Origin of the sequence: Mycobacterium syngnathidarum, assembly GCF_001942625.1 — a bacterium.
Classification (GTDB): domain Bacteria; phylum Actinomycetota; class Actinomycetes; order Mycobacteriales; family Mycobacteriaceae; genus Mycobacterium; species Mycobacterium syngnathidarum.
In genome coordinates, this window is sequence record NZ_MLCL01000032.1 from 1 (window position 1) to 113,480 (window position 113,480).

General features: G+C 66.6%; 107 protein-coding genes and 5 pseudogenes (1 of these 112 running past the window's edge). 45 read left to right on the forward strand and 67 right to left on the reverse strand.

Annotation, left to right across the window (positions count from 1 at the left end):
* Both BKG60_RS31935 and BKG60_RS32835 read right to left on the reverse strand, forming a co-directional pair.
* Positions 1-143 (reverse strand): MmpS family transport accessory protein (locus tag BKG60_RS31935; protein ID WP_242671594.1); only part of this gene is annotated, 143 nt, incomplete at its 3' end.
* A gap of 175 nt (positions 144-318) precedes the next feature.
* A pseudogene (locus BKG60_RS32835) lies at positions 319-729 on the reverse strand (SAM-dependent methyltransferase); the annotation flags it as partial.
* A gap of 138 nt (positions 730-867) precedes the next feature.
* Between BKG60_RS32835 and BKG60_RS09780 the strand changes: the two are divergent.
* Positions 868-1,449 carry a TetR/AcrR family transcriptional regulator gene (locus BKG60_RS09780; RefSeq protein WP_070188442.1) on the forward strand — a complete coding sequence of 194 codons (582 nt, stop codon included), beginning with the start codon at positions 868-870 and terminating at the stop codon, positions 1,447-1,449.
* A 5-nt stretch (positions 1,450-1,454) separates the two neighbouring features.
* Here BKG60_RS09780 and BKG60_RS09785 read toward each other — a convergent pair whose 3' ends face one another.
* Both BKG60_RS09785 and BKG60_RS09790 read right to left on the reverse strand, forming a co-directional pair.
* Complete coding sequence (locus tag BKG60_RS09785) at positions 1,455-3,146, reverse strand: aldehyde dehydrogenase family protein (protein ID WP_070188443.1); 1,692 nt, start codon at positions 3,144-3,146, stop codon at positions 1,455-1,457.
* 1 nt (position 3,147) lies between these two features.
* Entirely contained in the window at positions 3,148-4,233 is a 1,086-nt protein-coding gene (locus BKG60_RS09790) for an oxygenase MpaB family protein (protein ID WP_070188444.1), read from the reverse strand.
* Positions 4,234-4,324: 91 nt separating this feature from the next.
* Between BKG60_RS09790 and BKG60_RS09795 the strand changes: the two genes are divergently transcribed.
* Positions 4,325-5,035 (forward strand): TetR/AcrR family transcriptional regulator, encoded by a 711-nt coding sequence (locus tag BKG60_RS09795; RefSeq protein WP_110765147.1) that lies wholly within the window; start codon positions 4,325-4,327, stop codon positions 5,033-5,035.
* Between the two features lie 57 nt (positions 5,036-5,092).
* Here the strand turns inward: BKG60_RS09795 and BKG60_RS09800 are convergent, their stop codons facing one another.
* Entirely contained in the window at positions 5,093-6,547 is a 1,455-nt protein-coding gene (locus BKG60_RS09800; RefSeq protein ID WP_070188446.1) for a hypothetical protein, read from the reverse strand.
* 136 nt (positions 6,548-6,683) lie between these two features.
* Between BKG60_RS09800 and BKG60_RS09805 the strand changes: the two genes are divergently transcribed.
* Entirely contained in the window at positions 6,684-7,124 is a 441-nt protein-coding gene (locus BKG60_RS09805) for an SPW repeat protein (protein ID WP_070945474.1), read from the forward strand.
* Between the two features lie 177 nt (positions 7,125-7,301).
* Complete coding sequence (locus tag BKG60_RS09810; protein ID WP_075909608.1) at positions 7,302-9,908, forward strand: helix-turn-helix transcriptional regulator; 2,607 nt, start codon at positions 7,302-7,304, stop codon at positions 9,906-9,908.
* Here the strand turns inward: BKG60_RS09810 and BKG60_RS09815 are convergent.
* Positions 9,880-11,046, reverse strand: coding sequence for an ankyrin repeat domain-containing protein (locus BKG60_RS09815; RefSeq protein WP_075909609.1), 1,167 nt, complete (start codon positions 11,044-11,046; stop codon positions 9,880-9,882). The two genes, BKG60_RS09810 and BKG60_RS09815, sit on opposite strands and share 29 nt — an antisense overlap.
* Positions 11,047-11,195: 149 nt before the next feature.
* Positions 11,196-12,896, reverse strand: coding sequence for a dihydroxy-acid dehydratase (ilvD, locus tag BKG60_RS09820; protein ID WP_075909610.1), 1,701 nt, complete (start codon positions 12,894-12,896; stop codon positions 11,196-11,198).
* Between the two features lie 134 nt (positions 12,897-13,030).
* On the opposite strand from ilvD, the gene ricR reads away from it, so the two are divergent.
* Complete coding sequence (ricR, locus tag BKG60_RS09825) at positions 13,031-13,336, forward strand: copper-sensing transcriptional repressor RicR (protein ID WP_070188462.1); 306 nt, start codon at positions 13,031-13,033, stop codon at positions 13,334-13,336.
* Here the strand turns inward: ricR and BKG60_RS09830 are convergent.
* On the reverse strand, positions 13,333-13,632 hold the full coding sequence (locus BKG60_RS09830; RefSeq protein ID WP_075909611.1) for a thiamine-binding protein: 300 nt from the start codon (positions 13,630-13,632) through the stop codon (positions 13,333-13,335). The two genes, ricR and BKG60_RS09830, sit on opposite strands and share 4 nt — an antisense overlap.
* 184 nt (positions 13,633-13,816) lie before the next feature.
* On the opposite strand from BKG60_RS09830, the gene BKG60_RS09835 reads away from it, so the two are divergent.
* Both BKG60_RS09835 and BKG60_RS09840 read left to right on the forward strand, forming a co-directional pair.
* Positions 13,817-15,064 carry an MFS transporter gene (locus BKG60_RS09835; protein WP_075909627.1) on the forward strand — a complete coding sequence of 416 codons (1,248 nt, stop codon included), beginning with the start codon at positions 13,817-13,819 and terminating at the stop codon, positions 15,062-15,064.
* Positions 15,065-15,206: 142 nt separating this feature from the next.
* Positions 15,207-16,226, forward strand: a complete 1,020-nt coding sequence (locus tag BKG60_RS09840) for a L,D-transpeptidase (protein WP_075909612.1) — start codon at positions 15,207-15,209, stop codon at positions 16,224-16,226.
* 59 nt (positions 16,227-16,285) lie between these two features.
* Here BKG60_RS09840 and BKG60_RS09845 read toward each other — a convergent pair whose 3' ends face one another.
* On the reverse strand, positions 16,286-18,271 hold the full coding sequence (locus tag BKG60_RS09845) for a M13 family metallopeptidase (RefSeq protein ID WP_075909628.1): 1,986 nt from the start codon (positions 18,269-18,271) through the stop codon (positions 16,286-16,288).
* Positions 18,272-18,337: 66 nt separating this feature from the next.
* Here BKG60_RS09845 and BKG60_RS09850 point away from each other — a divergent pair, with 66 nt between their 5' ends.
* Complete coding sequence (locus BKG60_RS09850) at positions 18,338-18,946, forward strand: hypothetical protein (RefSeq protein WP_070945496.1); 609 nt, start codon at positions 18,338-18,340, stop codon at positions 18,944-18,946.
* Positions 18,943-19,632: a hypothetical protein gene (locus tag BKG60_RS09855; RefSeq protein WP_070188454.1), complete on the forward strand. Its 690-nt coding sequence runs from the start codon at positions 18,943-18,945 to the stop codon at positions 19,630-19,632. Before BKG60_RS09850 ends, BKG60_RS09855 begins: the two co-directional genes overlap by 4 nt.
* Before the next feature lie 10 nt (positions 19,633-19,642).
* On the opposite strand, the pseudogene BKG60_RS09860 reads toward BKG60_RS09855, so the two are convergent.
* Positions 19,643-20,104 (reverse strand): annotated as a pseudogene (locus BKG60_RS09860) (XRE family transcriptional regulator); the annotation flags it as partial.
* 425 nt (positions 20,105-20,529) lie between these two features.
* On the reverse strand, positions 20,530-23,397 hold the full coding sequence (locus BKG60_RS09865) for an MMPL family transporter (RefSeq protein ID WP_070945469.1): 2,868 nt from the start codon (positions 23,395-23,397) through the stop codon (positions 20,530-20,532).
* 269 nt (positions 23,398-23,666) lie between these two features.
* Here BKG60_RS09865 and BKG60_RS09870 point away from each other — a divergent pair, with 269 nt between their 5' ends.
* The 4 genes from BKG60_RS09870 to BKG60_RS09885 all read left to right on the forward strand — a co-directional run bounded on the left by BKG60_RS09870 (position 23,667) and on the right by BKG60_RS09885 (position 26,886).
* Positions 23,667-24,224 (forward strand): hemophore, encoded by a 558-nt coding sequence (locus tag BKG60_RS09870; protein ID WP_083650285.1) that lies wholly within the window; start codon positions 23,667-23,669, stop codon positions 24,222-24,224.
* A gap of 168 nt (positions 24,225-24,392) precedes the next feature.
* A complete protein-coding gene (locus BKG60_RS09875; RefSeq protein ID WP_070188456.1) occupies positions 24,393-24,776 on the forward strand; it encodes a heme-binding protein in 384 nt (127 codons plus the stop codon).
* Positions 24,777-24,852: 76 nt separating this feature from the next.
* Positions 24,853-25,521: a response regulator transcription factor gene (locus BKG60_RS09880; protein WP_165617797.1), complete on the forward strand. Its 669-nt coding sequence runs from the start codon at positions 24,853-24,855 to the stop codon at positions 25,519-25,521.
* 24 nt (positions 25,522-25,545) lie between these two features.
* Positions 25,546-26,886, forward strand: a complete 1,341-nt coding sequence (locus BKG60_RS09885; protein WP_070188458.1) for a sensor histidine kinase — start codon at positions 25,546-25,548, stop codon at positions 26,884-26,886.
* Here the strand turns inward: BKG60_RS09885 and BKG60_RS09890 are convergent.
* Genes BKG60_RS09890 through BKG60_RS09900 form a run of 3 tightly spaced genes read right to left on the reverse strand, consistent with a single transcriptional unit; the run spans position 26,874 to position 29,520 of the window.
* Positions 26,874-27,239, reverse strand: coding sequence for a DUF3054 domain-containing protein (locus tag BKG60_RS09890; protein ID WP_070188459.1), 366 nt, complete (start codon positions 27,237-27,239; stop codon positions 26,874-26,876). The genes BKG60_RS09885 and BKG60_RS09890 overlap by 13 nt on opposite strands.
* Complete coding sequence (locus BKG60_RS09895; protein ID WP_120764873.1) at positions 27,226-28,425, reverse strand: peptidoglycan DD-metalloendopeptidase family protein; 1,200 nt, start codon at positions 28,423-28,425, stop codon at positions 27,226-27,228. Before BKG60_RS09895 ends, BKG60_RS09890 begins: the two co-directional genes overlap by 14 nt.
* Before the next feature lie 9 nt (positions 28,426-28,434).
* Complete coding sequence (locus BKG60_RS09900) at positions 28,435-29,520, reverse strand: lysylphosphatidylglycerol synthase transmembrane domain-containing protein (RefSeq protein WP_075909613.1); 1,086 nt, start codon at positions 29,518-29,520, stop codon at positions 28,435-28,437.
* Between the two features lie 71 nt (positions 29,521-29,591).
* On the opposite strand from BKG60_RS09900, the gene BKG60_RS09905 reads away from it, so the two are divergent.
* Positions 29,592-30,731 carry an AI-2E family transporter gene (locus BKG60_RS09905; protein WP_070188461.1) on the forward strand — a complete coding sequence of 380 codons (1,140 nt, stop codon included), beginning with the start codon at positions 29,592-29,594 and terminating at the stop codon, positions 30,729-30,731.
* 31 nt (positions 30,732-30,762) lie between these two features.
* Here the strand turns inward: BKG60_RS09905 and mmpL3 are convergent, their stop codons facing one another.
* The 3 genes from mmpL3 to trmB form a co-directional block, all read right to left on the reverse strand.
* Positions 30,763-33,810, reverse strand: coding sequence for a trehalose monomycolate exporter MmpL3 (gene mmpL3, locus BKG60_RS09910; RefSeq protein WP_075909614.1), 3,048 nt, complete (start codon positions 33,808-33,810; stop codon positions 30,763-30,765).
* 62 nt (positions 33,811-33,872) lie between these two features.
* Entirely contained in the window at positions 33,873-34,601 is a 729-nt protein-coding gene (locus BKG60_RS09915) for an NYN domain-containing protein (protein WP_070187680.1), read from the reverse strand.
* Positions 34,598-35,380, reverse strand: a complete 783-nt coding sequence (trmB, locus tag BKG60_RS09920; RefSeq protein ID WP_371726071.1) for a tRNA (guanosine(46)-N7)-methyltransferase TrmB — start codon at positions 35,378-35,380, stop codon at positions 34,598-34,600. Before trmB ends, BKG60_RS09915 begins: the two co-directional genes overlap by 4 nt.
* Positions 35,381-35,655: 275 nt before the next feature.
* Between trmB and BKG60_RS09925 the strand changes: the two genes are divergently transcribed.
* The 3 genes from BKG60_RS09925 to BKG60_RS09935 all read left to right on the forward strand — a co-directional run bounded on the left by BKG60_RS09925 (position 35,656) and on the right by BKG60_RS09935 (position 40,013).
* Positions 35,656-36,516, forward strand: a complete 861-nt coding sequence (locus tag BKG60_RS09925) for a P-loop NTPase family protein (RefSeq protein ID WP_239251690.1) — start codon at positions 35,656-35,658, stop codon at positions 36,514-36,516.
* Between the two features lie 26 nt (positions 36,517-36,542).
* Positions 36,543-38,027, forward strand: coding sequence for a P-loop NTPase family protein (locus BKG60_RS09930; protein ID WP_423226853.1), 1,485 nt, complete (start codon positions 36,543-36,545; stop codon positions 38,025-38,027).
* Positions 38,028-38,183: 156 nt separating this feature from the next.
* Positions 38,184-40,013, forward strand: coding sequence for a phosphoenolpyruvate carboxykinase (GTP) (locus tag BKG60_RS09935; RefSeq protein WP_070187679.1), 1,830 nt, complete (start codon positions 38,184-38,186; stop codon positions 40,011-40,013).
* Positions 40,014-40,088: 75 nt separating this feature from the next.
* Here BKG60_RS09935 and BKG60_RS09940 read toward each other — a convergent pair whose 3' ends face one another.
* Positions 40,089-43,139, reverse strand: a complete 3,051-nt coding sequence (locus BKG60_RS09940) for an MMPL family transporter (RefSeq protein ID WP_075909616.1) — start codon at positions 43,137-43,139, stop codon at positions 40,089-40,091.
* Between the two features lie 85 nt (positions 43,140-43,224).
* Between BKG60_RS09940 and BKG60_RS09945 the strand changes: the two genes are divergently transcribed.
* The 8 genes and pseudogenes from BKG60_RS09945 to BKG60_RS09980 all read left to right on the forward strand — a co-directional run.
* The gene (locus tag BKG60_RS09945) at positions 43,225-43,794 is read left to right on the forward strand and encodes a TetR/AcrR family transcriptional regulator (protein WP_075909617.1); all 570 of its coding nucleotides are present in this window, start codon (positions 43,225-43,227) and stop codon (positions 43,792-43,794) included.
* Positions 43,795-43,827: 33 nt separating this feature from the next.
* Positions 43,828-45,348 (forward strand): fatty-acid--CoA ligase FadD4, encoded by a 1,521-nt coding sequence (gene fadD4 / locus BKG60_RS09950; RefSeq protein WP_075909618.1) that lies wholly within the window; start codon positions 43,828-43,830, stop codon positions 45,346-45,348.
* Complete coding sequence (locus BKG60_RS09955) at positions 45,345-46,250, forward strand: enoyl-CoA hydratase/isomerase family protein (protein WP_070945464.1); 906 nt, start codon at positions 45,345-45,347, stop codon at positions 46,248-46,250. The genes fadD4 and BKG60_RS09955 overlap by 4 nt, the downstream gene beginning before the upstream one ends.
* Before the next feature lie 136 nt (positions 46,251-46,386).
* Positions 46,387-47,289: a hotdog family protein gene (locus BKG60_RS09960; RefSeq protein WP_242671595.1), complete on the forward strand. Its 903-nt coding sequence runs from the start codon at positions 46,387-46,389 to the stop codon at positions 47,287-47,289.
* Positions 47,289-48,401, forward strand: a complete 1,113-nt coding sequence (locus tag BKG60_RS09965) for a CoA transferase (protein WP_075909619.1) — start codon at positions 47,289-47,291, stop codon at positions 48,399-48,401. Before BKG60_RS09960 ends, BKG60_RS09965 begins: the two co-directional genes overlap by 1 nt.
* Positions 48,395-49,672 (forward strand): amidohydrolase family protein, encoded by a 1,278-nt coding sequence (locus BKG60_RS09970; protein ID WP_075909620.1) that lies wholly within the window; start codon positions 48,395-48,397, stop codon positions 49,670-49,672. Before BKG60_RS09965 ends, BKG60_RS09970 begins: the two co-directional genes overlap by 7 nt.
* Complete coding sequence (locus BKG60_RS09975; protein WP_341350331.1) at positions 49,669-50,820, forward strand: MFS transporter; 1,152 nt, start codon at positions 49,669-49,671, stop codon at positions 50,818-50,820. Before BKG60_RS09970 ends, BKG60_RS09975 begins: the two co-directional genes overlap by 4 nt.
* Positions 50,786-51,490 (forward strand): annotated as a pseudogene (locus BKG60_RS09980) (aminotransferase class I/II-fold pyridoxal phosphate-dependent enzyme); the annotation flags it as partial. The gene BKG60_RS09975 and the pseudogene BKG60_RS09980, both read left to right, overlap by 35 nt.
* A gap of 138 nt (positions 51,491-51,628) precedes the next feature.
* Here the strand turns inward: BKG60_RS09980 and BKG60_RS09985 are convergent.
* The 4 genes from BKG60_RS09985 to BKG60_RS10000 form a co-directional block, all read right to left on the reverse strand.
* Entirely contained in the window at positions 51,629-52,177 is a 549-nt protein-coding gene (locus BKG60_RS09985; RefSeq protein WP_036432564.1) for a hypothetical protein, read from the reverse strand.
* 54 nt (positions 52,178-52,231) lie between these two features.
* Positions 52,232-52,867 (reverse strand): class I SAM-dependent methyltransferase, encoded by a 636-nt coding sequence (locus BKG60_RS09990; protein WP_036432566.1) that lies wholly within the window; start codon positions 52,865-52,867, stop codon positions 52,232-52,234.
* Positions 52,868-52,887: 20 nt separating this feature from the next.
* A complete protein-coding gene (locus BKG60_RS09995; RefSeq protein ID WP_036432568.1) occupies positions 52,888-53,499 on the reverse strand; it encodes a methyltransferase family protein in 612 nt (203 codons plus the stop codon).
* Between the two features lie 81 nt (positions 53,500-53,580).
* Positions 53,581-54,243: a DsbA family protein gene (locus BKG60_RS10000; RefSeq protein ID WP_036432571.1), complete on the reverse strand. Its 663-nt coding sequence runs from the start codon at positions 54,241-54,243 to the stop codon at positions 53,581-53,583.
* A 101-nt stretch (positions 54,244-54,344) separates the two neighbouring features.
* Here BKG60_RS10000 and BKG60_RS10005 point away from each other — a divergent pair, with 101 nt between their 5' ends.
* Both BKG60_RS10005 and BKG60_RS10010 read left to right on the forward strand, forming a co-directional pair.
* The gene (locus BKG60_RS10005) at positions 54,345-54,716 is read left to right on the forward strand and encodes an ArsR/SmtB family transcription factor (protein WP_047036712.1); all 372 of its coding nucleotides are present in this window, start codon (positions 54,345-54,347) and stop codon (positions 54,714-54,716) included.
* Positions 54,713-56,689, forward strand: a complete 1,977-nt coding sequence (locus tag BKG60_RS10010; RefSeq protein WP_036432573.1) for a heavy metal translocating P-type ATPase — start codon at positions 54,713-54,715, stop codon at positions 56,687-56,689. The genes BKG60_RS10005 and BKG60_RS10010 overlap by 4 nt, the downstream gene beginning before the upstream one ends.
* A 598-nt stretch (positions 56,690-57,287) precedes the next feature.
* On the opposite strand, the gene BKG60_RS10020 is transcribed toward BKG60_RS10010, so the two are convergent.
* From BKG60_RS10020 to BKG60_RS10070, 11 genes and pseudogenes are all read right to left on the reverse strand, one after another.
* Complete coding sequence (locus BKG60_RS10020; RefSeq protein WP_036432576.1) at positions 57,288-57,653, reverse strand: SpoIIAA family protein; 366 nt, start codon at positions 57,651-57,653, stop codon at positions 57,288-57,290.
* A gap of 23 nt (positions 57,654-57,676) precedes the next feature.
* The gene (locus BKG60_RS10025; protein ID WP_036432578.1) at positions 57,677-58,009 is read right to left on the reverse strand and encodes a YnfA family protein; all 333 of its coding nucleotides are present in this window, start codon (positions 58,007-58,009) and stop codon (positions 57,677-57,679) included.
* A 10-nt stretch (positions 58,010-58,019) separates the two neighbouring features.
* Positions 58,020-58,352 carry a hypothetical protein gene (locus BKG60_RS10030; RefSeq protein WP_036432580.1) on the reverse strand — a complete coding sequence of 111 codons (333 nt, stop codon included), beginning with the start codon at positions 58,350-58,352 and terminating at the stop codon, positions 58,020-58,022.
* Positions 58,339-58,791: a MerR family transcriptional regulator gene (locus BKG60_RS10035; RefSeq protein ID WP_066900813.1), complete on the reverse strand. Its 453-nt coding sequence runs from the start codon at positions 58,789-58,791 to the stop codon at positions 58,339-58,341. The genes BKG60_RS10030 and BKG60_RS10035 overlap by 14 nt, the downstream gene beginning before the upstream one ends.
* Positions 58,788-59,132, reverse strand: a complete 345-nt coding sequence (locus BKG60_RS10040) for a hypothetical protein (RefSeq protein ID WP_036432584.1) — start codon at positions 59,130-59,132, stop codon at positions 58,788-58,790. The genes BKG60_RS10035 and BKG60_RS10040 overlap by 4 nt, the downstream gene beginning before the upstream one ends.
* A gap of 73 nt (positions 59,133-59,205) precedes the next feature.
* On the reverse strand, positions 59,206-59,664 hold the full coding sequence (locus BKG60_RS10045) for an arsenate-mycothiol transferase ArsC (RefSeq protein WP_036432587.1): 459 nt from the start codon (positions 59,662-59,664) through the stop codon (positions 59,206-59,208).
* Positions 59,665-59,691: 27 nt separating this feature from the next.
* The gene (locus tag BKG60_RS10050; protein ID WP_036432590.1) at positions 59,692-60,360 is read right to left on the reverse strand and encodes an arsenate reductase ArsC; all 669 of its coding nucleotides are present in this window, start codon (positions 60,358-60,360) and stop codon (positions 59,692-59,694) included.
* A 37-nt stretch (positions 60,361-60,397) separates the two neighbouring features.
* Positions 60,398-61,471, reverse strand: a pseudogene (gene arsB / locus BKG60_RS10055) (ACR3 family arsenite efflux transporter); the annotation flags it as partial.
* Entirely contained in the window at positions 61,468-61,848 is a 381-nt protein-coding gene (locus BKG60_RS10060) for an ArsR/SmtB family transcription factor (protein ID WP_064873926.1), read from the reverse strand. The pseudogene arsB and the gene BKG60_RS10060, both read right to left, overlap by 4 nt.
* Positions 61,849-61,890: 42 nt before the next feature.
* Positions 61,891-62,403, reverse strand: a complete 513-nt coding sequence (locus BKG60_RS10065; protein ID WP_036432600.1) for a DinB family protein — start codon at positions 62,401-62,403, stop codon at positions 61,891-61,893.
* Positions 62,404-62,466: 63 nt separating this feature from the next.
* Positions 62,467-62,943, reverse strand: coding sequence for an ArsI/CadI family heavy metal resistance metalloenzyme (locus BKG60_RS10070; RefSeq protein ID WP_036432603.1), 477 nt, complete (start codon positions 62,941-62,943; stop codon positions 62,467-62,469).
* A gap of 100 nt (positions 62,944-63,043) precedes the next feature.
* Here BKG60_RS10070 and BKG60_RS10075 point away from each other — a divergent pair, with 100 nt between their 5' ends.
* Complete coding sequence (locus BKG60_RS10075; RefSeq protein WP_036432606.1) at positions 63,044-63,403, forward strand: Rv2640c family ArsR-like transcriptional regulator; 360 nt, start codon at positions 63,044-63,046, stop codon at positions 63,401-63,403.
* 80 nt (positions 63,404-63,483) lie between these two features.
* On the opposite strand, the gene BKG60_RS10080 is transcribed toward BKG60_RS10075, so the two are convergent.
* The 5 genes from BKG60_RS10080 to BKG60_RS10100 form a co-directional block, all read right to left on the reverse strand.
* Positions 63,484-63,897, reverse strand: a complete 414-nt coding sequence (locus BKG60_RS10080) for a DUF6262 family protein (RefSeq protein ID WP_036432609.1) — start codon at positions 63,895-63,897, stop codon at positions 63,484-63,486.
* A complete protein-coding gene (locus BKG60_RS10085) occupies positions 63,894-66,134 on the reverse strand; it encodes a tyrosine-type recombinase/integrase (protein WP_072279042.1) in 2,241 nt (746 codons plus the stop codon). The genes BKG60_RS10080 and BKG60_RS10085 overlap by 4 nt, the downstream gene beginning before the upstream one ends.
* Positions 66,121-67,326, reverse strand: coding sequence for a tyrosine-type recombinase/integrase (locus tag BKG60_RS10090; RefSeq protein ID WP_036435507.1), 1,206 nt, complete (start codon positions 67,324-67,326; stop codon positions 66,121-66,123). The genes BKG60_RS10085 and BKG60_RS10090 overlap by 14 nt, the downstream gene beginning before the upstream one ends.
* A 22-nt stretch (positions 67,327-67,348) precedes the next feature.
* Positions 67,349-68,605: a helix-turn-helix domain-containing protein gene (locus BKG60_RS10095; protein ID WP_074413505.1), complete on the reverse strand. Its 1,257-nt coding sequence runs from the start codon at positions 68,603-68,605 to the stop codon at positions 67,349-67,351.
* Positions 68,606-68,669: 64 nt separating this feature from the next.
* Positions 68,670-69,356, reverse strand: coding sequence for a hypothetical protein (locus BKG60_RS10100; RefSeq protein WP_131827516.1), 687 nt, complete (start codon positions 69,354-69,356; stop codon positions 68,670-68,672).
* Positions 69,357-69,552: 196 nt separating this feature from the next.
* Here BKG60_RS10100 and BKG60_RS10105 point away from each other — a divergent pair.
* A pseudogene (locus tag BKG60_RS10105) lies at positions 69,553-70,311 on the forward strand (Orn/Lys/Arg family decarboxylase); the annotation flags it as partial.
* Here the strand turns inward: BKG60_RS10105 and BKG60_RS10110 are convergent.
* Positions 70,227-70,925, reverse strand: coding sequence for a UdgX family uracil-DNA binding protein (locus tag BKG60_RS10110; RefSeq protein WP_083284050.1), 699 nt, complete (start codon positions 70,923-70,925; stop codon positions 70,227-70,229). The pseudogene BKG60_RS10105 and the gene BKG60_RS10110 sit on opposite strands and share 85 nt — an antisense overlap.
* Before the next feature lie 70 nt (positions 70,926-70,995).
* On the opposite strand from BKG60_RS10110, the gene BKG60_RS10115 reads away from it, so the two are divergent.
* Together BKG60_RS10115 and BKG60_RS10120 are read left to right on the forward strand one after the other, a co-directional pair.
* Positions 70,996-71,988 (forward strand): alpha/beta hydrolase, encoded by a 993-nt coding sequence (locus BKG60_RS10115; protein ID WP_075909624.1) that lies wholly within the window; start codon positions 70,996-70,998, stop codon positions 71,986-71,988.
* 51 nt (positions 71,989-72,039) lie between these two features.
* Positions 72,040-72,348: a hypothetical protein gene (locus BKG60_RS10120; RefSeq protein ID WP_070185776.1), complete on the forward strand. Its 309-nt coding sequence runs from the start codon at positions 72,040-72,042 to the stop codon at positions 72,346-72,348.
* A gap of 2 nt (positions 72,349-72,350) precedes the next feature.
* Here BKG60_RS10120 and BKG60_RS10125 read toward each other — a convergent pair whose 3' ends face one another.
* The 10 genes from BKG60_RS10125 to BKG60_RS10170 are packed head-to-tail and all read right to left on the reverse strand — an operon-like array spanning position 72,351 to position 80,175.
* Positions 72,351-73,118: a GntR family transcriptional regulator gene (locus tag BKG60_RS10125; RefSeq protein ID WP_070945457.1), complete on the reverse strand. Its 768-nt coding sequence runs from the start codon at positions 73,116-73,118 to the stop codon at positions 72,351-72,353.
* Between the two features lie 49 nt (positions 73,119-73,167).
* Positions 73,168-73,947 carry a 3-oxoacyl-ACP reductase FabG gene (gene fabG, locus BKG60_RS10130; protein ID WP_070185778.1) on the reverse strand — a complete coding sequence of 260 codons (780 nt, stop codon included), beginning with the start codon at positions 73,945-73,947 and terminating at the stop codon, positions 73,168-73,170.
* A 19-nt stretch (positions 73,948-73,966) separates the two neighbouring features.
* Positions 73,967-74,980 (reverse strand): phosphotransferase enzyme family protein, encoded by a 1,014-nt coding sequence (locus BKG60_RS10135; RefSeq protein ID WP_070185779.1) that lies wholly within the window; start codon positions 74,978-74,980, stop codon positions 73,967-73,969.
* The gene (locus tag BKG60_RS10140) at positions 74,981-75,643 is read right to left on the reverse strand and encodes a microcompartment protein (RefSeq protein WP_075909625.1); all 663 of its coding nucleotides are present in this window, start codon (positions 75,641-75,643) and stop codon (positions 74,981-74,983) included.
* 2 nt (positions 75,644-75,645) lie between these two features.
* Positions 75,646-75,927: a BMC domain-containing protein gene (locus BKG60_RS10145; RefSeq protein ID WP_054600762.1), complete on the reverse strand. Its 282-nt coding sequence runs from the start codon at positions 75,925-75,927 to the stop codon at positions 75,646-75,648.
* Positions 75,928-75,939: 12 nt separating this feature from the next.
* Positions 75,940-76,203 carry a EutN/CcmL family microcompartment protein gene (locus tag BKG60_RS10150; protein ID WP_070185781.1) on the reverse strand — a complete coding sequence of 88 codons (264 nt, stop codon included), beginning with the start codon at positions 76,201-76,203 and terminating at the stop codon, positions 75,940-75,942.
* A gap of 25 nt (positions 76,204-76,228) precedes the next feature.
* A complete protein-coding gene (locus tag BKG60_RS10155) occupies positions 76,229-76,738 on the reverse strand; it encodes a hypothetical protein (protein ID WP_070945455.1) in 510 nt (169 codons plus the stop codon).
* A complete protein-coding gene (locus BKG60_RS10160) occupies positions 76,735-77,340 on the reverse strand; it encodes a BMC domain-containing protein (protein ID WP_070185783.1) in 606 nt (201 codons plus the stop codon). Before BKG60_RS10160 ends, BKG60_RS10155 begins: the two co-directional genes overlap by 4 nt.
* Before the next feature lie 4 nt (positions 77,341-77,344).
* Positions 77,345-78,898, reverse strand: coding sequence for an aldehyde dehydrogenase family protein (locus tag BKG60_RS10165; RefSeq protein WP_070945454.1), 1,554 nt, complete (start codon positions 78,896-78,898; stop codon positions 77,345-77,347).
* The gene (locus tag BKG60_RS10170; protein ID WP_070945453.1) at positions 78,895-80,175 is read right to left on the reverse strand and encodes a class-III pyridoxal-phosphate-dependent aminotransferase; all 1,281 of its coding nucleotides are present in this window, start codon (positions 80,173-80,175) and stop codon (positions 78,895-78,897) included. Before BKG60_RS10170 ends, BKG60_RS10165 begins: the two co-directional genes overlap by 4 nt.
* A 184-nt stretch (positions 80,176-80,359) precedes the next feature.
* Here BKG60_RS10170 and BKG60_RS10175 point away from each other — a divergent pair, with 184 nt between their 5' ends.
* A complete protein-coding gene (locus BKG60_RS10175) occupies positions 80,360-81,895 on the forward strand; it encodes an APC family permease (RefSeq protein WP_070945452.1) in 1,536 nt (511 codons plus the stop codon).
* Positions 81,896-82,141, forward strand: a complete 246-nt coding sequence (locus BKG60_RS10180; RefSeq protein ID WP_070185787.1) for a hypothetical protein — start codon at positions 81,896-81,898, stop codon at positions 82,139-82,141.
* On the opposite strand, the gene BKG60_RS10185 is transcribed toward BKG60_RS10180, so the two are convergent.
* The 3 genes from BKG60_RS10185 to BKG60_RS10195 all read right to left on the reverse strand — a co-directional run bounded on the left by BKG60_RS10185 (position 82,121) and on the right by BKG60_RS10195 (position 85,934).
* A complete protein-coding gene (locus tag BKG60_RS10185) occupies positions 82,121-83,023 on the reverse strand; it encodes an alpha/beta hydrolase (protein WP_070945451.1) in 903 nt (300 codons plus the stop codon). The genes BKG60_RS10180 and BKG60_RS10185 overlap by 21 nt on opposite strands.
* Before the next feature lie 134 nt (positions 83,024-83,157).
* Positions 83,158-83,520, reverse strand: a complete 363-nt coding sequence (locus BKG60_RS10190; protein WP_070945450.1) for a nuclear transport factor 2 family protein — start codon at positions 83,518-83,520, stop codon at positions 83,158-83,160.
* Between the two features lie 251 nt (positions 83,521-83,771).
* Complete coding sequence (locus tag BKG60_RS10195) at positions 83,772-85,934, reverse strand: acyl-CoA dehydrogenase family protein (protein ID WP_070945449.1); 2,163 nt, start codon at positions 85,932-85,934, stop codon at positions 83,772-83,774.
* A gap of 123 nt (positions 85,935-86,057) precedes the next feature.
* On the opposite strand from BKG60_RS10195, the gene BKG60_RS10200 reads away from it, so the two are divergent.
* The 3 genes from BKG60_RS10200 (at position 86,058) to BKG60_RS10210 (ending at position 90,343) form a co-directional block, all read left to right on the forward strand.
* Complete coding sequence (locus tag BKG60_RS10200; RefSeq protein WP_070945448.1) at positions 86,058-87,281, forward strand: alpha/beta hydrolase; 1,224 nt, start codon at positions 86,058-86,060, stop codon at positions 87,279-87,281.
* 28 nt (positions 87,282-87,309) lie between these two features.
* Complete coding sequence (locus tag BKG60_RS10205) at positions 87,310-88,728, forward strand: WS/DGAT/MGAT family O-acyltransferase (RefSeq protein ID WP_070945447.1); 1,419 nt, start codon at positions 87,310-87,312, stop codon at positions 88,726-88,728.
* 106 nt (positions 88,729-88,834) lie between these two features.
* Positions 88,835-90,343 carry a GMC family oxidoreductase gene (locus BKG60_RS10210; protein WP_070945446.1) on the forward strand — a complete coding sequence of 503 codons (1,509 nt, stop codon included), beginning with the start codon at positions 88,835-88,837 and terminating at the stop codon, positions 90,341-90,343.
* Here the strand turns inward: BKG60_RS10210 and BKG60_RS10215 are convergent, their stop codons facing one another.
* Positions 90,344-91,249, reverse strand: coding sequence for a LysR family transcriptional regulator (locus BKG60_RS10215; RefSeq protein WP_070945445.1), 906 nt, complete (start codon positions 91,247-91,249; stop codon positions 90,344-90,346).
* A gap of 109 nt (positions 91,250-91,358) precedes the next feature.
* Here BKG60_RS10215 and BKG60_RS10220 point away from each other — a divergent pair, with 109 nt between their 5' ends.
* Both BKG60_RS10220 and BKG60_RS10225 read left to right on the forward strand, forming a co-directional pair.
* Positions 91,359-91,772 (forward strand): cupin domain-containing protein, encoded by a 414-nt coding sequence (locus tag BKG60_RS10220; RefSeq protein WP_070945444.1) that lies wholly within the window; start codon positions 91,359-91,361, stop codon positions 91,770-91,772.
* 21 nt (positions 91,773-91,793) lie between these two features.
* On the forward strand, positions 91,794-92,717 hold the full coding sequence (locus BKG60_RS10225; RefSeq protein WP_070945443.1) for an NADP-dependent oxidoreductase: 924 nt from the start codon (positions 91,794-91,796) through the stop codon (positions 92,715-92,717).
* Positions 92,718-92,724: 7 nt separating this feature from the next.
* On the opposite strand, the gene BKG60_RS10230 is transcribed toward BKG60_RS10225, so the two are convergent.
* Genes BKG60_RS10230 through BKG60_RS10250 form a run of 5 tightly spaced genes read right to left on the reverse strand, consistent with a single transcriptional unit; the run spans position 92,725 to position 97,056 of the window.
* Complete coding sequence (locus tag BKG60_RS10230; RefSeq protein WP_070185795.1) at positions 92,725-93,570, reverse strand: TauD/TfdA dioxygenase family protein; 846 nt, start codon at positions 93,568-93,570, stop codon at positions 92,725-92,727.
* Positions 93,571-93,599: 29 nt separating this feature from the next.
* Positions 93,600-93,935 (reverse strand): hypothetical protein, encoded by a 336-nt coding sequence (locus BKG60_RS10235; protein ID WP_070185796.1) that lies wholly within the window; start codon positions 93,933-93,935, stop codon positions 93,600-93,602.
* 2 nt (positions 93,936-93,937) lie between these two features.
* Positions 93,938-95,206, reverse strand: coding sequence for an aromatic ring-hydroxylating oxygenase subunit alpha (locus BKG60_RS10240; RefSeq protein ID WP_070945442.1), 1,269 nt, complete (start codon positions 95,204-95,206; stop codon positions 93,938-93,940).
* A gap of 54 nt (positions 95,207-95,260) precedes the next feature.
* Positions 95,261-96,004 (reverse strand): SDR family NAD(P)-dependent oxidoreductase, encoded by a 744-nt coding sequence (locus BKG60_RS10245; protein ID WP_070945441.1) that lies wholly within the window; start codon positions 96,002-96,004, stop codon positions 95,261-95,263.
* A complete protein-coding gene (locus BKG60_RS10250; protein ID WP_070945440.1) occupies positions 96,001-97,056 on the reverse strand; it encodes a ferredoxin--NADP reductase in 1,056 nt (351 codons plus the stop codon). The genes BKG60_RS10245 and BKG60_RS10250 overlap by 4 nt, the downstream gene beginning before the upstream one ends.
* 236 nt (positions 97,057-97,292) lie before the next feature.
* On the opposite strand from BKG60_RS10250, the gene BKG60_RS10255 reads away from it, so the two are divergent.
* On the forward strand, positions 97,293-98,390 hold the full coding sequence (locus BKG60_RS10255) for a fatty acid desaturase family protein (RefSeq protein ID WP_070945439.1): 1,098 nt from the start codon (positions 97,293-97,295) through the stop codon (positions 98,388-98,390).
* A 25-nt stretch (positions 98,391-98,415) separates the two neighbouring features.
* On the opposite strand, the gene BKG60_RS10260 is transcribed toward BKG60_RS10255, so the two are convergent.
* The 4 genes from BKG60_RS10260 to BKG60_RS10275 form a co-directional block, all read right to left on the reverse strand.
* Positions 98,416-98,868 carry a MarR family winged helix-turn-helix transcriptional regulator gene (locus tag BKG60_RS10260; protein ID WP_070185801.1) on the reverse strand — a complete coding sequence of 151 codons (453 nt, stop codon included), beginning with the start codon at positions 98,866-98,868 and terminating at the stop codon, positions 98,416-98,418.
* A 76-nt stretch (positions 98,869-98,944) separates the two neighbouring features.
* Positions 98,945-100,204 carry a metal-dependent hydrolase family protein gene (locus BKG60_RS10265; protein ID WP_070945438.1) on the reverse strand — a complete coding sequence of 420 codons (1,260 nt, stop codon included), beginning with the start codon at positions 100,202-100,204 and terminating at the stop codon, positions 98,945-98,947.
* A complete protein-coding gene (locus BKG60_RS10270) occupies positions 100,201-100,530 on the reverse strand; it encodes a hypothetical protein (RefSeq protein ID WP_070185803.1) in 330 nt (109 codons plus the stop codon). Before BKG60_RS10270 ends, BKG60_RS10265 begins: the two co-directional genes overlap by 4 nt.
* 4 nt (positions 100,531-100,534) lie before the next feature.
* Positions 100,535-101,800, reverse strand: coding sequence for an aromatic ring-hydroxylating oxygenase subunit alpha (locus tag BKG60_RS10275; protein WP_070185804.1), 1,266 nt, complete (start codon positions 101,798-101,800; stop codon positions 100,535-100,537).
* Between the two features lie 145 nt (positions 101,801-101,945).
* Between BKG60_RS10275 and BKG60_RS10280 the strand changes: the two genes are divergently transcribed.
* The gene (locus BKG60_RS10280; RefSeq protein WP_070185805.1) at positions 101,946-103,406 is read left to right on the forward strand and encodes an aldehyde dehydrogenase; all 1,461 of its coding nucleotides are present in this window, start codon (positions 101,946-101,948) and stop codon (positions 103,404-103,406) included.
* A gap of 10 nt (positions 103,407-103,416) precedes the next feature.
* Positions 103,417-104,559, forward strand: a complete 1,143-nt coding sequence (locus BKG60_RS10285; RefSeq protein ID WP_070185806.1) for an amidohydrolase family protein — start codon at positions 103,417-103,419, stop codon at positions 104,557-104,559.
* A gap of 5 nt (positions 104,560-104,564) precedes the next feature.
* Here the strand turns inward: BKG60_RS10285 and BKG60_RS32430 are convergent, their stop codons facing one another.
* Genes BKG60_RS32430 through BKG60_RS10295 form a run of 3 tightly spaced genes read right to left on the reverse strand, consistent with a single transcriptional unit; the run spans position 104,565 to position 107,626 of the window.
* Entirely contained in the window at positions 104,565-104,747 is a 183-nt protein-coding gene (locus BKG60_RS32430) for a hypothetical protein (RefSeq protein ID WP_239251675.1), read from the reverse strand.
* A gap of 30 nt (positions 104,748-104,777) precedes the next feature.
* Positions 104,778-105,599: an NAD(P)H-dependent amine dehydrogenase family protein gene (locus tag BKG60_RS10290; RefSeq protein WP_239251673.1), complete on the reverse strand. Its 822-nt coding sequence runs from the start codon at positions 105,597-105,599 to the stop codon at positions 104,778-104,780.
* On the reverse strand, positions 105,596-107,626 hold the full coding sequence (locus BKG60_RS10295) for a molybdopterin-containing oxidoreductase family protein (RefSeq protein ID WP_239251671.1): 2,031 nt from the start codon (positions 107,624-107,626) through the stop codon (positions 105,596-105,598). Before BKG60_RS10295 ends, BKG60_RS10290 begins: the two co-directional genes overlap by 4 nt.
* A gap of 64 nt (positions 107,627-107,690) precedes the next feature.
* Between BKG60_RS10295 and BKG60_RS10300 the strand changes: the two genes are divergently transcribed.
* Positions 107,691-108,311 carry a TetR/AcrR family transcriptional regulator gene (locus tag BKG60_RS10300; protein WP_070945437.1) on the forward strand — a complete coding sequence of 207 codons (621 nt, stop codon included), beginning with the start codon at positions 107,691-107,693 and terminating at the stop codon, positions 108,309-108,311.
* On the opposite strand, the gene BKG60_RS10305 is transcribed toward BKG60_RS10300, so the two are convergent.
* Positions 108,308-108,910 carry a TetR/AcrR family transcriptional regulator gene (locus BKG60_RS10305; RefSeq protein ID WP_070945436.1) on the reverse strand — a complete coding sequence of 201 codons (603 nt, stop codon included), beginning with the start codon at positions 108,908-108,910 and terminating at the stop codon, positions 108,308-108,310. The two genes, BKG60_RS10300 and BKG60_RS10305, sit on opposite strands and share 4 nt — an antisense overlap.
* Before the next feature lie 123 nt (positions 108,911-109,033).
* On the opposite strand from BKG60_RS10305, the gene BKG60_RS10310 reads away from it, so the two are divergent.
* From BKG60_RS10310 to BKG60_RS10320, 3 genes are read left to right on the forward strand one after another with little or no spacing between them, the layout of a single operon-like run.
* Complete coding sequence (locus tag BKG60_RS10310; protein ID WP_070945435.1) at positions 109,034-110,203, forward strand: spirocyclase AveC family protein; 1,170 nt, start codon at positions 109,034-109,036, stop codon at positions 110,201-110,203.
* Positions 110,200-111,021: a CbbQ/NirQ/NorQ/GpvN family protein gene (locus BKG60_RS10315; protein WP_070945434.1), complete on the forward strand. Its 822-nt coding sequence runs from the start codon at positions 110,200-110,202 to the stop codon at positions 111,019-111,021. Before BKG60_RS10310 ends, BKG60_RS10315 begins: the two co-directional genes overlap by 4 nt.
* Positions 111,018-112,694 carry a nitric oxide reductase activation protein NorD gene (locus BKG60_RS10320; RefSeq protein ID WP_070945433.1) on the forward strand — a complete coding sequence of 559 codons (1,677 nt, stop codon included), beginning with the start codon at positions 111,018-111,020 and terminating at the stop codon, positions 112,692-112,694. The genes BKG60_RS10315 and BKG60_RS10320 overlap by 4 nt, the downstream gene beginning before the upstream one ends.
* 11 nt (positions 112,695-112,705) lie before the next feature.
* Here BKG60_RS10320 and BKG60_RS10325 read toward each other — a convergent pair whose 3' ends face one another.
* Positions 112,706-113,480: the 3' portion of an alpha/beta hydrolase gene (locus tag BKG60_RS10325; protein ID WP_070945432.1), read on the reverse strand. The gene runs 461 nt beyond the window's last position; the window shows 775 of its 1,236 coding nt (coding positions 462-1,236); its start codon lies off the right edge, out of view; it ends in the stop codon at positions 112,706-112,708.

A 113,480-nucleotide genomic window follows, 5' to 3' on the forward strand; every position in this document is an offset into this window, starting at 1 on the left:
TTGGTGTCATCGACCTTGGTGCTGGAGATGCCGGTGCCGTCGCCTGCGGCGAAGAACGTGCGAACCCGCATCACCGTGAAGCCGCCGACCAGCACCACTGCGGCGATGATCAACGGAATCCAGAACCGTCTCAACAGCTTCATATTCGCTGGTGGGCCTTTCGGAGGTCAGGTACGCGGTGACGTACCGGCTAGCTGCGCAGCTCCATCGCCACTTCGTGATCGGGTCGGTGTCGGCGGATTCCCGCCAACATCTTTCTACGTCGACGTCCGCGGGGAGTTCCCCGCCGGAATCGTCCCGGAAGGGACTGGCCGACATCTCAGAGATCAGCCGGCTGCCCGGCGCACTCAGGGCGGAGATGTCGGCGATCAACCGACACTGTTCTTCCAATGGGATGAAGGGTAGTACGCCCTCCACGCTCCACAGGGAGGTCCGGTCGGCGTCGAATCCGGCCCTGGTGAGTGCGGCCGGCCAGTTTCCGCTGATGTCGGCGGGGACGCCGTGCACGGTAGCGGTGGGGGTGGTGCCCGCCAGGGCGTCGGTCTTGACCTCGAGGATCGCGGGGTTGTCTACGACGAACACCGTGGTGCCGATGGGCCAGGGCAGTTGATAAGGACGCGGGTCCAGGTCGGACGCCAGGAAAACGACCTGTTCGAGGCCGGTTTCCGCGGCCGCCATCAGGTAGGTGTCGAGGAGGTCGGCCCGTGGCGCCAGGCATGAGCTTGGCATCAGCACTCCTCCCCGCAGATTCCTTGCCGGATGTAAAGTGAAACCTATACAGTCGGCTAACTTCAATCAAGTTAGTTTGGCTATTGACGCTGTGATCTAGACCGCGTTGGGTACGCTCAGCGCGACGAAGGGACAGGTGTGGCGAAGGCTGTTGCGCCGCGTGGCTTTGCTCGCGAACGCGTGCTGGAGGCGGCGTTGAGCCTGTTCGCCGAGCATGGAGTCAAGGGCACGTCCCTGCAGATGATCGCCGACCGGCTGGGCGTCAGCAAGGCCGCGGTCTACTACCAGTTCCACTCCAAGGACGAGATCGCGCTCGCGGTCATCCAGCCGGTCTTCGACGACATGATGCGGCTGGTCCGCATCGCCGAGGCGATGTCCACGCCCGAGGCGCGGCGGGAGGCGGCCGTCAGCGGAATGGTGGAGATGGCCGTACGGCATCGCCGCGTCACCGCGGTGTTCCACGGCGATCCCGTCATCGACGGCCTGGTGCACAGTCGAGACGAACTTCAGGACACGATCGAGCGGCTCACCGGGATCCTGCTGGGCCCCGACCCCGACACCGCCGACCGGATCTGTATGTCGGTATTGGCCGCCGGTGTCTACGGCAGCGCAACCGATCCGGTCCTCACCGATGTCAGCGACGAGGAGTTGCACCGGGTGCTCCTGGACTGCGCGCAGCGGCTGCTGCGCGCGCCGGCAACCCCCCTCGCCTCCGGTTGACGCGCCTAACCCCGAAGCGCTGACGCGAAGATCGCGGGCAACTTGCCCCACCCGGGCGCTCCGGCGAAATCCACCAGCAGCCGGCCCGTCGTCGCAGCGGTGCGGTTGTTGACGAACCACGGCGGTTTCGGCGACAACGACCACTCGCCGCGGAACACCGACCTCGGGGCGGGCCGGAACGGGCCGCGGACCACGGTGCGCTCCGGACGGTCGAGCAGAAAAGCGTTGTGCACCACTCCGGTTCCGCTCTGGATGTCATTGCGTCTGTGCCCGGGGAATGCACCCCAGGTCGCGGTCGGCGTAAGGTAGCCGACGCCGGTCCACGCGTTGATCGCGATGGTGCCGTAGCGCAGCTGCCCGACCAGGCGGTCGAACTGCTCGCCGAGGCCGGCGAGGGTGTCCGGGTGGGCGATGATGTTCACCCCGAGGGTGCCGACGAACTCGTCGTTGGCGACCCGCACCGCCTCTTCGGCGAACTGATCGTCGGGCACGTCGAGTTCGATCACGCCGAGCACCGGACCGAAATACTCGGTGCGCAACAACGCTTCGCGGTCAGCCGGATCTACCACCAGGACCCGGGCGCCGCTGGGACCCAGGTGCTGTGCGTCCGGATACGACGAATCCGCGCCGGCCACCCTGACGTCGGAGCCGGGGTAGTAGGCGGCCCGCGCCGGTGCGTCGTTGACGGCCTTGCGGATCGCCGCGATGAACTCGTCGCGCTGTGCCCAGTGCTTGGGCAGCACCACCACCTGCGCGGCCACGCAGTTGTAACCGTTGTTGTGCAACCGTTGGGTGGCAACGTGATTGGCCTGGAATTCCATATCGGCCCGGCTCCAGTTGCCGGGCAGCACGATGGTCGGCGAAACTCCGCCGAGCTCGGCGGTCATCTCCTTGTCGAGCACCGGCTCGTCGGCAGCCTTCCGCCGGGCGCCCTCATCCCCGGTGCCGAACACGATGGCGTCATACGTCAGCGCGCTGCCGGTCATGTGCACGTGGTCGACGAGCTTGTGCCGCACCAGGTATGTGCCGGCCTCGGCGTCGCCGGTCAGGATGCGTACCGCGCCGACCGCGATGAACGGAGCCAGCACCTTGGTCAGCACCGGTAGCAGCGGATCGGTGATCGGGTTGAGCTTGAGGGCCACCACGCGGTTGTTGGCGTAGAGCTCGTAGATGGTGTCCAGGGGGGCGATCGAGAAGATGTTGCCCGCGCCCAGCACCGCGCCCACGCCGTTGGTGCGCGATGGGTCGCGTTGGGCCAGGCCGGCCGACCGGATCGCCTCGGCCTTCTCGATGCCCGGCTGCAGCCACACCTCGGCGCTGAACCCGGACAGCAGCAGCTGGTCGAAGGTGTTGAGCGGCAAGGCCTTTACCGTCGTCCGGCCGCCCGAGGCGTAGCCGAACTCGGCCCCGTCGAGCGGGCTGCGCCCTGCTTCCAGCTTGGCCAGGCTCTCCGACAGTGCGGCCAGCCCGGCCACCAGAGAGTATGGCCCGGACATCCACTCCTCGCCGACCAGCGGGGAGGCGGGATCAAGTTCTTTGATGCCGACTGCGGCGTCGACCCACTCGGAGGCGTGGCGTACCGCCAGGGCGCGGACCTCGTCGAGCAGTCCGCGCCGGGCCGCCAATGACAGGGAAGCCCAGGTCTTTTCGCCTTCGACGAGTTCTTCGAGGGCCTCGTCGATCTGCGTTTCGGTCATGTCAGCTCGCGCTCTTGTCGAATTGCACCAGTGCGTCGTGGTGGTTGTGGGCATACGGGGCCGGGCCTTCGCCCGACTCCCGTTTGGCCACAATCGCAGCGTACTGCTCGAACGGTGTGGTCCGGCTCCATTTGGCCCTGGCTTCGGCCGGGCTGTAGGTGACGGTGTTCTTGGCCGGAATGCCCATCAGGGCAGGGCCGACGACAGGGGTGGTGTGCGGCGTTGTCAGGTCCAGCATCGCCAGTTCCAACCGCGGATTGGCGGCGATCGCCTTGAGGAAGGGACGTACCAGCGCGCGGGCCGCGATATCGGCGATCCGGTTCTGGGGGATGCCGCCCAACCGTCGCATCCACTGCGGCATGGTGGCGATGATCGCGGCGCGCATCGGGATGTTGAACGCCTTGCGCAGCCAGCGCGGCATCCGCTCGGGCAGGATGTGATAGCCCAGGTCGACCAGGTAGTCCATCATCCGCTGGGCCACCTCGGATCCGACGAGATCGGGCCGGAAATCCTCGAAGTACTGGCGGATGCCCTCGCGGGTGCGCGGAACGTCGTCGGGATTGATGGTCTGGAACTCCGCTGCCCGCGCGCATTCCTCCCAGTACTGGCTCTCCTCGGCAGCCGAGAGCTTGCCCGGGCCGAACATCTCGTAGCTGTAGAGGATCGAGTGCCACGCGGTGAGATGGATCCACAGCTGCGAGTGCGGATCGTTGGCGTCGAACGGCCGTTTGGTGATCGGCTCGGTACCGATCGCCTTCGAGTGGATCTTGACCAGGATCTCTGAGGCGTCCAGGACCGATTCGGCGTCGCCGAAGGCCACCAGGGCGAAGTACTGCATGGTCCGGTCGTAGCGCAACCGGGTGCGTGCGTAGACCTGCCCGGTGGCGTCGACCGCGGCGGCCAGGAACGGGTCGAGGTGCTCGATGGTGACCGCCCGGGAGAAGCCGATCAGCAGCGAGGTCGGGTAGCTCCACACCTTCCAGGTGACTGAATCCGGACCGAAGAAGCCGTAGTCCTCGGCGGGCGCCAAAGGTTCGGCGACCGCCGGCAGGCCTGCTGCGGTGCGCACTGCGCTAAACGCGTTCATCTGCCTCGTTCCCTTCGAAATTAAGTGGTACAAGATGTACCAGTTAGGTGAATGGTACGACATGTACCACTCGATTGGCTAGGGTGTATCTGTGGAACCAGTCGTGAGGCGCGGCCGATGGGCGGGCCAGCGGGAGCGGCGGCGGGCCGAGTTCGTCGACGCCGCGCTTGCCGCGATCGCCGAACACGGACCCCAGGCATCGACCGAACAGATCGCCGCCCACGTCGGTGTCACCCGCACCAAGCTCTACCGGCACTTCGCCGGTGCCGCCGATCTACAACGGGCCATCGCGCAACGGGCGGCCGAGATGCTCACCACCGAACTCGCACCCCTGTGGACGCCGCACGGCTCGATGGCCCAGATCATCGAGGCCAGCGTGGGCGCCCATGTGCGATTCCTCGTCGAGCATCGCAATCTGTACCGCTACCTGGCGCGGTGCTCACTCGGCGAGGACGGCTCGGCACCCGATGCCATCGCTGACATCAGGCTGACCATCGGGACCCAGCTCGGTGTGCTGTTCACGGTGTACCTCAACGCTTTCGGTGTCGACACCGATCCGCAGCCGCTGGCCTTCGCCATCGTCGGGCTGGTCGAATCGACGACCGGCCGGTGGCTCGATCAACCCGGGTCGACGGCGCAGGACCGGCTGGTGGCCGACCTGGTCCGGTGGATCTGGCTGCTGGTCGACGACACCCTGCGCGCAGGCGGGGTGTACGTGGACAGCGCCGAGCCGTTACCCACCCCCGAGGCGATCGCCGCGCAGGCCGAGACCTACCGCGACCCCCACCGCGTCACCGCCTGATCCCTCGCAGCGCGAGCGTGCCTGGCGGCGGACAGACACACACGGTCGCGGTGCCGGTTACCAGCGGCAGACGTCGGAGCCCGAACCTGAGTCGACGGCGCGGAAGGCGAGCAGATGCCGCTGCCACCACGGCAGCGGTGCTGCCAGCACGGGATCGTTCGTGGCGTCGTCGACCACGCGCGGTGGCCCGTCGTGCAGATAGGCGATGCGGACGCCGGTCAGCCCGGCGTCCCGCCACAGTGCCACAGTGCGCCGCAACTCGAGCCAGGGAATGCGGACCGGAGGGTCCTCGGACAGCCAACGGGTTTGCCGCCGAAGGAAAGTCGTGTCGCCCGCATACCGGGGCAACTCCAGCCCGACCACGGTGACGGTGTCACGCAGGTAACCCGTCAGCTCGAGGCCGGTGACGCCGGGCAGCAGGTGATTGGTGCTGCCCTCTTCGGTGTGCAGGTTGCTGAACATCGAGAAATTCGCGACCGTCTTGAGCCCCACATACGGCGTGATCCCGTTGGCGAACGCCAGTAACGGCGCGAGGAGCAGCACCAGGGGACGCAACCGCCAGGCCGGGGTGGAGACGCCGGCTGCCTGCGCGCCGCGGTAGCCGCGCAGCAATGCGACCATGAACGGGAGCACGGCGATGAACCAGGTCAGGACGAACAAGGTGTGCCACGGCAGACCGATCGGGCTGCTCGGCGATTCGGCCGAACTCGACACCACGCTCAGCAGCACGTGGCCCGCGAAGCCTGTGAGCGCGACGTATCGCAGGGCGGTGCTTCGGGCCGCCGGGGTGGTGAACGACTCGGCCGGAACCAACAGCACATAGACCGCGAACACGATCGTGGCGAAGTCATAGAACGAGGACAGCGCCAGTATCGAGTGAAAGACCACACCGATCGCAACGCCCCAGAAACGCAGGCGCGGCACCGCCAGCAACACCAGGATGACGGCCTCGATCACCACGGCCACGATGGCGACCAACTGCCCGACGGTCGGACCCGGCACCACGTCGTCGAAGCCGTTGAGCCAGAAAATCTGGCCGAATAGTTCGCCGCCGCACGACGTTCCCTGGGAAAAGTAGGCGGTGTTCAGCTTGTCGAACACCGTGAACAGATAGACCACGAGCAACACCAGTCCGACCGGGGTGCGCGCAGTGTCCAGCCAGCGCACGACGAAGCGCTCGGGTACCCCGGGCCGGTTCCGGATGGCCCACGACCACACGGCCGCGGTGCCCAGCGCGACGGCGATCAGCAAGCTCAGCACCAGATGGTTTGACGCGGCGGGCAGATTCAGCACGGCTACGGTGGCCCCGGCCGCCACCGCCAGGCCGGCGGCCGGAACCGAGCCCGGAAAGAGCAGTGCGGGTAGTCCGGCCAGTAACGCCGGCGCCACCGCGAGGGGTTGGCTGTCGGAGTAATGGAAGGCCAACGCCATCGCGAACAGCGTTGCGAACCAGCCGAGTTGCTGCCGTGCGCCGGTGGGGTCATCTGTTCGCGCGTTGCTGCGCCACCGCATTGAGATGACTGTACTTGGCGCCCGTGACGGCCTGCCCGCGGCGGCCGCCATCATCGGGTTTGCGGCGTAATCTGAGAAGTGATGGATGGGGGCGGCATGGCCCAAACGCCTTGCCGGGTAACGGAAAGGATAAGAAATGAGTACAGTCCATTCATCAATCGACCTACACCCGGACATCATGGCCCTACGGGCGGGCTATGACCGTGTCGCAGAGTCGATGGCCGCGCAGGTCACCTTTGGCCTGACGTTGCTGACGGCAATGTACGTCGCGCTGTCACCCTGGATCGTCGGCTTCGACGCCTTCAACAGGCTCACGGTCAACGATCTGATCGTCGGAGGGGCGATCGCGTTCCTGTCAATGTGTTTCAGCTTCGCGCTGGACCGTGCCCACGGCATGACCTGGACACTGCCGATCTTCGGTGTGTGGCTGATCATCTCGCCGTGGGTGTTTGTCAGCGGACCGACTGCCGGCATGATCTGGTCGCATGTGATCAGCGGTGCGCTCGTGATGGTGCTGGGCTTCAACGCGATGTACTTCGGGATGCGGGTGCGCAATTCGGAAGTGGCGCACACCTAACCGCCAGTAGACGCGGCTGACGTGCCAGCCGTTGTCCGGCTGGAGGGGACACCTGTGCCGGGACCTGGCCCGCCGGCGGCGTCATGCATCGATTCACGCCCCGGGCCGGGTTTTGCGCCATATCCTGGGCAATCGCAGGACTTCATACGACGGCGATGGTGGGCGCGAACTGCTGACATGAAGCTGGCGGGGCGGGAAGAAGAGCTGGCGACGATCCGTCGCTGCCTTGGTGGGCCGGGAACCCACCACGGCGTGGTGATCGTCGGCAGCGCCGGCGTCGGCAAGACCCGGTTGGCCCGCGAAGCCCTCGGCCACGCCGCGGCGTCCGGGCACCGCACCAATTGGTTCGTCGGCACCGAATCCGCGCGAGCCATCCCACTCGGGGCGTTCACCGGATCCCTCAGCCAGAGCATGTGCGATCCGCTGCCCGACGTGCGGCGCGTGATCGATTCCTTCGTGGCGCAGCAGCGCATGGGCAAGGTCGTCATCGGCATCGACGACGCCCACCTGCTCGATCCACTGTCCGCACACGTCGTACACCAGCTGGCCCAGACCCAGGGAGTGCGTCTGGTGGTCACCGCGCGTTCGGGCAGGCCGGAACCCGACGCGGTGACCGCCTTGTGGAAGGACAGTCTGCTCGACCGGATCGACCTCGAACCGCTGTCTGCCACCGCGGCCTGCGCTCTGCTCGAGATGGCGGTCGCCGGGCCGGTGGACAGCCGCAGTACGCGCCGGTTCTGGAAGCTCACCGGAGGCAACGCGCTGTACCTGCTGCAGTTGGTGAAAGACCAGATCGCTGCCGGGCGGATGCGCAAATCCGCCGGGGTGTGGATGTGGGACGGCGACGTGGCCGTGTCCCAGAGCATCACCGACATGGTCGGGCGACGGTTGGGTGAACTCGAACCCGGCATGGCGCTGGTGCTCGACATGTTGTCGCAGTGCGAGCCGCTGAGCGTCGACGTCCTGCTCGACCTGGTCGAGCAGGAAGATCTCGAAGCCGCCGAGCAGATGCACCTGATCACCGTCGAACGTGCCGGCCGCAGTCTGATGGCCACCCTGGCGCATCCGCTGTACGGCGAGTTGCGCCGGGCCACCGCCGGTGAGATGCACCTGTCGAGAATCCGTGGGAAGCTCGCGCACCGGCTGGCTTCGGAGCCCGATGAGGACATGCGCGCCACGGTGCGCCGGGCCCTGCTGGCGCTGAACTCCGACCTGCCACCGGATCCGGGGCTGTATCTGACGGCGGCGAGGTGCGCCGCGGTCCTCCTCGATCCCGATGCCGCGAACCGTTTCGCCGCTGCCGCAGCTGAATGCGGTGCACCCGAGGCGGCACCGATGCGGGCGATGACGCTGCTCCTGCTGAGCCGGGGCGACGAGGCCGAGGCGGTCCTGCGCGAGATCAGCGCCGACGGCGCGCCGGACAGCCACCACTGGGCGACGGTGCGGGCGGCCAATCTGGCCTGGATGCTGAGCCGGCCACTCGACGCCCGCCTGATCTTGGAAAAGCTTTCCGGCACAGCTGAATCCGACCAGCAACGGATGGAGCGCCTGGCCATCGAGGCCTGCGTCGATGCCGTGCTCGGCCACTGCGTGAGTGCGGAGGAAAAAGCCAGAGTCGCCCTGGATTCCGGTGGGTTACCCGATTTGCACGCCATGATGGCCTCGATCGCGTTGATGATGGCCTTCGGCGCGCTCGGGCACGTCGACGAGATCAACACACTCGCCGAGCAGGCCATCGAAAGGGCCAACACCTCGTTCGAGTCCTCACCCATGCGATTCTGGTTCGGCGCCGTCCACGGCCGCGCCTGCCGGCTGACCGGGCGCATCGACGACGTGACGGCGATGGCGGCCCGGCTGGACGAGTCGGCGCGCGACGTGCCGGGCCTCGTGTACGCCAACCTCGCTCATCTGCTCGGCCACGCCGAACTGGTCCGCGCCGATCTGGCCGCTGCCGTCAAACACCTGCATGAGGCCTATGCCGGTGCTGAAACGCATGAGATAACAACAGGTTTGCGTATCGCCAGCTGTTTCGCACTGGCCGAGGCGTACGCGAAACTCGGCCAGGCCGCCGCGGCAACCGAAGCGCTGGCCGGCGTAGGACAGTGCGTGCCCGAGGAGTATGTGTTCATGGGTACCGCGATGTCGGTGGCCACCGGGTGGACGCTGGCGGCCGGTGGCGCGCTGACCGACGCGATCGACGTGGTGCGCGAAGCGGGCCGGGTTGCGGCGCAGCGTGAACAGCCCACCCATGAACTGCTGTGCCTGCAGACGGCCGCGCAGTGGGGTGACACCGCCGGGGCTGCGCGCGCCCGCGAACTCGCGGACACACTGAAGCTACCCCTGGCTGAAACCGTGGCTTGCCATGTCGAGGCACTGGCGGCCGATGACGGTGCCGGATTGCTCGCTGCCGCAGAGGGTTACCGGGCGATCGGTGACCGGGCCACCGCCGCCGACGCCACCGCGCAGGCCGCGGTGGCGTTCGGTCGCCGTGGTCAGGGCAAGCGCAGTGCCTATGCGGCGGCCGTGGCGCAGGCGGGCGCCGACGAATGCGGTGGGCTGTGCACACCGGCACTGCGCAATCCGGCCGGGCAGCCGCTGACCGGAAGACAGCGTGAGATCGTCGAACTGGTAGTAGCGGGCCTGAGCAACAAGCAGATCGCCGAGCGCCTGGTGATGTCGGTGCGCAGCGTGGAAGGCCACCTCTACCGGGCCTGTCAGCGGGTGGGCGCAAGCTCACGCGAACAACTCGCCGCCATCATCCGTCGCGGTCCGAAGGGGCTGTGACGCCGCCTCTGAGTAGTGCGGCCGCCTCGGTCTGGTAGGCATGCTCGGCCCAATCCAGCGGAGTTGAGCCAAATGTTCTGTCGGTGACGCTCGGGTCGGCCCCGGCGTCGAGGAGCCGCCGGATCAGCTCGATGTCACCGGACCAGGCGGCGTGGTGCAGGGCCGTCGCGCCTTCGTCATCGATGGCGTTCGGATCGTCGGGAAACACCGGTGCGACAACCTCTACCCCGGCTACGTCGATTCCGTGTCTGGCGAGTAGGTCGAGCCGACCGGTGAAGCCATGCTCGGCGGCCCAGCTGATCTGGCGTCTCCACATCTCGGCGCGGGTTTCCATGGCCTCACCCAGCCTGATCTCCCACGGGCTCCGTCCGGCATCGGCCAGGCCGTGGGCGAACAGCAGTTCCAGGTGCGAATCGTCGGCGCGGAACATCCGGTTGTACAACGTCTGCTGGTCGGCCGGATGCGCGCCGCTGTTCAACAGCAAGGTGGCCAGTTCTGGTGCGAATGGATGACGAGGCTGACGCCGTGGCCCTTGCTCACCCTCGCCGAACACGCCTGTCAGCACCGTGAAGGGCGTCGACAGCCCGCACCAGAGGTAGCCGGCATTCGGATCGGCGCCGGCGTCGAGCAGCAGCGTCGCGGCTGCGAGGACCTCGTCGGCGGTGCGACCCGATGGAACTCGCGAATAGCACAGGTACATCAGGGGAACCCAGCCGAACGGCCCGCCGGCGGTGTTCGCAGGTGCGGGCCGGCTGGTCAGATGACGGGCCAGCGCCGCAGGGTCAGCGGCTGACGCGGCGGCCCAGATGTGGCGGTTGACGATGTCGGGTTCGGCCGCCAGCAGGGTCGCGGCGGAGTCCCACCGTGGTGGTGCGTCGGTTTCGTCGTAGCGCAACGATGCCCACGAGCAGAACCGGTCCGCGGAGTGCAGCGCGTCCTCGTCGAGTGCGCCGGGATCGACGCTGAGCTCGGCCGCGTCCCGGAGATAGTGCACGAGCCTGGGCCAGCTGCTGAAACCGTAGTCACGGGCGACGGTGAACTGGGCTTCGTGTAGTGGGATCCGGTTCGTCCGTTGCAGCGCGCGGGCTTCGACGCGCAGGTGGTCGATCGAGGGATTGCTCGGTAGACGGCTGGCCATGGCGGCCTCCTCTCAGACGCCCGCGTCCGCGAATCGGGCTGAGAAGAGGTCGGTCACGAGGCAACTCAGTGTGCAGGGAGGCTTGGCCTCTTCGAGCGGACGTCGGGCGTTCCTGCACGCCCGACGCCACTCTACCGGCTCATGGACGGCTAGTTGCAGACGGCGCCGACGGCGGCGGACTGAACCAGCTTGGTGTACTTGGCCAGCACGCCCGTCTTGTAGCGGGGTGGCAGCGGTTCGAAACCGGCCTTGCGGGCCTCGAACTCGGCCTCGTCGACCAGCACGTCCAACGTGCCGTTGGCGACGTCGAGGCGGATCCGGTCACCGTCGCGCACGAACGCGATGGGGCCGCCGTCGACCGCCTCGGGGGCGATGTGCCCGACGCACAGGCCTGTCGTCCCGCCGGAGAACCGGCCGTCCGTCATCAGCAGCACGTCCTTGCCCAGCCCGGCACCCTTGATGGCGCCGGTGATGGCCAGCATCTCGCGCATGCCCGGGCCGCCCTTGGGGCCCTCGTAGCGGATCACCACGACATCGCCATGGGTGATGGTGCCGTCCTCCAGTGCGTCCAGCGCGGCCCGCTCGCGCTCGAAAACCCTTGCGGTGCCTTCGAACACGTCGGACTCGAAGCCTGCGGACTTCACCACGGCTCCCTCCGGCGCCAGCGAGCCGTGCAGAATCGTGATGCCGCCGGTCGGATGGATCGGGTCGTTCATCGCCCGCAGCACCCTGCCGTCCGGGTCCGGGGGAGCGATGTGCTCGAGGTTCTCGGCCATGGTCTTGCCGGTCACGGTCAGGCAATCGCCATGCAGCAGGCCGGCATCCAGCAGCGCACGCATGACCACCGGCACGCCACCGATCTCGTCGACGTCCTTCATCACGTGGCGGCCGAAAGGCTTCACGTCGGCCAGGTGCGGCACCTTTTCGCCGATTCGGGTGAAGTCGGCAAGCGTCAGCTCGACCTCGGCCTCACGGGCGATCGCCAGCAGGTGCAACACGGCATTGGTGGATCCGCCGAACGCCATCACCACGGCGATGGCGTTCTCGAAGGCCTTCTTCGTGAGAATGTCGCGTGCGGTGATGCCGCGGCGCAGCATCTCGACCACCGCCTCACCCGACCGGCGGGCGAACTCGCCGCGACGCTTGTCCACCGCCACCGGAGATGCGCTGCCCGGCAACGACATGCCGAGTGCCTCGGCTGCCGAGGCCATGGTGTTGGCGGTGTACATGCCGCCGCAGGCGCCCTCACCCGGGCAGATCGCCCGCTCGATGATGTCGACGTCCTCGCGCGACATCAGCCCGCGCACACACGCGCCGACCGCCTCGAAGGCGTCGATGATCGTGACTTCCTTCTCGGTGCCATCGGTGAGCTTTGCGACGCCCGGCATGATCGAGCCGTTGTAGAAGAACACCGAGGCCAGGTTCAGGCGGGCCGCGGCCATCAGCATGCCGGGGATCGACTTGTCGCAGCCGGCCAGCAGCACGGTGCCGTCCAGGCGCTCGGCCTGCACCACGGTTTCCACGCTGTCGGCGATCACCTCACGGGAGACCAGCGAGAAGTGCATGCCTTCGTGGCCCATCGAGATGCCGTCGGACACCGAGATCGTGCCGAACTCCAGCGGGTATCCGCCGGCCTCGTGCACACCGGCCTTGACGTCCTGGGCCAGGCGCTGCAGCGACATGTTGCACGGCGTGATCTCGTTCCACGACGACCCGACGCCGATCTGGGGTTTGACCCAGTCGTCGTCGCCCATCCCTACCGCGCGGAGCATTCCGCGGGCAGCGGCCTTCTCCAGACCGTCGGTGACGTCGCGGCTGCGGGGCTTGATATCGGGCTGGTGGGAAGACATGCAGGTAAGTATGCCTCCGGGTTAGTTAGCCGCCCAAATTCTTTCCGCGATTTCTGGGGGTATGTGGTGATCACGTCGGCGACCCGGCCGAAGCGGCATGCATACCCCACTGGGGTACCCGTACAATGGGTGCTATGGACGCGGCTGACAACTCGGGTGCACACGGCTACTCGGCGCAGAAGGACAACTACGCCAAACGGCTGCGCCGCATCGAAGGACAGGTCCGCGGCATCGCCAAGATGATCGACGAGGACAAATACTGCATCGACGTCCTCACCCAGATCAGCGCCGTCAACAGTGCGCTGCAGTCGGTGGCGCTCGGCCTGCTCGACGAGCACCTAGGCCATTGTGTGACGCAGGCCGTCTCAGAAGGCGGGGATGAGGCCGAAGCCAAGCTTGCCGAGGCGTCGGCCGCGATCGCCCGCCTCGTTCGCTCCTAGTCGCCCAGCGCCTGCTCGATGCGTTCGACCTTCGCGGTCAATTGCCCGGTGTAGCCGGGACGGATATCGGCCTTCAACACCAGGCTGACGCGCGGGGACACCGCGGCCACCACTTCCACGGCCTGCTTCACCACGGCCATCACCTCGTCCCATTCACCCTCGATGTTGGTGAACATGGCATTGGTCTCGTTGGGCAGGCCCGAAGCCCGCGCCACCCGCACCGCTTCGGCCACCGCGGCGCCGACGCTTCCGGTTTCATCTCCGCCCGTCGGGCTGATGCTGAACGCGACAATCACAGAATCGATTGTGCGCTCGCGTTCGTAACGTTGTGGCGGCCAGAGCGCCGAAATCCCGCCATGGCGTTACGAACGCGGGCTCACGAGGTCGAACTCTGCCTCGTGCTTGCTTGCAACCATTGCGCATCCGCACGGTTCGGCAACCACGCACGGCAGCGATATGGCACTACCGTGGCACTTCAGCATGACCTTCAGCGTCACCGGCGAATCGCTTTCCGCCCCCACCAGCCCGTGGACACCACGTGTTGCCACGCAACTCGCCGTGCTCGCCGCGGCGGCGTTCGTCTACGTCACCGCAGAGATGCTTCCCGTCGGTGCCTTGCCGGCGATCGCCACCGATCTTCAGGTGAGTGAGGGCCTGGTCGCCACCTTGATGGCCAGCTACGCCCTGGTGGCCGCGCTCACCACGGTCGCCCTGGTCCGGCTGACGGCACGCTGGCCGCGACGCCGGACGCTGGTCGCCACCTTGGTGTGCCTGACGGTCTCCCAGGTGGTCTCGGCGCTCGCGCCGAACTTCGCGGTGCTGGCCGGCGGGCGGGTGCTGTGCGCGCTGGCCCATGGGCTGATGTGGTCGGTGATCGCGCCGATCGGGGCCCGTCTGGTCCCGGCCAGCCACGCAGGCCGGGCGACCGCGGCGGTGTATGTGGGCACCGGTCTGGCTCTGGTGGTGGGCAACCCACTGGCCGCGGCGCTGAGCACGATGTGGGGTTGGCGGCAGGCCGTGGCGGTCATCGCCATTACCGCGGCCGTCGTGGCAACGGCCGCGTGGACCCTGCTGCCGCCGCTCGCGCCCGTCACCGGCGTGGCTCAGGCGGCGGTGGCGAGGCACGGCCACCGGCGTAACCGCCGTCTGCTCGCCCTGTCCGGCCTGACGCTGATCGGTGTCACCGGGCATTTCATCGCCTTCACCTTCATCGTGGTGATCATCCGGGACGTGGTCGGGATACACGGCCCGCATCTGGCGTGGCTGCTGGCCGGGTTCGGGATCGCCGGTCTGGCTGGGATGGCGGCCATGGCCCGGCCCCTGGACCTGTGGCCGAAAGCCTCGGTGCTGGGCTGCCTGGGCGCACTGGCCGCCGCGCTGCTGACGTTGTCGGTGCTCGCCGTCCAATCGTGGTCCGGTCTGTCTGTTGTGGTGCTCGGAGCGGTGGCAGTGGTGATCTGGGGCGCGGCATCCACAGCTTTGCCACCGATGCTGCAGGCATCGGCGATGCGGACCTCGCCGGAAGATCCCGACGGCGCATCGGGCCGGTACGTCGCGGCCTTCCAGGTCGGCATCATGGGCGGTGCACTGATCGGTGGCGGCATCTACGACTACGGCGGTGCCGCCCCGACCGTCAGTGCTGCTGCGCTGCTGATCATCGTCGCCTTGGGTGGTGTCGCGTCGACTCGCGGTGTGTTCACAGTTTCCTGCGCCACCACCGAGAAGTAACGCGAGCACGCTCACAGTCGATAAACAGCGCAGTTCAGCGCCGTGGAATCGGTGATTGTCGGGGGTTGACGGCTTCTCGCGGCAGTAGCTGCTCACCGCGCTGTGAGACACTGGAGCGAGTTGTGCTGTCTGGAGGTTACTCATGCCGAAATCGGCAAAACGTCGACTGATCACCATGTTCATCGCCGCGGGAGTGGTGGGTGGAATGGTGCTCAGCCCATCCGCCTACGCGGACCCCGAGGTGCCGCCGGCACCCGTCGACCCCGCGGTCCCGGGCCCCCCGCCGGGCGCGTACATCCCCCCGCTGCCCGCCGACCCGGCAGCTCCGGCCGCCGCCGCTCCAGGTGCCCCCACGACACCCGCGCCGATCATCAACTACGGCTCCCCGACCGTTCCGTTCACCGAGGGCGACGCGCCCGGGCAGAGCTCCGAACCGTTCACCGGTGAGGCACCGTTCGTGCCGCCGTCGTTCAACCCGGTCAACGGGTCCATGGTGGGTGTGGCCAAGCCCATCTACATCAACTTCCAACGGCCGATCGCGAACCGCCAGATGGCCCAGGACGCCATCCGGATCACCTCCAACCCGCCGGTGGCCGGCCGCTTCTACTGGGTCACCGACACCCAGCTGCGCTGGCGCCCGCAAGACTTCTGGCCGTCCAACACGGTGGTGAACATCGACGCGGCCGGCACGAAGTCGAGCTTCCGGGTGGGCGACTACCTGGTGGCCACCGTCGATGACAAGACCCACCAGATGGAGATCATGCGTAACGGGAAGCTGGAGAAGACCTTCCCGGTGTCGATGGGCAAGCCCGACGGCAAGCATGAGACCAAGAACGGTACCTATTACGTGCTGGAGAAGTTCCCCGACATCGTCATGGATTCCTCGACCTACGGTGTGCCGGTGGACTCCAAGGAGGGCTACAAGCTCAAGGTGAAGGATGCCGTCCGCATCGACAACAGCGGCATCTTCGTGCACAGCGCCCCGTGGTCGGTCGCCCAGCAGGGCAAGACCAACGTCAGCCACGGTTGCATCAACCTCAGCGCCGAGAACGCCAAGTGGTTCTACGACAACTTCGGCAGCGGGGATCCGGTGGTGATCAAGAACACCGGTGGAGGCTGGTACAACACGCCGGACGGTGCCTCCGACTGGCAGATGTTCTAGACGAATGTTCGATACAACAAAACCCCTGCCCGTCGGCAGGGGTTTTGTTGTGTGCGGGGCTAGTTCCAGATCCGGACCCGCTGGCCCGGTTCCAGGTACAGCTCGTCGGTCTCGGCCACCTCGAACGCCTCGTAGAACGAGTCGATGTTGCGGATGACGCCGTTGCAGCGGAACTCCGGCGGCGAGTGCGGGTCCACCGCCAGCCGCCGGATCGCCTCGGCCTCACGAGATTTCGTCCGCCACACCTGCGCCCAACCGAAGTAGACGCGCTGCACGCCGGTCAGGCCGTCGATCACCGGCGCTTCTTCGCCGTTCAATGAAAGTTGATAGGCGAGCAGGGCGATGGACAACCCGCCGAGGTCGCCGATGTTCTCCCCGACCGTGAACGCGCCGTTCACATGGTGTGGGCCGTCCAGCCCACGCGGGGTGAACTTCTCGTACTGATCGATCAAAGCCTTTGTCCTGACCCCGAATTCGGCACGATCCGCATCGGTCCACCAGTCCACCAGGTTGCCGTCACCGTCGTACTTGGCGCCCTGGTCGTCGAAGCCATGGCCGATCTCATGCCCGATCACCGCACCGATACCGCCGTAGTTGGCCGCGTCGTCGGCCTCGGCATCGAAGAACGGGGGTTGCAGAATGGCTGCGGGAAAGACGATTTCGTTCATGCCCGGGTTGTAGTAGGCGTTGACGGTCTGGGGCGTCATGAACCATTCGTCGCGGTCCACCGGACCGCCCAGCTTGGCCAGCTCGCGGTCGGAGTTCACCACATGGCCACGTCGGTAGTTGCCGTACAGGTCGTCCCGCTCGACCACCAGCGCCGAGTAGTCCCGCCAGCGGGCCGGATAGCCGATCTTGGGGGTGAACTTGTCGAGCTTCACCAGCGCCTTGGCCCGCGTCTCCGGCGTCATCCAGTCCAGATCGCCGATGCTGACGCGGTAGGCCTCGCGCAGGTTGGCCACCAACTCGTCCATCCGGGCCTTGGCCTCGGGTGGAAAGTACTTCGCGACATACAACTTGCCCAGGGCATCACCCATCAGGCCCTCCACCAGGGAGACGCCGCGCTTCCACCGGTCCCGGTTCTGTTCGGTGCCACTCAGGGTGCGGCCGTAGAAGTCGAAGTTCTCGGCCACCAGCTCATCGGTGAGCAGCCCGGCGCGCGAATGGATGACACGCCAGCGCGTCCAGGCCTTCCAATCCTCGAGGTCTTCGCTCGCCCACAGCGCGGCGAACGCCGTCACATAGTCAGGCTGGCGCAGCACCAGCTCCGAGACCTTCTCGGGGGTGGTGCCGAGCGCACCGAGCCACCCGGTCCAGTCGAACCCGGGGGCATCGCCCGACAGGTCGGCGAACGTGCGCAGGTTGTAGGTGAGGTCGGCGTCGCGGCGCTTGACCACATCCCAGTGCGCGGCGGCCAGTTTGGATTCCAGCGCCACGATCCGGGCCGCGATGTCGGCGGGATCACCGGCCCCGTCTCCGTACACGAGCGCGAACATCCGGGCGATGTGACCGGGGTAGGCGGCCAGGATCTCGGCGTGCTGCTCGTCGCGGTAATAGGACTCGTCTGGCAGCCCGAGGCCGGACTGGCTCATGTGCAGCAGGTAGCGCGTCGAATCCTTGGAGTCGGTGTCGACGTACACCCCCGCCCCGCCGGACACCCCGGTGCGCTCCAGCCCGCCCAGTACCGAGGCCAGCGCATCACTGTCGGCGGCGCCGTCGATCAGGGCGAGCTCGGCCAGCAGCGGCGCCAGACCACGTGTGGCGATGGTCTGCTCGTCCATGAAGCTGGCGTACAGATCGCCGATGCGCTGCTCGTCGGTGCCGGTGGCGGCCTCCGATGCGGCCGCTTGAGTGATCAGATCGCGGATCTGTTCCTCGGCGCGGTCGTGCAGCAGCCGGAAGGCGCCGTCGGTGGCGCGGTCGGCGGGAATCTCGTAGTCGGTCAACCAGCGGCCGTTGACGTGGCCGAACAGGTCGTCTTGCGGGCGGGCTTGCGGGTCGACATGGTTCAGGTCGATACCCGACTTGATGGCTTCTACCGTCACCGGTGACATTCTTCCAGAAGGCCGCGGGTGCACTCGGACGGTTTGGCTGCCGGTACCCTCACGGCCATGCCTGAGGCGCCGAGCAAGGACAGCAAGGACAGCACAGCCGATCACTCCGACGGTGTCCTCACCGGCTTCGGCTTCGCCTCGGCCGTCGCCGGCGTGATCGCCGTCGTAGCGGTGGTCCTGGGCGCCATGGTGTGGTCCGGCCATCACAGCGAGTCCGACGAGCGGGCCTACCAGACCCGGGTGCTGCGGACGGCCGCCGACTGGACCAACATCCTGATCAACATCAACAAGGACTCCGTCGAGGCGGGTATGCAGAAGCTGCGCGAGGGCACCGTCGGCCAGCTCAACTCCGACTTCGACGCGGCCGTGCAGCCCTACCGCGACCTGGTGCAGCGGCTGCAGGCCCGCACCACCGGCCAGATCGACTCGGTGGCCATCGAGTCGCTCTATCACCCGCCGCCAGGTCCGGACGGCCGCCCGATGCCGGAGCCCCAGCCCGAGCTGACCGGGATGGTTTCGCGCACCGACACCGTGCTGGTGGTGGCCACCTCCGTCAGCGAGAACGCCGGCACCGACAAGCCCCAGACCGTGCGCTGGACCCTGCGGGTGGACGTGTCCGACGTCGACGGCACCCTGATGATCTCGCGGTTGGAGCCGATCCGATGAGAAACCGGTTGCGGGTCCTCGCTTTTGACGTCGCCGCCCCGTTGGCAGCGATTGCGGCGCTGGCGTACATCGGCCTTGCCTTGGCCTGGCCGCTGTGGTGGGTCTCGCTGTGCTCGGTGCTGTGCCTGCTGATCGTGCAGGGCGTCATCGTCAACGTCGTGCTGGCGCGTCGCGACGGCGTGACCGTGGGCACCGACGACGACGGCCCCGGGCTGCGGCTCGCGGTCGCCGGTGTGGCCGCGGCCGCCGTGGTGGCCGCGGTGACGGTGGGGTACCTGCGCTGGACCGTGCCCGATCGCGCATTCAACAACGACCGCGACGAGGTGGTGCGGATCGCCAGCAGCGTCTCGGAGGCCACCGCCACCTTCAGTCCGCAGAGCCCGACCGCCTCGATCGACCGCGCGACAGCGATGATGTCGCCGCAGCAGGCCGAGCAGTTCAAGAACGAATTCGCCAACGTGGCAAAGGAATTGGCGAGTAAGAACGTATCGGCCACCGCCTCCACCGTCTCGGCGGGGGTGGAGGCGCTGGGTCCGCAGGTGGCCAGTGTGGCCGTCGTCCTGCGCGGCACTCAGAGCGCGCCCGGCAAACCCACCGACAACGCGGTGATGGCACTGCGGGTGGCACTGAGCAAGACCGACGGGCGCTGGCTCGTCGACAACGTCACGCCATTGCACTCACGCTGAGCGCAGGCGACTACTTCGCGGAGCGCTGCGCGGCGAGCTTCGCGAACCGGTCCGAGAGCCGTTGCATGCGCAGCAGCAGCGAGGCGGGCGGACTGACGGTGCCCTCCAGGTAGTCGGCGAAGGACTCGTTGGACACCCCGCAGCGCGAAGCGAATTCGGGTGCCTGCAGTTCGGAGCGGCGCAGCATGGCCTGGATCTGGTGGGCGACCTCGGCGCGCTCGGTGGCCTCGAGGTGCTCACGGGTGCGCACCAGGACCTCCGACAGTGCCTTGGACACGCCGTAGGGGCGGGCGGTCTGCAGCACCTCCTCGACCTGGCGGGCGGTGCGGCCGTACGGATCACGCTTGATCGCGGCGACGATGCGTTGCCAGACCGCCATGTCGTCGGTCTCCAAGGCCGCGCGGATCGCCGCGGTCGGCCAGTACTCGACCGGCCGGTCGTCGAATGAGGGTTGACGCTGCTGCGGCGCGGCCTTCGCCGGACGTTGTTGTCGCGGCTGTGCCGGCTGCTGCGAACGCTGTACCGGTGTGCGTGGTGTCTGCGTGCCCTGCCCCTGTGTGCGCTGTGCCGTTGTGTCCTGCCCAGGAACGCGTTGCTCCTGTTTCCGTTGTACCTGGGCGGGCGCTTTCTGGGGGCGTTGTGCGGAACTGCGTTGCGCCGAATTGTTTTGTGCCGAAGTGCGCGGGGTCGTCGAGCGCGGTGCGGACGCGGACCGCTGGGGCGGGGCGGTGCGCGGGGCCGTCCGCTGGACGGGGGCGCGCTGGGCCGAGGTGCGCGGCGGCTGGGCGCCCTGGGCGCGTGGTGCGCCGGGCCGTCGAGCAGACGATTGCACCGGCTGAACCTCGTCGCGACGCGCGATGCGCGCATCCCTCGATTCCCGGACGTCGGGCGCCAACGTCACTTCGCCTCCTCCAGCATTGCTACCGCAACTGACAGGCAGCGCTGCCTGACCTTCTCCCATTCGGCAGCTGCATCCGGGTCCGACATCACGAAGTCGTGCTCATCGGACGGCTGCGGGTCGGCCAGCCGGCGCACCAGCTGCGTGGCGACCCATCTGCTCTTCGGGTTCTGCCCACAGTAATACCGGTCCATGCCCGACAACACCAGAGCTGCAGTTTCGGTTTCCACCGAATCGACGAGTTCAGCAAACTCTTCATAGTCTTTGGCGCTGTTACGGCACATGATCAGATAACTTTTCAGCCGCAGCGTTTCGGCCCCGGTCGGGATCTGCAGCCGATCACCGGTCGGCAGTTGCACATTGGTGGTCTCGACCGGGCCGAGCCGCTCCATCGGTGCGCGCTCCGCGTCTGCCTCGGTCTCCAACGCGTCGACCGCCACCGAGAGCCGGCCCCGCCACATCGTCACCGGATGCACCCCGGGGCACCGCTTCGGGCCACCGGGCCGCCGGGCCGCCAGCCGCGAAGACGGTTTGCTGCAGCCGCTGAAGGCAAGCGGATCCGTGACGATGATTGTTTGCGGGGCAAGGTGTTTCATTTTCGCGGCGGTGCGGACCATCATGCGCAGGTCGGAACCGCTGGGCCCCAATGCGGAGATGTCGTCGGGAATGATCACCAGGTCGGTTACCGCGACCTTGGCCAACGGCTTCTCGAAATCGACCTCGGGCAGCAGCCGATCCAGCCAGTGCGGCAGCCACCAGTTCCACTCGTCGAACATGGCCATCAGCGCGGGCACCAGGATCAGCCGGACCACCGTCGCGTCGACGGCGATGGCCACCGCGCACGCCACACCGAGCTGGGCCACCAACGGCATGCCGGCAAAAGCGAACCCGATGAACACCGCGATCATGATCAGTGCGGCGCTGGTGATGGTGCGCGCGCTCGTGCTGACGCCGTAGGCCACCGCGTCGCGGGTGCTGTTGGTCTGCAGGAACCGCTCTCGAATCCGGGTCAGCAAAAAGATCTCGTAGTCCATCGACAGACCGAAGGTCATCGCCAGGACGAGCGGCGGAACGGTGCTGTCGAGCGAGCTGATCTTTTCGAACCCCAGCCCCTCGAACCAGCCCCACTGGAAGACGACCACCAGGCTGCCGTAGGCCGCGGCCACCGACAGCACGGTCATCAGCACGCCCTTGAGCGCCAGGAAGACCGACCGGATCGACACCAGCAGCATCACGAACGCGATCAACGCGACGAACAGGAACACCAGCGGCTGGGTACTGGAAACCCGGTCGTCGAAGTCCTTGATCAGCGCCGTCGGACCACCGACGTCGACGCTCGCATCCGAGCCCGCGGCCTGCGGCAGTTTGTCCCGCATCCAGTCGATGGCCTCGCGGGCGGCCAGATCCTCGGGATCGACCTTCAGCACCGCCGACAGCAGTGCGCTGGTGTTGTTGTCGGCGAACACGGGCGGCTGCACGGTCTGCACGTTGGGCGCCCGCGTCATCTCCTGGCGCACCGCGTCGAGTGCGGCGGTGGCGTTCGGAGAGGTAGCGTCGGCTCCGTCTCCTGATGGAAAGGTCACCAGCACGCGCACGGGGCCCAGGGCTCCGGGACCCAGCGCATCGGCCGCCGCGTTGACCCCGCCGCGGATCTCGTGGGTGGGCTCGAACTGGCGCTGCATGCTGTTGCCCAGCACCATGCCGAAGGCCGGTGCCGCCAGGATCAACAACAGGATGGTCGCGGCCACGGCCGAAGCCCACGGACGACGCATCACCGCCCCGGTCCATCGGGTCCAGAACCGCGATTGCGTCGCCTCGGCGCGCCGGGACCAGTGCAGGTACGACGAGCGCTTGGCCGCCGCACTGCCGAACGTCGCCAGCACGGCCGGGGTCAGGGTGGTGGAGGTCAGTACCGCGACCGAGACGGCCAGGATCGCGCCGGTGGCCATCGACACCAGCACCGGGGTGTTGATGATGTAGATGCCGGTGACCGAGGCGATGACGGTGAGGCCGGACAGGGACACCGCGAGGCCGGACGTGGACATCGCCGCATCGACCGCGTCGGCCGGATCACGCCCGGCGCGCAGCTCCTCGCGGTACCGCATCAGGATGAACAGTGAGTAGTCGATGGCCAGCGCGATACCGAACATCGACACCGTCGAGGTGACGAACACGCTCATCTGCGTGTACATCGACAGCAGATAGACCAGACCCATGGTCACCACGACCGTGCAGATGCCGAGCACCAGTGGCAGTGCCGCGGCGGCCAGCGAGCCGAACACCGCCAGCAGCACGATCAGGACGATCGGCAGGTTCCATTTCTCGGCGGCGGCGATGTCGTGCTTGGTCGCCTCGGTCGCGGCCGCACCGAGCGCGCCCTGCCCGATGACGTAGAACTTGACCCTGCCGTTCTCACTCTCGCCCGGCTCTTCGCCGTGCACACCGACTTTCTGGCGCAGCTGCTTGGCAACGTCCACCGCGCCGGTGTTGTTGAAGTCCAGCTGCAGGGTGATCACATAGGGCCGGTCGGGCTGCGGGGCCGGCTGCTGAGGATTCGGCACGATCTTGACGCTGGGCACCTCGCCGGCGACCTTTTCGAGCCACACCACCGCGGAGTTCATGTCCTGGAACGAGGCATCGGCGCGGGGAGACGCGATCAGGGCAAGCGGGGACGCGCCCTGGTCCGGGAAGTGTTCCTCGAGTTGTCGCTGGACGTGGAGCGACTGGGAACCTTCGACGTCGAACCCGCCGCCGGTGAGATTGGACGACTGGTTGATCGCGAGGTAGATCGAGGGCACCAGTAGCAGCAACCATGTCGCGAAAACCGCCCAGCGGAATCTGCGCAGATAGCTGCTCAAGCGCATCATGAACTGCTGGATGCGAGATCCCCGCTTTCTCCCCCCCAACGTGGCTGGGCGTGTCCTGGCTCGTGTCAGCGAGAGCGTACCTCCACCGGTGTAATGTGGCCCGCCCTCTGACGGTTCTGAGATCGCGCTGAGACATCTCACAGCAGGCGTCCGTAGCGTTGCCGGGGTACGTCGGCAACGCCGTGCTAACGGATTCGCCCGGCGCGGCGACATAGCCAAGGACGACCCCGGCTGACGTATGCGCCGGGGCCCACGCTGAAGGAGTACCCATGCAACCGATCAACGCTGGACTGCGCCGCGGTCTGGCCGCCGCACTCGCGGTGACCGGCGCCGGCGGGGCGATGGTGGCTGCGCTCGTCGTCCCCTCCGCCACGGCTGCGACCGATCCGTGTGCCGCCAGCGAGGTCGCCCGCACCGCGGGCAGTGTGGCCACCAACATCGGCAACTACCTGGACACGCATCCGCAGACCAACCAGGCCCTGACCACCATCAGTCAGCAACAGGCCGGGCCTGGATCGATCGGCGCGCTCAAGACCTATTTCGACGCCAACCCCCAGGCGGCCAAGGACATCCAGCGGTTGCAGCAGCCGCTGGCCACCCTGGGCAGCCGCTGCAAACTGCCGGTCAGCCTGCCGCAACTGATGGGCTTGGCCGAGGCCGCCCAGCAGGGCGGCGGGACGGCCGCCGGTGGTTTGCCGGGCGGGCTGCCCTCGGCGCAGAACGTCGGTGTGCCCCGCGCCGCGGTGCCCGCGCAATCCTCGCCGGCCTCGGCCGTCACGGCGGGCTCCGGTCCGCTTCCGGGTCCCGCGACGGCATCGACCCGCTAGCTCGGGTGCCGTCGCGTCGCCGTGGGCGACATCGCTGAACTGCGGATTCATCAGGCGGACCGGCGGTTTGCGTGCAAGGCAGGAAAGTCGTCGAGGATTCTGCTTAGCTTTCCTTCAGCCGTTGACCGTTTGGGTGACGGCCTCCCGACCCGATGAAGGAGCTTGACCATGTTGCTCTCGGCCCGAAATGCGCGGCGCGTGGTGGCCGGCGTGGCCGGCGCCGGCGCCGTAGCCGGTGCGATGCTGTTCGGCGCCATCCCGTCGGCGCTGGCCGACGACCCGGCGAACAACCCTCCCAACTGCAGCGCCGCCGATCTGGCCGGTGTGGCTTCGGGTGTGTCGGCATCAACCTCGGCGTACCTGTTCACCCACCCCGATGTGAACTACTTCTTCACCAGCCTTGAAGGCCTGCCGCGCGAAGAGGTCCGTACCAAGGTGCACGACTACCTCGAAGCGAACCCCCAGACGAAGGCCGAGCTGACAGGCATCCGCCAGCCGCTGGTAGACCTGAAGAACCGCTGCGGCGAAGCCCCGGCTCCCTCCATCCCGTAACCGAGTGCGGGTGGAAGCAACCCCCGCCAGCGGTGAAGGACACGTGACGCCCGAGAGTTTCAGCCGCACGGTGCTGATGGTCGACGATGACCCGGATGTGCGTACCTCGGTAGCCCGCGGACTGCGGCATTCGGGGTTCGATGTCCGGGTCGCGGCGTCCGGCAAGGAGGCGCTGCGGCTGTTGTCGAACGAGTCGCACGACGCGCTGGTCCTCGACGTGCAGATGCCAGAGCTCGACGGCGTCGCTGTGGTCACCGCACTGCGGGCCTTGGGGAACGACATCCCGATCTGCGTGCTCTCGGCCCGCGACACGGTCAACGACCGCATCGCGGGGCTGGAAGCCGGCGCCGACGACTACCTGACGAAACCGTTCGATCTCGGCGAGTTGGTAGCCCGGCTCAACGCGTTGTTGCGCCGGGCCAGCCACGCCGAGCGCGCGTCGGACACCATGACCGTCGGTGCGCTGACCATCGACACCGCCCGCCGATTGGTATTCGTCGCCGGGGAGCGTGTCGACCTGACCAAGCGTGAGTTCGATCTGCTGGCCGTGCTGGCGGAGAACACGGGTGTGGTGCTGTCCCGGCAACGGCTCCTCGAGCTGGTGTGGGGATATGACTTCGACGTGGACACGAACGTGGCCGACGTCTTCATCTCGTACCTGCGCCGCAAGCTGGAAGGGCCCGACGTTCCGCGCGTCATCCACACCGTTCGCGGGATCGGGTATGTGCTGCGGGAAGATACGTGAGGACGCCATGAGAACCGGGGCCAGGTGCGACTTTTCAGCCTGATCCGCTCGGCGTCGTTGCGTACCAGGGTCGCGGTGGCTGCGGCGTTGGCGGCTGCGGCGGTGGTGGCTGTGTTCACCATCCTGACGTCGGTTGTGCTGGCCAACAACGACTCCGCGCAGTTGGACCGCAGGCTCGATTCGATTGTCGATGCCAGCATCAGCCCCGAGCATCTGCAGGATCCCACCCGTGGGGTGCTGACCACCGGCCGCTCGCGTTCGACCGGTCAGGTGGTGTTCCAGCGGGGTTTCCAGTTGCCGGCACTGCCGCTGGGCACCGAGACCGTCGAGGTGAACGGTGTCGACTACCGGGTGCGGACTGTGCAGCTGGAGCAGCACGGCGGAGTACTGATGTCCATCGGTATCCGTGCGGACAGTATCTTGCTGAGCCCCAACAGGATTCCGCTGTATACCGGCTTCGGGGTGGCCACCGTGCTGGTGGCCGGCGGGCTGGGGTGGCTGCTGGCCGGTCCGGCCATCCGGCCGCTGCGCAAGCTCACCGAGCACACCTCGAAACTGGACAGTGGCACCGACACGATGCCGAAGGTGCGCGGCGTGCGGGAGGCGGAGGAGCTGTCGGAGGCGATGGCGGGCATGCTCACCCGGTTGGCTGCCGCGCAGCGGGCCACCACCAATTCCCTTCAGGCCGCTCAGGATTTCGCCGCCAATGCCGCCCATGAGCTGCGCACGCCGCTCACCGCGATGCGTGCCGACCTGGACACGCTGCGCATCCATAATCTTCCCGAGTCCGAGCGCGACGAAGTGGTGGCCGACCTGTCCAGGGCGCAACGACGGGTCGAGGCGATCATCACCGCGTTGGGCCAACTCGCCTCGGGCCAGCTGGCTCAGGCCGAGGATCGCGAACTGATCGATATCGCCGACCTGCTCGACCGGGTGGTCAGGGAAAGTGCAAGGGGCAGCGGGCATGTCCAGATCGACGTGCAGGTGGCCGACGACGTGGGCCTGGTGATGGGCTGGCCCGGTGGGCTGCGCATCGCGCTGGACAACCTGGTGCGCAACGCCATCATCCACGGCGAGGCCACCCGCGTGGCGTTGACCGCGCACCGCGGCGACGGGCACCTCGTCATCACCGTCGATGACAACGGCCGCGGTTTACCGGTCGAGGAGCACGAGACCGTACTGGGGCGGTTCCGCCGGGGTAGCACCGCGATGGCGGGTGGCTCCGGCCTCGGCCTGGCGCTGGTGGCTCAGCAGGCTCAGTTGCACGGCGGTGAGATCACGTTGTCCAACGGCCCGCTGGGCGGTCTTCGTGCCGTGTTGACCGTGGCGATCTCCCCGACAGGGGATGCGGCTCAGGCAGATTGACGGCGCCGCAGTGCTGCGAACACTGCCCGCCAGCCCAGCAACAGCAGCGCGGTCACCAGTGAGGCGACGACGATGAAGCTGACCGCCACCCCGGCCGAGGTCAGTTTGCGTAACACCATGCCGACCACCACGGTGCTGACCCACACCACAATCCCGGTGGGCGCCAACGACGTCGGGCGTTGCCACCCGCGGGAGATCAACCAGCCCGCCACGGTGCCGGCCAGGAACGGCCATGCCGTCTCGGCGACCCCCGCCACCGTGATGCCCTCGGCGTGGCTGCGTCGTCCGATGGTGCAGAACACCACCACGCAGATCAGGTCGGCAACGAAGGCCGCGCCGCTAGCTCGTCGCATATGTCATCACATCCAGTACCAGTGGGCTGACGTCGGTTTGGTCGCGCTCGGCGAAGCCCGGTTGCCGTGCGGCCGGCTTGCCGTCGAACAGTGCGTCGGCGGCGGCCAGCGAGGTGAGCCGCGAATCGAGCCGGAACGATTTGAAGGTAAATGGTAAGCCATTGGATGCCAACGGATCCGGACCGTCCATCACATGGAAGTGCAGGTGCGGTGCGTCGGAGTTGCCGGAGTTGCCCAGGGCGCCGATCACCTGCCCGGCGCTGAGTTTGTCACCGGGCTTGACCTTGAGGCTGTTCGGTTGCAGGTGGGCGTAGAAGGCGTAGTTGCCGTCACCGATGTCCTGCACGATGTGGTTGCCGCCGTACTGCTGCAGGGTGAGGCCACGCGGCGTCACCCCGGGAACCTGCTCGTTCAGGCCGTCGAGAACCGCCACCACAGGCCCGTCGGCCACCGCGTGGATCTCCGCACCGAAGTACGGGTAGCTCTCGACCTTCGCGCGGTCCCCGGTGGACAGCCGCCCGTCGGCGCCCAACTGCACGTAGTCGATCGCGAATCGTTCGGCAGCCCAGACCTTCCCGTTGATGGGGTTGAGCGCCATCCGGTGCGGTGTCATATCGCAGCAGCTGTTGGCGTCCGCCCAGTTCTCGCCGGTCAGCGGTGGGGAGATGGACACCGGCTTGCGGGTCTGCACCGACACGGGCGCCACATGCTCGGTCAGGGTCGGCGGCACCAGCGGTGGCATCGGCTTGGCCACGGTGATCCCGAGCTCGTGGGTGAGTTCGGTCGGCACCTGGGCCGGGTCGTCTGCGACGACATCCAACCACACGTAGGCACTCTGGCCGGGGTTGAGGACATTGGTTGCGACCGCGGAGTTACCCATCGCCCTGGTCCAGTACTTGAGGCTGTCCCCGGACAACGTGAGCAACTTGCGGTCGGCCGTCGCGGCGCTCAGGGAATTGAGGGTGACCGTGCCCGGTGAGGTGTTGGTCAACACGAGCTCGTAGGCCAGATGGGTGCGGCCATCGGTGGCGGCCACTGGAATTGGTTCTGCCAGAACCGATCCCACCACCGGAGTGACCTCGGGTGGTGGGGCGGTGGTTGTGGTGGACTCCGATTGCGGAGCCTCTGCCGACGAGCACCCGGCCAAGATCAGGGCGAGCACTGCGATCGGATACCGGATTCGCATGGACGTCTCCTAGCGCTCGGGTTCAGGACGGGGATTTTTGTCGGGGCCCGCGTCGGGATCCAGGTCCTTCTCGGTGCGGAACATGAAGAAGAACACCACCCAGCCGATCGCCGAGATGAATATCCAGCTGACCAGCCGGTAGATGAGCATCGCCGAGATGGCCGAGGCCAGCGTCAGGCCGGAGGAGACCAGCCCGGGTACCAGTACGGCCTCCACCACCAGCAGCCCGCCCGGCATCAACGGGATCGATCCCACCGCGCGGGCTGCCGCGTAGGCCACGGTGACGCCTGCCAATGAGGGATGACCACCCGCGGCATAGCAGGCGAATGCCAGGCAGGCCACGTCGGCGATCCAGTTGAACATCGACCAGCTGAATGCCATCGCGAGATCGCGCCGGCCCAGGCTGACCGACTCCAGCTGCTGCAGGATCTCTCGCCATTTGGTCAGCCCCGTCTCCGACGGCTTGCCGCGCAACGAGTTGACCCACGAGAGCACCTTGACCCCGATGCCGTCGATCAGCTCGGGTCTGGTGGCCACGGCCTGGGCCAGCAGGATGATCGCCAGGAACGCGCCGACGGAGAAGATCAGCGAGAGCGGGTTCTTGCTGGCGCCCAGCAGCAGTGCGCCGCCGAGACCCAGCAGCGCCAGGCCGACGACCTGCAGCACTCCGGACATCACCAGCTGCCACGAGGCCACCAGAGGTGAGGCACCCCAGATGCGTTGCTGGCGGTAGACGAAGGTCGCCGAGAGGACCGGTCCACCGGGCATTGTGGTCGACAATGCGTTGCCTGCGTAGAACGCGGCTTCCGAACGCCACTGCTTGACGGGCACGCCCGCCGAGCGCAGCAGGGTCCGCTGGATCTGGGCGAAGCTGTGCATCGAGGCCATCGCGGCGCCGACGGCCGCCAGCACCCACCATGCGTTCGCCGTCAGCAGGCTGCGCCAGGCTTTGGCCAATTGGTCCCAGACCAGGGTCACTTCGACGGCGAGCACAATGACTGCGAGTGCGATGACCACCCATCGCGCCCACCAGTACCTGCCGCGCGTGGAGCCGGCCCGGACCCGGGCGGTGTCGGCGGGCGCGTCCTGTGACACGCCCTACAGGGTAACCGCGCAGGTCGTGTCGACATCGCCGGTTGCTGGGCGCGCCGCATTACGCTACCGGGATGGCACTGGATCCTGTTGCTGATGAGGCCGTGACGCCGTTCGTCCGCAAAGTTGCCGCCTGGTCATGGCGGCTGCTGGTCATCCTGGCGGCGGTTGTGGCGCTGCTGTGGCTGATCAAGCACCTTGAGGTGATCGTGGTGCCGGTGGCCCTGGCCACCATGGTCGCGGCGCTGCTGCTGCCTGCCGTCGACGTCATGGACCGTCGGGGCGCCCCGCGTGGCGCCGCGGTCGCCCTGGTGCTGCTGGCCAGCTTTGCGGTGGTGGGCGGCATCCTGAGTTTCGTCATCTCGCAGTTCATCGAGGGCGCACCGCAACTCGTGGAACAGGTGACCCGAAGCATCGACGGGCTGCGCAATTGGCTGATCAACGGACCGCTGCAGCTGAGCAAGGAGCAGATCGACCAGGCCGGCAACACCGCGATCGAGGCCTTGCAGCGCAACCAGGAAAAGCTCACCACCGGGGCCCTGTCCACCGCGGGCACCCTCACCGAGCTGCTCACCGGTGCGTTGTTGGTGCTGTTCACCCTGATTTTCCTGCTGCAGGGCGGGCGCGGCATCTTCGCGTTCGTCACCAAGGTGTTCCCGAGCCATGTGCGGGAGCGGGTCCGTGACGCCGGCCGGGCCGGTTTCCACTCGCTGGGCGGCTACATGCGGGCGACGTTCCTGGTGGCCCTGGTCGACGCGGTCGGTATCGGTACCGGCTTGGCGATCATGGGTATCCCGCTGGCGTTGCCGCTGGCCTCGCTGGTGTTCATGGGCGCCTTCGTCCCGCTGGTCGGTGCCGTGGTCGCCGGATTCGTGGCGGTGGTGGTCGCGCTGCTGGCCAAGGGATTCGTCTACGCCCTGATCACCCTCGGGCTGATCATCGCCGTGCAGCAGCTGGAAGGCCATGTGTTGCAACCGTTGGTGATGGGCCGCGCGGTGTCGATCCACCCGTTGGCCGTGGTGTTGGCCATCGCGGGCGGCGGTGTGCTGGCGGGCATCGTCGGCGCGTTGCTGGCCGTGCCCACGGTGGCGTTCATCAACAGCGCCACCCGCGTGCTGCTGGCCGACGATCCCGACGCCGAGGCAGCTCGGCAGGAGGACGAGGAGAGCGTGCTGATCGAAGCCGAGTCCGACGACCTCCCGGTGAAGGACTGATCCGGGGCGTCACACCTCGAACGTCGGCAGGCTACAGCCGACCCTCGCGACGCAGCAGATCCTGCGCGCTCATCCCGCCGCCGCGACGTGGAGGCTCGTTGTCGCGGGGGTTGAACTTCTCCGTCGACGGTTCCTGCTCGTGCTGGCGCGGGGTCGGACCCTGACCCGGGGCCGGGCCAGGGCCAGGGCCAGGCACCGGACCGGGGCCTGGGCGCTGGGCGTTGAATGCCGTCGTCGGCGCATTCCCACCGCCGGCGGGCGGACGCTGCTGTTGCGGCATCGCACGGGTGGCGTCGGCCGACGGACGCGGTGCCGGCGGTGCAGGAGGCGGAGGCGGCGGAGGAGGCGGTGGTGTGCCGTTGGACGGGCCTCCATTGGCCGGGCCGCCGCGCAGCGCACCCAACCACGATTCGATCTCACGGTCTTCGCGTTGCGGGGGAGGCGGAGGGCCTCCGGCCGGCCGCCCGGTCGGCTGTGGCGTGCGCTCGGTGTTGGCGTTGGTGTTCCCCGTCGCCGTGTTGACCGTGTTTACGGCCGTGTTCACCGCGTTGCGCACGGCGTTGCGGGCCATGGCGAACCGCGTGGTGGCCGGCTCCTGGTTGGGCTGCTGGCGGGGTTGCGCCTGAGGCGGATTGATCCGTGCCGTGCCTGCGGCCGACGGCGCGTTTGTCCGAGGCATCTGCGGACGCATCGGCTCGGCAGCCGGATGGGTCGGATCGTGTGGCCGCGGTGCCGGCAGGGCGCCGACACCGGCCAGCGCGCGCGGATCTTCTCCGGGCTCCTGGCCCATCGGACGCTTGCGCTCGTCGGGCAGTTCGGTCTCACCGAGGCCCATCTTCTGCTGAACCCGCTTCATCCAGTGCGGTGCCCACCAGCAATCGTCGCCGAGCAGCTTCATGATCGCGGGGACCAGGAACATACGGATGACGGTGGCGTCGAGCAGCAGGGCGATCAGCAGGCCGAACGCCAGGTACTTCATCATCACCAGGTCGGAGAAGGCGAACGCGCCGGCCACCACGGCCAGCACCAGGGCTGCACCGGTGATGAGGCGACCCGTGGTGGCGGTACCGATGCGGATGGCCTCGGCGGTGGACATGCCGCGTTCACGGGCTTCCACCATGCGGGACACGAGGAACACCTCGTAGTCGGTGGACAGGCCCCAGATCACCGCGATGATCAGACCGATCATCGGTGCCATCAGCGGTTGTGGTGTGTAGTTCATCAGGCCCGACCCGTGACCGTCGACGAACATCCAGGTCAGGATGCCCATCGTCGAACCGAGTGTCAGGGCGCTCATCAGCGCGGCCTTGACCGGTAGCACGATCGATCCGAACGCCAGGAACATCAGCACCGTGGTGGTGATGACCAGGATCGTCACCATCAGCGGCAGCCTGGAGAACAGGCTGTGGATCGAGTCCTGCTCCAGGGCAGGGGTGCCGCCGACGAACACGTCGATGCCGTGCGGAGGCTGCAGCGCCCGCAGATCCGAGATGTTCGTGGCCGCGTCGCCGCGGTTGATCAGGCCGTTCTGGATCACCCGGACGGATTTGTCCTTCGACCCGCTGTCGGTGGCCGGACGTTCCTTCCACATGGCTTCGGGATCGTTGTCCGGGTCGGTGAAGCCCTTGACCGTCATCGCCTTGGCGCGCATGTCGGCGATCTGGGCGTCGGTGATCGGCTCACCGTCTTCACGCTTCATCACCAGCGTGATCTGTTCGGTGCGGAAACCGGGGAAGAGCTTGTCGAACTGCTCCTGGGACTGGCGCACCGCGTTGTCCGGAGGCAGGTACTTCTCACTGATACCCGCCAGCGTGAGCGAGCCGATCGGGAGGACCAGCAGCGTCATGACGATCAGGATGGGCGTGGCGAACGCGATGGGCCGTTTCATCACGACGTTGACCAGCCGGCCCCAGAAACCCTGCTCCACTTCTTCGCGGGTCTTGGTCTTCTGGGTCTTCTCGGCGAACCAGTCGATGATCCGGCGCGAGAACGGCCAGTTCGCCAGGAACGGCACCTTCAGCAGCGTGGTGACGCCGAGCGCGTCGACCCGGGGCCCCAGGATGGCCAGGACGGCGGGCAGCACGGTGATCGACAGGAATGCCGCCAGCATCACCGAGGCGATGATGGCGTAGGTGATCGACTTGAGGAATCCGAGCGGGATCAACAGCAGTGGCAGCGAGGACGCCACGATGATCACGGCGGAGAAGGCCACGGTCCGGCCCGAGGTCATCACCGATCTTCGTACCGCAGCCTCGGTGTCATAGCCCTCGGCGAGCTCTTCTCGGAACCGGCTCACGATGAACAGGCCGTAGTCGATGGCGATACCGAAGCCCATCATCGTCACGACCGGTTGGGCGAAGAAGTGCACGGGGCCGAACTCGGCGGTGAATCGCAGGATGCCCAAGGCACCGCCGATGGTCAGACCACCGATGATCGCGGGCAGGGCCGCGGCGACCGCACCACCGAAGACGAAGAACAGCACCACGGCCACCAGCGGCACGATCGCGAGCTCGGCGCGTTTCTGGTCCGTGCCGATCGTGCCGGTGAGTTCACTGGCCAGTGGGTTGAGCCCGGCCAGTTTGATGTCGCCGCCGTTGACCTGTTGCAGGTCGTCCTCGACAGCCTGGTAGTTCTTGAGGATCGCGTCGTCGTCGTCACCCTTGAGGGGCACGCTGATGAAGGTGTGGCGCAGGTCCTGCGTCTTCATCTGGCTGACGGTCGGATCGGTGGTGTCGGGGGCTTTGAGCCAACCGACCCACCCGACGACCTGGTCCGGGTGATCCTTGACCACCTGGTCGAGTTCGCCGGTGACCTCCTTCTGCCACGCCTTGTCGGTGACCTTCTTGTCATCCGGCGGTGTCAGGATGGCGACGACGTGGCTGGTCCGGTCGCGACCGTAGACCTCGTCGCCCAGCAGCGACGCCTGCACCGACTGGCTGCCCTCGTCGTAGAAACCACTCTGGGTGACGTGATCTCCGAGACTGGCCCCGTAGACGCCGCCACCTAGGCACAGCGCCACCATGACACCGATGACGATGTACCTGAACTGGTACACCGTTCGACCCCACCAGGCGAACACTTAGGCTCCTAACTAAACAAATTCATGGTGACCCGCTGTTGCAAAATCGCGGTCTTCAGTTGTTACACACGCGCGGTCAGTAGCGATGAAAGCGGCCGGAATGGCTGCAGCCATGCTCCCTGCTCGGGTAGCGAGTCCAGGCCGATCCGTGGCAGCGGTTCCCGGAACACACCGGGAATATCCTCCAGATCGACAAACTCCAAGGTATCCGACGCTAGCGCCCAGCTCGCATGTTCGCGAAATCCGAGCACCTGCACCGGAGTGCCCTCACGGGCGATTTCTTCCAGCGGTTGCCGGAACGCTTGTCCGTCCGCCGAAGCCACCAGGACCGCTGCCAGCCCCTCGCTGCGACGCAGGGCGATGTGCTCGAGCATGTCGCTGTCGACATCGCTGTCGTCGTCGATCTTCGGCTTGGCGAAGACTGCGAAACCCACGTTGCGCAACGCTTCCACCCATGGGCGCACCACATCGGCACTACCTGGGGCGATGTTGGTGAAGACGGTGGCCTCGGGCTCGAGCGAGATGTCTGTGTCGTCTCCGGCGGAATCGCTGGATTCGGCCACCAGATCAGAGGTGTACTCGAGCAGCCAGCGACCCAGCGCGTCGAACCGGGGGCGGTGTGCGGCGGTCGGGCGCCCACCCAGGATCGCTCCCAATCCCATGTCCAGGTTGGGGGCGTCCCACACGAGCAGCACCCGACGGACGGGGGTGATCACCGCGGAATCGGGGGACCCGTCGGATCGGGCCTCTGCCTGGGCGGATGCGTCCCGCATGTCTTCGGTCACACTCATGGCCGTTTCTCCCAGACCAACTCGGTGACGTCGGGTCCGGCCAGGGCTTTGCGTTCGTACTTGGTGACCGGGCGTTCGACCGATATCGGAAGATGTGCGTCCAGCTGAACCCGCTGCAGCAGCGGTTCGGCGTCGCCGACCTCGGCGATGTGCTCGGCATATCCGGCGTGGTCGGTGGCCGCGTGCAGGATTCCGCCGGGCTGCAGCCGATCGGCGATCAGTGCCACGGTGGCCGGCTGCAGCAGGCGGCGCTTGTGGTGGCGGGCCTTGGGCCAGGGATCCGGGAAGAACACCCGCACGCCGGTCAGGGTCCCGGTACCGAACATGTGCTCCAGCACGTCGACGCCGTCCCCGCGCACCATGCGGATGTTGGTGACTCCGGACCGGTCGATCGCACTGAGCAGCTGGGCCAGTCCCTTGCGGTAGACCTCCACCGCGATCACGTCGAGGTCGGGTTCGGCCTGGGCCATCGCCAGTGTCGAGGTGCCGGTGCCGGAGCCGATCTCCAGGATCAGGGGGGCGGAGCGGCCGAACCAGGCCTCGGTGTCGAGGTCGACGACGGGCTTCGAATCCTCGTCACGGGCCTGCATCCCCAGCTCGGGCCAGAGCCGATCCCAGGTCTGTTGCTGGGCCGCCGACAGTGTTGAGCGCCGGGTACGGAAGCTGGTCACCCGGGGAAAACGGTGCGGCTGGGCGGGCGGCACGTCGGCCGCCTCGTCTGCCGGCGCCGGCGCACCGACGTCGGACCTGGACGGGTGCATCCGTCCATGGTCTCTTATCTGCGGCGTGGTACCCGCATCGTGGTAGAGATTGATACCCAACAGTTGCCTCAAGCCGCTGGGACTTAAACCTCTGTTCGCGGGTCCGCCCGGGTCGTGTCACGATTTTTCGTGGGCACCGGATGCGCCCGCCACCACGCAGGGAAGGCCGCCAGATTTTCGCAGACCAGCTCAGATGCTTTGCCGACCGTGACGGCGATGCGCGGTTGGCGGCGATCAGCGCGCGGGTGTCGGCTCCAGTGCGTGTGGATGTGCGGGGCCGTCGTGGCGTGGGCGTGAGCACGGTGGTTTCCGCGCTGGCCGGTGCGGGCCTCGATGCCGCGGAGGCTGCTGAGGTCGGTGACGTCACGGTCTTGGTGATCGCCGAGGTGCTCAAGCCCGAAGACGAGGCCGTGCTCGCGGACCTGACGCGGGCGGGACGCCCGACGGTGGTGGTGCTGAACAAGGCTGATCTGGCCGGGTCCGGTCCGGGCGGGCCGATTGCTACCGCGCACCGGACGGCCCGGCGTCTGCAGCCACGGGCCGCGGCACCGGTCGTGCCGATGGTGGCCCTGCTGGCGGTGGCCGGGGAGCTGGCGCCGCATCTGCGGGACGCCTTGCGGCTGCTGTCCGACGCGCCTGCGGACCTGACCTCGGTCGACGCGTTCGTGACCGGGGCGCACCCGGTGCCGCGGGCGGTGCGCACCGAGCTGCTGGAACGCCTCGATCGGTTCGGGATCGCCCATGCCACGCTGGCGTTGAGCCGCGGGGCGGACATTGACGCGTTGCCGGCGTCGTGGCGCCGGATCAGCGAGGTGGAGCGGGTGATGGTCGCCCTCGATGCCGCGACTGCGCCGGCCCGGTACCGGCGAGTGCAGTGGGCGCTGGCTGAGCTGCGCGCCATGGGGGGCCCGGCGGTGGCGCGCTTTCTGGCCGCCGACGACACGGTGATCGCAGTGATGGCCGCCGCTGTCGACGTCGTACAGGCCGAAGGGTTGACGGTGGATCTCGGCGACGATCGCAACGCTCATCTCTGCCGGGCCCGCCGGTGGCGGCAGTACCGCGACGGTCCGGTCAATGCCCTGCACCGCCGGTGCGGTGACGACATCGTGCGCGGGTCGCTGCGGTTGCTGAGCGCAGCAGGTGGCCGGCGGTGACCGACGTGGAGACGCCCGCGGACGATGTGGCGACTGCGACGCGCGAAGCGAAGATCGCGGCGCGCACGCGAGGAGCAAAAATTGCCGAGGCCGACGCCGTGGTGGCCGCGATCGATCCGGGCCTGAACACGCCGGGGGTGGAGACCCGCGACGCAGTCCTCGTCGCCGGACCGTGGCTGGCCGGATCGACGAGCGTGATGGCGGCGCTGCGGGAGCGGATGCCGCAGACCACCTTCGTGGAATCCACCGAGTTGGTGGCCGGTGAGGCCCCGGCGGCCGTGCTGTTCGTGGTTTCGGCAGCGGCCCCGATCACTGAATCGGATTGTGCGCTGGTTGATTTGGCGACTCGGTACACAGATCTGGTGATCGGGGTGGTGTCCAAGATCGATGCCCACCGGGACTGGCGTGCTGTGTGCGACGCCGACGCGAAGATCCTGGGTGAGCGGGACGCGCGCTACGAGCGCATGCCCTGGGTGGGGGTGGCGGCGGCCCCAGATCTCGGTGAGCCACAGCTCGACGAACTGGTGGAACTGCTGACCGGCCGATTGGCCGACCCCGATGTTGTGCGCCGAAACAGGTTGCGCGCCTGGGAGACTCGGCTTGACGCGGTGATCGGGCGCTATCAGGCGGACGGGTCCGGAGCCGACCGTCAGGCGCGGGTGGAGGTATTGCGGGCGCGGCGCGCCGAGGTGGCCAGGACCCGCCGGCTGACCCGCACCGAGCGCAGCATCGCATTGCGTAGCCAGCTGCAGCAGGCCCGGGTTCAACTCGGCTATTTCGCGCGCAACCGATGTAATTCGGTGCGCACGGAACTGCAGGAAGATGTCGCGGGCATCAGCCGGCGCCGGATCGAGACGTTCGAGGAGTATGCCCGGCAGCGTGCCCACGAGGTTGTCGGCGAGGTGGACGAGGGCGTCACCGCGCACCTGAGCGGCATGGCGGCCGAACTCGAGCTGACGGCCCCCGCGCCACCGGCTCCAGCGGCGATTCCCGACCTGCCGGCACCTCCGCTGAAATCCCGCACCCCGGAGACCCGGCTGATGCTGGTGCTCGGCACGGGATTCGGGCTGGGGGTCGCGGTGGCGGTGAGCCGGCTGTTGGCGGGTGCGGCGCCGCGACTGGCCGTGGCCGGGCTGGTGGTCGGTGCGGTGGTGGGCCTGCTGCTGGCGATCTGGATGGTCGGCACCCGTGCGTTGTTGCATGACCGGGCGGTGCTGGATCGCTGGGTCGGCGAGATGACCGCAACACTGCGTTCAGCGGTTGAAGAGCTGGTCGCGAAACGGTTGGTGGCCGCCGAAACGGCGCTCACCACCGAATTGGCCGCCCGCGAGGAAACCGAGGCGGCGGTGGCGGCCGAAAAGACCGCCGAGCTGGACGCCGAGCTGCGGGAACATGCCATCGCGACCGCGCGGGCGGCCGCGCAGCGGGACCGCCGGATCCCCCCGCTGCAGCGGGCGCTGAACGCCGTCCGGGCAGATCTGTACGGCAACGGCGATGCTACTGGCGAGTAACCGCCTGATAACGTCGATCTGAATCGTTCCTGTGAGTGATCGGACATACCACCGGCTCTCCGCGGGTATCTCACCCGCGTTAACCTCTACCCAAGGGGTAGCCGTGACCGCGTCGTGACGTGGCTTGGGTTCCACAAACCTACGCAGGAGAATTTGATGACCTCAGCGACCATTCCGGGTCTGGACACCGCACCGACGAAACATCAAGGTCTGCTGGCCTGGGTCCAGGAGGTCGCAGAGCTGACTCAACCCGATCGGGTGGTTTTCGCCGACGGGTCCGCCGAGGAGTACGACCGCCTGGCCGCCCACCTGGTCGAGGCGGGCACCTTCCAGAAGCTGAACGAAGAGAAGCAGCCCAACTCCTACCTCGCGCTCTCCGATCCCTCCGACGTCGCCCGCGTCGAATCGCGCACCTTCATCTGCTCCGAGCGTGAGATCGACGCCGGCCCCACCAACAACTGGATGGAACCCGCCAAGATGCGCGGGATCATGACCGACCTGTACCGCGGCTCGATGCGCGGCCGCACGATGTACGTGGTGCCGTTCTGCATGGGCCCGCTGGACGCCGAGGACCCCAAGCTCGGTGTGGAGATCACCGACTCCGAGTACGTCGTGGTCTCGATGCGCACCATGACCCGGATGGGTCAGGCCGCGCTCGACAAGATGGGCGATGACGGTTTCTTCGTCAAGGCACTGCACTCGATCGGTGCCCCGCTGGAGCCCGGTCAGAAGGACGTGCCGTGGCCCTGCAACGACACGAAGTACATCACCCACTTCCCGGAGACGCGCGAGATCTGGAGCTTCGGCTCGGGCTATGGCGGTAACGCGCTGCTGGGCAAGAAGTGCTACTCGCTGCGCATCGCCTCGGCGATGGCTCACGACGAGGGCTGGCTCGCCGAGCACATGCTGATCGTCAAGCTGATCTCCCCGGAGAACAAGGCCTACTTCGTGGCGGCCGCGTTCCCGTCGGCCTGCGGCAAGACCAACCTCGCGATGCTGCAGCCCACCATTCCCGGCTGGCGGGCCGAGACCGTCGGCGACGACATCGCCTGGATGCGGTTCGGCAAGGACGGTCGGCTCTACGCCGTCAACCCGGAGTTCGGTTTCTTCGGCGTCGCACCGGGCACCAACTGGGACTCCAACCCGAACGCGATGAAGACCATCGCCGCGGGCAACACCGTGTTCACCAACGTCGCCAAGACCGACGACAACGACGTGTGGTGGGAAGGCCTGGAGGGCGAGCCCGACCACCTGATCGACTGGAAGGGTCAGGACTGGAACCTGCGGGAGGCCGAAACCAAAGCGGCGCACCCGAACTCGCGTTACTGCACCCCGATCTCGCAGTGCCCGACGCTGGCCCCCGAGTGGGATGATCCGCAGGGCGTGCCGATCTCGGCGATCCTGTTCGGCGGCCGTCGCAAGACCACCGTCCCACTGGTGACGCAGGCTCGCGACTGGCAGCACGGCGTGTTCATCGGCGCCACCCTGGGCTCCGAGCAGACCGCCGCCGCCGAGGGCAAGGTCGGCACCGTGCGCCGCGACCCGATGGCCATGCTGCCGTTCCTCGGCTACAACGTCGGTGACTACTTCCAGCACTGGATCAACATCGGCAAGAACGCCGACGAGTCGAAGATGCCCGCGGTGTTCTTCGTCAACTGGTTCCGCCGTGGTGACGACGGCCGCTTCCTGTGGCCGGGTTTCGGTGAGAACAGCCGGGTGCTGAAGTGGGCCATCGAGCGCATCGAGCACAAGGCCGACGGCAAGAGCACGCCCATCGGCATCGTGCCGACCGCGGCCGACCTGGACCTGTCCGGGCTCGACGTGGATCCCGCCGACGTCGACGAGGCCCTGGCCGTCAATGTCGACGAGTGGAAGGCCGAGCTCCCGTTGATCGAGGAATGGTTCGAATTCGTCGGTGAGAAGCTGCCCACCGGCATCAAGGACGAGTTCGACGCCCTCAAGCACCGCCTGGCCGAAGAGTCCTAACCCTTTCCACAACCGACTGGCCAGCTATTGCACGCAAGTTGCGAAAAAGCGTGCGATAACTGGCCTTTCGGCTGTCTAGGCGTGGGTCACGTGCGGGGCCGGCCACCATATGCGCTCGCCCAGCAGGCTCATCGCCGCCGGTACCAGGTAGGTGCGCACGACGGTGATGTCGAGCAGCAGACCGATGCCGATCGTCGAGCCGATCTGCACCAGATTGAGCACGGTCCCGCTCATCAAGGCGAACATGGTGATCGCGAAAACAACTCCGGCGGTGGTGATCACGCTGCCGGTGCTGCCGAATCCCCGGATGATGCCGCTGGTCACCCCGCTGTGGGATTCTTCGCGGATGCGGGAGGCGAACAGCATGCTGTAATCGGCTCCGACCGCGACCAGTGCCATGAACGACACCGGAAACACCGACCAGTCCAGGCTGATACCGATGAGGTGTTGCCAGATCAAGGTGGACAGCCCGGCCGCGGCTCCGAAGGACAGCACCACCGCGGCGATCATCAGGAGCGGGGCCACCAGGCTACGCAGCATCACGATCAGCACCAACAGCACCGCGGCCACCGCCACGGCGCCGAAAAGTGCGAAATCCCTCCAGGTTTGGTCGATGTGGCGCTGGGATAGAGAGGCCAGGCCGGTCGACTCGATCTGTGCGTGTTCCAGCACGGTTCCCGTTGCGGCATTGTTGGCCGCGGCGATGACGGCGGGCACCGCACCCATGGCCTCGGCGCCGTAGGGGTTCACCGACCAGACCACCATCATCCGGGCACTGCGTCCGTCCGGTGAGATCAGCAGTTGTTCGCCCGCGGTGAAGCGGCGGTCGGTCCGGCCCTCCCGTGGCAGGTAGAAGCCCCGCCCGGCGCCGGTGCTGGTGTCGGCAGACATCCGGTGCAGGAAGTCCGAGGCGCGGTCGAGTCCCGCGCTGAGCTCGGTGGTGAGCGTGACCATGGTGTCGGTCCCGGTCTTCACCTGCCCGAGTCCGGTGGTGAGGCGGCCCAGTCCGGTTGTGAGTTCATTGATTCCGGCCAGTAACCGGCTCAGTTCCTGACGGGTCTGCTCAGGGGTGCGGGTGCCGAGTTGATCCAGCATGGCCCGTAGCTTCTTGATACCCGCTCGCAGATCGGGCAGGGTGTCGAGCGCGGAGTTCACCGGGCCTTCGGGAACCAGGGGAGCGGCAAGCGCCAATCCGTTGACTGCCAGCAATGCGCGCCCGCCCGTGGCTGCGTTGAGCTCGGCGAAGGCCTGCCTGGCGCGGATGCAGGAGCTGTCCGACGCGCAGGCCGCCGACGGCTCGGGGCCGGTGAGCGGATCGAACACCGCGTGCAATGCCGCGGTAGGAGCCGCCAATCGTTCTTGGACGGAATCGATTTCGTCGACCACCTGGTCGAGTGAGTCGGTGGCATTGGAAATGCTGCGCACGGCGGTCACCACATCCAGAGAACCGCCGGAGAGCGTGTCCACCACTCGATCGGCCGATTCCAGGGTGCCGAGGAGGTTGCGCGCCAAGTCGACCAGGGAGCGCGCGCCGTCGGTGAGCTCGGGCAGCCGGGCTGCCGCATCCGCGGAGCCGTCGTGCAACTGGGTCACCCCGGTGGCCAGACGCTTGAGTTGCGGGATGGCCTGTTCGACGCGATTGTGCGCGTCTTGAAGGCCGGCGCCGACTTGTGCGGTCTGTGCACCAATGGCCGTCTCGGGCAGCGGTTTTCCTTCGGGGCGGGTGATCGAGCGGACATAGGCCACCTCGGGGAGGTTGCCGATCGACATGGCGATCAGATCCAGCGCGGCCAGGTCGTTGGTGTTGCGCATGTCGTGGTCTGCGCGGATCGTGATGAACTCCGGCGCCGCCTCGTTGACTCCCCAATGGCGGTAGACGGCGTCATAGCCGCGCTTGCTGTCGGTGGCGCGCAGCTGCATGGCGTTCTCGTCGATGTTCGGTTCGAAGGTGAGCAGCACCGAACTCATGGCGATGAGGAAGGCCAGGGACGCGGCGACCAGCGCCGGTGCCCGGCGGATGATGGCCGCCCCACGCTTGCGCCAGCGGCGCTCGTCGAGTGGCCGGGGTTCGGCGTATCCGCGCCGGCCCCACAACGCCATGAGGGCGGGTGTCAGGGTGAGGCTGACGGCGACGGTGATCGCGATGGACAGCGCGATCGGGGGACCCGCGGTACGGAACATCCCGATCTTGGTGAACACCATGGCCATTCCGGCGCCGGCGATGGTCAGCGCCGAGGCGATCACGATGCCTGCGGTATGGGCACCGGACCTGGCCACGGCATCGTCGACGGCCAGCCTGCGCCGTCGGCCCTCGTGGTAGTTGGCCAGCAGAAAGATGCCGTAGTCGGTGCCCGCGCCCAGCACCATCGCGGTCACCAGCGCGATGGTGAAATTCGAGACCGTCAAGAGGTCGTGGCTGCCCAGCAAGGAGACCACCGGCCGTGCCACCGCCAGTGAAATACCGACGGTGAGAAGCGGAATCATCGAGGTGATCAGTGAGCGGTAGACGGCGAGCAAGAGCAGCGTGATCAGTACCACCGAGACCACTGTGATGATGGCCAGCGAGATGTCGATGGCGGAGAACAGATCCGACAGGGTCGGCGCGGCTCCGGTGAAATGGACGTCGAGTCCGGCGGGCCGGGGGACGGCGGCAACCACGGCGCGGACGTTCTCGGTGGACCGATGGGCGCGGGTGGAGCCGACGTCGCCGGTGGTGGCCACGATCAGGTGGATGGCTTTTCCGTCCGGGCTCAGGCCGGTGCCTTCCAGGCCGGGAGTGCCGTAGGTGTCGAGTACGTAGGCGACGTCATCCTTGTTGGCCACCAACCGGGCGACCAGATCGCGGTAGTACGCCGTATCGGCCGCGTCGAGGACGCGGTCACTGGACACCACGATGCTGCCGACGGCGGTGGTATCCGGGACGCCGAAGTCGCGGGACATCTGCCGCAGGGTCTCGGTGGTCGCGCTTTCCGGGGTGAACGGTGCGGAGTGTTCGGCCACCGTGCGTTCGAGCTGGGGGATGGCCAGGTTGAGCACGCCGGCCAGGGCCAGCCACGCCCCGAGAATCAACCACGCATACTCCGCGCAGACTCTGGAGAGTTTGCCGAAGATCGCCAGATTGTGCATTTCGGCATAGTAGACCAATCGGTCTATCGATGGGAGGCTAGGATGGACCAACTGGTCTATTCGGTGATGGAGAAGGGTGTCGGCAGTGGCGGGCCCGCGGGAGCGTCTCATCCAGAGCGCCATCGAGTTGATGCGAGAGTACGGCGTCCACGCGACGGGGCTCAGTGACCTGCTGAAGCGCAGCAACACCGCTCGTGGGTCCATTTACCAGCACTTTCCCGAAGGTAAGACGGAGCTGATGGCGGAAGCGACGCTGGAAGCCGGCCGCATCATCAGCGCCAGGATCGAAGAACTGACCCACGCACTGCCTTCCGAAGACGTGATCCGCGCGTTCGTCGGTGGATGGAAACGGAACCTCATCGACAGCGATTTCGCCGGAGGTTGTCCCATTGTGGCGGCCGCCCAGGCCGGTCCGGATGCCCGCGCGGTGCGGGAGGCTTCCGCGGTGGTGTTTGCTGACTGGGCCCGGCTGATCGCCGCGTCGATGACAGCCAAGGGAGTCGATGCCGCGACCGCCGCCTCGCTCGGCAGCTTCGCCGTGAGCACGCTGGAGGGCGCGATCATCCAGTGCCGCAGTGCCCGCTCGACCCAGCCGCTCGACGACGCCTGTGCCGGTTTGCAATTGCTGATGCGCCAGGCGGGAGCCGCCACTTGACGCCTGTCAAGTGGCGGCGGTTACAGTGCCTTCATGCAGATCCGCGAGCATGCCGAGGCCAATCCCGAGAAGCCGGCGATCATCCTTCATCCGTCGGGCACTGTCGTCACGTTCGGTGAGCTCGAAGCTCGCGCGAATCGCCTGGCGCACTACTTCCGCCGGCACGGCCTGCAAGAGGGCGATGTGGTAGCGATCCTCATGGAGAACAACGAGCACATCCACGCGGTGATGTGGGCGGCGCGTCGCAGTGGCCTGTACTACGTGCCGATCAACACCCACCTGACCGCGGCCGAGGCCGCGTACATCATTGACAACAGCGGGGCCAAGGCCATCGTCGGCTCCGCCGTGCTCAAGGACATCCTGGGCGGTCTGGACAACGAACTGCCGAACGGCCTGCCGGACGTGCTGTTGATCGCCGACGGCGAGCTCGACGGCTGGCAGCGGTATCCGGAGGCCGTCGCAGACCTGCCCGCCACCCCGATCGACGACGAGATGGACGGGGACCTGCTGCAGTACTCGTCGGGCACGACGGGCCGGCCCAAGGGCATCAAGCGGGAACTGCCGCATGTGCCGCCGTCGGAAACTCCCGGCATGATGTCGGCGCTCGTCGGGTTCTGGATGCAGCCGGACTCGGTGTATCTGAGCCCTGCGCCGCTGTACCACACCGCGCCTTCGGTGTGGTCCATGCAGACCCACGCCGCGGGAATCACCACGGTGGTGCTGGAGCGCTTCGATGCCGAAGGCTGCCTGGACGCGATCCAGAAGTACGGCGTCACCCAGGGCCAGTTCGTTCCGGTGATGTTCACCCGGATGCTGAAACTGCCTGAGAATGTGCGGAATTCGTACGACCTGTCCAGCCTGCGACGCGTCATGCACGCCGCCGCGCCGTGTCCGGTGGAGATCAAGAAGCAGATGATCGACTGGTGGGGGCCGATCGTCGACGAGTACTACGCCTCTTCGGAGGCCATCGGCGCGACGGTGATCTTCGCCGAGGACTGGCTGACGCATCCGGGCTCGGTCGGCAAGCCGATGAACGGCCTCGTGCACATCCTCGACGAGGACGGCAACGAACTGCCGCCGGGCCAGGCCGGCGAGATCTTCTTCGAGGGCGGACAGGACTTCGAATACCTCAACGACGCCGAGAAGACCGCCTCTTCGCGTGAATCGCACGGCTGGAAGACGGTGGGGGACATCGGGTATGTCGATGAAGAGGGGTATCTCTACCTCACCGACCGACGCCACCACATGATCATCTCGGGCGGGGTGAACATCTACCCGCAGGAAGCCGAGAACATGCTCGTCGTGCATCCGAAGGTGATGGACGCGGCGGTGTTCGGCATCCCCGACGACGAGATGGGTCAGAGCGTCAAGGGTGTGGTGCAGACCGTGGATCCCGCCGACGCGACTCCAGAATTCGCCGATGAGCTGATGTCCTGGTTGCGTGAGCGGCTGACGCACTACAAGTGCCCGCGCAGCATCTCGTTCGAGGCCGAACTGCCGCGCACCGACACCGGCAAGCTGTACAAGCAGGAGCTGATAAACAAGTACTCGTGACCGTCCTGGAGCTGGCCGCGGGCATTCGCGTCGGGGTCGACGCCCCGACGGATGCCGCGGCGTTCACGCTGACCGAGCGCCCCACGGAGGACCGCCGGTCGGTCACGGTGGACTCGGTCGAGCAGGCTCTGGACGAACTCGGTGAACGGTGTAAGACCTGGCCGCAGGCCGCGGCCGTCTGTGACGATGTGCTGCGTTCGTTCGACCCGACCGGCCCGACCCGCGCCGGTCTGATCACCGAGTCGTTGGCGTACTCGACGCTGCAGTCCGGGCCGGAGTTCGCGCGCTGGCTGGCCGAACGCGGCCCGGCGACGGTGCCGCTGCTGCCCGAGCCGGTGCAGGCCCGTCGCGACGGAAACACCCTGCACGTCCGGTTCAACCGGCCGCAGCGGCACAACGCGTTCTCCACCGACGCCCGGGGGGCCCTGCTGGAGGTCCTGGAGGTAGCCCGGCTGGATCCGTCGGTCGACGAGGTGGTGCTCGGCGGGAACGGCCGATCATTCTGTAGCGGCGGTGATCTGGCCGAGTTCGGTTCGTTCGCCGACCCGGCCAGCGCTCATCTGGCCCGTACCAGGCACAGCCCGGCGCTGGTGCTCGATGAACTCACCGCGCGGCTGGGGCGACGCTGCCGCGCAGAGGTGCACGGTCAGGTGCTGGGCAGCGGATTGGAGATGGCCTGCTACTGCGGATGGGTCAGCGCTCACCCGGACGCCACGATCGGCCTGCCGGAACTGGCGCTCGGGTTGATTCCCGGGGCGGGCGGCACGGTGAGCATCACGCGCCGGATCGGCCGGTGGCGCACCGCCTACCTCGTGCTCTCAGGGCGCACCATCGACGCAGCCACCGCGCTGGCCTGGGGTCTGGTGGACGAGGTGCGTCCGCTTTCGGTGACTCTGCCATGAGGGCGGGCCGTTCTCGCACTTCCACGCCCTAGCCGCAGGATCAACCGTCGTGACTGGCATAGTGCGAGATGTGAAACAGGGTGGCCCGTTCTTCGATGACCTGCAGGTCGGCCAGGTATTCGACAGCGCGCCGTCGATGACCTTGACGCCCGGGGCGGCCGCGACCCACCAGGCGATCCTCGGTGACCGGCTGCGGCTGGCGCTCGACGCCGAGCTCGCCACCGCGGTGACGGGGGAGCCCGGCCCGTTGGCGCATCCGGCGCTGGTGTGCGACGTGGCGATCGGGCAGAGCACCCTGGTGACCCAACGCGTCAAGGCCAACCTGTTCTACCGGGGCCTGGCGTTTCACCGTTGCCCGGTGATCGGGGACACCTTGCACACCCGCACCGAAGTGGTTGGGCTCAAACAGAATTCGATCAAGCCGGGACGGTCCGCCACCGGCCTGGCAGCCCTGCGGATGACCACGGTAGACCAAAAGGACCGTAAGGTTCTCGACTTCTACCGCTGTGCCATGTTGCCGCTGTCTGGTGACGGCGTCGACACCGGGCATGCCGACGACCTGTCGACCATCGGGGCCGACGCGGCAGCGCCGAACCCCACGGCCGACTGGGATGCGGACGCGTTCCGGACCCGGGTACCCGGACCGCATTTCGACCCGGCGGTGGCCGGCTCGGTGCTGCACAGCACCGCCGATGTGGTCAGCAGCGCTCCCGAACTGGCCCGGCTGACCCTGAACATCGCTGCCACCCACCATGATCGGCGCGTCGGCGGCGAACGCCTGGTGTACGGCGGGCACACCATCGGGCTGGCCCTGGCCCAGGCCACCCGGTTGCTCCCGAACCTGGCTACGGTGCTGGGCTGGGAGTCCTGCGACCACACCGGTCCGGTACACGAGGGCGACACATTGTTCAGCGAGCTGCACGTGGAATCGGCCCAGGCTCCAGTCCTGCAATTGCGCTCACTGGTGTACGCGGCCGGCGGGCCCGACGGCGGCGACCGCCAGGTGCTGGACTGGCGGTTCAGCGCGCTGCAGTTCTGATGGCACCGTTGGCGATTCCACTGAGCCTGCGCAGACAGGCCCAGATGGTCGCCGACGATTTCACGGCGCTCACCGGGGCGGCGGTCGATGCCACCGAACTGCTCACCGGCCGCGCTGCCCTGCTGAACATCGCACCCCAGGACCAGGTGTCGGCGGGTGGGGCGACGCACCTGCTCCCCACCCGCGACGGATGGGTTGCGCTGACGCTGTCGCGGCCTGACGACATCGCCGCGATACCCGCTCTGCTGCAGACTGATTCAGTCGAGGACGAGCCCTGGCAGCCGATCCTGGACTGGGCCGCGGTGAACTCCGCCGCCCAGGTTGCCGATCGGGCCCGGCTGCTCGGATTGCCCGTCGCCATGCTCGGGGAAACCGCACCCGCGCCGCCGGTGATCAGCCCGGTCGGGCCCACCCAGACCGGTTCGCTGGCCGGCGCACTGGTGGCCGACCTGTCGTCGATGTGGGCCGGCCCCTTGTGTGGACAGTTGTTGGCCCGGGCCGGGGCCACCGTGGTGAAGGTGGAGAGCTCGAGCCGTCCGGACGGGACCCGCTCCGGTGCACCCGAGTTCTACGACTGGATGAACGGTGGAAAACTTTCGTATGCCGTTGATTTCGACAACCCCGAGGATCTGGTTGCCTTGGTCCAGGTGGCCGACGTGGTCATCGAGGCGTCGCGGCCGGCCGCACTGAGCCGACGCGGGCTGGGGCCCAGCCTCAACCCGGCCCGGCCCGGCCGAATCTGGCTGCGCATCACTGGCCACGGCACCACGGGCGAGAAGGCCGGCTGGGTGGCGTTCGGCGACGACGCGGCGGTGTCAGGCGGGCTGGTCGGATACCGCGGGGGCGCACCGGTGTTCCGCGGTGACGCGATCGCCGACCCGCTCACCGGGCTGCATGCCGCGGCCGCTGTGGCGGCGTCGCGGAACCGTGGCGGTGGCGAGCTGATCGAATTCTCGATGGCGGCCGTGGCGGCCGGGTACCGGTATTGCGACGACGAGGGCGCCGACGTCATCCCGGTACCGCCCGCCGCAGGTCTGCCCGGCCGAGACCTCGGGGCCGACAACGAGGCCGTACGCCGCCTGGTGGCGGAACGGGCCGATGCCTCATGCTGATTCGCCGCGCCACGCTGCTCGACGGGTCCGTGGTGGACATCCGCGTCGGACACATCATCGAAGGGCTCGCGGCAGCACTGCCGCCTGAGCCCGATGAACTGGTGCTCGACGCCGCGTTCGGCACAGTGATCCCCGGCCTGCATGATCACCATCTGCACGTGTATTCGGCTGCCGCCGAACAGGATTCCGTCCGCGTCGGTCCGGCTGAGGTGGCCGACGAGGTTGCGCTGGGCACGGCGCTGACCTCCGCGGCGCCGGGCAGCGACGGCTGGATCCGGGCTGTCGGCTATCACGAGGCGGTGGCCGGCTCCCTGGACCGTCACGCACTGGACCGGTTGGGTCCGGACAGCCCGGTGCGGGTGCAACACCGCAGCGGCGTGCTGTGGACGCTGAACTCGCCAGGTCTTGCGGCGCTGGGTCTGGCCGATCACCCGGACGGGCGGCTGCGCAGCGCGGACACGACCTGGTCGCAGACCTTGGAACGCAGGCCCGCAGCGGTCGCGGAGTTCAGCGCCCGGCTGGCCGGCTACGGCGTCACCGGGGTCACCGATGCCACGCCTGACCTGCATCCCGCCGATCGCCCCACCAGCCTGCGGCAGCGCGTGCACTACCTCGCTCCGGGCAAACGAATTCTGCACGACGACGGGCTCGACCTCGATGAGTTGACGGCTTGGATCGCCGAGCGACACCGGGCCGGTGAGCCGGTGGCCGTGCACTGTGTGACCGCGGCTCAGCTCGTCGTCACCATCGCGGCGCTGCAGGCCGCTGGCGGCCATCCCGCCGACCGCATCGAGCACGCCGCGATGGTGCCGCAGGACTGCGTCGCCGACCTCGTCGAGCTCGGGATCACCGTGGTGACCCAGCCCAACTTCGTCGCCGAGCGGGGCGACCAGTACCGCACGGATGTCCCTGCCGCCGAACAGGATCAGCTCTGGCGGCTGGGCACCCTGTTGTCGGCAGGGGTGCCGGTGGCACTGTCCACCGATGCACCGTTCGGGGCCGCCGACCCGTGGGCCGTGATGCGCGCGGCAGTGCACCGGCGCACTCCGCGCGGTGTGGTGCTCAACCCGGCCGAACGGATTTCGGGGCGGCGGGCTCTGGCCCTGTTTCTGGGCGATGCGGAAAGCCCGGCCCGGCCGCGGCGCATCGCGCCTGCTGAGCCTGGTGACCTGTGCCTGCTGGCCGGTTCCCCGCAGCAGGTGATCGACGCACTCGACGCCGAACTGGTGGCCGCCACCGTCATCGGCGGGGAAGTGGTCTTCGAGCGGTGAGTGTGTGGCGGGCGCCGGGGATGCCGGCGTTGTTGGGTGCGGCTGCGCTGGGTTTCACCGGATTTGCGCTGCTGCTTCCGGCGGCGCCCATGTGGGCGGTCCACATCGGCGCCGACCATCTCGGCGCCGGCCTGGTCAACACCGTGCTGATGGGCTGCACGGTGATCGCCCAACTGTTGGTCGGGCGGTTGCTGCGACGGGTCGGTTGGCCTGTCACGTTGGCTGTCGGCCTGGTGTTGTTGGGTGCTCCGGCCGTCGTGCACATGTTCGCCCACAGCCTGTGGGCGGTCCTGCTGCTCGCGGCCCTGCGGGGGTTCGGCTTCGGGATCCTCACCGTCTGCGCCGTCGATGGGATCGCCGGGCTGGTACCCCCAGAACGTCGCGGCGCAGCGATCGGCGCATACGGACTTTCCATCGCCGCACCACAATTCGTCTTCGTCCCGCTGGCGCCGTGGCTGGCCGAGCACATCGGCTTCGAGTCCGTGTTCCTGCTCGCGGCCGCGCCGTTGGTGGCGGTACCCCTGGCGTTGATCCGCACGCATCCGGTGCCTCGGCCACCGGCGCCTTCCGGTGAGCACCTTCCGGCGACCCGTCGCTTGGTCAACCCGATCGCCGCGCTCGTCGTGATCACTGCCGCCGGAGGCGCCGTCACCACGTTCGCGCCCCAGTTCGGCAGCGCCGAGATGGCGTTCGGGGCGTTGCTCGGTCTGACCGGGACCGCGGCGGTGAGCAGGTGGTGGATCGGCGGTGTCGCCGACCGGTACGGCCCGGTTCGCTTCATCGCCCCGATGCTGGGCGTCGGCGCGCTGGGTCTGGTGGCGATCGCACTCGGACTGGCCGACCACCGTGCCGTTGTTGTCATTGCCGGCTCGGTCTTGGTCGGCGCGGCCTTCGGCGGCCTGCAGAGTCTCACGCTGGTGCAGGCCTTCGCGGCCGCCGGTGAGCATGCCCGGGGCGCGGTCAGTGTGGCCTGGAACGTCGGGTTCGATGCGGGGACCGGTCTGGGGTCGCTGGCGGTCGGTGCCGTGGCAACCGCGTTCTCGTTCCCGGCGGCGTTCGCCGTGATGACGGCCGCGTGTGTGGGGGTCGGGTTGATGTGGGTACCCACTCGCCATGACGGGCAATCAGAACGCGGCACCACTGGTTGACGCGCTGCGCGAATACCACAATTCCAACCGCTACGGCTTCTCCCCACCGGGGCATCGTCAGGGCCGCGGCGTCGATCAACGGGTCTTGCAGATCCTCGGCCGCGAGCCGTTCTTCAGCGATGTTCTGGCCAGCGGCGGGCTCGACGACAGACGGATGAGCAACGGTTATCTGAAGCGGGCCGAGGAACTGATGGCCGAGGCGGTGGGGGCGAGGGCCGCCTGGTTCTCCACCTGCGGCAGCTCGTTGTCTGTCAAGGCCGCGATGATGGCGGTCGCCGGGTGCGACGGCAGCCTGCTGCTCAGCCGGGACAGTCACAAATCGGTGGTGGCCGGGCTGATCTTCTCTGGTTTGACACCGCGCTGGATCACCCCGCAGTGGGATGCCGAGCGTCATCTCTCGCACCCGCCGTCGCCCCGGCAGGTCGAGGAGGCTTGGCAGCGGCATCCGGATGCCGCTGCCGCGTTGATCGTCAGCCCCAGCCCGTACGGCACCTGCGCCGACATCGAAGGCATCGCGGAGGTCTGCCACCGCCGGGGCAAGCCTCTCATCGTCGACGAGGCATGGGGCGCGCATCTGCCCTTCCATGAGGATCTGCCGACCTGGGCGATGAACGCCGGTGCGGATGTGTGCGTGGTGAGCGTGCACAAGATGGGAGCCGGATTCGAGCAGTTATCTGGGGTCAGATTCTGATGTTTACTGTTGTTCCCGCTGAGGCGATCTGATCTAGTCGGGCCTGATCGGAAACAGGTTAGGCTGTTGGTGTTTCCGGTTAGGGGTTGGTTGGTGCGTTCTGGTTGACGCGACGATTCAGGAGCCCATCATTCCGCGGCCGCCCATCATCGGGCCCATCATGGCGGGCATGCCGTCGGTGACGAAGCCGGTGACTTCGTGTGCGTGGGCGCGGATGGTGTTGGTGAGCTCGGGGTCGGAGGAGGTCTCGGTGGCGATAACTCCGTTAGGTGTCAGTGTGATTCGCCGCTGGTAGTCGGTTGCATGGCGGAACAGGGTGGGCAGGCTTTGACTCATGCAGCTCACTTCGGCGCCTTGGTCGAGATGCTGATACATCGAGGAGACGTGGGCGTGCAGTTGCGCGACGAGATCGGGGGCGTCGGATTCGGTGGTGGTACGGATGCCTCCGGGGATGTTTTCCACGGTGCGGCGCAGTTCGGTGTGGCGGGCGAACATGGTCATGTAGCGATCCATGTCGGTGCCGGAGACTCCGCCCATCATGCCGGGACCGTTGGCGTTCCCGGTGGGCATGCGAATACTGTTGGTGCGCAACAGGTATCCCAGTGCGGCGATCGCCCCTGCCCCACTGAGTAGGGCAAGTGCGGCGCGTCTGGTGAATTCGGTCATGTGCGGCTGCTTTCGTGATGGTGTCCCGCTCGGACCCCTTGGCTGCAGGGCAGGTCAGGTGGCAGGGGTTTTGTGGGCGACGACGCGTTCGACGAGGCCGAGTGTGAACCGCTCACGATGGTCGATCGCGAGGTCGGTCGCGGCCCGCAGGTGCTCTAGGGGGCGACGTAGGAAGTGTTCGCCGCCGAGGGGAATGGTGAATAGTTCGAGGCCCCGCTGCACGGCTCGGACTGGGGCGGTGCTGCTGCGGATGTGGTCGACGAGGATGAGTTTTCCGCCGGGGCGCAGGACTCGGGTCATTTCGGTGAGGGCTTGGGTGTGGTCGGGGATGGCGCAGAGCCCGAAGGTGCAGACGACGGTGTCGAAGCTGGCATCGTCGAACGGCAGGTGATGCGCGTCGGCTTGTTGCAGGGTGGCGGGGTGACCGAGGTCGGCGGCGCGTTGGCGGGCGATGTCGAGCATCTGCTGGCTCCAGTCGATCCCGGTCAGGGTGACGTTCTCGGGGTAGAAGGCAAGGTTGAGTCCGGTGCCGATCGCGACCTCCAGGACGTCGCCGGTGGCTTGGCTGCAGACCCATTGGCGGGAGTCGCCGAACAGGTGGCGGTCGAAGAACCCGATCTCACGGTCATAGGTGCGAGATTTCTTGTCCCAGTACCGGTTCCAGCGGGCGGTGCGATCATCGGTGGGCATGGTTCACCTCGCGTCGGCGGTCAGACGGTCAGGCGGCGTCCGATGTAGGGAACGAACCGGCCGACAGCCCCACAGTAGTCCCGGTAGGCCTGGCCGTGGATGGTGTTGAGGTAGGGCTCTTCGACCACTCGTACCTGCAGTTCGATCGTGGCCCACAAGACGGCGAAGGCGGCCAGGGCAAGCGGGTTTGGGGTGATCAGGGTGATGCCGGCGGCGAAGATCAGCATGGCGGTGAAGATGGGGTTGCGTACCAGCGCGAACACGCCGTGGCGCACCAATGTGGTTGTTTCGCTGGGGTCCACTCCGATGCGCCACGATGGGCCCATGTCGCGTTGGGCGTGGACGGTGGCGGCGATCCCGGCGACGGCCAGCACTATGCCGGTGGTCTGGATCCACGGCGCATCAAGCACGGCCATCGGGGTGAGGATGTCGAGCAGTTGCAGCAGGGGCGCGGCCGCCCCGGCGAGGATGGCGGCGATGAATCCGACACCGGCCAACCATTGCAGCGACCCGGGCCGACCGTGGATGCCGCGGAATCCGGTGGATCCGGTGTGGCGGTATTGGGTCCAACTGCGCCAGCCGAACCCTAAGACGGCAAAGATCACGTAGAAGATGAGCGCGGTGGCGGGCATGGGTGAAACCTCCTGGCCGGGACTGGGATAGGTGCCGATGTGGAGATGGGCGTTAAAGCCGATGGACGTGGGACGGCGCGGTTAGTTCTCGGCGAGCGCTTGATCAAGGGCCTTGGCGAGGTCTTCATAGCTGTGCGGTTGGATGCGGGTGCCGTTGAGGAAAAACGTCGGCGTGCCCTGCACCCCCAAGGCCCGGCCGTCGGCCATGTCGAGCCGGATGCGCTCCAGCGTGGCGGGATCGGCGTAGGCCGCGTCGAAAGCGGCCATATCCAGGCCGAGTTCTGCTGCGAATCCACGGAATACGTCATCGGCCGGGGTTTGCTTTTCACCCCACTGAGCCTGGGTGTCATACATTTTGCGATACACCGCCTCCAGCTGGCCCTGCTGGGCGGCGGCTTCCACGGCCCGGGCGGCCCGCTCGGCGTTGACGTGCGCTGGCAGCGGGAAGTGGCGGATCACGAAATTCACCCGGTCCCCGTATTCAGCCCGCAACTTTTCGATCTCCGGGTAAACCGCGCGGCAACCCTCACATTCGAAGTCGAGAAACTCCACGAACGTCACCTTGCTCTCAGGCACCGAGTTGAGCCGGTGACTGTTCTCCCGCACCACCTGCCCGATCTCGCTGGTATCGGACTGCGCTGGGGCGGTCGAGTCACGGTCGCGCACCGACAGGTAGACCAGCGCACCGATCGCCATCGCGGCGATGACGAACGCGGTGAGCAACATGCGGCTGGCGCGCGCCATTCAGATACCTCTTTCGTGGGATCGGCGGCTATATCGCATGGCATCGATGTTGGCGAGGTTGACCGATCAATAGCATTGGACGCTATCATCGTTATGTGGCGATGAAAAGTGGTTCGGTCGATCCCGCGGTGTGCGGGAATGTGGATGCGGCGACGGCGTTGTTTCACAGCCTCTCGGATGCGACCCGGTTGGCGATCCTGCGCCGCCTGGCGGGTGGTGAGGCCCGGGTGGTGGATCTGACGGGCGAGTTGGGGTTGGCGCAGTCGACGGTGTCGGCGCATCTGGCCTGCCTGCGTGACTGCGGGTTGGTGGATTTCCGGCCGCAGGGCCGCGCCTCGGTGTATCGGCTGGCCCGCCCGGAGCTGCTGGAGATGTTGCGCGCGGCCGAGGCGGTGCTGGAGGCCACCGGCAACGCGGTGGCGTTGTGCCCCAACTACGGCCTCCCCGATCAGCGGAAGAAGGTTGCTCGATGAGTGAGGCGTGTGGCTGCGGCAGCGACGAACGTAGCGACGACGAGCACGAACCCGAACGGCTCTGGGAGATCACCGAACTGCGCGCCGCCGCGGTGGCGGGTGTGGTGCTGCTGGCCGGGTATGTGGTCGGCGGGGCCGGCGGGCCCCGCCCGGTCGAAATCGGGTTGTATGCGCTGGCGTTGGCGATCGGGGCCTACACGTTCGTGCCCTCGACGCTGCGCCGGCTGACCCAAGGCAAGATCGGGGTCGGCACGCTGATGACGATCGCCGCGGTCGGCGCAGTGATCCTCGGCGAGGTCGGCGAGGCCGCCATGCTGGCGTTCCTGTTCTCCATCAGCGAAGGTCTCGAAGAATACTCGCTGGCCCGCACCCGCCGCGGCCTGCGCGCCCTGTTGTCGCTGGTGCCCGATGAGGCCACCGTCCTGCGCGACGGCGCCGAAACCATCATCCCGCCAAGCGAATTGCGGGTGGGTGACCGGATGCTGGTCAAACCCGGTGAACGCGTCGCCACCGACGGGGTCATCGTCTCAGGCCGTACCGCGCTGGATGTTTCGGCGATCACCGGCGAATCCGTGCCGGTGGAGGCCGGGCCCGGTGATGAGGTGTTCGCCGGGTCGATCAACGGCACCGGGGTGCTCGAGGTCGAGGTCACCAGCAGCGCCGCCGACAACTCGCTGGCCCGCATTGTGGCCATCGTGGAGGCCGAGCAGTCCCGCAAGGGCGAAGCCCAGCGCCTGGCCGACCGCATCGCCAAACCCCTGGTCCCGACGATCATGATCGCCGGCGTCCTCATCGCGGCCATCGGCAGCGTGTTGGGTGATCCGCTGGTGTGGATCGAACGCGCCCTGGTGGTGCTGGTGGCGGCCTCCCCATGCGCGCTGGCGATCTCGGTGCCGGTCACCGTGGTCGCCGCGATCGGCGCGGCCAGCAAGCTCGGCGTCCTGGTCAAGGGCGGCGCGGCGCTGGAAGCCCTGGGCGCGGTCCGCACCGTGGCGCTGGATAAGACCGGCACATTGACTGCCAACAAGCCCACCGTCATCGACGTCGCCACCACCAACGGCGCCACCCGCGAGCATGTGCTGGAGGTCGCGGCGGCGTTGGAGGCCCGCAGCGAACACCCCCTGGCTGCAGCGATCCTCGCCGCCGCCGAGGGCCCGGTCCGACCCGCCGAGGAGGTGGAGGCGGTCACCGGCGCCGGCCTCACCGGGTATCGCGACGGCCGCCGGTTGCGGCTCGGTCGGCCCGGCTGGCTCGATCCCGGCCCGCTGGCCGAACAGGTCGCCAAGATGCAGGCCGCCGGGGCGACCGCGGTGCTGGTCGAAGACAACGGTCAGGTCATTGGGGCGGTCGCGGTGCGTGACGAACTACGGCCCGAAGCCGCCCGGGTCGTCGAGGCGTTACGCCGTGGGGGTTATCAGGTGGCGATGCTGACCGGTGACAACCAAGCGACCGCGACCGCCCTGGCCAAGCAGGTGGGGATCGATACGGTGCATGCTGATCTGCGGCCCGAAGACAAGGCCGCGCTGATTAGTCAACTGCGCCAACATTCCTCGACGGCCATGGTCGGTGACGGCGTCAACGACGCCCCCGCCCTGGCCACCGCAGACCTCGGCATCGCCATGGGCGCAATGGGCACCGACGTGGCGATCGAAACCGCCGACGTCGCCCTCATGGGTGAAGACCTGCGCCACCTCACCCAAGCCTTCGCCCACGCCCGCCGTGCCCGGCGCATCATGCTGCAAAACGTCGGCCTCTCACTGGGCCTGATCACGGTACTCATTCCGCTCGCCCTCACCGGGATGCTGGGGTTGGCCGCGGTCGTCGCCGTGCACGAACTCGCCGAAATCGTCGTCATCGCCAACGGGGTCCGCGCCGGACGCACCAAACCCCTCCGGGGCGCCATCATCGAAACCGGAACCGACTCCCACCGGCTGGCACACACCCGCACCCAGGAAACCACGACAGCCAGTTGAACTCGGGGCGCAACAGGATCACGTCACAGCCAAGAGGGGTCGGCCGAGCAACGGGGTGAAACCCCGGATCGATCAGGTCAACGGTGTCGCACTCCGCAGCGCCGCCAGCACGCGATCCCTGGTCGGAAGGTCCAATCGGCATGCATCAGCTGCCAACTCAGTGCCCGGCTTCATGATATCCACACCATCAACGAGCACCGTCGGCGATGGATATGCACCGACCCTTTCCACCACCACATCGTCAGCGATACCCACCTCAGACAGACACTCGGCGAGCAAGCGCCGAGCCGCCGCCGCATTCGGACACCCCGGGCTCGTGAGAAGCTCCACACGCATACATCCAGCTTCGCTCAACCCGCGCGAGTTCTGCACGCCTCCAGGCGGGGCCAACTGACACCGCCCAGGCGGAGCCAATTTAGGTTGACATAGGCACGGTGCACGAAATCGTCGTCATCGCCAACGGTGTGCGCGCCGGACGCACCACACCACTGGCCGCTGGTGCCACGACCGAAGCGCCGACGGCGGCTGCAACGCACACATAGGCCCACCACCAGTGGTGGCGCTGCTGGCTGACGCTGGCCTGACCGCTCAGCGGGCGCTATGCGCGAAGCCAGTCCCATGCGGGTTCGAGTTGATCGCGTGGAAACGTCTTCAGTTGACCGCGGATGAGCAGTGCCGCGGGTATTTTGACGCACCATTCTTCCCATTTCGGGGCGCCCAGCATGGCGATCTTGTCGAAGTGACGTCGATGTTTGAGGTCGAAGATCGTGTTGGCCCAGGCCGCGGGAAGGGTCCAGCCTTCAAAGGATTCGTCGATCAGGATCAGCACCCGCAACGTGGTGTACTGCTCCAGAAGGGAGTCGATTCGTGGGCCGAGCACGTCGCGGTAGGTTTGCCGGTTCAGCTTGCCGCTGAACCGGATTCCGACGACATTGCCGGTGCTGCAGGACAGGAACTCGATCACAGCATGCCCCTCCTGGGGAAGTGTCAGTGCGCGCGTGGGCCGTACATGATCACGGCGACGCCGGCCAGGCAGACCAGGGCGCCGATGATGTCCCAGCGGTCGGGTCGAAACCCGTCCAGCGCCATGCCCCAGGCCAGTGAGCCGGCGACGAACACGCCGCCGTAGGCGGCCAGGATCCGGCCGAAATGCGCATCCGGCTGCAGGGTGGCGACAAACCCGTAGATTCCGAGTGCGATGACGCCGAGCCCGGCCCATAGCCAGCCGCGTTGCTCGCGCACACCTTGCCAGATCAGCCACGCGCCTCCGATTTCGGCGACCGCGGCCAACACGAACAACAGGATTGAACGGATCACCATGGTGATGACCCTAGGAGACCTGGCCGGGCACTGGGGCCGCTGCCGGCTGTGATCGTCGGCACCGGCAACTGGTGTTCGTGTTCGGACGAGTGCACTGGCAGGTGTCGGCTCCGCGTCGGCGGTAGGCGCGGATCTGTGACACGACCACCCCGACGACTCCGACGGCGATGAGCGCGAATCCGAGTGGCTCTAGCCACCGGGAACCGACGAGCAGCATGCCACCGCCGGCGATGCCGGCCGCGGCCAGCAGTGGCACGACCACACAGCAGCCCACACATGCCAGCGCCCCGACGCCGATCGATGCCCACCACGCCTTGCGGGCGCGGTCGTCAGCAGCAGCCACCGGTGCCGCCTTTCGTCTCGTTGTCGGGTTCTGCGGTGAATGGTATTGGGCAGCAGGGGCTTTCGGCGCAGGCGAGGAGGTCGTCACAGCCCGCGGCGAGCGCAGCACGCAGCGTGTCGCGCACGGCGGTAAGTTCGGCGAGCTTCTGGTCGACCTCGGCCAGTTTGGTGGCCGCCCGGGTGTGTAGTCCGGCCTCGGAGCGGCTACCGAGTCGGGTGGCGGCCAACAGGTCGGCGACTTCGTCGAGGGTGAAGCCCAACCGTTGCGCGGCCTTGATCACCCGCATCATGGTCACGGTTTCCGGTGGGTATAGGCGGTGTCCACCCAGTGATCGCTGCGGCTGGCGCAGCAGGCCGCGTCGCTCGTAGTAGCGCAGCGTCTCGGTGTTGACCCCGGCTGCGGCCGCGACCTGCCCGCTGCGCAATCCGCTGTCGCTCACCGCGTCTGCCCCGTCGTCATGTCACCGATCCGCTGTGCGAGGGCGTCGAGCACGTCGGTGTGCGACGGGGGAACGCCGATGCTTATCACCACATCCGAACCGGCCGTGTCGAAGTCGAAGCGGAAAAACGAGCAGCAGCCGACTTCGCGTGCCGCCAGGTCGCGGGCAGCGGCCTCGGCGTCGGCGGCCAGCACAAGATCCAACCGTGTGGCACTCACCCGTACCGACCGCAGCACCGATTGACCGAATAGCCCGTCGAACTCGGCCACCCGCAACGGCCGATCAACCGTGGGTAACGAGCACGAATCGGGCACCCAACCCGTAGTTTCCTCGCTGGCCATACGTCGACGATAAACCCGTACCTAGGTACGGAATGCAACCCTCAATCGGTGGCGAACGGCAGCGGGGTGGCCCTCAACCGTCTCGGCGGTCGGATTGTGTTGACTGGCCGGCGGGTGGTGCGGCCGCGGTGGACAAGTTGGCGGCCAGGGCCTGGACGCGCGTGGTGATGTCGTCGCGGATGATTCGCATGCGGTCGATGCCGTCGATGCCGCGCAGGGAGGGTTCGTCGGTGTCCCACCGTTGGATGGTGGTGCCGGGATGGTCCTCGAGTTGGGCTTGGGTGCCGACGATGACGACCAGATCGGCCTCGTCGAGCATCTGCTCGGTGAGTTGGGTGGGCTGATGGTCGCTGATGTCGACGCCGACTTCGGCCAATGCCTGCACCGATTGTTGGTTGACTGCACCCTTGGCGTGGGTGCCCGCCGAGGTCACGCGGATGTGCGGGCCGGCGATCTGCCGCATGAGCCCGGCGGCCATCACCGACTTGCCGGCGTTACTGACGCAGACGAACAACACGGATCTGTCGGCCATATCGGTGTTTTCCTTGGGTTTTCGCGATTAGCGGGTGATGGGCACGTTCAGATCGGTCAGGAGTCGGTGGATGCGTTCTTCGATGTCGTCGCGGATCGGGCGGACCGCGTCGAGGCCTTGGCCGGCGGGGTCGGGGAGTTCCCAGTTTTCGTAGCGTTTTCCGGGGAAGATGGGGCAGGCGTCGCCGCAGCCCATGGTGATGACGACGTCGGCGGCTTGCACGATTTCGTCGGTCCAGGGTTTGGGGTATTCGCCGGTGATGTCGATCCCGACTTCGTGCATGGCCTCGATGGCGGCGGGGTTGATCTCGTTGCCGGGTTCTGACCCTCCGGACCAGGCGATCGCGTTGTCGCCGGCCAGGTGGGTGAAGAAGCCGAGGGCCATCTGGGAGCGGCCGGCGTTGTGGGTGCATAGGAACAGGACGGTCGGTTTGCCGTCGCTGATCTTGCCTTCCACCCGGGCCAGGGCGTGGAGGCGCTGGCGGGCGAACCGTTCGGCCAGCAGCGGCAGGAAGTTGGGAATGGTGGCGCGGCCGGCGAACTGGTCGTAGGACGAGCAGAGGAACCGTTCGATGGTTTCGGTGCCGAAGGTGCCGTCGAACTCGCCGTGCAGACGGCTCGCCGCGGTTTTCAGGGCGAGTTGTTGGTCGATGGAGAGGTCGTGGCGCAGTTGGTGGGTGACGGGGCTGTCAGTCATCGGCTGGTTCCGTTCTCGTCGTCGAGCCGGTGGGCAGGTGTTGGGAGGTGTGGTGGCTGAACCGATTACATAGCGCCAGCGAGACGTAGACCAATCCGACCAGGACCGGGACTTCGATGAGCGGGCCGACGACCCCGGCCAGCGCTTGGCCGGAGGTGGCGCCGTAGGTGGCGATCGCCACGGCGATGGCCAGTTCGAAGTTGTTGCCGGCGGCGGTGAACGCCAGGGTGGTGGTGCGCTCATAACCCAGATCCAACAGCGTGCCGAGCAGGTAGCCCCCGCCCCACATGACGGCGAAGTACGCCAACAGAGGTAGGGCGATGCGGGCGACGTCCCAGGGTTGGTGGGTGATCTGATCGCCTTGCAGGGCAAAGAGAATCACGATGGTGAACAGCAGACCGTAGAGGGCCCATGGGCCGATCGTCGGTAGGAACTTGGCCTCATACCAGTCGCGGCCCTTGGTTTTCTCGCCGATGCGGCGGGACAGGTAGCCGGCCAATAGCGGGATGCCGAGGAAGATGAGTACGGATTTGGCGATCTGCCACGGTGAGGTGTCGATGGTGGTTTGTTCCAGGCCGAGCCAGCCGGGCAACACCGACAAGTAGAACCAGCCCAGCACGGCGAACATGATGACTTGGAAGATCGAGTTGAGCGCGACGAGGACGGCGGCGGCTTCGCGGTCTCCGCAGGCCAGGTCGTTCCAGATGATGACCATGGCGATGCAGCGGGCCAGTCCGACGATGATCAGGCCGGTGCGGTATTCGGGCAGGTCGGGCAGTAGCAGCCAGGCGAGTGCGAACATCAGCGCGGGTCCGAGCACCCAGTTCAGGACCAGTGAGGAGAGCAGGAGTTTGCGGTCGCCGGTGACGGTGTCGAGGCGGTCGTAGCGGACTTTCGCCAGCACCGGATACATCATGATCAACAGGCCCAGGGCGATCGGCAGCGAAATCCCGTCGATCTGAACCTTTTCCAGAGCGGTGTTCAGGCCGGGGATCCAGCGGCCCAGCAGCAGCCCTGCGACCATGGCCGCGCCGATCCATAAGGGCAGGAACCGGTCGAGGGTGGAGAGCTTGCCGACGACCGCTGGAGGGGATGTGGTGGTGTCGGTCATGCCGATACTCCCGCCACGGTGTGGGCGGTGGTCGCGCCGAGGAGCACGGCCAGGCTGGCCAGCGCTTCGGGCACCACGGCGTAATACACCCACGACGCCCGGCGCTGCGAGGTCAGCAATCCAGCGTCCCGCAGCACTTTGAGGTGATGGCTGATGGTCGGCTGGGAGACTTCCAGCCCGGGTGAGATGTCACAGACGCAGGCCTCGCCGCCGGCGTGGCTGGCGATCGCCGAGAACAGCTGCAGCCGCACCGGATCGGCCAGCGCCTTGAGCTTGACCGCCATATCCGCCGCCACCGCCGCCGATATGGGTTCGTGCAGCAGGGCGCCCGGAGGGCAACACACTTGATCGGCCAACATCTCCCGGGACTTCGACATACATCGATATTGACAGCTATCGAATCAGATGGCAAATGAACGTCAGGTGAAGATGAGCTGGGCCGCGTGGAAGTCGAAATGGCGCCCTGGGTAGCGGTAGACGTCTTCGAGCGTCATGTAATCGGAGAAGAACGGATCCCATCCCGGCGGGAAGTGCATGCCGCGGCGCAGGGAGTCGTCGGTTTCTCGGGCGAGTCGTTGTTGCAGCGCGGCGATGACCCGGTCGAGTTTGGCGCCCATCCTGACCCGGTTGTAAACCAGGGCGGCGGCACACGATCCGTAGTAGTTGACGTGATGAAACGGCGTGGTCGCGGCGTTGAGCACCCGGGCGTAGGTGACGCTGACGCGGTCAGGCAGTCGGCCCATCACCCGCACCAGGGGCAGCAGTCGCTGCACGACCATGTAGCCGAACACCATGTGGAACAGCAATTGCTCGTTGGTCCAACGGGTTCCGCGCGTCGGGGCGCCCCAGTCGTCGGGACCGGCGGCCGCCAGTAGCTGGTGAAACGTGACACGCGCGCGCTCCAGATCGGCAGCGATGGCGTCGCGGTCCATGCCCCGATCATGCGCCTACCGCGGCCCGTGTGGCCACGGCCGCGGCAGGTCGCGAACGGTCGGCTAGCAGCAGGATGCTGCGGCTTGATCTGACTCCTTGGATGCGCCGCCGCAGCACACATCACCGTCACCCTCACTGGATTCGTCGAGGTGCTGTGGGCTGGCGCCGAATGTGTCGGAGTCGGCCAGCACGGTGTAGACCTCCCATTTCTCCCCGGCCGGGCCGGTCACCCAGACCTTGTCCTGGGTGGCGAAGCAACAGGTGGTGCCGATCTCCTCGTCGGTGAACAGCCCCTCGCCGGTCAGCCGGGCGATCTCGGCATGGACGGCTTCCCTGGACTCCACCTCGACGCCGAGGTGGTTGATGGTGCCGCCCTTACCGGGGTTTTCCAGCAGCACCAGCTTCAGCGGCGGCTCGGTGACGGCGAAGTTGGCATAGCCCGGCTTCACCTTCGCCGGAGTGGTGTTGAACAGCTTGGAGTAGAACGTGATCGCCTCATCGAGATCATCAACATTGAGGGCGAGTTGAACACGGGACATAATCCGCCTCCTCTAGGGCTGAGACATATATCGAATTGACGCGTCGACCTCAGGATGCCACCTTTTTGATATATGTCAAGATTGGTGGCAGGATGGGGTCATGCCCAAAGCGCTGCCCGTGATCGACATGTCCGCGCCGGTATGCTGCGCCCCGGTAGCCGCGGGCCCGATCAGCGACGACGACGCCCTGGCGGTGGCGATGCGCCTGAAGGCGCTCGCCGACCCGATGCGGGTCAAAATCATGTCTCTACTGTTCAGTTCGCGCCCCGGCGAGGAGACCAGCGGGGAACTGGCCGGGGCGCTCGACTTGAGCGAATCCACCGTCAGCCACCACCTGGGCCAACTCCGCAAAGCCGGGCTGGTGATCTCCGACCGTCGCGGCATGAACGTCTTTCACCGCGTCAAACCCGAAGCGCTCCAAGCACTCTGCGTGGTGCTCGACCCCGACTGCTGCACTTAGCCGACAGGTGAGCTGGACACCGTCGCCGCGCGCGCGGGTCAGCTGGGATGCTCCGGAATGACCGCCCCACGGTGAGATGATCAGGTGATCTGTTCGTGAAGGGTGTCGAGTTGGCCGTAGAGCAGCTCGATCGTTGATTGTTGTTCTGCCACGGTGGCTTTGAGTGCGGCGATCTCTTTGTCTTTGGCGGCGAGCCGGTGGCGCAGCGCAGCGTCGATGCTGGTTTCGCGGCCGGCCGGTGCTGGCTGGCGGGCGGCGGGGCGGTCGCGGTACTGCTTGATGAGGGCCACCAGGTCGTCGTGTTTGTAGATGGTCTTGCGGGACACCTTGGCGCGGCGGGACACGGTGGAGAAGTTGATGTCGGCGTTGGTCTTGCGCAGGTAGGCGATCGCTTTTTCGACGGCACGCCGCTTCTCATCGCTGCGGCCGTCGCGGTATTCGGCCAGCGCATTCAGTGCTTTCTGGGTGGGTGGCGGCGGCTTGGGGCGACTCATCGCGGCGTGTCCGGGTCAGCCTTGCGCAACACTGATTCGTGGCTTCCGCGGGCAGCAGTCTGCATCGTGGGTGCCCGGTTGGCGGTACCCGCACCGGCGACGCTGTTTGCGCCGTCATCGGTCACGTCGTCGCGGTGGAGCCGGTCGAGGATGGCGTCCAGGGAGGCGATTTCGCGTCGACGCTCATGGATCCACACGTTGTCGTCGGTGAGCTCGCGCCCGGTGCGGGCACGGTACTGTTCGCGGCGGACGTCGATCAGTTTCAGGGTCCTGGCGCGTTGGTCGACCAGTTCGTCGAGGTGGGTGGCGTCGGTGGCGAAATGCCCGCATGACAAGCAGGCGTTGCCTTTGTCGCAGGTGGCTACCGGTGGCAGCAGGCATACCCCGTTGGGCAGCACCCGGTCGGTGCGGGCCGAGAGCTGGGTCATGTCGTAGATGTCGGACGGGCTGATGGTGATATCGGTGCCATGGGCGCCGATCTTTTTGTGCCGCAGGAACTCCGCTTCGGCGGTCGCTTGCAGGGTGGCGGCATAGCGCAGGGTCATCGCCGGGGAGGCGTGTCCGAGATAGCGCTGCACCACATGGATCGGGACGCCGTCGTTGAGCAGCTCGGTGGCCCGGGTGTGGCGCAGCCGGTGGGTCTGGGAGAACCGCAGCGGGTGGCCGGCGGTGTCGGTGAGACCGTGGATGTTGTCGAGCCGATTGAGGATCCGGCTGTAGGAGTCATAGCTGCGTGGTCGTTGGCCCTGGTGCTGGTAGCGCACCCCGAGGAACAGGTACTTCGTCTCCAAATCCGGGTAACGCCGCCGGATCCAGTCTTGCTGTTCGCTGATCACGTTGACCACGGCCTGCTCGACCAGAATGGTGGGCACCACCCCGTCGACTTTGGTCTGCTGGTAACGCAGTTTGGCCACGAACCCATCGGGAACGTCGGTGGCTCCCGCGGGGCGGTCATGCCCCGGGATCGGCTGCAGCGGGTCGAAATCGAGCATCAGAATCTCCGAGGCCCGGCGCCCGGTCAACGCTTGCAGCAGCCAGATCCGGGCCGCTTGCGGATCGCCGAGACCAGCCACGACCGAGATGGTGGAATCGGGATGGGTGATGACCACCGGTTTGCCCGCATCGGCGGCCAGCACGTCGAGATAGCACAGCATCCGCTGCAGCTCGGCGGTCGAAAACCAGGTCAGCTCCCGGCCGCCGGTAGGGCGTCGGCTGCGAAACGCCGCACCCCACAACCGGGTATGGGTGTCGGTCAACCGGCTCCAGCGAGGATCTCCGGTCGCTGCCGCGGCTTCCTCGGCATGGTCCACCATGAACGTGTAGAACATCTGAATCTTGGACTGGACGACCGCGATCGTCGCCGCCGACAGCGGACGCTCCGGTTTGGCCCGCGCGGCAGGTGATTTGAGGTATTCGGTGAACTCGGTGAACACCAGCCGCAGCGCCGCCCGGTCGGTGCTGATCACCGGATCATCGATCCCGCGTTCGACCAAGAATGGACCCAGATGGCGGGTGATGCCGCGGGTGCGGCCGATCACCGACGACCAGCGCAGCAGTTCAGCCGTCAAACAGGTGCGCAGCCAGAACCGCACCCCTTCACGCAGCCAGACCGGTTCGATCCCTCCGAGGCGGGCAACCTGGTCATGGCAGGGTTCGTGCTCACGCTGCGGGATGCGGGGATCAGCGTCCAGATCCCAGATGTCATGAGCCCACCATGGCCGGTCGGTGCAGCGGACCGACACGTACAGGTGCAGGTGCTCGATGAAACTGGCCACGTTGCGCCGAAACCCGGCCGAGGGCAGCCGACCGGTGCGGCGCTCGAACTCGCGTACCCCGTGACGCACGATGGCCTCGGCGCTCAGATCAGCGACACTGACCGGGTAACGCCGGTGCCGTTGGTGGTAGTCGGCGGCGGCGATGCTCAGTGCACCGCTGGTCCATTTCAGCAGCGACGGTTCGATCTTGCGACGTTCTTCGTGTCCACACAGCCACACCCACCACGCGAGCTCCTCGCACAACCGTTGCGGCACACCCTGCGGGGTGAAGTCGTGGCCGTCCGGGGTGGGCCGGTAGCGCGGGTTGCGCTGAAAGACCGTGTTGGCCGGGCCGGTATCCAGGTGATAGACCAGCCTGCGCCACTGCGGCGGCACTTGTTGCCACTGCTGTGTCCACCGATCCCCGGCGGCACCGCGCGTCGGTGGGGTATGCGCTGGTGCAGGACTGTCATTGCCCGTCACGGTTCACCTTCCACCCAGCGACATAGTTCTTCCATTCGGCCAGCGTGCGCATCTCGGCGTCGGCGGTCACCCACCCGTAGGTCGACAACGTGGTCTGCACGTCGGCGTGACCGAGACGACGCATCACCACATGCACATCCACCCCAGCCAGCAACAACGCGGTGGCGTGGGTGTGGCGCAGCCAGTGCGGCGTCCACTGCTCAGGCAGCACGCCGGTTCGGCGCGCGGTGATCAGATCCACCTTGTCGTAGATGGTTTCCGGTCGCAGCGGGGCATAGCGCACGCCTCGCACCAGGTTGACAAACACGAAACACGACGCCAGATCGCCGACCGTGACATCCGCGCCGGCGGCCACCAACTGCCACACGTACTCGGTGTAGAGGGCGACCAGATCGTCGCCGATGTAAATCCGGCGCGGGCCCGATTTCGCGCGCACCCCGTGCGGATGATCATCACGGCCCGCCACCATCACCGATGGGGTACCGCCACCGGCAATATCAAAATCACTGTGGCGCAACGACAACGCCTCACCGAGCCGCATCCCGGTTTCGGCCAACACCGCGAAGAACAACCGGTCACGCAGCCCCGCCCCGCCGCCCGACCATTCACCCGAGACCGTCTGGACACTGCACGCATCCAAGATGGCGTTGACCTGCACCGGCAGCAGCACCGGTGTTTCGGCGCGCTGCAGGCCGCGGAGCCGGTGAATCGGCCCGTCCTGCTCGCGTTTCGGGCCGACCCCGGCCAGAAACGGTGCATAGCGGCCCCGCCGGGACGTACGAGCATGACTGGCGTACAACCGCCGGTAGGGGCGCACCAGGTCATGGGCATTGGCGAAATACCGGTACATCGACAACACCGCCGCACTGCGCGGCAGCAGCGAGGATTCGGCCAATCTCTGCTCCGGTTCACCGATACGGGCCACCCCAGGCAGATCCCCGGTGCGCAGATAAGCCAGGAACTGGCCAAACAGACTGGTGGGGAAGTCATCCCACGCGGTACCGGTACCCTCCAGCACCGTCCACCACGCCGCCAGCCCATAGGCATAGGCGCGCAGCGTGTTCGGTGAGCCCCCTTGGTTGCGCAGAAACGTCAGGTACTCGCGCGCCGGGGCCACGGGCAGCTTGTCGACGCCGACCACCGTGTAGGTGGGTGGCCGGTCCTCAAAGCGCACCCGCTGCACCTGTGCCACCGTCAGCCGCACCCCACCACATTCACGATGGCCTGCCCTTACGGAAATCGTCCAACCGGATCACCTGGGAGCCGCCATCGGCCGGTGGGGCCGCGGTGCGGCCATGGCCGACACTGGCCGCGACCGGATTATGCTCGGCCGCCGGCGCCGGCCGCTGCGTGGCCAAAAACCAATCCAGCACATCAGCGGGATAGATCATCGAATCCCGGGCGCTCAGCATCCGCACCGACGCGCCGCCGTAGCAGCGCTCCACCCACTTACGCAGCAGCCGGGGCCGCTCCGGGACGCGGTCAGCCCACCCCGGTTCCGTCATACCCCACGTGTGCCCGGTATCCGGGTTGATCCGTGAATGCAGCTGGGTGGTCAACATTTTCGCCCGATCCGGCGCGATCAGCCCCGAATCCCGCAGATGCATGATCAACGACCCCAACGACAGACCCCACTTGGCTTTGAGCGGACGCAGATTCAACAGCGACATCACCCGCGGCAACTCACCGGCGATGACCCCTGCCGGGGCCAACAACTCGGTCGCGAACCGGTTTGCCTCCAACTCGTCGGCGGCACTGACCGAGCAATAGTCGTGACTGTGCAACACCAAATGACCGAGCTCATGGGCGACCGTGAACCGGGTCCGCTCCCACGAGTCGCTATCCCTCAACACCAGCAGCGGCCGGTCCCGTAACCGGCCCACCCAACTCGAATACCCCAAATGCCGCTCATCACGAGAACGCCCACCGGTAGCGGCGAATTCGCTTTCCCATTCACCGGCGACCCGGCGCCGGACAATCACCGGAGCACCCAGCCGCTCGGCCTCATACATCAAATCGTCAAGCGGCTCATCGGGTTCCAGTCCCATCGCCTCACGCAGACGTGCTGCGGCCACCGTGATCGAACTGTGTGCCAGCTCATCGGGACTGACCGTCGGAACCTTCACCGGAGGCAGCTTCGACCGGCCATCGAGCTCACCGAGAAAATCGCCTGCCAACGACGCGAACGTCGCCAGAAACTCCTGCTCACCCAACGTCATTGACTTCGGCGCCCGAAACAGCAACTCGTTCGCGGTGATCCGTGTCCGCGGCTCCGAGCTGAAAAACGCTGCAGGAAACCGGAACAACCCCGCCAGCAACGCAACATCGCCGTCGTCGAGCCGCACCGTCAGCGACTTCTCAATCTGGGACTGCCGTGACGTACTCCAGCCTGTGGCTTCCACCACCGACCGTGCCGTCATCCGCCTCAACAACCGGGCCTGCCGGACCCGTGCACCAAAAACCTCAATCATCGTGCGCTCAATTCAACGTCACCGGGTTGGGAAACCCACATGCACCCAACACTGTGCACGATGGCTACGACGATTTCGGCGGACCGTCCTCCTCGTCCTGATCGCTCGCAGCGTCCTCGTCGACCTCGGCGAAGTCGTCGTCGCGGCGCCGTGTCCCGAAAGTCCCCGGTCCCGCGCCCTCCCGACGGCTCCCGCCGAGACCAACATTGAATGAGCGGTCCTCCATGATCGGCGGCGGCAACGGTGTCCGACCGTAAAGAACCTCCACATTGTCGAGGAGTAGTCCCGCCGCGAGGACCGCGCCGCCGAAAAACCCGCGACCGTCCGGCCACCACAACAGGTATTCCCGATACTTCTGCGGCTCGGGAATACCCTCTTCGCCACCGATCGGGTGACCCAGCACCTCCTCGATGCTGTACTGCTCCCCACCCGGCACAAACGGCACAGTCTCGATCAGCTGACCAGTCCGCCGATTGCGCGGATGCTTGCGCACATAAATCCGCGAGCCCTTCCCGTCGAGCAGAAGAACTCCCATCCCGTTGCCCGCCTTGACTTTTAGAGTCGAATCGGGAGTCTCCCGCCGTAACCGCGATAGCAGAAACGTTTCCAACACCGAGCACGACACCGTGATCGGTCGCACATTGCTGCCCTGATCGACAAAACGATCTGGGGCTTCCGGATGCCGCGCAGCCAGATCCCCATGCGCCTCGCCCAAAACCTGAGCATGCTGCCGGACGAGTTCCTCCACCAACTGCTGAGGATCGTCGTGTAGTTCCATGGGGTAAACATTTACCCCGGTATCCCACACTCAACCTCGCGCCACGCCGCTGCCGGTCGGCAAAATTTTGGCTGCTCATACCTAATAGGTTACATGTATGCGTGGATAAAACTGCACTTCAACACACCTTTAAGGCGTGTTTTGAGAATTTAACGCCTGATAAACCCTGGGCTCGGTGTTCCACCTACAGGGCGATCTCGTCGACGAGAACCGGCTGTCGGCATGTGCTGACCTGTTGATGACGACCAGCCCGAATGTGCTGGTGTACAGCGCGATTGATGGCTGGCGGCGTCAGATGGTCGAACACGGCCACGAGTTGATGGGCGCTGCCCTGGATTTGGCGAACGAAACGCGACGCGAGATCGAGGAGATCGACGACATCGAAGTGCTTGACGAGGAACTGCTGGGCAAGCAGGCCTCGCACGATCTGGACCGGCTTCAGGTGCTGATCGATGTCTCTGCGACAGGCACTTCGGGATATCAGGCCGCCGACTGGTTGCGTGAGTACTGCCAGCTCGACCTGGGGATGACCGACCATCGCCGGGTATTGGCGACCATGTCGCTGGCCGACGGACCGGACACCGCCGGCCGGTTGATCGAGGCGCTGAAGCTGTGGCGTAAGGCCGCGCACGATTTCGCCGCGCCGCCACGGGTCGATCTGCCCACGCCTGAAGAGTTGGAACTGGAGACCGTGATGGCGCCGCGGGACGCGTTCTTCGGGACGGTAGAGGATGTTCCGGTGGAACACGCCGCCGGACGGATCTCCGCCGAGCAGATCACCCCCTACCCGCCGGGGATTCCCGCCGTGGTTCCCGGAGAACGCCTCAACGAAGCCGTGCTGGATTACCTCCGTACCGGCCTTGAGGCGGGCATGAACCTTCCGGATCCCGCCGATCCCGCGCTGGACACCGTTCGCGTCGTCGCATAGGCGGTGCGAAGGTCGGCAACAAGCCCGTCGAAGGCCTCCTGGCGGGACTCCGACGGTCCCCGCAACACCGCCGACGGGTGAATCGTCGCGACCAGCGCGGGTTCCTCGTCGAGTAGACCGGTGGCGTGCAGGATCTCGCCGCGGTGGCGTGTCAGCCGAAAGTCGTTGCCGAGCAGACATTTGGCCGCGGTCGCCCCGAGTAGCACGACAACTTCGGGAGCGACGGTATCCAGCTCGGCGAGTACCCAGGGGCGACAGGCTTCGACCTCGGTGCGGCTGGGGGTCTTGTGGATACGGCGCTTGCCACGCTCGTTGGTGGTGAACTTGAAATGCTTTACCGCATTGGTCAGATAGAGCTCGGCACGGTCAATCTCGGCTGCCGCCAAGGCTTTGTCCAACACCCGGCCGGCCGGACCGACGAAGGGGGCTCCGGCCAGGTCCTCCCGGTCGCCGGGTTGCTCACCGATCAACATCATTCGGGCCGAAGACCGTCCGGATCCGAACACGGTTTGGGTGGCATCTGCGTACAGCGGGCATCCCTTGCACTGTCGCGCCGCCTTGGCCAGCTCGCTCAGCTTATGTGTTTCGGGGACGTATGACGCCGCGCTGTTCATGACCGGTGGATACCCGCATCGACCGTTTTGTCATGCGCAGTTGGGGTATTCGTTGTCATGACAACAGGAGATGATCGCCATGACCGGGGCGTATGCCGCTAAACGGGTATTGCATCGCACAAGCAGTCTTGAGGCGGCGGCCCTGGGAATCGGCTGTCGGGTAGCCGTGAAAAATGCGATCCGCGCGTGGGCATGGCAGCCGGATCTGGCTTGGCCGTTGGGCTCGATCGACCGTCTGGTGGGTCTGATCCCTGGCCGGCCGGCCGCGTCGGTGCGGCCGGTGGCGTTGCCCAATTGCCCAGCAGAACTGGTGCGAGCACCGGGAACGTCCGGGCACAACGCGGTCCTCTACTTGCACGGTGGGGCGTTTCTCACCTGTGGGCTCAACACCCACCGTGCTCTGGCTACACGCTTGTCGGCTGCGGCAGATGCGCTGGTGCTCAACGTCGGTTACCGGATGCTGCCTGCATGCGGGCTGGCAGAAGCTGTCGAGGATGCCCTGGCCGGATTGTCCTGGCTGCGCCGACGTGGCTACGGCGCGGAACGCACGGTGATCGCCGGCGACTCGGCCGGTGGATACCTGGCCTTCGGGACGGCACTCAGGTCGCTGGCCCGCGGTATCGTTCCCGCCGCCGGTCTGGCTGCGATCTCGCCGCTGATCGACTTGGACCCGGCCCGAAAACTAGCTCACCGCAACATCTCCCGTTGCTCGATGTTCACCGGAACGGCCCTTTCGGCATTCGCCCGGTCCGTGCGTCGCAGCCAAGGCCGGCCGAATCGGTGTGACGCCGAGCCGCTGATCGACCCGGCCACCGCCGATCTCACCGGCATGCCACCGGTGATGATCCATGTGGGTGCCGACGAACTGTTGTTCGCCGATTCGGAACTGGTGGCCGAACGGCTGGCCGACGCGCACGCGTCCTGCGAGCTGCATGTCTGGAGCGGCCAGGTGCATGACTTCCCGCTGGCGGCCGACATCCTTCCGGAGGGCAGACAGGCCATCCGCTACATCGGCGACTTCGTCAAGGGCGTGACCGCCGCTTCGGTACGGACTGCAGCCTGATCGGTCCCCGGGAAGAGTTTCCCGCCGCGGCGACGCGGGCATCCCAAGACCATGAGCGATATCGAGAATGGACCGGATGACACGCTGTCGCCGAGTGAGTCGACCGATTCCGACGAGGTCGCCAACGCTGACGGCGACGAGGTCGTCGATCCGCCGGCGCAGTGGCACGGCGCGGACCGCGCCGGGCGTCCGGAATCACTCGACGACAGGCTCGCCGAGGAAGAGCCGGACGTGACGGCAGCAGAACCGCGCCCCCGCGATGTCGACGAGAACGTCGCAGAACCCCGGGACGTCGAGATCGTGCACCCCGACGACAATCCCGAGGACGATGGCGACTCCCTGTACCCGGTGGTGAAGTAACCTCAGCCGGCCTGACGTTGCAGCGTGACCGAGGCGGTATTGGCGTCGGCGTGGGTGGCGATGCCACTTCCCTGGGCCGTGACCGCCAGGGCCGTGCGGTCTCCGCGGAAAAGGTCGCGGGAGAACTCGCACGGAGAACCGTTCTGGTCATAGGTGACGCGGGTGATCAACAGCAGCGCGGCCTTGGGCTTGATCCCCAGCAGGGTGGCTTCGCTGCTGGTGGCGTTGACCGCCTCGATGCGCTCATCGGCTCGGCCGGTGACCAAACCGTATTGGGATTCCAGGAGTTCGTAGAGCGACCCGCCCAGCTGCTGATCGAGCAGGCCGGGAAAGGCATCGGCCGGAAACTGCGCGTGTTCGAGCGAGATCGGTGAGCCGTCGGCGAGCCGGAGGCGTTGGATCTCGGTGACGTAGTCGCCGGGTCCCAGGCGCAGGGCGGTTCGGGTGGCGTCGTCGGGGGTGGTGATGCGGGTGGAAAGCACCCGCGTCCCGGCGACGTAGCCCTGATTGGCCAGGAAGGCGGGGACGCCGACCACGTCGGAGAGATGGCGCTCGACCTGACCGTGGCTGATGAAGATGCCGCCGGCCCGCCCGATCACGCGGTGTACCAGCCCGGCTTCCTCCAACGCGGCCAGCACTTGACGCAGGCTGGAGCGGCTGGTGCCGTACCGTTCGGCCAGCTCGCGTTCACTGCCGAGTTTGGCGCCAGGGGTGCCCGCGTTGATCTCGGCGACGATGCGCCTGCGTAACTCCTCGCTGTGAACTGCCACCCCGGCCCCCTGCCCATGTTTTGGTACAGCCAATTCTAGCCGGGTTGAACTAGAGTTCAGCGATCGCCATGTGAGATTCGGGCAGAATCTGCCCGCCGTCTACGACCAGCGACTGTCCGGTGATGTAGGCGGCCTCGTCGGTGGCGAAGAACAGGGCAGCATTGCCGATGTCGGCGACCGATCCGAGCCGGCCCGCAGGCACCGCCGACGCCATTTGGTTTTGGTAGTCCTCACCCATTTCGATGAGTCCCTCGGTGATGATGTTGCCGGGGAGCACGGCGTTGACGGTGATCTTCTTGGGTGCCAGTTCCATTGCGGCGGTGCGCAGGAAGCCCAGTTGCGCGGCCTTGGACGCACCGTAGTGCGACCAGCCGGGGTAACCGGTGATCGGACCGGTGATCGAGGACGTGATGACGACGCGTCCGTGGCCACTGGCGGTCAGTGCCGCGAGAGCGGCCTGCACGATGTAGACGGTGCCTTTGAAGTTGACCGAGAGAACCTGGTCGATGTCGTCCGGGGTGAGGTCTTCGAGGCGACCGGACGGGAAGATGCCGGCATTGGCGCAGACGATGTCGAGTCCACCGTGGCGCTCGACGGCGGTGTCGACCACGCCGCGGGCATCCTCGGGGCTGGTCACGTCCGCACGCAGGGCACTGACCCGGCCCGGGGTGTCGGCGAGCGCCGCGACCGCCTCATCGAGGTCGGACTGATTGCGCCCGGTGATCAGGACGTGCACCCCGGCGTTGGCGAACGTCTGGGCGATGCCGCGGCCGATGCCCTTGCTGCCGCCGGTGACGATGGCCGAGCGGCCCTGAAGTGATGCGAACATATCTGGGATCCTTTGCGAGTCAGGTCAAGGTGAGGCCGCCCGAGCGCAGGTAGCGCTCGGCGAGTTCACAGCTGCCGGCGGCGTAGCTGACGGCCTTGGTGGCCGATTCCTTGGAGTGGCTGTGGCTGCCCATCCAGGCCAGCAGCAACAGCCGGCGCAGCAACACGAACGAGGCCAGCATGTCCTCGTCGGAGGCCGGCAGGTCGCGCCGTGTGCGGTAGCCGCGCATCCAGGCATCCTGCCATTCCGGCAGTGCCGGGTCATCTTCGATGAACGACACCGCGGTGCCGAAATCGTAGAAATACCAGCCGAATCCGCAGTCGTCGAAGTCGATGACGGTGATCTTGGAAGATCCTGTGGACCCTGCCGAGCCGTCCGGGTCGGGGTCCACCAGCAGGTTGGCCAGCCGAAGATCAGCGTGGATCAGACCGTAGACATCGGGGCCGGTGCCGTAGGCGTGGAGCCGGTCGTGCAACAGTGCCTGGGCGCGTTCCAGCACCTGTTGCTCGGCGGCGCCGACCCCTTCGGCGTCGTGCCAGCGGCCCCAGCGTGGTGCGGCTCCCAGGCTGTGCTCCCAGTCCCAGGAAAATCGGCCGAACCCGGCGGGGCGTTCCCACCGCTGCGAATGGTCGTGCAGCGCAGCGGTGATCCGGCCCAGCGTGTGGAAATCGTCGAGGGTCAAGGCACCCTCGTCAGGTTCGGCCCCGGCGACCATGCCGAAGTGCACGACATGGCGGTCCGTCCCGTCGGCGTCGACGGTCACCAGGCGACGGCCGTCACGGGCCGGCAGCACGGTCGGAACCGTGACGTCGCTGTCGGCGCGCAGTGCTGCCAGCCAGTCCAGTTCCGATTCGATCTCGTGGGGCCGGTGGTAGTTCTGCCGGTGCACCCGCAGGATCGATTGGGTGCCGGCGTCGTCGACGAGATAGGTGGCATTCTCGGACAGGTTCAGCAACCGCAGCGTCGCGTCCGCCCCGATGTCGTACTGGCGTAGCGCCAGTTGGGCGACATCGATCTCGTCGGTGATAACCATCTAGTGCTCCCTGCCTTCGATACCGTCCAGCACCGCCGTGATCCGGTCCCGGGCCACGGTGACCTCAGCGGTGCTGCCGCCGATGTAGAGCCTCCCAGCGGCGCCGATCATCTGCACGTCGACCACAGTAAGTCCAGGCGCGGCCCGTTCCGCCTCATTGGCCGCCACCGCCGCGAACAGCGCCGGAGTCATCTCGTAGACCAGCAAGGACTGTCCGGGCAGGATCATCGACGCCTGCCGGTTGCGGTTGAGGATCACCGCGTGCTGATCGGTGATGTTCTCGATGATGTCGTGGTACAGGACCTGCGGCCGCAACTGGTCGGAGGCCTTGTTGCCGGTGCCGGCCAGGATCGCCTCGCCGGCCCGCTGCACATCCTCCAAGTTGGCCGAGTGGATCTCGAGAACTCCGAACTGGCGTTCCACGTAGAGGATTCCGGGCTGGATGCCAGGGACTTCGCGTAGGGCCAGGTCGATCACCCGCTCGATTGCCAAGGCGGGGGACACTTCGACGATCAGCGCGTGCTCACCCTCGTACGGTGGGTAACCCCGGGCCCGGGTCGGTGTTCCGAGGTAAGCGGCGAACTGACGCTGCAGATCCTCCACCAACAGGTAGACGCGGATCTGGGTGCGAATCCGCGTGCTCTCCTCCGCTTCGGTCGGCATGGCTACTTGCTGGCGACCGAGAAGTGCGCGCCGAGCTCGTTGTGCGGACGCGGGATGACGTGCACGCTGACCAGTTCGCCTACCTGGGAGGCGGTTTCGGCGCCGGCCTCGGTGGCAGCCTTGACCGCACCCACTTCACCGGTGACGATCACCGCGACCAGGCCGTCACCGACCTGCTGGCGATCGGTGATGGTGACGTTGGCGGCCTTGACCATGGCGTCGGCGGCGGCCAGTGCAGCCACGTAGCCCTTGGTCTCGATCAGTCCGATTGCGTTGCTGGACACAGGTGTTTCTCCTTATTTGTTGGGGTTGGTAGCTGGTTTGTCGTCGATGGATCCGATGATGAGTGCGTCGACCGGGGGCGGGGTGCCGGTGAACCATCCCGAGGCCACCGATCCCTGGGCGATGAGGACACGTTCGCCGACTCCGCTGCCGAGGACGTCGAACGCGATCAGCTTCGAGCCGGTGCCGTCGATCTCGACTTCGAGGAACGCCCCGGGCGGGATGCCGTCGATCCGACGGGTCGACCACACGTTGCCGGTGACAACCGCTGAGATCATTTGCGCTCCTTCGTCGCTCGGGCGATCATTTGCGCTCCTTCTCAATCGTGATGCCCAGAGTGCGGGCCTTTTCGCGCGCCAGTGGGGTCAGTACCGCCTTGCGGCCCAGCACGAGCGTGCCGCCGGCCATGTCGGCGATGTGCCGTTCGGTCACGGCACCGGATTCGATGCGCCTACTGGCACCGCCACCGGACGATCGGGTCGACCCGGCCAGCCGGAAGCTGAGCCGGCCTGCCTTGAGATCTGCTCGGGTCTTGGGACTGTCGAAGAGCCGCAACAGCTTTCGGACGAAGTTGTCGAGATCGCGGTCGTTGTTCAGTTGCACGGTCTCGGTGCGGTTCTTGGCGTCGGCGGCTCGGGGGCCGGTCGGTTCCACTCCGAACTGGTCGGCGACCGTCGGCGGTGGTGGAGCCGGGGCCGGTGGTGGGGGGACGGCCACCGGCCCCGGAGTCTTGGCGGCCGCTCCGACATCCCGGACGGCCTCCCGCACCACCTCGCGCACCAGGGCGCGCAACTCTTCCCGGTTGATGCTCACGCGGTGGCCCTCACCAGTGCATCCTGGGCAGCTTCGGCCGCGGTGCGGACATCGGCTTCGGTGCCCGACAGGTACACCCGGCCGGTGGCGCCGATCATCCGGAAGTCGACCACCTTGATGTCCGCGGCCTTCTCGGCTTCGTTGGTGGCCAGGATGGCGTAGGACGCGGGAGCCACCTCGAGGACGAACAACGATTCGCCGGGTAGCACCATCGAGCCGATCTTGTTGCGGTTGATCAGGAACGCGTGCTGATGGTCGACGCTGGAGATGATGCGTGAGGCCAGCACGTTCGGTTGGACCGCGCCCCCGGTGTCGCCGCCGAGCTCGTCCAGAGCGGCATCGGCAGCGGCTTTGACGGCGCCGGTCTCTCCATGAAACTCCAGGTAGCCGAATTGCCGTTCCACCACCAGGATCCCGGCTTTGACCTCGGCATGTTTGAGGGCGACGTCGGTGACGCCCTCGATGTCCAGACCGGGTGCCACCTCGATGATCTGGGCAGCCTGGTTGGCGCGGGGAAGCGCACCCTTGATCCAGGTGCCCAGATACGACATGGTCTGCGGTTGCAGCCGGTCGATGAAGATGAAGGAACGAAGTTCAGCCACAGCCCTACCTCTTGATCAGTTGTGCGAGTTCTTCGGCGACCAGCGCGCGCAACTCCGCACGCAGTGCGTCCAGGCTCAGGTCGGTCGAGTGTGCGGGGGTGGACCGGCGTGGTGCCGTTCTCATCTGCGAGGGCACACCGTGACGGTCATTGGAGGCCCGCGGATACTCCGGCACCGGTCCGGCCGGTGAATGCCACGGATTGATGCCGGCGAAGTTGCCCATGGGCACGGCGGCGTCGCCGTTGTAGGCGATGCGCGCCCAGTTGATCAGGTTCTGCGGTTGCAGGTTCTCTCCGATCGAACTGCGTCCGACGAAGCCGGTACCGATCGTCATCGACGGCGCCAGGTTGGTATCCAGCCCCGAGCTGCCGGTCGAGTTGCCGACATTGACCGACACTCGGAGAACTGGCACCTGAGCCGCGAAATCAGTGATGACGGCCGGGCTTTCGCTGTGGATCGCCGCCGAGTGACCGGCACCGCCGATCCGCACCACGGCGCGTGCGGCACGGACACCCCGCGCGGCGTCGGCGGCGGTGGTCATGCCGAGCACCGGGGACAGCTTCTCGTGAGCCAGCATCTCCTCGGCGATCACGTCGGTGAACGGCGCGATCAGCACCCGGGTCTTGGGGGTGACCCGCAGTCCGGCCTGCCCGGCGATCCAGGCGGCGTCGCGGCCCACCACATCGGTGTTGAGGTGCCCGTCGGCGAACATGTAGGCCCGTAGGCGGCGTGCGCCGTCCTCGTCGAGGATGTGCGCGCCGGCGCGGGTCAGCGCACCGCTGAGCTTGCCCGCGATCGCGTCCTCGGCGATCAGGACAGACTCGTTGGTGCACAGCACCGAGTTGTCGAAGGCCTTGCTGTCCACGATCCGTTCGGCCGCGGCGTTGATGTCGGCGCTGGCGTCGACGAACACTGGCACATTGCCCGGGCCCACGCCCAGCGCCGGGTTGCCGGATGAGTACGCGGCCCGCACGACGCCGGTGCCGCCGGTGGCGACGATGACGTCGGTGCGCTCGTCAGCCATCAGTGCCTGCACCAGCGGGATCGACGGTTCCTCGATCACCTGCACGACACCGTCCGGCGCCCCGGCCGCCACCGCGGCCTCGGCCAGCAGCCGGGCCGCATCGGCCGAGCACTGCTTGGCTCGCGGGTGCGGTGCGACGACGACGGCGTTTCTCGTCATCAGCGCCAGGATCACCTTGAAGTACACCGTGGCAACGGGATTGGTGGTCGGCGTCAGTGCCAGCACCACGCCCGCGGGCCGCGGCAGCTCGACGATCTTGCGTGCTTCGTCGACGCGGGGCGAAACATAGTCGTCACCTCGGTAGTAGTCGACGATGCCACGCGAGCAGGCCCGGTTCTTGGTGACCTTGTCGGCCACCACGCCCATTCCGGTCTCGGCCACGGCTTCTGCGGCGAACCGTTCGGACGCGGCGTAGGCGGCGTCGGCCACCGCGTCGACGATCGCCGACACCGCGGCTCCGTCATAGTCGGAGTACGCACTCGCGGCCCAGCGGGCCCGCTCCAGCATGTGGCCGGCTTGTGCGGTACTGGTCATGATGCTTTACGTCCTCTCACGACGGTCTCGGCCCTGGCCACGGCGACGGCGAGGCGGTCCAGGACGTCCTCGCAGAGCTCGCGCGAGAGCAGCAGACCTGGTTTGAACTGCAGGACACGGGGATCCAGCGTGGAGAAGATCGCCCACACGCCGTTCTCGTAGAGCTCGCGCATCACGAACTTGGCGCCCTCGGGGTGGTCGAACTCCAGACCGATCACCACACCGTTCTGCCGGATGCCGACGAACCAGTCCGGATGGTCGGCCTGGATGCGCTGCAGCCCTTGGTCGAAGATGTCGGCGATGTAGTGCACCATCGATCGCACCTCGGGGCGGGTGGAGATTTCGAGCGTCTTCAGCGCGGCGACACAGCCCAGCTCGGCGCCGCCGAAAGTGGAGATGTGGCCGAAGCCGTCCTCGTCGAGCCACTTCGCGGCGCGATCACTGAGCAGGGCCGCGGTGATCGGGTACATGCCACCGGACAGGCCCTTTCCGGTCACCAGGATGTCGGGCTCGATGCCGTGTTTGGTGATGCACCACAGCTCACCGGTTCGCATCAGCCCGGTCTGCACCTCATCGGCGATGTAGAGGGTCCCGTGCTTCTCGGTGATGGCCTTGACGGCCTCGAGGTATCCCGGTGCGGGCAGCGGGAATCCGTACGTGGCCGGGATGGTCTCCATGATGACCGCGGCGACGTCACCGGGGGCGAGGACCTTCTCCATCGCCTCGATGTCGTTGAACGGAACCTGGAGGAACTCGTCGGGCTGGTCGGCCAGGAAGAACTTGGCGAACCGGTCGTCGCCGGTGGCCACCGCCAGTCCGGTGTGGCCGTGGTAGGCCTTGACGATCGAGACGATCTTGCGGCGCTTGGTGGCGTGACGGGCGCTTTTGAGCGCGATGTCGATCGCCTCACCGCCCCCGGACCCGTACGCCACCTTCGTGATCGAGGCCGGTGCGGTCTCGACCAGTCGCTGTGCCAGGGCAGTGCGGGCCACCGACGGGAAGTGGTGGTTGCCGACGTCGAAGTGCGCCATGCCCTCGGTAATCGCCTGCATCACTTCAGGGTTGCGATGCCCGAGGTTGTAGGTGCCGCCGTTGAGATGCAGATCGATCAGGCGACGGCCGCCCATGTCCCACAGGAAATATCCCTCGCGACGGTCGATCACCAGATCGACACCGGTATCAGTCCAGAACTGTGTCTTGTCTGGATTCCAGAACGTCTTCGCCTTGTCCAGCACTTCGGCTTTGGACTCGAACGTGAACGTGCCGTAGTCGTACATGCGGCTCCCTCTCCAGCTATCCGGTAGCTGTGATGGGCCTCACCGTAAACGGTCGCAACCATTTGTGTCAATGGTTGCGGAAAGTGCTTGCCAATCGATTTTGGTAGTGCCAATATACGTAGGGCCCGGATGTGGTCCAGCCCACATCGGGTGTCCCACTGTTACCTGGAAGGTATCCCGCTAGATGACCGATCAAGCTGTCGCCGGGACTGAAGACACAGCTCACGACGTCCAGAGACTGAAACGCAACGCCGTCGGCACCGTCGGCGTCATCTTCATGGCGGTGGCCACCGCCGCCCCGATCACAGCAATGGTCGGCAACGTCCCAATCGCAGTCGGCTTCGGAAATGGTTCGCACGCGCCGGCCGGCTACATCGTGGCAACCGTCGTCCTCGGCCTCTTCGCCGTGGGCTACGCGACCATGGCCAAGCACATCACCACCACAGGAGCTTTCTACGGCTATATCTCCCACGGACTGGGCCGGGTGGTCGGCATGGCCAGCGGCGGTCTGATCACCATGGCGTACGTGGTGTTCGAGGCTTCCCTGATCGGGATCTTCTCGTTCTTCTTCCAGAACTTCATGCAATCCCAGCTGGGGATCCACGTTCACTGGATCATCCCGGCGCTGCTGATGCTGGCGGTCAACGCGATCCTGACCTACTTCGACGTCAACCTGACCGCCAAGGTGCTCGGCGTGTTCCTGGTGACCGAGATCGTCATGCTCGCACTGGGAGCGCTGGCGGTGCTGGTCAAGGGCGGAGGTCCGCAGGGCTTTGCTGTCGCCGATACCCTCAACCCCATCGGCGCCTTCACGCCGGCAGCCGGAATCGCCGGTGCCAGTGCCGGTTTGGGGCTGTTCTTCGCGTTCTGGTCATGGGTCGGCTTCGAATCGACCGCAATGTACGGCGAAGAGTCGCGCAACCCGAAGAAGATCATCCCCCGGGCCACCATGCTCAGCGTGCTCGGTGTCGGCCTGTTCTACGTTTTCGTGTCCTGGATGGCGATCGCAGGCACCGGCCCGCAGCACGCCGTAGAACTCGCGCAGGATTCCGCGACGTCCTCGGAGATCTTCTTCGCCCCGGTGCGCAGCACCTACGGCGAGTGGGCGATCACGGTGTTCAACGTCCTGCTGGTCACCGGATCCTTCGCCTGCGGCATGGCGTTCCACAACTGCGCCTCGCGCTACCTGTACGCGCTGGGCCGCGAAGGCCTTTCCAAGGGACTGCAGAAGACCATCGGCGCAACGCATCCCACGCACGGGTCGCCCTACATCGCCTCGTTCGTCCAGAGCGCCGTTTCCTTGGTGATCATCCTCGCCTTCCTGTTCGCCGGGATGGACCCGTACGTGCACATGTACACACTGCTGGCGATCCTGGGCACCATGGCGATCCTGATCGTGCAGTCGCTGTGCGCCTTCTCGGTGATCAGCTACTTCCACATCCGCAAGAACCATCCCGTCTCCAAGCACTGGTTCAAGACACTGATCGCCCCGGGCCTCGGCGGGATCGGCATGCTTTATGTCGTATACCTGCTGTGGGAGCACAAGGATGCGGCGGCGGGCACTGCCTCGGGGACCCTGCTGTTCAAGCTGACGCCCTGGATCGTGGTGGGCATCTTCGTCCTCGGCGCGGGTATGGCCACCTACTTCAAGCTGCGCGATCCGCGTCGCTACGAGTTGATCGGCCGGATCGTGTTCGAGGACAACGTTGTTCGAGACTAGATGGACTCGTTCGAACGCGTGTTGCTGAAGTTCGTCCTCGCGTGGGCTCCCTATGGGGGACCACGCGAGGACGACGTCTGGCTGGAGTTCGGCATGACCGCCGAGCAGTTGTGTGTCCGTTTCGCCAGGATCGTCGCTGGTCAGATCCCGAAGGCCAGGGCACTTTCGGCAGCCGACCGCTGCCTGTTGGAACGTGCCTGCCGATACCTACGGCACCAGCGTGAATCAGGCAAACGCCGCGCGTAGCCGCGCCAGTTGGCTGGCCATGAAGGCCTGGGCCACCGGAGTTTTCGCCGCGATCTGGTCGAAACCGTGGAACGCCCCGTACACCTGTTCCACCTGGCAGTCGACCCCGGCGGCGCGCAGGCGCTCGGCGTAAGCCATGTCCTCGTCGTGGAAAAGGTCCAGGGTTCCCACCCCGATCCAGGCCGGGGGAAGACCGGCCAGATCCTCGCGACGGCCCGGCACCGCAACGGTGGGATCGGCACCACCCAGGTAGGCCGACCAGCCGAATCTGTTGCTGCCCTGGGTCCACAGCCGATGGCCCGGATTCTCCAACTCCGGTCCCACCGAGCGGTCGTCGAGCATTGGGTAGATCAGTATCTGAGCGGCAAGGGACACCTCGCCGCGGTCACGGGCGAGCAGGGCCAGCGCGGCAGCCAACCCGCCGCCGGCGCTGGCGCCGGCCACCGCGACGCGCGCGGAATCGACAGCGGGCAGTGCGGCCAACCATTTCAGCGCCGCGTAGCAGTCCTCCAGACCGGCCGGGTATGGGTTCTGCGGAGCCAGCCGGTACTTGACCGCGGCCACCGTGGCGCCGAGCTCCCTGGCGAAGCGCCGGCACTGGGCATCGTCCTGCGCCGGGCTGCCCAGCACATAACCGCCGCCGTGGATCCACAGCAGGGCCGGCGTCGGTTCGGCGACGCCGGCGGGCCGGTACAGCCGCACCCCGACCCCTGAGCTGAGGGTGAGCACTTCGACATCCTTGGGTGTCTGCCGGTTCTGCAGCACGGTGAGTCGTTGCAGCAGCGGCAGAGAACGCCTGGTCACCAGCTGTCGCGGGAGGAAGCGGGCGATGCGTTCGAGGTCGGGATGAAACGCGGGCCGGGCGTCTGTGTTCGCAGTCACAATTACCGTTCTACCGGGTGTCCTCGACGCCATGTCGAGCAGGCCCTCCGTCGTCCGTGCGTGCGGTTTCCCGCCAGGGTCGTGCATCGCGTGGCACCGAGACCCGCAGGCCGAAACCGGCGCGCCGTGGCGTGTCAGGGCTTGTTCAGCACGATGAACAACGAGGCGATCAGGGCATCGTGGGTCACGATGTAGTTGGTGAGGATCAGCTCCCCGGGCAGGTTCGTCTTGTCGTAGTCGCCGTCGTAGCGGGCCCGCAGCACCGTCACCCCGGACCGCTGGACCGTCTCGACGACCTGCATCGTGACCCGATCGCCGACGATCTCGTCGTGCACCCAGGTCCGGATGGCGTCTGGAGTGGTGAACTCACGCTGATTGTCGTGGACCAGTGCATCCGGGGTGAGGGTGGCCAAGACCGCGTCGACGTCGAAAGCGTTGACGGCATCGACGTACCTGCGCACCGCCGCGGGCATTTCACACTTCTGCTGAATGGACATGCCGACAGGGTCGACCGTTCGCTGACTGGAGGGTCAAGGCCAGGCGCAATCTTGAGTCTCCCCTTGGGGGAGCGGCCACACTGATCCGGTGACCATCGATCTGGTGCGGACGTCGTGGTCGACGGCGGCACGGTCCCGACGGTGTAAGCCGTCGATCCCGTCGTCCGTGCGTGCGGCTTTCCACGCCAGGGTCGTGCATCGCGTGGAGCTGCGACCGGCAGGTAGAAACCGGCCCCCCGCGAGATACCGACCTACTTCAGCAGCGGGTCGCGGGGCAGGCCCAGGATGCGCTCGGCGATGGTGTTGCGGGTGATCTCCGATGTCCCGCCGGCGATGGTCATCGCCCGGTTGCCCAGGTATGCCCGCGTCAGCTTCGGCGTCTGGCCCGTCACCCCGGCCGAGCCGACCAGAGCCATGCCCAGCTCAGTCAGATGCTGTGAGTGCTCGGCCACCAGCAGCTTGGTGACGTTGCCCTCGGGGCCCGGCTCGGCTCCGGCGATGGCCCGGCTGACCCGGCGCAGGTTGAGCAGCCGCAGCGTGTGGCCGACGGCGATCACCTCACCGGCGCGTCGCACGTAGCGGGCCCCGTCGGGATCCGCATCGATCAGGGCCACCAGCTCGTCGGCGTCGAATCCGGTCGGTGCGGCCGAACCGCCGCCGATCGAGATGCGCTCGTTGCCCAGCGTGGCCCGCGCCACCAGCCAGCCCTTGTTCACATCGCCCACCACATCGGCGTCGGGGACGAACACGTCATCGAAGAAAACCTCGTTGAAGTGCGCGTCGCCGGTCAGGCCGCGCAGCGGATTCACCGTCACCCCAGGGGCTTTCATATCGATCGCCATCATGGTGACGCCGGCGTGCTTGGGCGCGTCAGGGTCGGTGCGCACGGTGGCCAGGCCCCACTGGCAGTGCTGGGCCAAGCTGGTCCACACTTTCTGCCCGGTGACTCGCCAGCCGCCGTCGACCTTCTTGGCGGCGGTACGCACCGCGGCGGCGTCCGAACCCGCGCCCGGCTCGGAGAACAGCTGGCACCACATGACCTGTCCGCGCAGCACCGGTAGGACCCACCGCTCGCGCTGGTCATCGGTGCCGGCTTGGGCGATGGTCAGGGTCACCCAGCCGGTGATGCCCATGTCGGCGCGCTCGATATCGGTGAACTCCTCTTCGATTACCAACTGCTCCAACACATTCGCAGCGCGGCCATACGGCTTGGGCCAGTGCGGCACCAGGTAGCCGGAGTCCACCAGATAGTCGCGACGCTGGTCCTCGGGCAGCGCCTGCACCGCAGATGCGGCAGCCTGCGCGTTCTGCCGGTACTGCTCGGCTTCTGCCGGCAGCGCGAAGGACGCCCCGTGCGCCTGCCCGCTGCGTTGTCCGTCGACGACGTCGATCAGCGGATCGGCACCGTCGCCGAGGACCGCGGCCAGCGTGCGGGCCCGGCGCAGGTAGAGGTGGGCGTCGTGCTCCCAGGTGAAGCCGATGCCGCCGTGCAACTGAACGTTGGTCTCGGCGTTGAACACCACGGCACGGATGGCGTGCGCGGCGGCCACCGCGGCGGCGAAGGACGCCCCGTCGAGGTTGTCGGCGCGGGCGGCATCCCACACTGCGGCGGTGGTCTGTTCGGCGTCGACGAGCATGTTGGCCGCGTGGTGTTTGACGGCCTGGAAAGTGCCGATCGTGCGGCCGAACTGTTCGCGCACCTTCGCGTATTCGACAGCCATGTCGAGTGCGGCCCAGGACACTCCCACCGCTTCGGCCGAGCCGAGGATGCGGAACACCGTGCGCGCCGCTCGCGCCGTGCCGCGCAGGATCCGGCTGTCCTCGACTGCCACGGCCCGCAGGTCCACCGCGCCGATGCTGCGCGTGGTGTCCAGGGAATCCTGTGCGGTGACGGTGATGCCGTCGGCCGCCGCGTCCAGGATCACCAGGTCGTCGCCTGCGGCCAACACGAGTAGCCCGGCATCGGGGGCCCCGATCACCGCGCGTGCCTGGCCGCCGAGCAGGCCGTCGGGGCCGACGTGCACCGAGCCGGCCAGCCCGAGGGCGGCAACCGTGGTGCCGTCGGCGAGGCCCGGAAGCAGCTCGGCGCGAAGGGTTTCCGGCGCGTAGCGGTCGATGATCACCGAGGCTGACACGGTCGGCAGGAACGGACCCGGGGACAATTCGCGGCCGGCTACCTCGGCCACCACCGCAAGCTCGGCGAGCCCGAAACCGGAACCGCCGTACTCTTCGGAGATGGCCAGCCCGTTCCAGCCGAGTTCGGCGCCGGCTGACCAGATTTCATCGGGATAGGTCCCGGCATCCGCGAGCGTGGCGCGGGCGGCCGCGCGGCTGTCGAGCCGGTTCAGCTGCCCAAGCGCCGCGTCGGCTAGGTCCTGGTGCTCTTCGGTGATGGCCAGCGCAGACTTCGTCATGATTAGCGAAGCTAACGGGGGTTTGAGGGTACGTCGACGTGATGCAGGTCACATTTTGACAGGTGTTGGACAAGTCGGCGAAGTTGTCGCCTGAGTCAATCCGTTGCGGGGTACGCTCGCGCAATGACGGCACGACCGGATAACCGGTACCCCGCACCGACGCTCGGAGATCGCGCGCGATGGTTGCTACGCGCCAATCCTGCCGACCACATGCTGGCACTTAGCTTGGCAACGGCTTCGCTACCGGTGGTGGGCAAGCACCTGGAGCCGCTGGGCGCGCTCACCGCCATGAGTGTGTGGGGGTTCCGTCACCTGCCCGATTTCCTCACGTCCTCGGCGAAGTCTTGGCTCACGCCGGACAACGGCGATTTGCGGCAGGCCGAGCGCGAGCAGACCAACGCGATCGCCCAGGACGCGCTGCGCGGCGTGGTCTCGCCTGCTGACCTGGCCGTCGACTGGCCGGGTCCGGACAGCATGCCGCCGTTGTGGCGCACGCTTGAGTACCGGCGCGATGTCTACCGGACCTCGGTACGTTACGGCGACGATCCGTCCCAGTTGCTCGACGTGTGGCGCCCCGAGCAGTTGCCGGCCCATCCCGCGCCGGTGTTGCTGTTCGTTCCCGGTGGCGCCTGGGTGCACGGCGGGCGGATCCTGCAGGGCTACGCGTTGCTGTCGCATCTGGCCCGGCAGGGCTGGGTGTGTCTGTCGATCGACTACCGGGTCGCCCCGCACCACCGCTGGCCCCGGCACATCACCGACGTCAAGGCCGCAATCGCCTGGGCGCGTGCCAATGTCGACAAGTTCGGCGGTGACCGTAACTTCGTCGCGATCGCGGGCTGCTCGGCCGGTGGTCACCTGGCCGCACTCGCCGGCCTCACCCCGAACGACCCGGACCTGCAGGGGGATCTACCCGACGGGGCGGACACCTCGGTCGACGCCGTGGTCGGAATCTACGGACGCTACGACTGGGAAGACCGCTCCACCGAGGAGCGGGTCCGATTTGTCGACTTCCTGGAACGGATTGTGGTGGGACGCAAGATCGATCGCCATCCGGAGATATTCCGGAAAGCCTCCCCGATCGCCCAGATCCACCCCGACTCGCCGCCGTTCCTGGTCGTCCACGGTACCGGTGACAGCGTCATCCCGGTGGCGCAGGCACGCAGTTTCGTCGACAAGCTCAAGGCGGTGTCACGGGCCGTCGTCGGCTACATTGAGCTGCCCGGGGCCGGGCATGCCTTCGACATGACCGACGGCGCCAGGACCGGGGCGATGGCAACGGCAGTTGGCTTGTTCCTCAACCAAATTCACCGGAATCGTGCGATGGATGAGGCCAAAGCGGTCATATAGACGTTTCCACACACCTGGGGAGGACACCGTGAAGCGGTTGAGTGGGTGGGACGCGTTCCTGCTGTATACAGAGACGCCCAACGTGCACATGCACACGTTGAAGATCGCGGTCATCGCACTTGATGACATGGGTGATCGGACGTTCGGGGTCGACGAGTTCCGTGAGGTGCTCCGCGGGCGGCTGCACAAGCTGGACCCATTCCGGTATCAGCTCGTCGACATCCCGTTCAAGTTCCATCACCCGATGTGGCGCGAGAACTGCGACGTCGACCTCGAATACCACGTGCGGCCGTGGCGGGTACGCGCCCCGGGCGGGCGGCGTGAGCTCGACGAGGCCATCGGCGAGATCGGTAGCGCCCCGTTGGATCGCAGCCGGCCGCTGTGGGAGATGTACTTGGTCGAAGGCCTGGCCAATGGGCGCATCGCGGTGGTCGGCAAGATCCACCACGCCCTCGCCGATGGGGTCGCCTCGGCAAATCTCTTGGCTCGCGGGATGGACCTGCAGGACGGACCGGAACGCGACGACGACTCGTATGCCACCGACCCCGCACCCACCAAGACTGAACTGGTGCGCTCGGCATTCGCCGACCACATGCGCCAGCTAGGCCGGTTGCCCGGCACGGTGCGGTACACGGCCAAGGGGTTCGGGCGGGTGCGGCGCAGCAGCCGCAAGCTGTCGCCCGAGCTGACCCGGCCCTTCACCCCGCCACCCAGTTTCATGAATCACATCCTCGACGAAAAGCGCCTGTTCGCCACGGCCACACTGGCATTGGCCGACGTCAAGGAGACGAGCAAGAAGCTCGGGGTGACGATCAACGATCTGGTGCTGGCCATGTCGTCGGGAGTGCTGCGCACGCTGTCACTCAAGTACGACGGAAAGGCCGACCACCCGCTGTTGGCCTCGGTGCCGATGAGTTTCGACTTCTCGCCGGATCGGATCTCCGGCAACCGGTTCAGCGGTGTGCTGGTGGCATTGCCAGTGGACGTTCCGGACACCGCGGAGCGGGTGCGGCGTGCGCACGACGCGGCCGCTCTGGCCAAGGAAAGCCATCAACTGATCGGCCCGGAACTGATCGCGCGCTGGGCCGCGTACATGCCGCCGGCTCCGGTCGAGGCGATGTTCAAATGGTTGTCGCATCAGGACGGCCAGAACAAGGTGCTCAACCTCAACATCTCGAACGTGCCGGGGCCACGGGAACGCGGCAAGGTCGGCGGCGCCACCGTCACCGAGATTTACTCGGTAGGGCCGATCACCACCGGCAGCGGGCTCAACATCACGGTGTGGAGCTATGTCGACCAGCTCAACATCTCGGTGCTGTCCGACGATGCCACGGTGGAGGATCCCCACGAGGTGACTGACGGCATGCTCGACGAGTTCCGCGAGATTCGCAGGGTGGCAGGTCTTTCGGACAAGCTCACCGTGGTCGAATCCGCGATGCCGCAGTAACTTCTGCACCGCGAGCGACTGTGTCTGCCGGCCGACACGCGGTGCAACAGTGACAGTTTCTGCACGCGCGCGTCGCCGCGGATCGGCCCGGGTTACGCTCCGTTGCGTGGCAGATAGAGACGTCGCCGACTATGTCGTCGTCGGTGCGGGTTCGGCCGGATCGATCGTGGCATCACGGCTGGCGTCGTCAGGTGCCGATGTGGTGCTGATCGAAGCCGGCGGCACCGAGCATCGGCCCGACGTCCGCGTGCCCACCGGGATAGCCTCGCTCTACCTGACCGCGAACTGGAAACACCAGTGCGCACCCGATCCCAGCAAAGGCGACGTCGCCGAGCAATTCCCCGGCGGCCGGATCATCGGCGGCAGCGGATCGATCAACGCCATGGTCTACGTGCGCGGACGCGCCGCAGATTACGACGGGTGGTCCGCGGCCGGATGCCCAGGATGGTCGTTCGACCAGGTTCTGCCGCATTTCAAGGCGATCGAGAACTGGGTCGGTGGTGGCGACGCGTATCGCGGTGACGCCGGTCCGATTCCGGTGTCGTGGTGTGGGCACCACCACGAGGTCGACGACGCGTTCATCACCGCGGCAACGGAGGCCGGACACGAACGCAACCCGGACCAGAACGGTCGGTCGCAACTAGGTGTTTCTCGAACCCAGGTCAGCCAGCGCCGAGGACTGCGGGTCTCGTCGGCGCACGGCTTCCTGCGATCGCTACCGCGAGGTCAACGGCCTCGGGTGCTGGCCAGGACGACAGCGTCGAGGGTCCTGATCGAGAACGGTCGGGCCGTCAGCGTTGAGTGCCGGGGACGCAAACTTCTTGCGCGCCAGGAAGTTATCTTGAGCGCCGGGGCCATCGGCTCACCGGCCTTGCTGTTGCGCTCGGGAATCGGACCGTCGGGCGCCACACTCGCCCTCCCTGGTGTCGGCGAGAACTTCCAAGATCATCTGGTCGGCACCCAATTCTGGGAATCGAGGGTGCCCACCGCGAACACGCTCGGCCCGGTCGGTGCGCTCAAGGGCATTCGTTCCTTGTTGACCCACGGCACCGGAATCCTCACGATGTCGCCGTTCGAAGCCCAGATCTTCACCGAGGAATTCCAAATCGCGGTCAGCCCCATACATTACGAGCTCAACGCCAGCACGGGCCGGACGGAGATCGAGCGGGTCAACGGGTTCACGGTGTTCACCGTGCTGATGCATCCGCAAACTCGGGGTCGGGTCGGGCTGCGCGACGGAAAGGCCCGGATCGCATTGAAGCGTCTGGGTGACAGCGACGATGTTGACCGGCTGCGCAAGGGGATGAGCCTCGCCCGGGACGTCATCGACGGCTCCGAGGCGATGCGTGGCATTGCCGGCGCATACCTGAACCGCGGCGAACAGGATCACGCCTGGCTGGCCCGTCGGGAGACCAGCATCGGCCATGCCGTCGGAACCTGCCGAATGGGTACCGATGACATGGCGGTCGTGGACCCGGAACTGCGCGTGCACGGCATCGACGGACTCCGCGTCATCGACGCATCAGTCATGCCGACCTTGACTTCGGGTAACACCAACGCACCCACCATGATGATCGCCCACCGCGCAGCCGACTTTGTTCTGGGCGGCACGTGACTAGCGACCACTTCCGGCGTGCGCCGGCGCGGAGGCGACGAGAAACTCTGCAAGTTTGGCGCTGGCGGGCCCGAGCCGTGCCTGTTCGGCCGAGGCGAGGTAGATATCCCACATGATCGCCGGTCGTATGTCGATCGCACGTAGGTCCGGATAATGGGCTGCTTCGCTGGCGGGCATGACGATGGTGCCGAGCCCGTGTGTGACCAGGCGACCGGCGATCGAGTACTCAAGGGCCACCTCGTGCGAGACTCGCGCCGTCACGCCGGCGGCCGCGAATGCGGCATCGACGAGACGTCTGAGCCCGAACTCGGGCGGGAAGCCGATCAGATCCTCATCGCAGAGTTCGGTGACCTCGACGGCGGTGCGGTGGGCAAGCGGATGATCGGGGCGGCAGACGAACACCATCGGCTCCGAGCACAACAACTGCATCTGAACGCGCGCGGGGAACCGGTCGGGGGCTGACACCAGGGCCAGGTCGAGGGATCCGTCGGTGATCGCCGAAAGGTAGGCGATCGAGCCGATTTGGCTCTGCCGCAGCCGGATGCGGACAAACGGGTAGTCGCGGTGGAAATCGCCGAGCACCATCGGTACGTCGAGGGTGCCGAAGGAGATGAGTGACCCGAGATCGACCGTTCCGGTCAGCTCCCCGTGATAGGCGCTGACCGCATCCTTGGCCAGTCGCGCGGTCTGGACCACCTGGCGGGCGTGCTCGCGGAACAACTCTCCCGCAGGCGTGATTCTGATCTGGTGTTTGGACCGGTCGAACAGTTCCACGCCGAGTTCCTTCTCCAGTTTCGACACTGCCGTGGACAAGGCTGACTGGACAACATGGGTCTGGTGTGCGGCCCGGGAGAAGCTCATCTCACTGGCGACCGCGATGAAGTACTCGAGCTGGCGGAGTTCCATGACCTCAGTATCGCGTTTCGCGATAGAAACGATCAACATTGTTCGTTGGACTTGATGAAGCGGCATTGGTCTGATGGAAGGGCAACGGTTCGAACGAAGGAAGTGCACGATGCTGGCTGCCGGCAATGTCACGGTCACCGATTTGCTGTGCGTCACCCCGCCACGGATTCCCGATGGCGCGCATGCGATGACACAGATCATCGAGATCCCGCCGGCCGACCCGGGAGTGCAGCCGCACCGCCACTCCGGGCCGGTCTTCGGGTATGTGCTGGAAGGATCGATCCTGTTCGAGCTGGAAGGCGAGGCGCCCAGGAAAATCATTGCGGGCGAAGCCTTCTGGGAGCCCGGTGGAGATGTGGTCCACTATCAGGTCGCAAATCTGGAGCAAGACCGGCGCAGCGTGTTCGTGGCGGTCTGCATCTGTGCGCCGGGTGTCGACATGATCACCATGCTGGATCCCGACGAGATCAAGGCCCGCGACCATCTGCGCCATCCGGAAGCGCGCCACATCAGGAACGGTTAACCGAGAAACGAGGAAACGACCGTGAAAGCAATCATCACCGGCGACCGCGCAGCGGGCGCCGCCGGACTGTCGCTGTCCGAGATGCCGTACCCGCACGCCGCCGAGAATGACGTCATCGTCGCGGTGCACGCGGCCGCGTTCACGCCCGGCGAGCTGGACTGGCCGGGAACCTGGGTCGATCGTGCCGGGCGGGACCGGGCACCGGCCGTCCCAGGTCACGAGGTCTCGGGCATCGTCGCCGAACTGGGCTACGGGACAACGGGCCTGACAATCGGCCAGCGTGTCTTCGGGCCCACCGACTGGGCCCGCAACGGTACCCTCGCCGAGTATGTCGCGGTCGAGGCGCGAAACCTTGTGCCGCTGTCGGCCGATGTCGACCACACTGTTGCGGCGGCACTTCCGATTTCGGGCCTGACAGCCTGGCAGGGTCTGTTCGACCATGCGCGTCTCGCGGCGGGGCAGTCGGTGTTGATCCACGGTGTGGCAGGCGCTGTCGGATCGGTCGCGGCGCAGCTGGCACACGAATGCGGAGCCCGGGTGATCGGTACCGGCCGAGCAGCGCAGCGGGAGGCCGCGCTCGATCTGGGTGCCGATGCGTTCGTGCAGCTGGAAGGCGCGTGGGCCGAGGCCGTCGGTCAGGTCGATGTGGTGTTCGACGTGATCGGCGGTGAGATTCTGGATCGCTCAGCGCAATTGGTGCGCGCAGGCGGAACCCTGGTCACCATCGCGGAGCCACCGCGAGTTCAGCCGGCCGATGCGCGTGCGGTGTTCTTCGTCGTCGAGCCTGACCGGGCACAACTCGCGACGTTGGAGCGCAAACTCCGCAGCGGCAGCCTGCGGACGACTGTCGGCGCGGTACTTCCGCTCGCGGATGCGGTGTCGGCATTCGACCCGGTGAACCGGGTCGCCGGTAAGACGATCATCAGAGTCGTCGACAGCGACTGACGTGTGTCTACTGGATCGGTTCGTCTCCCAGCACTGTGGTGCGCAGCATGTGCCGCGGAGAGTTGGGCTCGTAGGGCGCGGCTCGGTGCAGGACGCCCTGGTTGTCCCAGATGACGGTGTCACCGACGGACCACTTGTGGCTGTAGACCTTGTCCGGTGTGGTGGCGCGCGCGAGAAGTTCGGCGAGCAGCGCGCGACCCTCGTCACGATCCATGCCGACGATGTAGTCGGCGGAGGCGCCCAGTACCAACGACTTTCGCCCGTTGCGGTGGGTCCACACCAGGGGGTTCTCATGGGTCGGCCGGGCCTTCCAGCGGGCCAGCTGATCGGACGTCGGGTCCGGGTAGACGCGGCGCTGCGACGCTTCGAGGGAGTGGACCACCCGTAGCGTGCCGTAGCGCTCCTTGTCGGCCTCGTCGAGCGAGTCGTAGGCGGCGTAGGTGTTGGCGAACTCGGTTTCGCCACCACGGGCGGCGACCTCGAGGGCGGACAGCACCGTAGCCTTCTGCGGGCATTCGTCGTGCATGGGCGTGCAACCGTCGATATGCCAGTCGAAGGTGGCCTTCAGGTACTCGGCGGCCTTGTTCTTCGTCTTGTCCAGGGTGATCGGGTAGATGCCCGAGACCGGGTGATGGCCGTCGGCCGATCGGTCGATCTCACCCAGTCGCTGTGAGAAAGCCACTTGGGCTTCAGGATTCAAGTGCAGGCCGTGGAATACCAATACGCCGTTGTCTTCGAGGGCATCGAGGACAGCGGCCGCCAGACTGTCGTCGGCGCCCAGGCGTTCCGGGTCGACGCCGACAACCTCGGCGCCCACCGACGTCGTCAACTTGTTGATGGTCAGCACACTCATCGGTGCGTCCTTTCGGTGGTCAGGTGCGGTTACGGCCGTGGTTCTCCGGTGCGGATCATCACGGCGTCCGCGGAGTCAGTCGGGGCCGGTTGGTGCATGATCTCGACCGACATCGCGACCATGATCAATGAATAGATCAGGTGCAACAGATTGAGCGCATCATCGGGAATGTCGTCGAGCGGAAACTTGTCGCAGTACTCGATCGCATCCTCGACGCGGGGGAAGAAGGCTTCGTAGAACTCGTGCATCTCCGGCATGGTGCTGGCCAGGCGGCGCTCCCAGCGCTCGGTCTCGGTTGGCAGACACCATATTTCGGCGTAAGGCTCCAGCTCGGCGAAGGCGCTGGGCAGTCGGGACGAGGCCATCGTCACACCCCTGCCGGTGTGCGGTCGCGCTGATATTCCCCGACCCAGTCGACCGCCGTCTTGTGCAGGTGCCGCACCAGGATCTCCTGATCGTTGAGCGGATACTCGCCGACGACGTCGTACTCGAGCGCGGCCTGGGTGCCGCCGAGCATGCCGGCGTCCTGCAGGGCGAATTCCTTGAGCACCACCGCGGCCACCTCGTGCTCGATGCGCTCGCGCACGGTGCGGGCCTGGTGGAAATAGGTGAATGCCTCGAACCGGTGCGTGTTGTGTGAAGTCGGCCAGTAGCGATAGAGCAGGTACCAGCCGCCGTAGATCAGGATTTCAAGGTTGGGGAAGATCTGGAAGTTGCTGATGCCCCACGGATCGATGTTGCCCGGGTTGAGCCCGTGCATCGGGAGCGCACCGATATCCGGCGTCCGCCACGGACCCACCAAGCCGCTTTGGGTGGCCCGCTCGATCGGGTACATGTACTCCGGCGCCAGCAGCCAGCGCCGGGTGCCTGCGGTCGAGACCAGCCGGTGCGGTCCGTCGAGTTGAAAGTGTCCACATGTGAAGCCGGCGTTGGGGTCTCGTACCTCGGGCGGCACCTGCTGGGTGTGCAGCGAGGGCACGTGGTAGTACTCCTGGAAGGCGTCGGCGAAGATCTTCCAGTTGCTGTTGTTGTGCGCGACCCAGTCATACCGCTCGGTGAGCTTGCCGAAGGGGTAGTCGTCGAGTGCCGTGACCATGGGCCCGAGGAAGTCGCGCAGGCTCTGGCGCGGCTCGCGGTCGAAGTTGACGAAAACGAAGCCGGCCCATACATCACAATGCACCTCGACCAGGCCGTAGTCGGCGGTGTCGAGCCCGGTGAAGCGGTCCGCATCGGGCAGCGCGATCAGCCGGCCGTCGAGGGCGTACCGCCATCCGCAGTGCCGGCACTCGAACTCGCTTCCCGTGCTGCGTAGTTCGGTGGCACGGAAATCTGGCTGCACCAAGGTATGCCCGCGCCGGCGGCACACGTTGTGGTAGGCGCGGATGGCGCCGTCATGGTCTTTCACCAGCAGCAGCGAGGCGTCGGCGGCCTCGACCTGGCGAGTGATGTAGCTGCCGGTGTCGGGAGTTTCCTCGACCCGGCTGATGTTGAGCCACGCCCGTTTGAAGATCGCCTCCCGTTCCAGGGCATAGAAGTCTTCAGAGATGGAGTCGCGAAACGGGATCGGGGCGGTGCCCAGATCGGGGTAGTGCTCGGTCCAGGATCCCTCTGCCGGTTTGGGCCACTTGGTTGCCATGAGAACCTCCGTGTGACTAGTGGGTGTGGGGACTGCTCGTGGAGCGGGACATCGCTACATCACCGCGCCGCCGTTGACCCCGAGGGTCTGCCCGGTGATGAAGCCGGCCTCGTCGGAGCACAGGAAGCCCACGGCGGCAGCGATATCCGCTCCGGTACCGAGGCGGCCGAGCGGGATGTTGGCGGCGATGGTCTCGTTGGGCGGCAGGTGTCCGGCCGCTTGGGATTGGTGCTGCATCGGGGTCTCGATGCCCGACGGGGGAATGTTGTTGACAGTGATGCCATGCGCGGCGTATTCGCGGGCCAGTGATTTCGTCAAGGTCAGCAACGCGCCCTTGGAGGCGGCATAGTGCGCCGCGAACGGAGTGCCGCGCTGGGCGCTCGACGACGAGATCATCACGATGCGGCCCCATCCGGCGTCGACCATGTCGGGGAGGGCGACCTGGCAGCAGCGGAACGTCCCGCTCAGGTTGACATCGATCATCTGCGCCCAGGACTGTTCGGTGATGTCGGCGAACGAGGCGTATCCGAACATGCCGGCACTGGTCACCAGGATGCCGACCGGCCCGAGTTCACCGCGGATTTTGCCGAAGGCCTCTTCCACCGCGGTGCGGTCGGTGATGTCGGCGCCGACCGCGAAGGCGGTGACGCCGGCTGACCGCAGGTCATCGGTCACTCGTTGTGCCGCATCGGCGTTCACGTCGAGCACGGCGATCTGGTGGCCGCGCCGGCCCAACTCGTGGCACGTCGCTTCTCCCATGCCCGATGCCCCGCCGGTCACCACGGCGACTCTGCTCATTCGTACACCACCTTTACTGTGCGGCTGGTTGGCAGTGCCTGGCACGTCACCACCCACCCCTCGGCGACTTCGTCGTCGTCGAGGGCATCGTTGTTCAGCATGCGAGCGCTGCCCTCGACCACCTGAGCCATACATGTTCCACACGAACCGGTTTCGCACGATGACGGCGCTTTCAAGCCGGCCAGCCGGGCGGTCTGCAGCAGCGTGTTGCCGGCGCGGTAGGGCGCGGTGACGGTACTGCGGCCGAGTTCGATGGTGACCTCTTCGGTGACGGCGGCTTCGTCTGGATCGGCCGCCGGGATCGCGGCCACGGTGAAACGTTCCAGGTGTATCTGCTGCTTGGGGATCCCGGCGTCGAGCAGGGCCTGTTCCACGGTGTCCATGAACGGGGCAGGGCCGCAGACATAGAAGTCGGCGGTGCTGCAGTCCTTGACGAAGTCCGCGATGGCCTGGGAGGAGACGACGCCGTCGAGTTCGTCGAGATGGTGGTGCACCTCGAGGCGGCCGCTGTGGCCTTCGGTGAGGTCCGCCAGCGCGTCCCGGAAGATCACCGATTCGAGATTGCGGTTGGCGTAGAACATCCGGGCCTTGCGGCTGGTGGTGGCCAGCGTCGAATGGACCAACGAGAGCACCGGTGTGATACCGCTGCCGCCGGCGAAGGTGACGATGTCCCGGTCGGCGTCGGTGAGGACGAAGCGACCTTCGGGTGCCGCGGTGTAGATGAGGTCGCCGGCGCGCACGGTGTCGTTGATCCAGTTGGAGACCAGGCCGTCGCGATCGCGTTTCACGGTGATCCGCAGATCGGTCCCGCTGTGCGGGGAGGAGGACATCGAATAGCACCGGCGATGTTCTGCACCGTCGATCGTCACCCGCAGGGTGACGAACTGGCCCGCCTGATAACCGAACCTGTCCATGCTCGCCTCGGGGATGTCGAGCACGAGCGACACCGCGTCGGCGGTCTCCCGGATGACGTGCTTGACCCGCAGCGGGGTGAAGCCGTCGGCATCGGGCGTAGCGGCGGCCGCCTTGGTGGGTGTCGTCATCGTCTCCATTGCGGGCAACATTATCAAGTACTTGTCATTAATCTCAAGTGGTAGATATCGACGGCGGTACGGGGGACAAGGCCAACTCCGGCAGAGGCGCGCAGACCGGACGTCGAAGCCGCCATATCGCCTGGTCGGCGAACTCGATTACCCATCGGTAACCCCTAGCCTCTAGGCTGCGCACTGGCCCTCGCGGTGGCCGGGATTGCACCGCTCCAACGTTGCACCCACCCGAGGACACCTTGATGGCGATCGCCGATGTTCCCGCCTACCTGCACCTGAGCAGTGAGGACGTCGAAGAGATCGCCTATGAACTCGACGTGATCCGCCGAGACGTCGAGGAGTCGCTCGGGGCGAAGGATGCGGCCTACATCCGGCGGGTGATCCATTTCCAGCGGGGGCTCGAGGTCGCGGCGCGACTGATGATCGCCGGCAGCCGGTCGACGACCGGTTGGTTGGTGGGAACGTGCGCGCTGGCGTACTCGAAGTCCGTCGAGAACATGGAGCTCGGCCACAACATCTCCCATGGCCAGTGGGATTGGATGAACGATCCCGAAATCCACTCCAACACGTGGGAGTGGGACATGGTCGGACATTCCGCGCAGTGGCGGTACTCGCACAACTATCGGCATCACGTCTACAGCAATGTCCTCGGCATGGACGAGGACATCGGCTACCGCCTGCATCGGGTCACCACCGACCAGCCGTGGCGCTGGGTCCACCTGGCGACTCCGGTACGAAACCTGGTGCTGGCAGCGATGTTCGAGTGGGGCATCGCCCTGCATGGCCTGCACTCCGAGCGGCTGCGGCACGAGACGCCAGAGGGCCTGGCCGTGGAGAAGCGGAACTTTCGCGACAAGATCGTTCGGCAGCTCGCCAAGGATTATGTGTTCCTGCCCGCCCTGAGCCTGCGCAGGTGGCGTCGGACCCTGGCGGCCAACGTCACCGCGAATGTGCTCCGGAACCTATGGGTGTACGTGAACATCATCTGTGGGCACATCCCCGACGGCGCCGAGACATTCGACCCGGCGGTGGTCGAAGACGAGACCAAAGGCGAGTGGTATCTCCGGCAAATGCTCGGGACGGCAAACTTCAACGCGGGCCCGCTGCTGGCGATCTCGGGCGGTCACCTGTGCTACCAGATCGAGCATCATCTGTTCCCCGACCTGCCGAGCAACCGCCTCCCCGAGGTCAGCGTTCGCGTACGGGAACTGTGCGAGAAGTACGACCTGCCTTACAACACGGCATCGCTTCCGCGCCAGTACTTCCGGACGCAACGGATCATCCACGGGTTGGCGTTCCCCGACTGGCTGCTGAGCATCGGCCGGCGACGCCGCAATTAGGCCCGGCCGCCCCCACCGGGAGACGTCATGGGTCGATGTGGTCGGAGTGCGGTGTGTGACCCGTTCCCTGCTCGATCACCCGGCGCAGCAGGGCGCGCAGCTGCTCCTGTTCCTGATCACTGAGGACACCGAACACCCGATCATGGGCGGCGACCGCATCGGCCACCACCGCCGATGCCACCGCGCGGCCTTCATCGGTCAGGAAGACCTGCAGGATCCGACCGTGCTGGGGATCCTGCTTGCGCTCGATCAACCCACGCTTCTCCAGCGCGGTGAGCGCCAGTTGCACACCTTGCGGGGTGATCAGCAGACGACGGGCCAGCTCCGCACCGGACAGACCGGGTTGGTTGCTCAACTGACGCAGCACACCGATCTGGGCAGTGGTGACACCGTGCTCTTTCACCGATTCGTTGACTTCGGTGAGCGAGAAGTAGAAGGCCTGCTTGAGCCACCACAGGGTGTTCTCGTTCAGATCCATCCTCGTCTCCTGCCACACGCGCCGACTCGACGCTAGCGCACCGCGGCCGGTTCGCGGCACTCACCTGGCCCGCAGGTCACGGGCCTTTGTAGACCACTCCGTCCTTCATCACGAACCGGACATCGAGCATCGTCGCGATGTCGGTGCTCGGATCACCCGCGACGGCGATGACGTCGGCCAGATATCCAGGGGTGAGCTGACCCAGCTCGTCAGCCGCGTCCACGAGATCCGCCGACACCGTCGTCGGGGCCTGCAAGGCCTGCATCGGGGTCATGCCGCGTTCGACGAGCGCGCACAACTCCTTGGCGTTGTCGCCGTGTGGAACCGCGGGCGCATCGGTGCCGCACGCGATGCGTACGCCGGCCGCAATGGCCTTGGGCAGCATGGCTTTCGCCCGGGGGAACACCTCGAGTGCCTTCTTGCGCAGCTCGGGCGCGATGCGGTCGATGGCCATCGCGTCGGTCAGATACGTGGTGGATACCAGGAAGGTGCCGTGGTCGGCCATCATCTGGATCGTCTCGTCGCTGGCCAGGAAGCCGTGTTCGATGCAGTCGATGCCGGCCCGGATGCATGCCTGGACGGCGGTGTCCCCGACCGCGTGCGCGGCCACCTTGACCCCGGCGCGGTGCGCCTCGTCGGCGATGGCAGCGAACTCGGCATCGGAGTATTGCTGGGCACCGGGCGCGGTGCTGTGCGACATCACACCACCGGAGGCCGACACCTTGATGAGCTTGGCGCCGTGGCGAATCTGATAGCGCACACACGCGATGACGTCCGGCACTCCGTTGGCGATGCCCTCGGCGATCGACAGCGGCATGATCCCGGGGGCCAGCCGTTGGAAGACCGTGGGGTCGAGATGTCCGCCGTACGGCGTGACTGCGTGTCCCGCCGGGTAGATGCGGGGGCCGATATGCCAGCCCTGGTCGATGGCCCGCTGCAGCGCGACGTCGAGCAGGTAGCCGCCGGTCTTGACCATCAGGCCAAGGTTGCGGACGGTGGTGAACCCAGCCTCCAGCGTGGTGCGCGCGTTCACCGCGCCGCGCAGCGTGCGGTAGGCGGGATCGTCCTGCACGCCGTGCATCGGCGTCGGTAGTCCACCCGGGTTTCCCGGCCCGCCGATCAGCAGGTTGAGCTCCATGTCCATCAACCCGGGCAGCAGGGTGGCGTCACCCAGGTCGATGACCGTGGCCGAATCCGGCAGTGGCCCTTCGGGATTGATGGCCGTGATCCGGTTTCCCTCGATGACGAGAACGGCCGGAGACCGGACCTCGCCGGCGGTCACGTCCACCCAACGGGCGGCACGCAGGACCGTAGTGGGGTTCGCTACCGGCGTCACGGCACCGGCTCGGCGACGCAGTCCAGCGACGTGGCACCGGAATCGGGTACCCGCGGCTGCTTCCAGCACTCGACCGGGAAGGACACCGTCACCATCGAATACAGCAGGTGCATCAGGTTGAGGACATCCTCGGGCATGTCATCGAGGCTGAATTTGTCGCAGAAGCTGATCGCTTCCTCGGCCCGCGGCGTGATCGCGTCGTAGAACGCCTGCATCTCGGTCATGGTGGAACCCAACCGCTTGGCGTAGCGCTGCGGCTCACTGGACAGGCACCAGTCCGAAAACCGTTCCAGATCGGCGAATTCGGCCGGGAGTTTGATGCTCATCAGTTCACACTCCTGCGGTGTTGCGCTGGTAGTCCTCGATCCAGGATGCGGTCTCCTTGTGCAGGTGCCGCAGCAGGATCTCCTGATCGCAGAGCAGGAACTCGTCGACCACTCGAGTCTCGATGGAGGTCTGCGTCGCTTCCAGCGTGTTGGCATCCTGCAGGCCGTACTCCTTGAAGGACACGGCGGCCAGTTCCTGGGCCAACCGCTCCCGTGGGGTGCGCGGCTGCGGAAAATACAGCGTGCACTCAAACGTGTGGGTGTTGAACGAGGTCGGCCAGTAGTGATACGTCAGATACCAGCCCTGGCCCCAGAACAACATGACGAAGTTGGGGAACAGTTGGAAGGAGTCCAACCCCCACGGATCGCACTTGGCGGGGTTGAGGCCGGCCGGCATCTCGCCGAGGTCCGGTTTGTCCCACGGGCCGAAAAGCCCGCTCTGACAGATGTCTTCCATGGGCTTGCGCATCTCGTCGGGCATTTCCCAGGCCCGCACCCCGGAAGTGCTCACCAATCGGTGCGGTCCTTCGATCCGGTAGTGCGGTGCCTCGAATCCCGACTCGGCGGCGGCCTTCGAATAGGCGGTCGGTGACTGGTTCGCGTGCAGGATGGGTGCGTGGTAGAACTCCTGGAAGGCATCCATGTAGAGCTTCCAATTCGCTTTCACCTCAGAGCGATAGGTGAATCGCGAGGTCATCTTGTCGAACGGGTAGCCCTCCAGGCCGGTGATCATCGGGCCGAGGAACTCGCGCAGTGACTGCTCGGGTGTTTTGGCGAAGTTGACGAAGATGAACCCTTCCCACACCTCGCAGTGCACCGGCACCAGGCCGTAGCGGCTCTTGTCGAGGTCGAAGAACTCGGCTTCCTGTTGAACGAAGGTCAGCTCGCCGTCCAGGTCGTAGCGCCAAGCGTGGTATTTGCAGGTGAACTGCCGGCATACCCCGCTGGTCTCCTCCAGCGGCATGTCGTCCCACACCAGCTTGTTGCCCCGGTGGCGACAGACGTTGTGGAAGGCCTTGACCTCGCCCGACTTGCCGCGGACCACGATGATGGAGGTGTTGGCGGCCTTCATCTCCCGGGTGAAGTAGCTGCCTTTACGCGGAAGCTGTTCCACCCGGCCCACATTCAGCCAGGCACGCTTGAAGATCGCCTTGCGTTCCAGTTCATAGATCTCGGGACTGATCGAGTCTTCATACGACACCGGGCCGGTGCCCAACTCGGGGTAGTGCTGAGTCCAGCTGCCTTCAGCCGGCTTGGGAAACCGAGCCATGCCCGCTCCTCTGCGATGTGATTCGGCCGGCGGTGCACACGATGGGCTGCGGCTGCCGGCCAGGGCTTCAAATCGACCGTAGACGCCGGTTCCGTCAATGACAAGTAGTTGATACTCTGGGCTGGACTGAGGCGGGAGGATCCGAATGGATCAGCATCTTGGGGAGTTCCTCGGAGTCGAGGCGGACTGGTCGTCCAGTGGCGACCCTGCCGAAACGATCGAGGTCATCTCACCGCACACCGAGCAGCCCATCGCTCGAGTGGTGGCGAGCCGGCCGGCCGATGTGGATGCCGCGGTCTCGGCCGCGCGCACGGCGATCGACCAGGGCCCGTGGCCCCGGCTCGACCCGGCCGAGCGCATCGCGGCGGTACGTCGTCTCGCCGAGCTGTACACACAGCGACGAAGCGAGATGGCGCAGTTGATCTCGGCGCAGATCGGCGCGCCGATCAGTTTCGCCGAGCGCGCACAGGTCGGGTTGCCGACGATGATGATGTCGGCGTTCTGTGATCTCGCCGAAAACTACCCGTGGCACGAGGCCCGGCGCGGCTTCTTCGGTTCGGACGTCCGTATCAGCAAGAGTCCGGTCGGTGTCGTCGCAGCCGTCGTGCCCTGGAACATGCCGCAGTTCCTGATCGTCACCAAGCTGGTGCCCGCGCTGCTGGCAGGCTGTGCGGTGGTACTCAAACCGGCGCCGGAATCACCGTTGGACGCACTGTTTCTGGCGGAGATACTCAAGGAGGTCGGCCTGCCGGACGGCGTCGTCACCGTCGTACCGGGGGATGCCGGCGCCGGCGCGCACCTGGTGGGCCACCCCGGCGTCGACAAGGTCTCCTTCACCGGCTCCAGCGCTGCAGGCCGGGCTGTGGCCGCCGCGGCGGCAGCCAACCTGACCAAGGTGAGCCTGGAGCTGGGCGGCAAGTCGGCGGCGATCGTGCTCGACGACGCCGACCCGGAAACCGTTGCGGCCGGGGTCCGTTCGGCCAGCCTGTCCAACAGCGGGCAGATCTGCAATGCACTGACCCGGATCCTGGTACCGGCTTCGCGTGAGCACGAGTTCGTGGACGCGTTGGCGGCCCGGATGGGTGCGATCGTCGTCGGGGATCCCGCCGACCCGGCGACCGAGCTGGGACCGCTCGTGTCGCGGCGGCAGCAGCAGCGCGTCCGCGACTACATCGATCTCGGCCGGCGTGAGGGGGCCAGGCTGGTCTGTGGGGGGACGGAGATGCCCGACGGCCTCGACACCGGCTGGTACGTGCGGCCGACCCTGTTTGCCAGGGCTGACAACGCGATGCGCATCGCTCGTGAGGAGATCTTCGGACCGGTACTCACCGTGATCAGCTATCGCGATGAGGACGACGCCATCGCGATCGCCAACGACTCCGACTACGGGCTGGCCGGCTCGGTATGGACGGCGGACACCGACCGCGGGATAAGCGTCGCCGAACGTGTACAAACCGGCACTTTCGGGGTAAACCAGGGGTACACAATGGATCCGTTTGCACCGTTCGGCGGCATCAAGGACAGCGGATATGGCCGGGAACTCGGCCGCGAAGGACTCGACGGCTACCTCGAGACCAAATCCATTGCCGTCGCAACCGCACGTTGAGGGGACCAACATGACAGTCACAACCTCGCCCAGGATTCCCGCCGCCGAACGCATCGCGGTGCGTTGCGTCGACTCCGATGTGCACCCGGTGCCCCGTCGGGGGGTGCTGGGGCAGTACATCCCGGAACCATGGCGCAGCAGATACTTCGGCAGTCACGACGTCGGGGAGTTGATCTACTACGACGCGCCGGATTACGCCCACGCCTACGCCATGCGCACCGATACTTTCCCCACCGACGGCGAGTTCGCCGGCAGCGATCCTGATCTGGCCTTCCGGCAACTGATCATGGAGGCCGGCGCCGACATCGCGGTCCTGGAGCCCGCGGCGTACTCGGCCCACATTCCCGAGGCCAACCACGCGATGAACTGTGCACTGAACGACTGGCAGGCCAATCACTGGCTGGACAGTCACAACAACTGGCATGAGCGGTGGCGCGGTTCCATCTGCCTGGCCGTTGAAGCACCGGAACTCGGGGCACAGGAGGTCGAACGGTGGGCCGGCCATCCCTTCATGGCACAGATTCTGATCAAGGCCGAGCCGCGCCCGTCATGGGGTGATCCGAAGTACGACCCGATCTGGGCCGCGGCCACCAAGCACGACATCACGGTGAGCTGTCACCTGTCCCGGGGTGAATACGACGAGCTGCCATTGCCGCCGGTCGGCTTGCCCAGCTACAACCACGATTTCATGGTCACGTACTCGCTGTTGGCGGCCAATCAGGTGATGAGCCTGATCTTCGACGGGGTCTTCGACCGGTTTCCGACACTGCGCATTGTGTTCGTCGAGCACGCCTTCACCTGGATCCTGCCGCTGATGTGGCGCATGGACGCCATCTACGAAGCCCGCAAGTCCTGGATGGACATCAAGCGCAAACCATCCGAGTACGTCAAGGACCACATCAAGTTCACCACCCAGCCGCTGGACTATCCCGAGGACAAGACCGAACTGTCGCGGGCCTTCGAGTGGATGGAGTGCGACAAGATCCTGCTGTTCTCGTCGGATTACCCGCACTGGACCTTTGACGATCCCCGTTGGCTGGTCAAGCATCTGCCCGAGCATGCCCGCGAGAATGTGATGTTCCGCAACGGGATTCAGACCTACAAGCTGCCCGAGACGGTTCCTGTGCTCGAAGGGCAGGTCCGGGTTTTCTAGGGCACTCAGGCGAACTGAGCCGCTACCGGGGGCAGGTCGAGCGTCGATCGTATGCCCGGACGCGCGGCACATACCGCGGCGACGACGTTCACCGCACGGTTGGCGGTGTATCCCGGTGTGGTCTCGGCCATCCGTTCCAGGGGTATCGGCATCCGCAGGGTCACCTCCAGCGGGGCGTCGCCGGCCACTGACACATGCCAGCCGGTTTCCCGAACCTCTCAGGCCGGCTCGAGGTCGGCGGCGCAGTACCAGGTGGCGCGGAAGGTGAGCAGCTCCTGCCCGTCACGCATTCCGGCGACGGTGATACGTTGTGCGGCAACGGTTCCAGCTTTGAGGGTGCCCGCGGCGATGTGAACTTCCTGTGGGGTGGCGGCCAATTCGCCACGGGCGGTCACCTGCTGCAGCGGCAGCCCGACCGCGTCGGCCAGCAGGAGCAGTGAGGGCCCGAAACTGGCCGCCAGATAGTCGGCGCGGAACTGGTCGAACGGTGCCAGGTCACGGCCGAACCCCATGACGTCGAACAACAACTCGGGGGAGTGGCGCTTGGACAGGTCGGCGTTTTCCTCGATGACGAGGCCATCGAGTCGTCGTTGGGTCGAGGTGAGAACCAGCGGGAGCGCCTCGGAGATGAAGCCGGGACTGCTGCCGGTGCTGTGTACCGACGCACCTCCGGCCCGGCAGGCGGTTTCCACCCGGTCCCGTAGCTGCGGGTCCATGCTCGCGGGGTGATGGAACTGACCGCAGGTTGCCACCACGTTGATGCCCGACTCCAGCAGTCGGCACACATCGTCGACGTCGAAAGTGCGCGGCATGTAGAGCACGCAGTCCGGAGACAGTGCCAGCACGTCCTCGATGCGGCCGGTGGCCCGCACACCGATCGGTGTCACGCCGCACAACTCACCAGCGTCGCGCCCGATCTTGTCCGCGCCGTAGACATGAACCCCGGCCAGGGTCATCGCGGGATGGTTGATGACCTCTCGCAGGGCCTTGAGACCGATGTTCCCGGTGGCCCACTGCACCACCTTCAGGTCAGCGCTCATCGGGCGGGGTGCAGACTCACGGGCACACCGGAATAGCGCACCATGCCGGTCACCAAGTCGACGTCGTCCCTGTCGGTCAGTTCGTTCACATTTGCCTCCACATGGCCATGCGGCACCGAGACTGCGCCGCGTCGGATCCCTGGGTCGAGTTTCGCCCGTCCGGTCATCTCACCGTGGGCGTTACGCACCGTCACGGCCGCGCCGTCGGCGACGCCGGCGGCGGCCCCGTCATCGGGGTTGATCAGCACATCGGCGGCATCGCCGAGAAAGTCCAACTGCGCGTTGAGCCGTCGCATCTGCCGACGCGGGATCAGAACCAGTGCGGCCGTATCTTTCAGGTCCGCCAACCGGTCGACGAGAATCTGCGGCGCCACTCGCCATCCGCCCATGCGCTCGATGTGCCGTTCCACCCAGGGCGCGGGCAGTTCGTGGCCGGCATCCATCCAGCCGGTCGCAGTCAGCTCTTCGAAGTCGCAGCGGGCCGCTGCCGTCAGCCCGGCGAGCACTGTGTCGTCGGGCTGACGGGGATCGGCGATCTCGTGGCCGAGTCGTCGCCCGAGTTCGGCCAGAAACCACCACATCGATCGGCGGTCACCGACGGCGGGCACCACAGCCGGCGTGTGCTGGGCGGACACCCGCGAACTGAGCGCATCCCAGATCGTGATGTCCGGGCGTTCCAGCTGATCCTTGGTCGGCAACACGTGGGTCGACATCGCCACCGTTTCGTTGGCGATGATCTCGGTGGTGGCCAGCACCTCGAGCTTGGCCAGCGCCGGTCTGAGCGCCGTGCTGTTCGGGAACGAGGTGAGCAGGCTGCCGCCGAGGTTGATCAGCGCGCGGATGTTTCCCGCCTCGATCTCGTCGGGCAATGTTGCACAGGGCCATTCGTTCATGAACGACTGCGTCTCGGGCCGGCTGCGCGGGCCCGGGCCGAACGATCCGTCCGCCGCAGAGATGGGCAGTTCGAACGTCTCGAGCTGATAGGAGAAGCCGGGATGGAACCAGAATCCGCCGGGCCGGTTCATCGAGCCGGTCAGGATCATCAGGACCCAGGCGAGCCATTGGGTGACGTTGGCCTTGTCCGCGGTCATGGTGACCCCGGTGCCCGTTTCGATAGCGATCCTTCGTGAAGCCAGCACCGCGTCCCGGAAACCCCGCAGCTGCTCGGGCGCGAGGTCGGACAATTCGGCGGTGCGCTCGAGCGTGAACGGTTCGACGGCAGCGGTCAACCGATCGCAGTCTTGCACCGGCACATCGGGATCGACTCCGCGCAACAGGATTTCGCGCACCAGATAGGCCAGCACCGCATGGTCGGTGCCGGGGCGCGGCGCCAGGTGGCCGGTTGCCAGCCGTGCGGTCTCGGTGCGGCGTGGATCGATGACCCACACCTGGCCGCGGTCGGCGATCCCGCGGACCGTGCCGGTCGGATTGGGTACGGCGATGGCATGGCCGTGCGAGATCACCGGATTCGTGCCGATGAAGACCATGAAGTCGACGTTGTCATAGTCGGGCCGGCCGGACAGGCCGACGAATCCGCCCACCAGATCCGAGATCAGCGGCTTGGCGGTGCCGTCGATCGTCAAGGGGCTGAACCTGGCCGGGGTGCCGATGGCCGCATGTAACGCTTCTGCCACTCGGGTGCCGGTGGCGTCCATGCCCACGCCCGTTCCGAAGAAGATGCCCACCGACGCGGGCCCGTGTCGGTCGATGATGCCTTTGAGGCGGGTCCCGAGATCGTCGAGACACCTTGTCCAGGAGGTGTCCTGCAGTCTGCCGTCGATGCGCAACTGCGGCCGCTCGATTCGGTCGGGATGGTGGTGCATCTGCGGTAACGCGCGGCCTTTCGGGCAGGCATAGCCCTTCGACAACGGGTGGTCCCGATCGCCGCGAACCCGGGTCACGGTGTCGCCCTCGACCTCGACGAGGATCCCGCAAACCGAGGTGCAGATGCGGCAGAAGCTCTTGACGGTCCGCACCGCGCCGCGCGTGGTGGTCGCCGACGGGCCGGGTCCTGTGGTCCAGGTCACCGAACGGAATGTAGTCAGTGGCAACAATGCTGTCAATGGCAACATTCTTGCTAGGGTGCGTGGCATGTCGACCGGGCGCTACCACCACGGCGATCTCAGGGCGGCCTTGCTTGCGCAGGCCGGCCAGACGCTGCGCGTGTCCGGTGTCGACGGTCTGTCGCTGCGCGAACTGGCGCGCGCGGTCGGGGTCAGCCACGGTGCACCCCGCAGGCACTTCGACGACAAGGCGGCACTGCTGGAGGCGCTTGTCGCCGACGGGTTTCATCGGCTGCACCGGGCGCTGGAAGACGCGGTACAGCCCGGTCATTCGGTGGGCGCCGGGCTGGAAAAGATTGCCACCACCTACATTCGATTCGCCACCGACAATCCGGCGCTGCTCGAACTGATGGCGAGCAGTCGCTACCTCGCCGAGGCTCCCGATGCCCTGACCGAGGCGCGTGATGCCGCGTTCGCCCCGGTGCGAACGCTTGTCGAGCGGGGGCAGGGCGCCGGGGAACTGGCGGCCGGCGACGTGCGTCGGGTGGGCACTTTGATATTTGCCACCGTGCACGGGCTGGCCACCATGGCCACCAATCGGATGATCGACCCACTCGACCACGACCTGATCGTCGACGCGGTCAACTCGCTGCTCACCGGACTGGGTTCGGTGCAGTGGCGGGCCGATCGGCGGGCTACCGAACCCTAGGGCAACTTGATCGCCGACACGTACATGTCGACGATCGGGCGGTACAGGTCGACGTCGTCGAGTTCGCTGCCCAGCACCACCGAGTCGCTGGTGGCGATGAGGACCTGAGCGAACGTGGGCGCCGGAATCCGCAACGTTGCGCCCCAGCGTTCCATCCCGGTGGCGATGAACTTGCCCAGTGCCTCGACGACTTCGGCGCGCTTGGTGGTCACTCGTTCCCGCGCATCGGGGTTGCGGAGTAGATAGAGCGTGAACTCGTGCCCCAACGCGGCATGTTCGGCACCGCGGTCCCGGCTGAGTTGGCGCCAGCGCTTGGCGATTTCGTCCAGCTCCGCTTCGCCGATCTGCGTCGCGCTCGACATCACCTCAGAGAAGTTCTCGAAATAGCGCCGCCAGTAGCGGTCGCTGACGGCCAGGAACAGGTCTTCCTTGGTGGTGAAGTGCTTGTAGATGGCGCCCTTCGTGTAGCCGGCGGCACGGGCGATGTCATCGAGAGTGGCTGGCGCAAAGCCTTTTTCGGCGAACACCTCCTCGGCGGCATCGAGCAGCACCGAGCGGGTGTGCTCGAGTCTGCGTTCCCGGGTCCAGCGTTCCGCCATGGCAGAAGTCTGCCACAGATTCTGAGTGACCTATTGGAATCTCAGATACCCGTGAGTATATTTGCACGGGTTGGGCGGCTCGCACCGCCGACTGCCTCCACGATCGTCAAGGGGAAACCGATCATGAGTGATCTGTCCAAGAAGTCCGTCGTCACCGAACCGGTCAGCGGGATCGCTGACCTAGAAAAGCCAGGTCCGTCGTCATCGAACGCGTTCAAGATCTGGGCGACCGTCGGCACCGTCTTCCTGGCATACACGCTGTACGTGTTCATCCGCTGGGTTACCGGACCGTACTTCGAGCCGGTGTCGGGCGGCCCGACCGAGCCGCCGCTGTACATGAAGATCCCGCTGATCGCCAACGCCGTCGTGCTCTGGGTGGGTCTGCCAGTTGCCCTGTGGTTCTTCATTATTCGCCCGTGGGTTCGCGAACGTCGGATCACCCTCGACGGCATGCTGTTGGTGTCGATGGGCCTGATGATGTTCCAGGATCCGATGCTCAACTACTACAGCACCTGGTGCACGTACAACGCGTGGCTGTTCAACCAGGGCTCATGGGCGCCGCACATCCCGGGCTGGGTGGCCCACGAGGAACCCGGGCATACCGTGCCCGAGCCGCTGCTGACCAACGTCCCCGGTTATGCCTACGGTGTGCTGCTGCTGACGATCGTCGGATGCGCCATCATGCGCAAGATCAAGAACCGGTGGCCCGGTATCAGCACCCTGCGCCTCATCCTGGTCACCTACGGCATCGCGATTGTCTTCGATTTCGTGATGGAAGCCCTGGTCATGCTGCCGATCGGGTTCTACTCCTACCCCGGCGCCATCCAATCGCTGTCGTTCAATGCCGGCACCTACTACCAGTGGCCGATCTACGAGGGATTCATGTGGGGCGGTGTCCAGGCGGCGCTGTGCTGCCTGCGCTTCTTCACCGATGATCGCGGTCGCACGGTCGTCGAACGCGGAATCGACCAGATCCGTGGGGGTTTCGTCAAGCAACAGTTCATCCGTTTCCTGGCGATCTTCGGCGGGGTCAGCGCATGCTTCTTCCTGTTCTACAACGTCCCGGCGACCTGGCTCGGCATGCACGGCGATGCGTGGCCCGAGGATGTACAGAAGCGCTCCTACTTCAACCCCGGCATCTGTGGCGAGGGCACCGACCGGCCATGCCCCAACCCAGAGCTGCCGTTGCCGACGAACCGTTCGGGCTACATCAACCACGAGGGTCAACTGGTGCTCCCGGAAGGGGCGACGATCCCGCCCGCCGTGCCGATCGTTCAGGGCGAAACGCGATGACTGTCAGTAAGTTTCGTCCGGTCACCGCACCGGAGTCCCCGCCGCCGTTCTACCGTCCCTCCGGGAAGGAGGTCGAAACCTTCCGGGCGGCCGCCCGCCGTGGCGCGCCGGTGCTGCTCAAGGGCCCTACCGGATGTGGCAAAACGCGCTTCGTCGAGGCGATGGCCCACGATCTCGGCCGTGAGCTCATCACCGTCGCCGGTCACGAGGACATGACGTCGGCGGATCTGGTGGGCCGCTTCCTGCTCAAGGGCGGTGAAACCGTCTGGGTAGACGGGCCGTTGACCAGAGCGGTGCGCGACGGCGCCATCTGCTATCTCGACGAGATCGTGGAGGCGCGTCAGGACACCACGGTGGTCATCCATCCGCTCGCCGACCACCGGCGCGAATTACCGATCGACCGTCTCGGCACCACCTTGCCCGCGGCCCCGGGATTTCAGCTGGTGATCTCCTACAACCCCGGTTACCAGAGCATCCTCAAGAGCCTCAAAGATTCGACCCGGCAACGCTTCGTCGCGATCAGCCTCGACTTCCCGGCTGCCGAGATCGAGACCGAGATCGTGGCGGCGGAGGCCGGGATCGACGCCTCCACCGCTGCATCGCTGGTGGTGCTGGGCAACGCCGTCCGGGATCTCGACGGCTCGGCACTGAGCGAGGTCGCCTCGACCCGCATGCTGATCCTCGCCGGCGGCCTCGTCGCCGAAGGACTGAGCTTGCGCGACGCCGTTCAGTCCGCCGTCGTGGAGGTGCTCTCCGACGATCCCGATGTGATTCGGGGCCTCGGCGAACTCGCCGACGCGGTCCTGCCCCCACCGTGAGCACCGGCCCGCAGCCGCACCACTTCCGTTTTCTGGCCGGATATCTCGCGGGGCGACCCGTCGATGTTGCGGTGGCCCGCGCAGGCGAGCCCGCCTACACCGACGGGCGGGTCGTCTTCGTGTCGGCAGGCGCACATCCCGACAAGCAGCGCCGCGAAGTGCTGGTCCAGAGCGCGCTTCTCGGAGCCGGAAGCCTCGACGGCCGGTACGTCAAGCGCCTGCGGGCCCGGCCTTCGCCGGCCGGCCGCTACCTGATGCTCGAAGGGCACCGGGTCTTGACCGAACTCGGTTCGACGATTCCCTTGGCGGCGGCGGTCTGCCCCGGCACAGTTCCGCAATCGGACAGTTCCGAGCAGTCGTTGCAGATCGCCCTGGGCAAGTCCAAGCTCGACCCACCACCGGATTGGTTCGGAACGATCAAACCGGGCACCCTGATCCGCACCCGCGCCGAATCAGGCTCGCAGGCCACTGCTTCCGACCTCCGGATGAACTTCGAGCAGACGTCGGAGCTGGATGACGACGACGGCGACGACGGGCCGGCAGAGAAGAGCTGGATCCTCAAACTGTTCGAGGTTCCCATCGGAACGCAGGCGCCCGCGAAATTCCTGCGCACGCTGTTCGGTAGCGCCCGTTCCTCCGGAAGCGAGGGGGCGGGCGGCGAACTGGGAGTCGCCTCGATCCGGCGGACGTCACGTGTCGGCATGAATGCTCGTCCGGTTCCGACCCCGATTCACTTCACCGGCGCCGAGAAGCCGGGTGCGGCAATCGCGGTGGGTGGTGCCAGGTACCCGGAATGGGACGTTTTCGGTGACCGGTATCGGGAGAACTGGTGCCGCGTAATCGATTTCCCCGTCACGGCAGCGGTGGATGTTTCAGCTGCCGGTGTGACGCGCGACGTCGTACTGCGACGCAGACTGGCTCGAGTGGGCCTCGGTCCCAAAGTGTTGCGTGCCCGCGCCGACGGCGACGACGTGGACACAGAGGCCTTGATCGACCTGTTCGTCGACCTCCGGTCAGGGTATTCACCGCCCGAGCATGTGTACACCAAGCGCCGCAAGCTTGCCCGCAACCTCGGTGTGCTCGTCCTCGTCGACGCTTCAGGATCGGCGACCGACGCCGACGGAGAGGGCCTTGCCGTACACGATCACCAGCGCCGCGCGGCCGCCACGCTCGCCATGACACTCGAAGAGCTCGGCGACCGCGTCGCGATCTACGGGTTTCGTTCCCAGGGCCGGCACGCCGTGCACCTACCTGCCGTCAAGACCTTCGGGCAACGATTCGGTGCCGGCGCGCGGGCCCGGCTGAGCCGGCTGCAGCCGTTCGGCTACACGCGGCTCGGGGCAGGAATCCGGGGCGCCGGCGAGATCCTCAAAAGCCAAGCGGGAACGCCTCATCGGTTGCTGGTCGTGCTCTCCGACGGCTACCCATATGACGACGGCTACGAGGGTCGCTACGCGCAGGCGGACGCTGCCAAGGCACTCGAGGAATTACGTGCGGACGGGGTGGCCTGCCTGTGTCTGTCCATCGGGGCGACAGGCGACGCCGATTCGCTCGATCGGGTGTTCGGCGCCGCCAGCCATGCCAGCGCCGCGACGCTGGGCGAGCTGAGCCCGCGGATGGATGAGTTGTTCATGTCGGCCCTGCGAGAGCTGGCTGCACCCAGGCGGCGGTGAAGAATCCCGGATCAGCGGATGTCCGCGGTGTTCTGGGCTCTGACCCGGGCCCAGTTCAGGAATTCGGAGACAGCATCGGCCGTGTAGTGGCCGCGCGGTGATCCGAAGATGTCGAAGGCGTGCTGGGCATGGGGGATCTCGGCGTAGATCACCGGGGAGTTCGACACCTCACGCAAAGCTTTGACGAATTCACGACCTTCACGCACCGGGATCAGTGAGTCGTTGACCCCGTGCAACACGAAGAACGGTGGAGCATCGGGGTGTACCAACGTGATCGGTGACGCGTCCTTGTACACCTGGCCATTGGTGGCCAGCGGCAGTTTGACGATCAGCCGTTCCAGGATCTCGACGAATTCCTTGCGTCCGGCCCCGGTGGTGCTGAACCAGTCATAGCGCCCGTAGACGGGCACTGCGGCCGCCACCGAGGTATCGGCGTCCTCGAAACCCGGCTGCCACTTGGCGTCATTGGGGGTCAGCGCCGCCAGCGCGGTCAGATGCCCGCCGGCCGATCCGCCGGTGATGCACACCGCGTCGGGATCACCGCCGTACTCGGCGATGTTGGCCTTCACCCAGGCCAGCGCCTGCTTGACGTCGATGATGTGGTTGGGCCACGGGTGGCGCGGGCTGATCCGGTAGCCGATCGACACACAGATCCACCCCTGCTCGGCCAGGTGGCTCATCAGTGGATACGACTGAGGCCGGCGCATACCGATCATCCAGGCTCCGCCAGGCACCTGCAGCAGAACCGGCGCCTTGCCGTCGCGGGGGAGGTCCGGGCGCATCCAG

Excerpts from the sequence above, each read along its gene's own strand:
- fabG (WP_070185778.1), bottom strand. The coding sequence starts at position 73,947 with ATGTTCGCATCACTTCAGGGCCGCTCGGCCATCGTCACCGGCGGCAGC.
- BKG60_RS09800 (WP_070188446.1), bottom strand. The coding sequence starts at position 6,547 with ATGCGGTGGCGCAGCAACGCGCGAACAGATGACCCCACCGGCGCACGG.
- BKG60_RS10235 (WP_070185796.1), bottom strand. The coding sequence starts at position 93,935 with ATGGCCTCGTCCCGACTGCCCAGCGCCTTCGCCGAGCTGGAGCCTTAC.
- BKG60_RS09985 (WP_036432564.1), bottom strand. The coding sequence starts at position 52,177 with ATGACCGAATTCACCAGACGCGCCGCACTTGCCCTACTCAGTGGGGCA.
- BKG60_RS10175 (WP_070945452.1), top strand. The coding sequence starts at position 80,360 with ATGACCGATCAAGCTGTCGCCGGGACTGAAGACACAGCTCACGACGTC.
- BKG60_RS09905 (WP_070188461.1), top strand. The coding sequence starts at position 29,592 with ATGGCACTGGATCCTGTTGCTGATGAGGCCGTGACGCCGTTCGTCCGC.
- BKG60_RS09895 (WP_120764873.1), bottom strand. The coding sequence starts at position 28,425 with ATGCGAATCCGGTATCCGATCGCAGTGCTCGCCCTGATCTTGGCCGGG.
- BKG60_RS09850 (WP_070945496.1), top strand. The coding sequence starts at position 18,338 with ATGCCTGAGGCGCCGAGCAAGGACAGCAAGGACAGCACAGCCGATCAC.
- BKG60_RS10065 (WP_036432600.1), bottom strand. The coding sequence starts at position 62,403 with ATGGACCGCGACGCCATCGCTGCCGATCTGGAGCGCGCGCGTGTCACG.
- BKG60_RS10120 (WP_070185776.1), top strand. The coding sequence starts at position 72,040 with ATGAGCGATATCGAGAATGGACCGGATGACACGCTGTCGCCGAGTGAG.
- BKG60_RS10165 (WP_070945454.1), bottom strand. The coding sequence starts at position 78,898 with ATGACCAGTACCGCACAAGCCGGCCACATGCTGGAGCGGGCCCGCTGG.
- BKG60_RS10260 (WP_070185801.1), bottom strand. The coding sequence starts at position 98,868 with ATGGATCTGAACGAGAACACCCTGTGGTGGCTCAAGCAGGCCTTCTAC.
- BKG60_RS09995 (WP_036432568.1), bottom strand. The coding sequence starts at position 53,499 with ATGCCCGCCACCGCGCTCATCTTCTACGTGATCTTTGCCGTCTTAGGG.
- BKG60_RS09965 (WP_075909619.1), top strand. The coding sequence starts at position 47,289 with ATGGCACCGTTGGCGATTCCACTGAGCCTGCGCAGACAGGCCCAGATG.
- BKG60_RS09865 (WP_070945469.1), bottom strand. The coding sequence starts at position 23,397 with ATGATGCGCTTGAGCAGCTATCTGCGCAGATTCCGCTGGGCGGTTTTC.
- BKG60_RS10000 (WP_036432571.1), bottom strand. The coding sequence starts at position 54,243 with ATGGCGCGCGCCAGCCGCATGTTGCTCACCGCGTTCGTCATCGCCGCG.
- BKG60_RS09805 (WP_070945474.1), top strand. The coding sequence starts at position 6,684 with ATGAGTACAGTCCATTCATCAATCGACCTACACCCGGACATCATGGCC.
- BKG60_RS10215 (WP_070945445.1), bottom strand. The coding sequence starts at position 91,249 with ATGGAACTCCGCCAGCTCGAGTACTTCATCGCGGTCGCCAGTGAGATG.
- BKG60_RS09915 (WP_070187680.1), bottom strand. The coding sequence starts at position 34,601 with ATGAGTGTGACCGAAGACATGCGGGACGCATCCGCCCAGGCAGAGGCC.
- BKG60_RS10290 (WP_239251673.1), bottom strand. The coding sequence starts at position 105,599 with ATGAGCGCTGACCTGAAGGTGGTGCAGTGGGCCACCGGGAACATCGGT.
- BKG60_RS10240 (WP_070945442.1), bottom strand. The coding sequence starts at position 95,206 with ATGGCAACCAAGTGGCCCAAACCGGCAGAGGGATCCTGGACCGAGCAC.
- BKG60_RS09790 (WP_070188444.1), bottom strand. The coding sequence starts at position 4,233 with ATGAACGCGTTTAGCGCAGTGCGCACCGCAGCAGGCCTGCCGGCGGTC.
- BKG60_RS09855 (WP_070188454.1), top strand. The coding sequence starts at position 18,943 with ATGAGAAACCGGTTGCGGGTCCTCGCTTTTGACGTCGCCGCCCCGTTG.
- BKG60_RS10315 (WP_070945434.1), top strand. The coding sequence starts at position 110,200 with ATGACTGTCAGTAAGTTTCGTCCGGTCACCGCACCGGAGTCCCCGCCG.
- BKG60_RS09785 (WP_070188443.1), bottom strand. The coding sequence starts at position 3,146 with ATGACCGAAACGCAGATCGACGAGGCCCTCGAAGAACTCGTCGAAGGC.
- BKG60_RS10010 (WP_036432573.1), top strand. The coding sequence starts at position 54,713 with ATGAGTGAGGCGTGTGGCTGCGGCAGCGACGAACGTAGCGACGACGAG.
- BKG60_RS10285 (WP_070185806.1), top strand. The coding sequence starts at position 103,417 with ATGACAGTCACAACCTCGCCCAGGATTCCCGCCGCCGAACGCATCGCG.
- BKG60_RS10275 (WP_070185804.1), bottom strand. The coding sequence starts at position 101,800 with ATGGCTCGGTTTCCCAAGCCGGCTGAAGGCAGCTGGACTCAGCACTAC.
- BKG60_RS10245 (WP_070945441.1), bottom strand. The coding sequence starts at position 96,004 with ATGAGCAGAGTCGCCGTGGTGACCGGCGGGGCATCGGGCATGGGAGAA.
- BKG60_RS10115 (WP_075909624.1), top strand. The coding sequence starts at position 70,996 with ATGATCGCCATGACCGGGGCGTATGCCGCTAAACGGGTATTGCATCGC.
- BKG60_RS09810 (WP_075909608.1), top strand. The coding sequence starts at position 7,302 with ATGAAGCTGGCGGGGCGGGAAGAAGAGCTGGCGACGATCCGTCGCTGC.
- BKG60_RS09935 (WP_070187679.1), top strand. The coding sequence starts at position 38,184 with ATGACCTCAGCGACCATTCCGGGTCTGGACACCGCACCGACGAAACAT.
- BKG60_RS10050 (WP_036432590.1), bottom strand. The coding sequence starts at position 60,360 with ATGACTGACAGCCCCGTCACCCACCAACTGCGCCACGACCTCTCCATC.
- BKG60_RS10200 (WP_070945448.1), top strand. The coding sequence starts at position 86,058 with ATGACGGCACGACCGGATAACCGGTACCCCGCACCGACGCTCGGAGAT.
- BKG60_RS09815 (WP_075909609.1), bottom strand. The coding sequence starts at position 11,046 with ATGGCCAGCCGTCTACCGAGCAATCCCTCGATCGACCACCTGCGCGTC.
- fadD4 (WP_075909618.1), top strand. The coding sequence starts at position 43,828 with ATGCAGATCCGCGAGCATGCCGAGGCCAATCCCGAGAAGCCGGCGATC.
- BKG60_RS10110 (WP_083284050.1), bottom strand. The coding sequence starts at position 70,925 with ATGAACAGCGCGGCGTCATACGTCCCCGAAACACATAAGCTGAGCGAG.
- BKG60_RS10080 (WP_036432609.1), bottom strand. The coding sequence starts at position 63,897 with ATGAGTCGCCCCAAGCCGCCGCCACCCACCCAGAAAGCACTGAATGCG.
- BKG60_RS09880 (WP_165617797.1), top strand. The coding sequence starts at position 24,853 with ATGGTCGACGATGACCCGGATGTGCGTACCTCGGTAGCCCGCGGACTG.
- BKG60_RS10005 (WP_047036712.1), top strand. The coding sequence starts at position 54,345 with ATGAAAAGTGGTTCGGTCGATCCCGCGGTGTGCGGGAATGTGGATGCG.
- BKG60_RS10270 (WP_070185803.1), bottom strand. The coding sequence starts at position 100,530 with ATGAGCATCAAACTCCCGGCCGAATTCGCCGATCTGGAACGGTTTTCG.
- BKG60_RS10280 (WP_070185805.1), top strand. The coding sequence starts at position 101,946 with ATGGATCAGCATCTTGGGGAGTTCCTCGGAGTCGAGGCGGACTGGTCG.
- BKG60_RS09835 (WP_075909627.1), top strand. The coding sequence starts at position 13,817 with ATGACCTTCAGCGTCACCGGCGAATCGCTTTCCGCCCCCACCAGCCCG.
- BKG60_RS10170 (WP_070945453.1), bottom strand. The coding sequence starts at position 80,175 with ATGTACGACTACGGCACGTTCACGTTCGAGTCCAAAGCCGAAGTGCTG.
- BKG60_RS10095 (WP_074413505.1), bottom strand. The coding sequence starts at position 68,605 with ATGATTGAGGTTTTTGGTGCACGGGTCCGGCAGGCCCGGTTGTTGAGG.
- BKG60_RS10140 (WP_075909625.1), bottom strand. The coding sequence starts at position 75,643 with ATGCCGACCGAAGCGGAGGAGAGCACGCGGATTCGCACCCAGATCCGC.
- BKG60_RS10230 (WP_070185795.1), bottom strand. The coding sequence starts at position 93,570 with ATGAGTGTGCTGACCATCAACAAGTTGACGACGTCGGTGGGCGCCGAG.
- BKG60_RS10220 (WP_070945444.1), top strand. The coding sequence starts at position 91,359 with ATGCTGGCTGCCGGCAATGTCACGGTCACCGATTTGCTGTGCGTCACC.
- ricR (WP_070188462.1), top strand. The coding sequence starts at position 13,031 with ATGGACGCGGCTGACAACTCGGGTGCACACGGCTACTCGGCGCAGAAG.
- BKG60_RS10310 (WP_070945435.1), top strand. The coding sequence starts at position 109,034 with ATGAGTGATCTGTCCAAGAAGTCCGTCGTCACCGAACCGGTCAGCGGG.
- BKG60_RS09875 (WP_070188456.1), top strand. The coding sequence starts at position 24,393 with ATGTTGCTCTCGGCCCGAAATGCGCGGCGCGTGGTGGCCGGCGTGGCC.
- BKG60_RS10040 (WP_036432584.1), bottom strand. The coding sequence starts at position 59,132 with ATGGCCAGCGAGGAAACTACGGGTTGGGTGCCCGATTCGTGCTCGTTA.
- BKG60_RS10135 (WP_070185779.1), bottom strand. The coding sequence starts at position 74,980 with ATGGTTATCACCGACGAGATCGATGTCGCCCAACTGGCGCTACGCCAG.
- BKG60_RS10190 (WP_070945450.1), bottom strand. The coding sequence starts at position 83,520 with ATGTCCATTCAGCAGAAGTGTGAAATGCCCGCGGCGGTGCGCAGGTAC.
- BKG60_RS10255 (WP_070945439.1), top strand. The coding sequence starts at position 97,293 with ATGGCGATCGCCGATGTTCCCGCCTACCTGCACCTGAGCAGTGAGGAC.
- BKG60_RS09960 (WP_242671595.1), top strand. The coding sequence starts at position 46,387 with ATGACCTTGACGCCCGGGGCGGCCGCGACCCACCAGGCGATCCTCGGT.
- BKG60_RS10150 (WP_070185781.1), bottom strand. The coding sequence starts at position 76,203 with ATGATCTCAGCGGTTGTCACCGGCAACGTGTGGTCGACCCGTCGGATC.
- BKG60_RS10070 (WP_036432603.1), bottom strand. The coding sequence starts at position 62,943 with ATGTCCCGTGTTCAACTCGCCCTCAATGTTGATGATCTCGATGAGGCG.
- BKG60_RS10300 (WP_070945437.1), top strand. The coding sequence starts at position 107,691 with ATGTCGACCGGGCGCTACCACCACGGCGATCTCAGGGCGGCCTTGCTT.
- BKG60_RS10060 (WP_064873926.1), bottom strand. The coding sequence starts at position 61,848 with ATGTCGAAGTCCCGGGAGATGTTGGCCGATCAAGTGTGTTGCCCTCCG.
- BKG60_RS10250 (WP_070945440.1), bottom strand. The coding sequence starts at position 97,056 with ATGGAGACGATGACGACACCCACCAAGGCGGCCGCCGCTACGCCCGAT.
- BKG60_RS09870 (WP_083650285.1), top strand. The coding sequence starts at position 23,667 with ATGCAACCGATCAACGCTGGACTGCGCCGCGGTCTGGCCGCCGCACTC.
- BKG60_RS09890 (WP_070188459.1), bottom strand. The coding sequence starts at position 27,239 with ATGCGACGAGCTAGCGGCGCGGCCTTCGTTGCCGACCTGATCTGCGTG.
- BKG60_RS09840 (WP_075909612.1), top strand. The coding sequence starts at position 15,207 with ATGCCGAAATCGGCAAAACGTCGACTGATCACCATGTTCATCGCCGCG.
- BKG60_RS10195 (WP_070945449.1), bottom strand. The coding sequence starts at position 85,934 with ATGACGAAGTCTGCGCTGGCCATCACCGAAGAGCACCAGGACCTAGCC.
- BKG60_RS10045 (WP_036432587.1), bottom strand. The coding sequence starts at position 59,664 with ATGGCCGACAGATCCGTGTTGTTCGTCTGCGTCAGTAACGCCGGCAAG.
- BKG60_RS09990 (WP_036432566.1), bottom strand. The coding sequence starts at position 52,867 with ATGCCCACCGATGATCGCACCGCCCGCTGGAACCGGTACTGGGACAAG.
- BKG60_RS10025 (WP_036432578.1), bottom strand. The coding sequence starts at position 58,009 with ATGGTGATCCGTTCAATCCTGTTGTTCGTGTTGGCCGCGGTCGCCGAA.
- BKG60_RS10180 (WP_070185787.1), top strand. The coding sequence starts at position 81,896 with ATGGACTCGTTCGAACGCGTGTTGCTGAAGTTCGTCCTCGCGTGGGCT.
- BKG60_RS10075 (WP_036432606.1), top strand. The coding sequence starts at position 63,044 with ATGCCCAAAGCGCTGCCCGTGATCGACATGTCCGCGCCGGTATGCTGC.
- BKG60_RS09970 (WP_075909620.1), top strand. The coding sequence starts at position 48,395 with ATGCTGATTCGCCGCGCCACGCTGCTCGACGGGTCCGTGGTGGACATC.
- BKG60_RS09940 (WP_075909616.1), bottom strand. The coding sequence starts at position 43,139 with ATGCACAATCTGGCGATCTTCGGCAAACTCTCCAGAGTCTGCGCGGAG.
- BKG60_RS10305 (WP_070945436.1), bottom strand. The coding sequence starts at position 108,910 with ATGGCGGAACGCTGGACCCGGGAACGCAGACTCGAGCACACCCGCTCG.
- ilvD (WP_075909610.1), bottom strand. The coding sequence starts at position 12,896 with ATGTCTTCCCACCAGCCCGATATCAAGCCCCGCAGCCGCGACGTCACC.